The 114,048-nt window shown below is 70.9% G+C and carries 99 protein-coding genes, 1 tRNA gene and 1 riboswitch (2 of these 101 running past the window's edge); of the genes, 46 read left to right on the plus strand and 54 right to left on the minus strand.

Annotated elements, in window-relative coordinates; translation table 11 throughout:
* Nucleotides 1-26 carry the 5' portion of an STAS domain-containing protein gene (locus ACZ4EG_RS30400; RefSeq protein WP_363300239.1) on the minus strand. It extends 361 nt beyond the left edge of the window, so 26 of the gene's 387 nt are visible here — the first part of the coding sequence; its start codon is at nt 24-26; the stop codon falls past the left edge of the window.
* 306 nt (nt 27-332) lie between these two features.
* Here ACZ4EG_RS30400 and ACZ4EG_RS30405 point away from each other — a divergent pair, with 306 nt between their 5' ends.
* Together ACZ4EG_RS30405 and ACZ4EG_RS30410 are read left to right on the plus strand one after the other, a co-directional pair.
* Nucleotides 333-1,208, plus strand: coding sequence for an RNA polymerase sigma factor SigF (locus ACZ4EG_RS30405; protein WP_453555076.1), 876 nt, complete (start codon nt 333-335; stop codon nt 1,206-1,208).
* Nucleotides 1,209-1,423: 215 nt separating this feature from the next.
* Nucleotides 1,424-2,968: a ricin-type beta-trefoil lectin domain protein gene (locus tag ACZ4EG_RS30410; protein ID WP_467792825.1), complete on the plus strand. Its 1,545-nt coding sequence runs from the start codon at nt 1,424-1,426 to the stop codon at nt 2,966-2,968.
* Between the two features lie 57 nt (nt 2,969-3,025).
* On the opposite strand, the gene hutI is transcribed toward ACZ4EG_RS30410, so the two are convergent.
* From hutI to hutU, 4 genes are read right to left on the minus strand one after another with little or no spacing between them, the layout of a single operon-like run.
* Nucleotides 3,026-4,237, minus strand: a complete 1,212-nt coding sequence (hutI, locus tag ACZ4EG_RS30415; RefSeq protein ID WP_467792826.1) for an imidazolonepropionase — start codon at nt 4,235-4,237, stop codon at nt 3,026-3,028.
* A 26-nt stretch (nt 4,238-4,263) separates the two neighbouring features.
* Complete coding sequence (locus tag ACZ4EG_RS30420; RefSeq protein ID WP_467792827.1) at nt 4,264-5,625, minus strand: formimidoylglutamate deiminase; 1,362 nt, start codon at nt 5,623-5,625, stop codon at nt 4,264-4,266.
* The gene (locus ACZ4EG_RS30425) at nt 5,622-6,839 is read right to left on the minus strand and encodes an allantoate amidohydrolase (protein ID WP_467792828.1); all 1,218 of its coding nucleotides are present in this window, start codon (nt 6,837-6,839) and stop codon (nt 5,622-5,624) included. The genes ACZ4EG_RS30420 and ACZ4EG_RS30425 overlap by 4 nt, the downstream gene beginning before the upstream one ends.
* Nucleotides 6,836-8,500: a urocanate hydratase gene (hutU, locus tag ACZ4EG_RS30430; protein ID WP_467792829.1), complete on the minus strand. Its 1,665-nt coding sequence runs from the start codon at nt 8,498-8,500 to the stop codon at nt 6,836-6,838. The genes ACZ4EG_RS30425 and hutU overlap by 4 nt, the downstream gene beginning before the upstream one ends.
* 162 nt (nt 8,501-8,662) lie before the next feature.
* Here hutU and ACZ4EG_RS30435 point away from each other — a divergent pair, with 162 nt between their 5' ends.
* The 5 genes from ACZ4EG_RS30435 to ACZ4EG_RS30455 all read left to right on the plus strand — a co-directional run bounded on the left by ACZ4EG_RS30435 (nt 8,663) and on the right by ACZ4EG_RS30455 (nt 12,371).
* Nucleotides 8,663-10,057, plus strand: a complete 1,395-nt coding sequence (locus ACZ4EG_RS30435) for a type III PLP-dependent enzyme domain-containing protein (protein ID WP_467793067.1) — start codon at nt 8,663-8,665, stop codon at nt 10,055-10,057.
* A 171-nt stretch (nt 10,058-10,228) separates the two neighbouring features.
* On the plus strand, nt 10,229-10,618 hold the full coding sequence (locus ACZ4EG_RS30440; RefSeq protein ID WP_453555086.1) for a hypothetical protein: 390 nt from the start codon (nt 10,229-10,231) through the stop codon (nt 10,616-10,618).
* On the plus strand, nt 10,615-11,424 hold the full coding sequence (locus ACZ4EG_RS30445) for a transcriptional regulator (protein ID WP_467792830.1): 810 nt from the start codon (nt 10,615-10,617) through the stop codon (nt 11,422-11,424). Before ACZ4EG_RS30440 ends, ACZ4EG_RS30445 begins: the two co-directional genes overlap by 4 nt.
* A 31-nt stretch (nt 11,425-11,455) precedes the next feature.
* Nucleotides 11,456-11,968 (plus strand): roadblock/LC7 domain-containing protein, encoded by a 513-nt coding sequence (locus ACZ4EG_RS30450; protein ID WP_453555090.1) that lies wholly within the window; start codon nt 11,456-11,458, stop codon nt 11,966-11,968.
* 28 nt (nt 11,969-11,996) lie between these two features.
* Entirely contained in the window at nt 11,997-12,371 is a 375-nt protein-coding gene (locus ACZ4EG_RS30455; RefSeq protein WP_263209534.1) for a roadblock/LC7 domain-containing protein, read from the plus strand.
* 1 nt (nt 12,372) lies between these two features.
* Here the strand turns inward: ACZ4EG_RS30455 and ACZ4EG_RS30460 are convergent, their stop codons facing one another.
* The 3 genes from ACZ4EG_RS30460 to ACZ4EG_RS30470 form a co-directional block, all read right to left on the minus strand.
* Nucleotides 12,373-12,966: a hypothetical protein gene (locus ACZ4EG_RS30460; protein ID WP_467792831.1), complete on the minus strand. Its 594-nt coding sequence runs from the start codon at nt 12,964-12,966 to the stop codon at nt 12,373-12,375.
* A 98-nt stretch (nt 12,967-13,064) separates the two neighbouring features.
* On the minus strand, nt 13,065-13,925 hold the full coding sequence (locus tag ACZ4EG_RS30465) for a MurR/RpiR family transcriptional regulator (protein WP_453555094.1): 861 nt from the start codon (nt 13,923-13,925) through the stop codon (nt 13,065-13,067).
* Nucleotides 13,922-15,418 (minus strand): aromatic amino acid ammonia-lyase, encoded by a 1,497-nt coding sequence (locus tag ACZ4EG_RS30470; protein ID WP_467792832.1) that lies wholly within the window; start codon nt 15,416-15,418, stop codon nt 13,922-13,924. Before ACZ4EG_RS30470 ends, ACZ4EG_RS30465 begins: the two co-directional genes overlap by 4 nt.
* Nucleotides 15,419-15,578: 160 nt before the next feature.
* Here ACZ4EG_RS30470 and ACZ4EG_RS30475 point away from each other — a divergent pair, with 160 nt between their 5' ends.
* Complete coding sequence (locus ACZ4EG_RS30475; protein ID WP_453555098.1) at nt 15,579-16,241, plus strand: carbonic anhydrase; 663 nt, start codon at nt 15,579-15,581, stop codon at nt 16,239-16,241.
* A gap of 77 nt (nt 16,242-16,318) precedes the next feature.
* Nucleotides 16,319-16,723 carry a hypothetical protein gene (locus tag ACZ4EG_RS30480; protein ID WP_467793068.1) on the plus strand — a complete coding sequence of 135 codons (405 nt, stop codon included), beginning with the start codon at nt 16,319-16,321 and terminating at the stop codon, nt 16,721-16,723.
* Nucleotides 16,724-17,152: 429 nt separating this feature from the next.
* Here ACZ4EG_RS30480 and ACZ4EG_RS30485 read toward each other — a convergent pair whose 3' ends face one another.
* Nucleotides 17,153-18,544, minus strand: coding sequence for a cystathionine beta-synthase (locus tag ACZ4EG_RS30485; protein ID WP_467792833.1), 1,392 nt, complete (start codon nt 18,542-18,544; stop codon nt 17,153-17,155).
* 146 nt (nt 18,545-18,690) lie between these two features.
* On the opposite strand from ACZ4EG_RS30485, the gene ACZ4EG_RS30490 reads away from it, so the two are divergent.
* The 3 genes from ACZ4EG_RS30490 (at nt 18,691) to ACZ4EG_RS30500 (ending at nt 22,268) form a co-directional block, all read left to right on the plus strand.
* Nucleotides 18,691-19,776, plus strand: a complete 1,086-nt coding sequence (locus ACZ4EG_RS30490; RefSeq protein ID WP_467792834.1) for an SGNH/GDSL hydrolase family protein — start codon at nt 18,691-18,693, stop codon at nt 19,774-19,776.
* 183 nt (nt 19,777-19,959) lie between these two features.
* Nucleotides 19,960-21,180: an acetyl-CoA C-acetyltransferase gene (locus ACZ4EG_RS30495; protein WP_467792835.1), complete on the plus strand. Its 1,221-nt coding sequence runs from the start codon at nt 19,960-19,962 to the stop codon at nt 21,178-21,180.
* Nucleotides 21,181-21,473: 293 nt separating this feature from the next.
* Nucleotides 21,474-22,268 carry a hypothetical protein gene (locus tag ACZ4EG_RS30500; protein WP_467793069.1) on the plus strand — a complete coding sequence of 265 codons (795 nt, stop codon included), beginning with the start codon at nt 21,474-21,476 and terminating at the stop codon, nt 22,266-22,268.
* A gap of 43 nt (nt 22,269-22,311) precedes the next feature.
* Here the strand turns inward: ACZ4EG_RS30500 and ACZ4EG_RS30505 are convergent, their stop codons facing one another.
* Nucleotides 22,312-22,623, minus strand: a complete 312-nt coding sequence (locus ACZ4EG_RS30505; protein WP_263209552.1) for a hypothetical protein — start codon at nt 22,621-22,623, stop codon at nt 22,312-22,314.
* A 101-nt stretch (nt 22,624-22,724) separates the two neighbouring features.
* On the opposite strand from ACZ4EG_RS30505, the gene ACZ4EG_RS30510 reads away from it, so the two are divergent.
* Entirely contained in the window at nt 22,725-22,955 is a 231-nt protein-coding gene (locus ACZ4EG_RS30510) for a DUF4287 domain-containing protein (RefSeq protein WP_316748890.1), read from the plus strand.
* An 85-nt stretch (nt 22,956-23,040) separates the two neighbouring features.
* Here ACZ4EG_RS30510 and ACZ4EG_RS30515 read toward each other — a convergent pair whose 3' ends face one another.
* Both ACZ4EG_RS30515 and ACZ4EG_RS30520 read right to left on the minus strand, forming a co-directional pair.
* Entirely contained in the window at nt 23,041-23,925 is an 885-nt protein-coding gene (locus ACZ4EG_RS30515) for a Bax inhibitor-1/YccA family protein (RefSeq protein ID WP_390709931.1), read from the minus strand.
* Between the two features lie 403 nt (nt 23,926-24,328).
* Nucleotides 24,329-24,411, minus strand: a tRNA-Leu gene (locus tag ACZ4EG_RS30520).
* A gap of 410 nt (nt 24,412-24,821) precedes the next feature.
* Between ACZ4EG_RS30520 and ACZ4EG_RS30525 the strand changes: the two genes are divergently transcribed.
* Nucleotides 24,822-25,592 (plus strand): ABC transporter ATP-binding protein, encoded by a 771-nt coding sequence (locus tag ACZ4EG_RS30525; protein WP_453555106.1) that lies wholly within the window; start codon nt 24,822-24,824, stop codon nt 25,590-25,592.
* A 32-nt stretch (nt 25,593-25,624) separates the two neighbouring features.
* Nucleotides 25,625-28,153 (plus strand): ABC transporter permease, encoded by a 2,529-nt coding sequence (locus ACZ4EG_RS30530; RefSeq protein ID WP_467792836.1) that lies wholly within the window; start codon nt 25,625-25,627, stop codon nt 28,151-28,153.
* A gap of 69 nt (nt 28,154-28,222) precedes the next feature.
* Here the strand turns inward: ACZ4EG_RS30530 and ACZ4EG_RS30535 are convergent, their stop codons facing one another.
* The 15 genes from ACZ4EG_RS30535 to ACZ4EG_RS30605 all read right to left on the minus strand — a co-directional run bounded on the left by ACZ4EG_RS30535 (nt 28,223) and on the right by ACZ4EG_RS30605 (nt 46,757).
* On the minus strand, nt 28,223-29,515 hold the full coding sequence (locus tag ACZ4EG_RS30535; protein ID WP_467792837.1) for a class I SAM-dependent methyltransferase: 1,293 nt from the start codon (nt 29,513-29,515) through the stop codon (nt 28,223-28,225).
* 270 nt (nt 29,516-29,785) lie between these two features.
* Nucleotides 29,786-31,165, minus strand: a complete 1,380-nt coding sequence (locus tag ACZ4EG_RS30540) for an NAD(P)/FAD-dependent oxidoreductase (RefSeq protein WP_453555112.1) — start codon at nt 31,163-31,165, stop codon at nt 29,786-29,788.
* Nucleotides 31,166-31,634: 469 nt separating this feature from the next.
* A complete protein-coding gene (locus ACZ4EG_RS30545; RefSeq protein ID WP_467792838.1) occupies nt 31,635-32,576 on the minus strand; it encodes a Ppx/GppA phosphatase family protein in 942 nt (313 codons plus the stop codon).
* The gene (locus ACZ4EG_RS30550) at nt 32,573-33,103 is read right to left on the minus strand and encodes a DUF501 domain-containing protein (protein ID WP_453555116.1); all 531 of its coding nucleotides are present in this window, start codon (nt 33,101-33,103) and stop codon (nt 32,573-32,575) included. Before ACZ4EG_RS30550 ends, ACZ4EG_RS30545 begins: the two co-directional genes overlap by 4 nt.
* A gap of 68 nt (nt 33,104-33,171) precedes the next feature.
* The gene (locus ACZ4EG_RS30555) at nt 33,172-33,648 is read right to left on the minus strand and encodes an FtsB family cell division protein (protein ID WP_390709925.1); all 477 of its coding nucleotides are present in this window, start codon (nt 33,646-33,648) and stop codon (nt 33,172-33,174) included.
* A gap of 98 nt (nt 33,649-33,746) precedes the next feature.
* Nucleotides 33,747-35,054 (minus strand): phosphopyruvate hydratase, encoded by a 1,308-nt coding sequence (gene eno, locus ACZ4EG_RS30560; RefSeq protein WP_390710008.1) that lies wholly within the window; start codon nt 35,052-35,054, stop codon nt 33,747-33,749.
* Nucleotides 35,055-35,333: 279 nt separating this feature from the next.
* On the minus strand, nt 35,334-35,996 hold the full coding sequence (locus tag ACZ4EG_RS30565) for a transglycosylase family protein (protein WP_467792839.1): 663 nt from the start codon (nt 35,994-35,996) through the stop codon (nt 35,334-35,336).
* A 4-nt stretch (nt 35,997-36,000) separates the two neighbouring features.
* Nucleotides 36,001-36,169, minus strand: a riboswitch (cyclic di-AMP (ydaO/yuaA leader).
* A 183-nt stretch (nt 36,170-36,352) separates the two neighbouring features.
* Complete coding sequence (locus tag ACZ4EG_RS30570; RefSeq protein WP_467793070.1) at nt 36,353-37,327, minus strand: transglycosylase family protein; 975 nt, start codon at nt 37,325-37,327, stop codon at nt 36,353-36,355.
* Between the two features lie 181 nt (nt 37,328-37,508).
* Nucleotides 37,509-38,789 (minus strand): cytochrome P450 family protein, encoded by a 1,281-nt coding sequence (locus ACZ4EG_RS30575; RefSeq protein WP_467792840.1) that lies wholly within the window; start codon nt 38,787-38,789, stop codon nt 37,509-37,511.
* A gap of 147 nt (nt 38,790-38,936) precedes the next feature.
* Nucleotides 38,937-39,977, minus strand: coding sequence for a nucleoside triphosphate pyrophosphohydrolase (locus ACZ4EG_RS30580; RefSeq protein ID WP_453555122.1), 1,041 nt, complete (start codon nt 39,975-39,977; stop codon nt 38,937-38,939).
* 284 nt (nt 39,978-40,261) lie between these two features.
* Nucleotides 40,262-40,912 (minus strand): SurA N-terminal domain-containing protein, encoded by a 651-nt coding sequence (locus ACZ4EG_RS30585; RefSeq protein ID WP_390709920.1) that lies wholly within the window; start codon nt 40,910-40,912, stop codon nt 40,262-40,264.
* A gap of 144 nt (nt 40,913-41,056) precedes the next feature.
* Complete coding sequence (locus ACZ4EG_RS30590; protein ID WP_453555124.1) at nt 41,057-41,887, minus strand: glycoside hydrolase domain-containing protein; 831 nt, start codon at nt 41,885-41,887, stop codon at nt 41,057-41,059.
* 128 nt (nt 41,888-42,015) lie between these two features.
* Nucleotides 42,016-43,500, minus strand: coding sequence for a protein kinase domain-containing protein (locus tag ACZ4EG_RS30595; RefSeq protein ID WP_453555357.1), 1,485 nt, complete (start codon nt 43,498-43,500; stop codon nt 42,016-42,018).
* 38 nt (nt 43,501-43,538) lie between these two features.
* Entirely contained in the window at nt 43,539-44,174 is a 636-nt protein-coding gene (locus ACZ4EG_RS30600; protein WP_467792841.1) for a hypothetical protein, read from the minus strand.
* Between the two features lie 234 nt (nt 44,175-44,408).
* Nucleotides 44,409-46,757 carry an N-6 DNA methylase gene (locus ACZ4EG_RS30605; protein ID WP_467792842.1) on the minus strand — a complete coding sequence of 783 codons (2,349 nt, stop codon included), beginning with the start codon at nt 46,755-46,757 and terminating at the stop codon, nt 44,409-44,411.
* 188 nt (nt 46,758-46,945) lie between these two features.
* Here ACZ4EG_RS30605 and ACZ4EG_RS30610 point away from each other — a divergent pair, with 188 nt between their 5' ends.
* Together ACZ4EG_RS30610 and ACZ4EG_RS30615 are read left to right on the plus strand one after the other, a co-directional pair.
* The gene (locus ACZ4EG_RS30610) at nt 46,946-47,635 is read left to right on the plus strand and encodes a hypothetical protein (protein WP_467792843.1); all 690 of its coding nucleotides are present in this window, start codon (nt 46,946-46,948) and stop codon (nt 47,633-47,635) included.
* An 88-nt stretch (nt 47,636-47,723) separates the two neighbouring features.
* The gene (locus tag ACZ4EG_RS30615; protein ID WP_467792844.1) at nt 47,724-48,473 is read left to right on the plus strand and encodes a hypothetical protein; all 750 of its coding nucleotides are present in this window, start codon (nt 47,724-47,726) and stop codon (nt 48,471-48,473) included.
* A gap of 18 nt (nt 48,474-48,491) precedes the next feature.
* On the opposite strand, the gene ACZ4EG_RS30620 is transcribed toward ACZ4EG_RS30615, so the two are convergent.
* From ACZ4EG_RS30620 to ACZ4EG_RS30640, 5 genes are all read right to left on the minus strand, one after another.
* Nucleotides 48,492-49,235 carry a GNAT family N-acetyltransferase gene (locus tag ACZ4EG_RS30620; RefSeq protein WP_467792845.1) on the minus strand — a complete coding sequence of 248 codons (744 nt, stop codon included), beginning with the start codon at nt 49,233-49,235 and terminating at the stop codon, nt 48,492-48,494.
* Between the two features lie 72 nt (nt 49,236-49,307).
* The gene (locus ACZ4EG_RS30625) at nt 49,308-50,021 is read right to left on the minus strand and encodes an HNH endonuclease family protein (RefSeq protein WP_467792846.1); all 714 of its coding nucleotides are present in this window, start codon (nt 50,019-50,021) and stop codon (nt 49,308-49,310) included.
* 194 nt (nt 50,022-50,215) lie between these two features.
* Nucleotides 50,216-53,773: a transcription-repair coupling factor gene (mfd, locus tag ACZ4EG_RS30630; protein ID WP_467792847.1), complete on the minus strand. Its 3,558-nt coding sequence runs from the start codon at nt 53,771-53,773 to the stop codon at nt 50,216-50,218.
* Nucleotides 53,774-54,107: 334 nt separating this feature from the next.
* Nucleotides 54,108-56,675, minus strand: coding sequence for an ABC transporter permease (locus tag ACZ4EG_RS30635; RefSeq protein ID WP_467792848.1), 2,568 nt, complete (start codon nt 56,673-56,675; stop codon nt 54,108-54,110).
* Nucleotides 56,672-57,511 (minus strand): ABC transporter ATP-binding protein, encoded by an 840-nt coding sequence (locus tag ACZ4EG_RS30640; RefSeq protein WP_453555140.1) that lies wholly within the window; start codon nt 57,509-57,511, stop codon nt 56,672-56,674. Before ACZ4EG_RS30640 ends, ACZ4EG_RS30635 begins: the two co-directional genes overlap by 4 nt.
* Nucleotides 57,512-57,925: 414 nt before the next feature.
* On the opposite strand from ACZ4EG_RS30640, the gene ACZ4EG_RS30645 reads away from it, so the two are divergent.
* The 3 genes from ACZ4EG_RS30645 to ACZ4EG_RS30655 all read left to right on the plus strand — a co-directional run bounded on the left by ACZ4EG_RS30645 (nt 57,926) and on the right by ACZ4EG_RS30655 (nt 61,730).
* On the plus strand, nt 57,926-59,419 hold the full coding sequence (locus ACZ4EG_RS30645; protein ID WP_467792849.1) for an MFS transporter: 1,494 nt from the start codon (nt 57,926-57,928) through the stop codon (nt 59,417-59,419).
* A gap of 199 nt (nt 59,420-59,618) precedes the next feature.
* Nucleotides 59,619-60,107 carry a DUF485 domain-containing protein gene (locus tag ACZ4EG_RS30650; RefSeq protein WP_453555144.1) on the plus strand — a complete coding sequence of 163 codons (489 nt, stop codon included), beginning with the start codon at nt 59,619-59,621 and terminating at the stop codon, nt 60,105-60,107.
* A gap of 3 nt (nt 60,108-60,110) precedes the next feature.
* Nucleotides 60,111-61,730 (plus strand): sodium/solute symporter, encoded by a 1,620-nt coding sequence (locus tag ACZ4EG_RS30655; RefSeq protein ID WP_453555146.1) that lies wholly within the window; start codon nt 60,111-60,113, stop codon nt 61,728-61,730.
* Nucleotides 61,731-61,790: 60 nt separating this feature from the next.
* Here ACZ4EG_RS30655 and ACZ4EG_RS30660 read toward each other — a convergent pair whose 3' ends face one another.
* The 3 genes from ACZ4EG_RS30660 to ACZ4EG_RS30670 form a co-directional block, all read right to left on the minus strand.
* Nucleotides 61,791-62,678, minus strand: coding sequence for a cellulose-binding protein (locus ACZ4EG_RS30660; RefSeq protein WP_467792850.1), 888 nt, complete (start codon nt 62,676-62,678; stop codon nt 61,791-61,793).
* A 205-nt stretch (nt 62,679-62,883) separates the two neighbouring features.
* The gene (locus ACZ4EG_RS30665) at nt 62,884-65,724 is read right to left on the minus strand and encodes an SUKH-4 family immunity protein (protein ID WP_467792851.1); all 2,841 of its coding nucleotides are present in this window, start codon (nt 65,722-65,724) and stop codon (nt 62,884-62,886) included.
* A 9-nt stretch (nt 65,725-65,733) separates the two neighbouring features.
* The gene (locus tag ACZ4EG_RS30670; protein WP_363300283.1) at nt 65,734-66,723 is read right to left on the minus strand and encodes an SMI1/KNR4 family protein; all 990 of its coding nucleotides are present in this window, start codon (nt 66,721-66,723) and stop codon (nt 65,734-65,736) included.
* Between the two features lie 288 nt (nt 66,724-67,011).
* On the opposite strand from ACZ4EG_RS30670, the gene ACZ4EG_RS30675 reads away from it, so the two are divergent.
* The gene (locus tag ACZ4EG_RS30675; RefSeq protein ID WP_467792852.1) at nt 67,012-67,563 is read left to right on the plus strand and encodes a YwqJ-related putative deaminase; all 552 of its coding nucleotides are present in this window, start codon (nt 67,012-67,014) and stop codon (nt 67,561-67,563) included.
* A gap of 91 nt (nt 67,564-67,654) precedes the next feature.
* Nucleotides 67,655-68,149 carry an SUKH-3 domain-containing protein gene (locus ACZ4EG_RS30680; protein ID WP_467792853.1) on the plus strand — a complete coding sequence of 165 codons (495 nt, stop codon included), beginning with the start codon at nt 67,655-67,657 and terminating at the stop codon, nt 68,147-68,149.
* A 52-nt stretch (nt 68,150-68,201) separates the two neighbouring features.
* Here the strand turns inward: ACZ4EG_RS30680 and ACZ4EG_RS30685 are convergent, their stop codons facing one another.
* The gene (locus tag ACZ4EG_RS30685) at nt 68,202-69,521 is read right to left on the minus strand and encodes a sensor histidine kinase (protein ID WP_467792854.1); all 1,320 of its coding nucleotides are present in this window, start codon (nt 69,519-69,521) and stop codon (nt 68,202-68,204) included.
* Between the two features lie 166 nt (nt 69,522-69,687).
* Between ACZ4EG_RS30685 and ACZ4EG_RS30690 the strand changes: the two genes are divergently transcribed.
* The 7 genes from ACZ4EG_RS30690 to ACZ4EG_RS30720 all read left to right on the plus strand — a co-directional run bounded on the left by ACZ4EG_RS30690 (nt 69,688) and on the right by ACZ4EG_RS30720 (nt 76,221).
* Nucleotides 69,688-70,545: a hypothetical protein gene (locus ACZ4EG_RS30690; protein ID WP_467792855.1), complete on the plus strand. Its 858-nt coding sequence runs from the start codon at nt 69,688-69,690 to the stop codon at nt 70,543-70,545.
* 216 nt (nt 70,546-70,761) lie between these two features.
* Entirely contained in the window at nt 70,762-72,210 is a 1,449-nt protein-coding gene (gene glmU / locus ACZ4EG_RS30695) for a bifunctional UDP-N-acetylglucosamine diphosphorylase/glucosamine-1-phosphate N-acetyltransferase GlmU (protein ID WP_467792856.1), read from the plus strand.
* A gap of 133 nt (nt 72,211-72,343) precedes the next feature.
* The gene (locus tag ACZ4EG_RS30700) at nt 72,344-73,324 is read left to right on the plus strand and encodes a ribose-phosphate diphosphokinase (RefSeq protein WP_453555162.1); all 981 of its coding nucleotides are present in this window, start codon (nt 72,344-72,346) and stop codon (nt 73,322-73,324) included.
* A 222-nt stretch (nt 73,325-73,546) separates the two neighbouring features.
* Entirely contained in the window at nt 73,547-74,143 is a 597-nt protein-coding gene (locus ACZ4EG_RS30705) for a 50S ribosomal protein L25/general stress protein Ctc (RefSeq protein ID WP_467792857.1), read from the plus strand.
* Between the two features lie 107 nt (nt 74,144-74,250).
* Entirely contained in the window at nt 74,251-74,853 is a 603-nt protein-coding gene (gene pth / locus ACZ4EG_RS30710; RefSeq protein WP_363300290.1) for an aminoacyl-tRNA hydrolase, read from the plus strand.
* 52 nt (nt 74,854-74,905) lie between these two features.
* A complete protein-coding gene (locus ACZ4EG_RS30715) occupies nt 74,906-75,409 on the plus strand; it encodes a hypothetical protein (protein ID WP_467792858.1) in 504 nt (167 codons plus the stop codon).
* Nucleotides 75,410-75,531: 122 nt separating this feature from the next.
* A complete protein-coding gene (locus tag ACZ4EG_RS30720; protein ID WP_467792859.1) occupies nt 75,532-76,221 on the plus strand; it encodes an LPXTG cell wall anchor domain-containing protein in 690 nt (229 codons plus the stop codon).
* A gap of 71 nt (nt 76,222-76,292) precedes the next feature.
* Here ACZ4EG_RS30720 and ppc read toward each other — a convergent pair whose 3' ends face one another.
* Nucleotides 76,293-79,025: a phosphoenolpyruvate carboxylase gene (gene ppc / locus ACZ4EG_RS30725; protein ID WP_467792860.1), complete on the minus strand. Its 2,733-nt coding sequence runs from the start codon at nt 79,023-79,025 to the stop codon at nt 76,293-76,295.
* 302 nt (nt 79,026-79,327) lie between these two features.
* On the opposite strand from ppc, the gene ACZ4EG_RS30730 reads away from it, so the two are divergent.
* The 3 genes from ACZ4EG_RS30730 to ACZ4EG_RS30740 all read left to right on the plus strand — a co-directional run bounded on the left by ACZ4EG_RS30730 (nt 79,328) and on the right by ACZ4EG_RS30740 (nt 81,732).
* The gene (locus tag ACZ4EG_RS30730) at nt 79,328-80,332 is read left to right on the plus strand and encodes an acyl-CoA desaturase (RefSeq protein WP_467792861.1); all 1,005 of its coding nucleotides are present in this window, start codon (nt 79,328-79,330) and stop codon (nt 80,330-80,332) included.
* Complete coding sequence (locus tag ACZ4EG_RS30735; protein WP_402635061.1) at nt 80,329-81,003, plus strand: TetR family transcriptional regulator; 675 nt, start codon at nt 80,329-80,331, stop codon at nt 81,001-81,003. Before ACZ4EG_RS30730 ends, ACZ4EG_RS30735 begins: the two co-directional genes overlap by 4 nt.
* 114 nt (nt 81,004-81,117) lie before the next feature.
* The gene (locus ACZ4EG_RS30740; RefSeq protein WP_467792862.1) at nt 81,118-81,732 is read left to right on the plus strand and encodes a Uma2 family endonuclease; all 615 of its coding nucleotides are present in this window, start codon (nt 81,118-81,120) and stop codon (nt 81,730-81,732) included.
* Here the strand turns inward: ACZ4EG_RS30740 and ACZ4EG_RS30745 are convergent.
* Complete coding sequence (locus ACZ4EG_RS30745) at nt 81,704-82,090, minus strand: VOC family protein (protein WP_467792863.1); 387 nt, start codon at nt 82,088-82,090, stop codon at nt 81,704-81,706. The genes ACZ4EG_RS30740 and ACZ4EG_RS30745 overlap by 29 nt on opposite strands.
* Nucleotides 82,090-82,902 carry a trans-aconitate 2-methyltransferase gene (locus ACZ4EG_RS30750; RefSeq protein ID WP_453555176.1) on the minus strand — a complete coding sequence of 271 codons (813 nt, stop codon included), beginning with the start codon at nt 82,900-82,902 and terminating at the stop codon, nt 82,090-82,092. Before ACZ4EG_RS30750 ends, ACZ4EG_RS30745 begins: the two co-directional genes overlap by 1 nt.
* Nucleotides 82,903-82,991: 89 nt before the next feature.
* Between ACZ4EG_RS30750 and ACZ4EG_RS30755 the strand changes: the two genes are divergently transcribed.
* Nucleotides 82,992-83,489 (plus strand): MarR family winged helix-turn-helix transcriptional regulator, encoded by a 498-nt coding sequence (locus ACZ4EG_RS30755; protein ID WP_453555178.1) that lies wholly within the window; start codon nt 82,992-82,994, stop codon nt 83,487-83,489.
* Between the two features lie 111 nt (nt 83,490-83,600).
* Here the strand turns inward: ACZ4EG_RS30755 and ACZ4EG_RS30760 are convergent, their stop codons facing one another.
* A complete protein-coding gene (locus ACZ4EG_RS30760) occupies nt 83,601-84,374 on the minus strand; it encodes a LuxR C-terminal-related transcriptional regulator (protein WP_467792864.1) in 774 nt (257 codons plus the stop codon).
* Between the two features lie 266 nt (nt 84,375-84,640).
* Between ACZ4EG_RS30760 and ACZ4EG_RS30765 the strand changes: the two genes are divergently transcribed.
* Nucleotides 84,641-85,096 (plus strand): GNAT family N-acetyltransferase, encoded by a 456-nt coding sequence (locus ACZ4EG_RS30765; protein ID WP_453555180.1) that lies wholly within the window; start codon nt 84,641-84,643, stop codon nt 85,094-85,096.
* Nucleotides 85,097-85,104: 8 nt separating this feature from the next.
* Here ACZ4EG_RS30765 and galK read toward each other — a convergent pair whose 3' ends face one another.
* From galK to galT, 3 genes are read right to left on the minus strand one after another with little or no spacing between them, the layout of a single operon-like run.
* Nucleotides 85,105-86,259: a galactokinase gene (gene galK / locus ACZ4EG_RS30770; RefSeq protein ID WP_467792865.1), complete on the minus strand. Its 1,155-nt coding sequence runs from the start codon at nt 86,257-86,259 to the stop codon at nt 85,105-85,107.
* On the minus strand, nt 86,259-87,227 hold the full coding sequence (gene galE, locus ACZ4EG_RS30775; protein WP_390709888.1) for a UDP-glucose 4-epimerase GalE: 969 nt from the start codon (nt 87,225-87,227) through the stop codon (nt 86,259-86,261). The genes galK and galE overlap by 1 nt, the downstream gene beginning before the upstream one ends.
* Nucleotides 87,224-88,285, minus strand: coding sequence for a galactose-1-phosphate uridylyltransferase (gene galT / locus ACZ4EG_RS30780; RefSeq protein WP_467792866.1), 1,062 nt, complete (start codon nt 88,283-88,285; stop codon nt 87,224-87,226). The genes galE and galT overlap by 4 nt, the downstream gene beginning before the upstream one ends.
* Nucleotides 88,286-88,410: 125 nt before the next feature.
* On the opposite strand from galT, the gene ACZ4EG_RS30785 reads away from it, so the two are divergent.
* Both ACZ4EG_RS30785 and ACZ4EG_RS30790 read left to right on the plus strand, forming a co-directional pair.
* A complete protein-coding gene (locus tag ACZ4EG_RS30785; RefSeq protein WP_467792867.1) occupies nt 88,411-90,114 on the plus strand; it encodes a sodium:solute symporter family protein in 1,704 nt (567 codons plus the stop codon).
* Between the two features lie 21 nt (nt 90,115-90,135).
* On the plus strand, nt 90,136-90,465 hold the full coding sequence (locus ACZ4EG_RS30790; RefSeq protein ID WP_453555190.1) for a hypothetical protein: 330 nt from the start codon (nt 90,136-90,138) through the stop codon (nt 90,463-90,465).
* A gap of 61 nt (nt 90,466-90,526) precedes the next feature.
* On the opposite strand, the gene ACZ4EG_RS30795 is transcribed toward ACZ4EG_RS30790, so the two are convergent.
* The 4 genes from ACZ4EG_RS30795 to ACZ4EG_RS30810 form a co-directional block, all read right to left on the minus strand.
* Complete coding sequence (locus ACZ4EG_RS30795) at nt 90,527-91,225, minus strand: helix-turn-helix transcriptional regulator (RefSeq protein WP_390709885.1); 699 nt, start codon at nt 91,223-91,225, stop codon at nt 90,527-90,529.
* A gap of 252 nt (nt 91,226-91,477) precedes the next feature.
* A complete protein-coding gene (locus ACZ4EG_RS30800; protein ID WP_467792868.1) occupies nt 91,478-93,379 on the minus strand; it encodes an outer membrane protein assembly factor BamB family protein in 1,902 nt (633 codons plus the stop codon).
* Between the two features lie 55 nt (nt 93,380-93,434).
* Nucleotides 93,435-95,237, minus strand: coding sequence for an outer membrane protein assembly factor BamB family protein (locus ACZ4EG_RS30805; protein ID WP_453555194.1), 1,803 nt, complete (start codon nt 95,235-95,237; stop codon nt 93,435-93,437).
* Nucleotides 95,238-95,482: 245 nt separating this feature from the next.
* Entirely contained in the window at nt 95,483-97,291 is a 1,809-nt protein-coding gene (locus ACZ4EG_RS30810) for an ABC-F family ATP-binding cassette domain-containing protein (protein WP_467792869.1), read from the minus strand.
* Between the two features lie 155 nt (nt 97,292-97,446).
* Here ACZ4EG_RS30810 and ACZ4EG_RS30815 point away from each other — a divergent pair, with 155 nt between their 5' ends.
* Entirely contained in the window at nt 97,447-98,043 is a 597-nt protein-coding gene (locus ACZ4EG_RS30815) for a Uma2 family endonuclease (RefSeq protein WP_467792870.1), read from the plus strand.
* 13 nt (nt 98,044-98,056) lie between these two features.
* On the opposite strand, the gene ACZ4EG_RS30820 is transcribed toward ACZ4EG_RS30815, so the two are convergent.
* The 6 genes from ACZ4EG_RS30820 to rsmI form a co-directional block, all read right to left on the minus strand.
* Complete coding sequence (locus ACZ4EG_RS30820; protein ID WP_467792871.1) at nt 98,057-98,950, minus strand: 4-(cytidine 5'-diphospho)-2-C-methyl-D-erythritol kinase; 894 nt, start codon at nt 98,948-98,950, stop codon at nt 98,057-98,059.
* Nucleotides 98,947-99,828: a 16S rRNA (adenine(1518)-N(6)/adenine(1519)-N(6))-dimethyltransferase RsmA gene (gene rsmA / locus ACZ4EG_RS30825; RefSeq protein WP_467792872.1), complete on the minus strand. Its 882-nt coding sequence runs from the start codon at nt 99,826-99,828 to the stop codon at nt 98,947-98,949. The genes ACZ4EG_RS30820 and rsmA overlap by 4 nt, the downstream gene beginning before the upstream one ends.
* Nucleotides 99,829-100,026: 198 nt before the next feature.
* Entirely contained in the window at nt 100,027-101,310 is a 1,284-nt protein-coding gene (locus ACZ4EG_RS30830; RefSeq protein ID WP_453555204.1) for a ubiquitin-like domain-containing protein, read from the minus strand.
* Between the two features lie 110 nt (nt 101,311-101,420).
* Nucleotides 101,421-102,299: a TatD family hydrolase gene (locus ACZ4EG_RS30835; RefSeq protein WP_467792873.1), complete on the minus strand. Its 879-nt coding sequence runs from the start codon at nt 102,297-102,299 to the stop codon at nt 101,421-101,423.
* Nucleotides 102,300-102,346: 47 nt separating this feature from the next.
* Nucleotides 102,347-102,742 (minus strand): hypothetical protein, encoded by a 396-nt coding sequence (locus tag ACZ4EG_RS30840; RefSeq protein WP_467792874.1) that lies wholly within the window; start codon nt 102,740-102,742, stop codon nt 102,347-102,349.
* Between the two features lie 246 nt (nt 102,743-102,988).
* Nucleotides 102,989-103,840: a 16S rRNA (cytidine(1402)-2'-O)-methyltransferase gene (gene rsmI / locus ACZ4EG_RS30845; protein ID WP_467792875.1), complete on the minus strand. Its 852-nt coding sequence runs from the start codon at nt 103,838-103,840 to the stop codon at nt 102,989-102,991.
* 97 nt (nt 103,841-103,937) lie between these two features.
* On the opposite strand from rsmI, the gene ACZ4EG_RS30850 reads away from it, so the two are divergent.
* The 3 genes from ACZ4EG_RS30850 to ACZ4EG_RS30860 all read left to right on the plus strand — a co-directional run bounded on the left by ACZ4EG_RS30850 (nt 103,938) and on the right by ACZ4EG_RS30860 (nt 109,191).
* Complete coding sequence (locus tag ACZ4EG_RS30850) at nt 103,938-105,683, plus strand: dolichyl-phosphate-mannose--protein mannosyltransferase (protein ID WP_467792876.1); 1,746 nt, start codon at nt 103,938-103,940, stop codon at nt 105,681-105,683.
* Nucleotides 105,684-105,795: 112 nt separating this feature from the next.
* Entirely contained in the window at nt 105,796-107,421 is a 1,626-nt protein-coding gene (locus ACZ4EG_RS30855) for a penicillin-binding transpeptidase domain-containing protein (protein ID WP_467792877.1), read from the plus strand.
* Nucleotides 107,422-107,526: 105 nt separating this feature from the next.
* Complete coding sequence (locus ACZ4EG_RS30860; protein WP_467792878.1) at nt 107,527-109,191, plus strand: penicillin-binding transpeptidase domain-containing protein; 1,665 nt, start codon at nt 107,527-107,529, stop codon at nt 109,189-109,191.
* Nucleotides 109,192-109,235: 44 nt separating this feature from the next.
* On the opposite strand, the gene ACZ4EG_RS30865 is transcribed toward ACZ4EG_RS30860, so the two are convergent.
* A complete protein-coding gene (locus tag ACZ4EG_RS30865; protein ID WP_363302207.1) occupies nt 109,236-109,589 on the minus strand; it encodes an SsgA family sporulation/cell division regulator in 354 nt (117 codons plus the stop codon).
* Nucleotides 109,590-109,765: 176 nt separating this feature from the next.
* Between ACZ4EG_RS30865 and ACZ4EG_RS30870 the strand changes: the two genes are divergently transcribed.
* The 6 genes from ACZ4EG_RS30870 to ACZ4EG_RS30895 form a co-directional block, all read left to right on the plus strand.
* The gene (locus tag ACZ4EG_RS30870; protein WP_467792879.1) at nt 109,766-110,815 is read left to right on the plus strand and encodes an energy-coupling factor ABC transporter permease; all 1,050 of its coding nucleotides are present in this window, start codon (nt 109,766-109,768) and stop codon (nt 110,813-110,815) included.
* A 1-nt stretch (nt 110,816) separates the two neighbouring features.
* On the plus strand, nt 110,817-111,578 hold the full coding sequence (gene cbiQ / locus ACZ4EG_RS30875; RefSeq protein ID WP_453555220.1) for a cobalt ECF transporter T component CbiQ: 762 nt from the start codon (nt 110,817-110,819) through the stop codon (nt 111,576-111,578).
* Nucleotides 111,566-112,333 (plus strand): energy-coupling factor ABC transporter ATP-binding protein, encoded by a 768-nt coding sequence (locus ACZ4EG_RS30880; RefSeq protein WP_453555222.1) that lies wholly within the window; start codon nt 111,566-111,568, stop codon nt 112,331-112,333. Before cbiQ ends, ACZ4EG_RS30880 begins: the two co-directional genes overlap by 13 nt.
* A gap of 46 nt (nt 112,334-112,379) precedes the next feature.
* On the plus strand, nt 112,380-112,838 hold the full coding sequence (locus ACZ4EG_RS30885) for a MarR family winged helix-turn-helix transcriptional regulator (RefSeq protein ID WP_453555224.1): 459 nt from the start codon (nt 112,380-112,382) through the stop codon (nt 112,836-112,838).
* Nucleotides 112,839-112,943: 105 nt separating this feature from the next.
* A complete protein-coding gene (locus ACZ4EG_RS30890; protein ID WP_453555226.1) occupies nt 112,944-113,408 on the plus strand; it encodes an organic hydroperoxide resistance protein in 465 nt (154 codons plus the stop codon).
* Between the two features lie 138 nt (nt 113,409-113,546).
* Nucleotides 113,547-114,048: the 5' portion of a serine hydrolase domain-containing protein gene (locus ACZ4EG_RS30895; protein ID WP_467793071.1), read on the plus strand. 671 nt of this gene lie beyond the right edge of the window; only the first 502 of its 1,173 coding nucleotides appear in the window; its start codon is at nt 113,547-113,549; the stop codon falls past the right edge of the window.

Consider the following 114,048-nt stretch of genomic DNA (forward strand, 5'->3'; position numbering starts at 1 on the left):
GCGCTGCCGACCGTCCCGCGGTCCATGCCGTCTGTCTCCCGAGGTCGTGGCTGCTGTCTGACTTCCTGCGGATGTGCTGTCCGCTCCCCGGCCGGCGCCCTGTCGGCACCCGGCCGGTGCCCTCGAACACTACGCCTTCCCTGCGCACTCCAAACACCCGAACAACCTCTCATTATCGGCCATATCACCTCATACCGCACTTGCCATGGGCTCGCAGAAGCCGGTAGGGCTAGTAGGGACAAGAAACCGACACGGCCGGCTTTGGAGGCGCCGCACACCGCAGTGCACGCATGGCTTCGGCAGCCTTATGCCGAGAACGATGGAGGACACCCATGTCACCCCGGCTCGACGCATCGCACACCGTGACCGCGACGTCGACACCCCCACCGGAACAGCTGGATCCCATCGACGGGCTCCCCGAGATCCCCCCTTACGACGAGGTCGGGCCGGTGGACGCACGGGCCCTGTCCAAGACCCTCTTCGAGCGACTCGAATCGCTGGAGGAAGGCACGCACGAATACGCGTACGTCCGCAACACGCTGGTCGAACTCAACCTCGCGCTCGTCAAGTTCGCCGCCTCGCGCTTCCGCTCCCGCAGCGAGCCGATGGAGGACATCGTCCAGGTCGGCACCATCGGTCTGATCAAGGCGATCGACCGCTTCGAACTGTGCCGCGGCGTCGAGTTCCCGACCTTCGCGATGCCGACCATCATCGGCGAGATCAAGCGGTTCTTCCGGGACACCTCGTGGTCCGTGCGCGTCCCGCGCCGGCTGCAGGAGCTGCGGATCGACCTGGCCAAGGCCGGTGACGAGCTGGCCCAGCGGCTGGACCGCGCGCCGACGGTCGCGGAACTCGCGGAGCGCCTGGGCCTGTCGAACGACGAGGTGCTCGAGGGCATGGCGGCCTCCAACGCCTACACCGCCTCCTCGCTGGACGCCCAGCCCGAGGAGGACGACTCCGAGGGCGCGCTCGCGGACCGCATCGGCTACGAGGACCACGGGCTCGAAGGCATCGAGTACGTCGAGTCGCTGAAGCCGCTGATCGCCGAACTCCCGTCCCGGGACCGGCAGATCCTCTCCCTGCGCTTCGTCGCGGGCATGACCCAGTCGGAGATCGGCGACGAGCTCGGCATCTCGCAGATGCATGTGTCACGGCTGCTCTCGCGGACGCTGGTGCGCCTGCGCAGGGGGCTGACGGTGGAGGAGTGAGCCTCCCCCCACACATCGAGCGGTCCGGCCGGGTGCCGGGCCGCTTCGCTTTGTGGACGACGGCACCGCGCTGAGGGGAGGACTCACAGAGCTCTCACCGGTTACCCAGAGAAACGTCTTTCCCTCAGGCCCCCTCTCCATCACTATGGGCCCCCAAACTGGCCGGTACGTCAAGACAGGGTGTTCGGCCGCACCGGGTGCTAGGAGGCGCAGGGATGGCTCAGGGGGACCGGGCCGACGACCGGGACGAGAACGCGGGGGTACCGGACGCCCGACTGACCGAGCTGCTGCGCGCCCGGACCGCGGCCGCGTACCCGGCGTTGCGGGAGATCCGTCGGCGCCACCACGACGCGGTCCTCGGCTACGCCCGGCTGTGCGCGTCGAGCGAGTCGTCGGCACGGCAGCTGGCGGCGCAGACCTTCACCACCCTGGCGCGCGAGACCGCACGCGGGGTGGAGCCGCAGGTGCCGCTGCGCCATCAGCTCCTGCTGCTGATCTGCCGGTCGGCCGCGTCCTTTGCCGGTGACGAGCGCTCGGCGGGTCTGGACCCCGGCCTCCTCCTGGTCCTGAACACGACCGCCGCCCCGGAGGGTCCGACCCCTCCCCTGCTGGCGCCCTTCCGCTCCCTCCCCTCCCGCACCCAGGGCCTGATCTGGTACGGGATCGTGGAACAGGAACCCGAGGAGAGCACCGCCGCCCTGCTCGGCCTGACCCGCGAGGACGTGCGGTTCGGCATCCCGCAGGCACTCCAGGCCATGGCCCAGGCCTGTCTGAAGCACCGGCTGGCCGCCTCCGACGACCCGCAGTGCGGGGACTTCCGCCGGCTGATCGAGGAGTCGGTACGGCCGGACACTCCCCGCTACAGCTCCGATCTGCGCACCCACATGGCGCACTGCGCCCACTGCACGGCGGCGTACGAGGACCTCACCGCCCTGCGCGACGCCCCGCGGGCGGCACTGGCGGAGGGACTGCTGCCCTGGGCCGGGACGGCGTACGCGCGCCATGCCGCGCCGACCGCCGAAGCGGACCGGCCGCAGGAGAAGCGGAGTTGGCCCCCGACCCGGCGCGTGGTCCTCACCTCGGTCGCGCTGGGCGTGGCCATGGCGCCGCTGCTGGTCTTCGCGCTGGCGCAGTCCGGCTCGCAGGGCCGGCGCCCGACGGCGGCCACGCTGCCGCCATCGAGCCCGCCGGTCACGGTGACGGCGACGGTCTCCGTGCCGGCCCCGTCACCGACCAGCAAGTCCCCCTCGCCGACGAAGACTTCACACCCGCCGAAGACCCCGTCCGCCGCACCGAAGCCGAAGCCGAAGCCCAAACCGAAGCCGAAGCCCGCTCCGTCCCCCACCCCGTCGGCTCCGGGCAGCGCCTACGCCGAGGTGGTGAACGCCGCCACCGGCCTCTGTCTGGACGTCCGGTACGGCAACTTCGAGAACGGTACGGACGTCGTCACCGCACGCTGCGACGGCACCTCCTCGCAGCGCTGGCGCGTCGACACCGACCGCGAGGTCCTCCAGTCGGCCGGCGACCCCGACTTCTGCCTGGACAGCCGGGGTGACGTCGACCGGGGCGTCGGCATCTGGGGGTGCGACTCGGTCTACGGCCGCAACGGCGACAACCTGCGCTTCACCGTCGACTCCGACGGCGTCATCCGCCCGGCGATCGCCACCGAGACGGCGGTCACGCCGGACGGGGGTGACGGTCTGTCGCTGGACTGGCTGAGCGGGGACGCGGATCAGCAGTGGCGGGCCGGAGCCCGCTGAGACCCTCGTGTGCGGGGGCCTGTTCTCCTCTCTCCGGTCAGACCACGCTCTCTCCGGTCAGACCACGCGCACGCCCCGCTGCCACACACCGCTGACGAGGGGCACGCCCGGCCGGTAGGCCAGGTGCACATGGCTCGGCGCGTCCAGCAGGGTCAGGTCGGCGTACGCGCCCGGGGTGAGGCGGCCGATGTCGTCGCGGCGCAGGGCAGCGGCCCCGCCCGCCGTAGCCGACCACACCGCCTCGTCCGGGGTCATCCTCATGTCCCGTACCGCCAGCGCGATGCAGAAGGGCACCGAGGAGGTGAAGGACGAGCCCGGGTTGCAGTCCGTCGAGAGCGCCACCGTGACACCGGCGTCCAGGAGGCGGCGGGCGTCCGGCCACTCGGCGCGGGTGGAGAACTCGGCGCCGGGGAGCAGCGTGGCGACCGTGCGGCCGCTCGCCAGGGCGTCGACGTCCGCGTCCGTGAGGTGGGTGCAGTGGTCGGCGCTGGCCGCGTCCAGTTCGACGGCCAGCCGGACGCCCGGGCCGTAGGAGAGCTGGTTGGCGTGGATGCGGGGCGTGAGGCCCTTGGCCATGCCCGCGGTGAGGATCGTCCTGGCCTGGTCGCCGTCGAAGGCGCCCTTCTCGCAGAAGACGTCGATCCAGCGGGCGTGCGGGGCGCAGGCGTCGAGCATCTCGCCGGTGACCAGGGCGACATAGGCGGCCGGGTCCTCGGCGTGGTCGGGCGGGACGATGTGGGCGCCGAGGTAGGTGACCTCGTCGGTGTGCGCGGAGGCGATGCGCAGGGCGCGGGACTCGTCGGCGACCGTCAGGCCGTAGCCGGATTTCGTCTCGAACGTGGTCGTGCCCTGGCGCAGCGCCTCGGCGAGGTAGCGGGTGAGGTTCGCCTCCAGCTCCTCGTCCGTCGCGGCCCGGGTGGCCGCGACGGTCGTCCGGATGCCGCCCGCGCTGTAGGCCCGCCCCGACATACGGGCGTTGAACTCCTGCGTCCGGTCGCCCGCGAAGACCAGATGGGAGTGGGAGTCGACGAAGCCCGGCAGCACCGTCCGGCCTCCGGCGTCGACCCGTTTGTCAGTGGCGGGTGCTTTGCTGGATTCACCGGTCCACACCACACGGTCGCCGTCGATGACGACGGCCGCGTCCTGGATCAGGCCGAGGGGAGAACCTCCCCCACTCTCGAATTTGCTCGAGCGGAGGGACCCCCACCCGAGGGAGGGATCGTTGGTGACCAGCGTGGCGATGTTCGTGATGGCGGTGCTGCTGCTCATGGTGTCCTCAGGGATGACGGTGGGATTCAGCCGCGCAGGGCTTCGACGGCCGTGGCCAGCGCTGACGGCACATCCGGTACGAGGGTGTGGGCGCCGTCGCGTACGACATGGCGGCCGCCCACCAGCGTGTGCCGCACATCCGCCGCGGAGGCGGCGAATACGGCTGTCTCCGCGCCGAGTCGCGGCAGCGGCCCCGCTGTCCTGACCGAGTCGAGGGAGATCGTCGTCAGGTCGGCGAGCGCACCGGCCTCGATGGTGCCGGCCTCGTCCCAGCCCAGGGCCCTGTGACCGTCCGGCGAGGCCGCGCGCAGCAGTGCCGCAGCTGTCCAGTGGCCCCGGGAGCGGGTGCGCAGCCGCTCGTTCAGCTCCATCGCGCGTGCCTCTTCGAGCAGGTCGATGACCGCGTGGCTGTCGGAGCCGAGGGACAGGGGGGAGCCCGCGCGCTGAAGGGCCACGGCGGGGCCGATGCCGTCGGCCAGGTCGCGTTCCGTCGTCGGGCACATGCAGGTGCCGGTGCGGGAGCCGCCGAGCAGGGCGATGTCCTCGTCGGTCAGGTGCGTGTTGTGGACGCCGGTGGTGCGCGGGCCGAGGACGCCGTGGTCGGCGAGGAGCCGGGTGGGGGTGCAGCCGTGCGCCTCCTGGCAGGCGTCGTTCTCGGCGGTCTGCTCGGACAGGTGCACATGGAGCGGGGCCCGCCGCTCCTCGGCCCAGCGCGCCACCGTCGCCAGCTCCCGCGCGGGCACGGCCCGTACGGAGTGGATGGCCGCCCCGATCCGTGCGTGATCCCGTTCCTTGAGAACTGAACAGCGTTCGGCCCAGGCCTCCGCGCTGCCGTCGGAGAAGCGCAGCTGGTGGGTGTTGGGCGGCTGTCCGAAGCCGGAGGACAGATAGGCGGTGTCGAGGAGGGTGATGCGGATACCGGCTTCGGCGGCGGCCGCGACGAGTGCCTCGCCCATGGCGTTGGGGTCGGCGTACGGGGTGCCGCCGGGCGCGTGGTGCACGTAGTGGAACTCGCCGACCGCCGTGACACCCGCGAGCGCCATCTCCGCGTACACGGCGCGGGCGAGGGCGTGGTAGGTCTCCGGGGTCAGCCGGTCGGCGACCGAGTACATGACCTCGCGCCAGGTCCAGAAGGTGCCGGAGCCGACCTGGACGGTGCCGCGCAGGGCGCGGTGGAAGGCGTGGCTGTGGGCGTTGGCGAGCCCGGGGAGGGTGAGGCCGCGGAGGATCTCGGCACCGGGGGGCGGGGTGGGCACGCCGGTGCGGACGGCGGTGATGCGGCCGTCGGCGCCCGCGGCACCGCCGCCGATCGACACCGTGACGGCCACGCCCGGCTCGACGTGGGTGTCGAGCCAGGCGTGCTCCAGCCAATAGGTCCGTGTGGTCACCTGCGGGCCAGCCCTTCCAGTACGTCGGCGAGCGCGGTCACCCCGGCCACACAGTCGTCCTCGGCCGCGAACTCGGCCGGGGAGTGCGAGACGCCGGAGGGGTTGCGCACGAACAGCATGGCGGTCGGAATGCTCCCGGAGAGGATTCCGGCGTCGTGTCCGGCGCCGGTCCCCAGGACGGGCACCGTGAGGTCGGTGTCCTTGCCGAGGATGCGGGCGAGTTCGTCGCGCAGGGCGTGGTCGAACTCGACGACCGGCGTGAAGGACTCACGGACGACGTCGAGGTCGACGCCGTGCGCGGCGGCGTACTCACGGGCCGCCTTCTCCACACCGCCCACGACGGTGTCGAGGGTCTCCTGGTCGGCGGCCCGGGAGTCGAGCCAGCCGCGCACCAGGGAGGGGATGGCGTTGACGCCGTTCGGCTCGACGGCGATCTTCCCGAAGGTGGCCACGGCACCGGCGAGCCCGGCCTCACGGCGGGCGGCGAGCACGGTCTCGGCGTACGACAGCATCGGGTCGCGCCGGTCCACCAGCCGGGTCGTGCCGGCGTGGTTGGCCTCGCCGCGGAAGTCGAACCGCCAGCGGCCGTGCGGCCAGATGGCGCTGGCGATGCCGACCCGGTCGCCGCTCAGGTCCAGAGCCCGGCCCTGCTCGACATGGAGTTCGACGAAGGCGCCGATCCGGGCGAGCCGCTCCGGGTCCGGTCCGATGGCGTCGGGGTCGTACCCGGCGGCCTCCATGGCCTTCGGGAGGCTGATCCCGTCGCCGTCGGTCAGCCGGTGCGCCTGCCCGACGGTGAGCTCTCCCGCGGTGAGCCGCGATCCGACACAGGCGAGCCCGAAGCGGGCGCCCTCCTCGTCGCCGAAGTTCACGATGGCGAGGGGCCTGCTGAGCTCCGTCCCCCTGACCCGCAGTTCGTCGAGGGCGGCGAAGGAGGACACGACGCCGAGGGGCCCGTCGAAGGCCCCGCCGTCCGGCACGGAGTCCAGGTGCGACCCGGTGACGACGGCGTCGCCCGCGGCGGGGTCGCCGAGCCAGGCCCACTGGTTGCCGTTGCGGTCGACCTCGTAGGCGAGCCCGCGCGTCTCGGCCTGCGCCTTGAACCACTCCCGGCACTCGGCGTCGGCGCCGGTCCAGGCGTAGCGGCGGTAGCCGCCGGAGGCGGAGCTGCGGCCGATCGGCAGCAGCTCCGCCCACATGCTGTGGAAGGTCACGCCTCGTCACCCTCGCGCATGGGCACCCGCACACCGCGCTCGGCGGCCACCGACTCCGCGATGTCGTACCCGGCGTCCACGTGCCGGATGACGCCCATGCCAGGGTCGTTGGTGAGGACACGGCGGATCTTCTCGCCGGCGAGACGGGTGCCGTCGGCGACGGTCACCTGGCCGGCGTGGATGGAGCGGCCCATGCCGACGCCGCCGCCGTGGTGGATGGAGACCCAGGAGGCGCCGGAGGCCACGTTGACCATGGCGTTGAGCAGCGGCCAGTCGGCGATCGCGTCGGAGCCGTCGAGCATGGCCTCGGTCTCGCGGTACGGGGAGGCGACGGAGCCGCAGTCGAGGTGGTCGCGGCCGATGGCCAGCGGGGCCGCCAGCTCGCCGGAGGCGACCATGTCGTTGAAGCGCTCGCCGGCCTTGTCGCGCTCGCCGTAGCCGAGCCAGCAGATACGGGCGGGCAGGCCCTGGAAGTGGACGCGCTCGCCGGCCATCTTGATCCAGCGGTGCAGGGACTCGTTCTCGGGGAAGAGCTCCAGGATCGCCTTGTCGGTCTTGGCGATGTCCGAGGCCTCGCCGGACAGGGCGGCCCAGCGGAAGGGGCCCTTGCCCTCGCAGAACAGCGGGCGGATGTAGGCGGGGACGAAGCCGGGGAAGGCGAACGCCCGGTCGTAGCCGGCCAGCTGGGCCTCGCCGCGGATGGAGTTGCCGTAGTCGAAGACCTCGGCGCCGGCGTCCATGAAGCCGACCATCGCCTCGACGTGCCGGGCCATGGACTCACGGGCGCGGGTGGTGAAGCCGGCCGGGTCCTTGGCGGCGGCGGAGGCCATGTCCTCGAACGCGACGCCCACCGGCAGGTACGACAGCGGGTCGTGGGCGGAGGTCTGGTCGGTGACGATGTCGATGGGGGCGTTCATGGCCAGCAGCTGCGGGACCAGTTCGGCCGCGTTGCCGAGGACGCCGATGGACAGCGGGCGGCGGGCGTCGCGGGCCTCGGTGGCCAGCTGGAGGGCGTGGTCCAGGCTGTCGGCCTGCACGTCCAGGTACCGGTGCTCGATGCGCCGCTCGATGGCGCGCGGGTCGCAGTCGATGCAGATCGCGACGCCGTCGTTCATCGTCACGGCGAGCGGCTGGGCGCCGCCCATGCCGCCGAGGCCGGCGGTGAGGGTGATCGTGCCGGCGAGGGTCCCGTTGAACTTCTTCGTGGCGACGGCGGCGAAGGTCTCGTAGGTGCCCTGGAGGATGCCCTGGGTGCCGATGTAGATCCAGGAGCCCGCGGTCATCTGGCCGTACATGGTCAGGCCGAGGGCCTCCAGCCGGCGGAACTCCTCCCAGTTGGCCCAGTCGCCGACCAGGTTGGAGTTGGCGATCAGGACGCGCGGGGCCCATTCGTGGGTCTGCATGACGCCGACCGGGCGGCCGGACTGGACCAGCATGGTCTCGTCCTGCTTGAGGGTGCGCAGCGTGCGGACCATGGCGTCGAAGGAGCGCCAGTCACGGGCGGCCTTGCCGGTGCCGCCGTAGACGACGAGCTTGTCGGGGTGTTCGGCGACCTCGGGGTCGAGGTTGTTCTGGAGCATCCGCAGGGCGGCCTCCTGCTGCCATCCCAGGGCGCTCAGTTCCGTACCGCGCGGCGCTCGTACGGGGCGGGGTCCTGACATGGTCTGCCTCCTAGCGGATTGCTCCCAGTGGATTGTTACTGCGTCTATTCACATCCTGGCGCTCTGAATAGAACTAGTCAATACATCGGCGTGCCCGCATCCGCGCGTCGCGGGTGTTTGGCTGGATGCATGGGTGCGGACAGCGGCAGGACGGGGGGCGTCATGGGCAGCGGTGACACCGGGTACGAGGGCGGCGGGCACGGGGACGACGCGGAGCGGGTCGCCCGGCGCGACGAGGCGGTGCGGGCCGCGGTGGAGCGGGGGCTGGTCGGGCTCTCGGCACCCGTCGCCGGACTGCTGGACGTCACCGGCATCCGGGAGTCGGCGGCGGCGCTGCGGGCGGCGTTCGACGCCGTGGTGGCACCGGGGACGCCGGTGCTGCACGCCTTCGCCGTGAAGGCGACCCCGCTGGTGCCGGTGCTGCGACTGCTGGACCAGGCGGGCGTGGGCGCGGAGGTGGCCAGCCCGGGCGAGCTGGCGCTGGCGCGGGCGGCCGGGATCCCGCCGGCCCGCACCGTCCTCGACTCGCCCGCCAAGACCCTGGCCGAACTGCGCGAGGCACTGGCGCTGGGGATCGCCGTCAACGCGGACAGCCCGCAGGAACTGGACCGCATCGACGCGCTGATGCGGTCGGCCCCCAGCCGCTCCCCGCTGGGAATCCGGGTGAATCCGCAGGTCGGCGGCGGTTCGATCGAGGCGACCTCGACGGCGACGGCGACCTCGAAGTTCGGGGTGGCACTGCGCGACGAGGGGGCCCGGGAGTGGGTCGTAGGGGCGTACGCGGACCGTCCGTGGCTGACCCGGCTGCATGCGCACACCGGCTCGCAGGGCATTCCGCTGTCGCTCCTGGCGCAGGGCGTGGCGGAGACGTACGCGCTCGCCGAGGAGATCAACACGCGCGTGGGGCGGCGGCAGATCGACACTCTCGACATCGGCGGCGGGCTGCCGGTGAACTTCGAGTCGGACGCGACGACACCGACGTACGCGCAGTACGCGCGGCTGCTGGGCGAGGCGGTGCCGGGGCTGTTCGACGGGCGGTACGGGCTGGTGACCGAGTTCGGCCGGTCGCTGCTGGCCAAGCACGGGACCGTGGTGGCACGGGTGGAGTACACCAAGAGCGCCGGCGGACGGCGGGTCGCGGTGACGCACGCGGGCGTGCAGGTGGCGACGCGGACGGTGTACGTGCCGGGGGCGTGGCCGCTCAGGATCGCCGCGTACGACGCGAAGGGGCGCCCCAAGCCGGGGCCCGAGGTGGTGCAGGACGTCGCGGGTCCCGCCTGTTTCTCGGGCGACCTGCTCGCCGAGGGGCGCGCCCTGCCGCCGCTGGAGCCGGGCGACTACGCGGCGGCGCTGGACACGGGCGCGTACTACTTCGCCCACCACTACGCGTACAACTCCCTCGTCCGGCCCGGGATCCACGGCTTCGTGCCCGACGGGTCGGGGGGCGTGACCTTCGCGACGGTGCGCGAGCCGCAGACGCTCGATCAGATCGTGGCCGATTCGGGAGGGGCGCACGCGTCCGCCCTCACCACCCTTCGGGCAGCCGGAAGCCGTTGACGCACCCCGACTGCTATGGCGATCAACTGGAGTGACACACAGGCAAGTTGACCCACCCTAGCCCCGCGGACGCATGTTCCACCGGAAAATGCCAGAAGAGTCACTCCCCCCGCACACGTTGCGTAGTGTCTCCGTCACTCAGCCGGAGTTCCAGGTGGGAGGGGAACCGCGGTGCCCGGAATCGACGAGTGCCTGCTGGAAGCGATGCGACTGCCCGGTGCCCGGGGCGCGGCGCTCGTGGACTGGACGAGCGGACTGGCCCTGGGCACCGTCGGGGAGGCTCCCGGCGGTGACCACGAGACAACCGCGGCCGAGGCCGCCGAACTGGCCCGGCTGGCCGCCGAGCACGGGGCGTTCGCGTCCGGCGACCCGGACGGCGAGCGGCCACCGGTCGAGGACCTGATCATCAGCAACCACGACAGCTACCACCTACTGCGGTTCGTGGTCACGTCCTTCGACAGCACCGTGTTCCTGCATCTGTGGCTGGCCAGGGCGGACGGCAACCTCGCGCTCGCCCGCATCCGGCTCGGCGAGATGGCGGATCGGCTGGTACTGGCATGACCGTGGTCGGGACGCCTCCGCCCCTGCCCGTACGGGACAAGGTCGGCGCACGCGAGCGCGGCCAGGGCGACCTCTCGCCGATGCTGACCCGGCTCGCCGACGAGCGGGCCACCGGCGTCCTCGTCCGCGAGAACGGCAGCCTGCACCTCGCCGAGGGCCGCGTGGTGCACGCCGAGAGCCCCCTCGCCCCCGGCCTCGACGTGCTCCTCACGGCCCACGGCACGCTCGACGCGGCGGACTGGCTGCGGGCCGCGGGCCGGGCCGACGGCGCGCCCGGCATCGCCCGCCGGCTGCTGGAGGCCGGCCGGCTGACCACGGGCACGCTGGAACTGTGCCACCTGGGCGCGCTGTACGACGCCGGGTACTTCGCCCTGGCGCCCAGCAGCACCCCGGGCCGCTTCCGGTACGGCGCCGCACCCCACCCGGCCACCCTGTGCCCGGTGCCGGTCATCGCCCTGGAGCGGGAGACGCTGCGCCGCCGCGCCCTGCTGCACCGCATCTGGCCGGACCCGGCGACCGACAGCGGGCCGCTGATCCGGGCCGACCCGGTGGCCGCTCCGCCGGTCTCGGCCCGCCAGCAAGCGGTCCTGGAGCGGGTGAACGGCGTCCGCACGGCCCTGGACATAGCCAGGGAGCTGGGCCGGAAGGCGTTCCACACGCTGGTGGACATACGCCGGCTGGCGGCGGCGGGACTCGTCTCGCCGGGTCCCACGGTGCCCGGACCGGCACCCCCGCCCCTTCCCCAGGTCACCGACCCCGACATCGCGCTGCTGAAGAGGCTCAGGAATGCGCTGGAGGCCCTTTGAACGGCAACGACCCGCCGAGAGGAGAGATCTGATGGCGGCCGAGTCCGACATCCTGGACGAACTGCGTCGGCTGCGCAGCCGCGTTCCCCAGCTCACCGGCGCCCTGGCGGCCGGTGTGGACGGCCTGGTCGTCGCCCAGGACGCCCCCGGCGTCGACCCGGAGGGCCTGGCCGCGCTCACCGCGGCCGCGCTCGGCGTCGCCATGCGGATGGCGGACGCCACCGGGCAGGGCGACTTCCGGGAACTGCTGGTCCGCGGCATGGACGGCTATGTCGCCACCTACGCGGCGGGCCGCAGCGCCGTGCTGACCCTGCTCGCCCAGGACCGGGTCAACGTCGGCCGGCTGCACCTGGAGGGCCGCCGGGCCGGCGCCCGGATCGGGGAGCTGGTCGACGCGGCAGAGGCCGCCGCGGCCAAGCGGGCGGGGCGAGCGGGCCCCGCGGCCAGGACACCCGCCGTGCGCACGAGAGCCACCCGCACACCACGAACCACCGCAGGCGAAGCGCGCCCGGCGACCGACGCGCGCACCGCAACCGACAGTTGAGAAGCAGCAAAGGAAAAGAGGCAGCACCATGGCCAACGCCGAGACCTCGCTCAAAGAGGCCCTCACCTCCATCGAAGGGGCCACCGGAGTCGCGCTCGTCGACTACACCAGCGGCATGGCGCTGGGCACGATGGGAGGCAGCAAGAGCTTCGACCTGAACGTGGCCGCCGCCGGCAACACGGACGTGATCCGCGCCAAGATGCGCACCATGGAGCACCTCGGCCTGAAGGGCGACATCGAGGACATCCTGATCACGCTGTCCAACCAGTACCACCTGATCCGGCTGCTCAAGGGGCGCGGCGGCAACGGTCTGTTCCTGTACCTGGTCCTCGACCAGTCCCGGGCCAACCTGGCGATGGCCCGGCACCAGCTCAAGAGGATCGAGGAGGACCTGGAGGTCTGAGTCAGACGAGCGCCGCGGTGCGGCGGCGGGCCCCGCCCGGGGCCGCGTCGCCCGCCGCGATGCCGGTCCCGCGATAGGCCTTGACGGCCTTGCCCGCGGGACGCCCGCCGCGCCCGTCGAGCCAGTCGACGCGCAGCCACAGCAGTGTGTCCTCGGCCCGCTCGCGGCGGCCCAGCCAGGCGGCCTTCAGCCGCAGCCCGGCGCCGGTCCCGGCCAGCAGCATGCCGCCCGCAGCGGGCACGGCGAAGGAGCTGCCGAGCGCGACGGCGCAGGCGAGCAGCAGCCACCAGCGGTGGCCCCGGCGCCAGTTGCGCACGGTCACCGCACGGTCCTGGAGCACATCGTGCTTGCCCGCACGGGCCGTGCCCCGGGCCAGGGCGGCGTACCGCCGACGGCGCGCGTAGGCCACGACGGCGGCGCCGACGAGGAAGAGTGCGGCCCCGGCCATGACGCCGATCCGGCGCCCGGTCACCCCAGGCGGCAGGACGCCGATGCCCGCCGCGAACACCCCGCACCACCACAGCGGCGCCGCCCCGGCCCGTACGACGACGGCCACCCGGGCCAGTCCCTGTCCTCCGCGTGCTCCGCGCGCCACGCTCCGCCTCCTCGTCCTCGCGGCACAGTCCGTAGGGCGGGCACGCTAACGAGCGAAGGTGAGACGAGTCTGAGAGCGGCGCGGCGGGAGACGCCGGGTCACTCCACGAACAGCCCCCGTGCCGTCGCCCGCGCGTCGAACTCCTCCAGCCGGACCTGCGCGTCGGGCAGGTCGTCGCACATGGCCTCCAGCAGCACCCGTCCCAGCAGCATGGGCGCGCACGCGGTGTCGAAGGCGAGCCCGGTGCCGACGGCGGCCGGCAGCAGCAGGTCGGAGTGCTTGGCGACCGGCGCGAAGGCCGAGTCGGCGACCGCGACGACCGTCAGTCCGCACTCCTTGGCGTACGCCAGGGTGTCGACGACCTCGCGCGGATGCCGCGGCAGCGCGAAGCACAGCAGGGCCGAGGCGCCCGCGCGCACGGCCGCGTCGATGCGGTCCTGGACCATCGTGCCGCCCTGGTCGAGCAGCCGGACGTCCGGGTGGACCTTGGCGGCGAAGTACGCGAAGCCGTAGGCCTGGGAGGCCGCGGCCCGCAGTCCGAGCACGGGCAGCGGGCGGGATGCGGCGAGGATCCGGCCGGCCTTCTGCACCGGCCGCGGATCGGCCAGCACCTCGGCCAGGTGCCGCAGGTTCTCGATCTCGGCCTCGACGGCCTGCTGGTACTCGTTGTACGACCCCGGGCCCGCGGCGGGTTCGGCGGGCACCACCTCGCGCAGATGCCTGCGCAGGGCCGGATAGCCGTCGAAGCCGAGGGCGACCGCGAAACGGGTCACGGACGGCTGGCTGACCCCGGCCAGTTCGGCCAGCTCCACGCTGGACAGGAACGGCACGTCGGCGGCCCGCCGCACCATGCTGTGCGCGATGCGCCGCTGGGTCGGTGTGAGCCGGTGCCCCTCGAACAGCGTCTGCAGCCGTGTGGCAGGGCTGTCCGTCACACCCGTACTCCTGTCGACGCTCATGTCCCGCTCCCCCTCCAGATGTCCGTGAACCGGTCAAGCAGTGCGGCCGCCGACGTCACGTCGTGCGTGAGCGGGCGGTCGGCCGGGTCCTCGTCGAGCACCGACTCGGCGAGCGCCAGCGCCCGCCCCGCCGGAAGCTCCGGGCCGGGCTTCAGATCGCGCTGGCGCAGCGCCCGTACGGCGGCCACGAGTTCGCAGCCGACCACCAGACGGTACGCACCGCAGGCGCGCAGCGTCTGGCGGGCGGCCAGCGAGGCGAAACTGGCCTGTTCCTCGACGCCCCGGGAGAGTACAGCGTGCCCGAGCGACGCGGGGGCGGAGAAGGCCCGCAGATCGCCGAGGGCGGCTCCGGCGGCGTACTCCAGGATCATCACGCCGGACGAGGCCGGCTCGTGGTCGGCCAGAAAAGGGCGCAGTCGGGTGTAGGCGGGCTCGTTGAGGGTGGACAGGCGGGAGGTCGACAGGCGGGCCACCTGGGTGACCGCGAGCCTGAAGTGGTCCAGGGCGAGGGCGAGTTGGGCCTGGTAGAAGCCGCCGTGGTGGTAGGCGGCCAGGTCCTCGGGGGAGATGAGCGGGTTCTCCGCGGCCGCGTTGATCTCCACGGTCAGCACCCGCTCCAGCGCGTCCGCCGCGTCATGGGCGGGGCCGTGGATCTGGGGCAGGCAGCGGAAGCCGTAGGGGTCCTGGATCCGGCCGAGCGGCGGGACCGGCCGGTCGGCCGCGCCGGTCAGCTGCCGCATCCGCCGGGCGACCTCGACACTGCCCCGGTGCGGTCGGGCGGCATGGACGGGGGCGGCGTACGCCTCGTGCGAGCCGTCGACGGCGAGCAGCGAGAGGGCGGCGACGACCTGGGTGGCCTCGATGAGCCCGCGCAGTTCGTGCAGGGCGAGCGCGGACTGGCCGAGGGTGAGGGCGTTGCTGCTGATCAGGGCGAGGGCGTCGTTGTTGTCCAGGGGCTGGGGCGCGGGCGGCTCGGCGCCCCGCCACGGGTGCTCCCCGACCAGCGCCAGCCCGGCCTGTGCCAGCGCCGCGATGTCGCCGGTGCCGACCGAGCCGAACTCGTTGACGACGGGATACGCGCCCGACTCCAGTGCCTCGCACAGGGCCGTGATCACGCCGGGCCGCAGTCCGGCGCCGCCGGTGAGCAGCTGGTTGGCGCGGATGGCGAGCATCGCCCGCACCTGGCGGGCGGGCAGCTCCGCGCCGATGGCGCCGGCGTGGCTGCGCAGCAGGCGCAGCCCGTGTCCGGCGGCGGCCTCGGTCGGCACGTCCTCGTTGCGGTTGGCGCCCACGCCGGTGGAGCGGCCGTACACGCGTCCGGTGGCGGCGATCTGGCGGGCGGCGTTCCAGGACTCCTCCGCGCGCCGCATCGCGTCGCTCCCCGGTACCGGCCGCACGGTGCCGTCGGCGAGACGCACGACGTCCTCGACGCCGAGGCCGATCCCGTCGAGGACCACGAGTCGGGAGTGCACGGATGCGGGTGCGTCCACCATGCCCCTCTCTGTTCAGCCGGTCTATTCACCCAACAAGAACTCTGCATGATGCTATGCAGCCGGGCAAGGGACACCAAGAGTCGTTAAACAGCAACGCACCGTGATGCGACGGGTGCATACGGTGATGGTGCGCTGCAGGCACGACACCGGAGGAAGCGCCATGGCCTCCCCCCGCAGGACCTTTCTGGCCGCCACGGCCGTCGGCGCGCTGGCCGCCGCCCCGCCGCCGACGGCCGGCGTCCCCCGCCCCCGCCCGGTCACCGCCCGCGCGGCGCTCGACCGGCTGCTCGCCGGCAACCGGCGCTTCGCCTCCGGACGCCCCCGGCACCCCCACGAGTCCAAAGGGGTGCGCCGGACGCTCGCGGCCGGGCAGCACCCGTTCGCGGTGATCGTCGGCTGTGTCGACTCGCGCGTACCGCCGGAGCTGGTCTTCGACCAGGGGCTCGGTGACCTGCTGTGCACCAGGACCGCCGGCGAGGTCCTCGACGAGGCGGTGCTCGGGTCCATCCAGTACGGCGTCGAGGAACTGCGCATTCCGCTGGTGCTGGTCCTCGGGCACGAGCGGTGCGGGGCGATCGCGGCGACGCTCGGCCATGTGCGGTCCGGGGCGCCCGTGCCGGGACATCTGGAGCTGCTGGTGGCCGAGATCGCCCCCGCCGCGCACCGCACCCGCGCGGTCCCCGGCGACTGGGCCGAGCACGCCATGCGGGCCCACACCGCCTGGGTCCGGGACGCCATCCGCGCCGACCCGGCATTCGCCCCGGCCCGGGTCGACGCCGCGCGCTTCGACCTCGGCACCGGGCTCGTCTCCCTGCTGCCCTGACAGCCCCCGCGCCGGCTGGGGGGATATCCCCAGTGCGGCGCGGGCCCCGGCTCCCTAACGTGGCCCGTATGACGGGAATGGAAGCGCAGGACGCCGACCTGAAGAAGGAACTCGACGCCACTTTGCGGGCCCGCAGGGAACTCGGCGAGGAGTACGAGCCGGCGCTGGTCGACTCCTTCCTGGAGAAGGTCGACCAGCGGATCGACGCCGCGGTCGAGCGCCGGCTGCGCAGGCAGCTCGCCGAGCAGCAGATGCAGGTCGCCCGCGGGGCCAGGTCCCCGAGGGGAACGGACTCATGGGGCGAGCGCTTCGGCTTCGCCATCGTCTCGCTGGTGCTGGCGATCCCGCTGTCCGCGATCGGCGGCGGCATCGGACACCTGCCCGGTCTCATCACCGCCTGGATCGGCATCGTCGGCGTCAACGTGGTCCAGGCCGTCCGTCTCAATCCTGGTCTGTTCCGCCGCCCAGACCGGGAGGACTGAGGCGTTGCCCGGCAGTTGAAAAGCGACGACGGCCGCAACCATTGGTTGAGGAACCACGACGGCGAGCAACCACCTCCGCGAGAGCGGCGGCGGTTCAGCCGAAAAAATGTGCGCGGGGACCGCCGCACCCCCGTTGCCGGGGGGCGGGACGACGGCGGTCCCCGCGAGGGACGCGGGCCGGGTCAGGGCCGGGCTGCGCGTCCGTGGCGTCCATGGAGGTCCGGGAGCCGCTCCGGAGGTCCTTGGCGCCGTTCGGCGCCGGCCTGGGCGGGGAGCCGCTCCCGCCCTGCCGACACCCACTAATGTGCCGGACCCGTGTTAAGCGGGTGCTGCGCGCACGTGACGCGCTCGTACCACTTCCGCGAAGTCCACCATCCGGACGCGATACCGCAAGTTCGGCGCCGCAACGGGCAGTTCACCGGAGGTTGGCTACTGCTTCCCGCCCTTGGCGAGGAAGGCCAGCAGGTCCTGCCGGCTGACCACACCGGTCGGCTTGCCCTCGACGAGGACGATCGCCGCGTCCGCCTCACCGAGCACGGACATCAGGTCCGCGACCGGCTCGCCGGAGCCGACCTGGGGCAGCGGGGCGCCCATGTGCTTCTCCAGCGGGTCGTCGAGCGAGGCCCGCTTGTTGAACAGGGCGTCGAGCAGTTCCCGCTCCACGACCGACCCGACGACCTCGGCGGCCATCACGTCCGGGTGACCGGCGCCCGGCTTCACGACCGGCATCTGCGAGACGCCGTACTCGCGCAGCACCTCGATGGCCTGGCCGACGGTCTCCTCCGGGTGCATGTGGACGAGGGACGGGATGGAGCCGCCCTCCTTGTCGTTGAGGACGTCGGCGACGCGGGCGCTGGGGCCCTCGTCCTCCAGGAAGCCGTAGTCGGCCATCCACTCGTCGTTGAAGATCTTGCTGAGGTAGCCGCGGCCGCTGTCGGGCAGCAGGACGACCACGACGTCCTCCGGGCCCAGCCGCTCGGCGACCCGCAGGGCGGCGACCACGGCCATACCGCAGGAGCCGCCGACCAGCAGGCCCTCCTCCTTCGCCAGGCGCCGGGTCATCTGGAAGGAGTCCTTGTCGGACACGGCGACGATCTCGTCCGCGACGGTCCGGTCGTAGGCCGTCGGCCAGAAGTCCTCACCGACGCCCTCGACCAGGTACGGCCGCCCGGAGCCGCCGGAGTAGACGGAGCCCTCGGGGTCGGCGCCGACGACCTGCACCCGGCCGTCGCTGACGTCCTTCAGATAGCGGCCGGTGCCGGAGATGGTGCCGCCGGTGCCGACGCCCGCCACGAAGTGGGTGATCTTCCCCTCCGTCTGCTCCCACAGCTCGGGGCCGGTCGAGTGATAGTGCGAAAGGGGGTTGTTGGGGTTGGAGTACTGGTCGGGCTTCCAGGCGCCGGGCGTCTCGCGCACCAGCCGGTCCGACACGTTGTAGTACGAGTCCGGGTGTTCGGGGGCCACGGCGGTCGGGCAGACGACGACCTCGGCGCCGTACGCGCGCAGGACGTTGATCTTGTCGGTGCTCACCTTGTCGGGGCACACGAAGATGCACTTGTAGCCCTTCTGCTGGGCCACGATCGCCAGTCCGACACCCGTGTTTCCGCTGGTCGGCTCCACGATCGTGCCACCCGGCTTGAGCTCCCCGCTCTCCTCGGCGGCCTCGATCATGCGCAGGGCGATGCGGTCCTTCACGGAACCGCCCGGGTTGAAGTACTCCACCTTGGCCAGGACCGTCGCCCGGATGCCCTTGGTCACGCTGTTGAGCTTCACCAGCGGGGTGTTGCCGACGAGGCTGATCATCGAGTCGTGGAATCGCACCGTTGTCTCCGGTCGCTTTCAAAAATGGTCGTGATTGTTCCGCCAGCCTACGGCCCGGGAAGTGCGTTCACTCCCTGTTGAGATTGGCCGACGGCCGGTACGGGGCAATGAGTGGATGTACGGCTACGAGGAGGTGGCGGCGACGCATGACGAGCATGTCGAGGGCGAGGGTGGCCCGGCGGATCGCGGCCGGTGCGGCGTACGGCGGCGGCGGGGTCGGGCTGGTCGGCGCGGCCGCCGTCGGCCTGCTGCTGGCCGAGGTGCGGATGGCCAGGAGCCGGGTGGGCAACGGCACGAGCAACCATGTGCCGATGGCCGACGGCCTGTACGGCGACTCCTATGACATCCCCGGCGAACCGCCGCTGCGGCTGACGCTGCTCGGCGACTCAACGGCGGCGGGCCAGGGCGTGCACCGGGCGGGCCAGACGCCGGGCGCGCTGCTGGCCCACGGGCTGGCGGCGGTGGCGGAGCGGCCGGTGGACCTGCGCAATGTCGCCCTGCCCGGGGCCCAGTCCGACGACCTGGACCGCCAGGTGGCCCTGGTGCTGTCCTCGCCCTTTCCGATCCCGGACGTCTGCGTGATCATGATCGGCGCGAACGACGTGACGCACCGGATGCCGCCGACCCGCTCCGTGCGCCATCTGTCGGCGGCGGTACGGCGGCTGCGCACGGCCGGCGCCGAGGTCGTCGTCGGCACCTGTCCGGACCTGGGCACGATCGAACCGGTGCAGCAGCCGCTGCGCTGGCTGGCCCGCCGGGCCTCGCGGCAGCTGGCGGCGGCCCAGACGATCGGCGTGGTGGAACAGGGGGGCCGCACGGTGTCCCTCGGCGATCTGCTGGGCCCGGAGTTCGCGGCGAACCCGCGCGAGCTCTTCGGCCCCGACAACTACCACCCCTCCGCGGAGGGCTACGCCACGGCGGCGATGGCGGTACTGCCGACCGTCTGCGCGACCCTGGGCCTGTGGCCGGCGGAGGAGGAGCGGCCGGACGTCTCCCGGCGCGAGGGCTTCCTGCCGGTCGCCCGCGCCGCGGCCGAGGCCGCCTCGGAGGCGGGCACGGAGGTCACGGCGGCGATGCCGACCGGCCCCCGGGGTCCGTGGGCACTGCTCAAGCGCCGCAGGCGGCGGCGCGTACCGGAGGCGGCGCCCGCCCCGGCGGAGCCTTCCGTGCCGGAATCCGCCTCCCAGGAACCCGCGTCCCAGCCGACCGAGTCGGGGAGCGGGTGGGTATAGGCGGAGTATGAGCGCTGTGGGCGCCCCGGGACAGGCGCGGTGGGCGCCCCGGGACAGGCGGGGCGCCAAGCAAGCGCTTAGACAATTGCGGCCAGGGTCACACCGCTTCACACGTGACCCGGACCATACGTACGGGTAACTTCCCAACCAGCCGCCAATCCCCCGTAAGTCAATGGAGCCGTGATGCCCGAAGCCGTCATCGTCTCGACCGCCCGTTCCCCGATCGGCCGCGCTTTCAAGGGCTCCCTCAAGGACCTGCGCCCGGACGACCTCACCGCCACGATCATCCAGGCGGCCCTCGCGAAGGTTCCCGAGCTGGACCCGCGGGACATCGACGACCTGATGCTCGGCTGCGGCCTTCCCGGCGGCGAGCAGGGCAACAACCTCGGCCGCGTGGTCGCCGTGCAGATGGGCATGGACCACCTGCCGGGCTGCACCATCACCCGTTACTGCTCCTCGTCCCTGCAGACCTCCCGCATGGCCCTGCACGCCATCAAGGCCGGCGAGGGCGACGTCTTCATCTCGGCCGGTGTCGAGATGGTCTCGCGGTTCGTCAAGGGCAACTCCGACAGCCTGCCGGACACGCACAACCCCTTCTTCGCCGAGGCCGAGGCCCGTACCGCCGCGGTCGCCGAGCAGGAGGGCACGACCTGGCACGACCCGCGCGAGGACGGCCTCGTCCCCGACGCCTACATCGCCATGGGCCAGACCGCGGAGAACCTCGCCCGCTGGAAGGGCGTCACCCGCCAGGACATGGACGAGTTCGGTGTCCGCTCGCAGAACCTCGCCGAAGAGGCCATCAAGAACGGCTTCTGGGAGCGCGAGATCACCCCGGTGACCCTCCCGGACGGCACGGTGGTCAGCAAGGACGACGGCCCGCGTGCCGGCGTCACCCTGGAGGGCGTGACGGGCCTCAAGCCGGTCTTCCGCCCCGACGGCATGGTCACCGCCGCCAACTGCTGCCCGCTGAACGACGGCGCCGCCGCGGTCGTCATCATGAGCGACACCAAGGCCCGCGAGCTCGGCCTGACCCCGCTCGCCCGCATCGTGTCGACCGGTGTCTCCGGTCTGTCCCCCGAGATCATGGGCCTCGGCCCGGTCGAGGCCTCCCAGCAGGCGCTGCGCCGGGCCGGCCTGACCATCGACGACATCGACCTGGTCGAGATCAACGAGGCCTTCGCCGCCCAGGTGATCCCCTCCTACCGGGACCTCGGCATCGACCTCGACAAGCTGAACGTCAACGGCGGCGCCATCGCCGTCGGCCACCCCTTCGGCATGACCGGCGCCCGCATCACCGGCACGCTCATCAATTCCCTCCAGTTCCACGACAAGCAGTTCGGTCTGGAGACGATGTGCGTCGGCGGCGGCCAGGGCATGGCGATGGTGATCGAGCGCCTCAGCTGATCCGGTCGGGTCCCGCACGGTGACCGGCGCGGGACCCAGCGTGACCTCTCGGCCCGGCGTTCGATCCCAATTCGAACGTCGGGTCGATTTGTGATCCAATCTCCCCCAGGATGTGACCTATCTCCCTCAGTGGGGATATCAACGCAGGTCAGAGCGGTCGTACGGGTAAAACCCAGGGCCAAGCCCCTGTCCGATTCGTGACGTTACGCACTGACAGCTGGTTAGTCCACCCTTCAAGCTGATGTAGGAAGTCGGGGGTCGACTTTGAACCAGGGAGTACGTCAGTGAGCGCCATGCCCCTCGCCCTGCTGCTCACCACGGCCGCCACCGGTGCCGTGGGCGTCGCCGTCCTGCGCACCGTGCTGGTGCTGCGCCGCCAGGTCGCGGCCCTGCAGTCCCAGCTCGCCGAGAGCCAGGCGGCCGCGACGCGCGCCCTGCTGCCCGCCGCCCGCACCACGGCCGACACCGAGGAGATACGCGCCGCGGTGGCCGAGGCCCTCGCCGAGGAGCGGGAGCGGGAGCTCGCCGAGGCGCGTGCGTTCTGGGCCGCACAGGAGTCCCGTGACGCCTCCGACGCGCCTTCCCTGCTCGGTCTGGCCGACACTCTGGCGGACACCGAGCTGTTCCTGCCCCGGCAGGCCGATTTCGTGGGCCTGGAGCCGCTGGAGCCGGTGACCGAGCCGACCACGGACGCCGACGAGTTCGCGGCCGACTCCCCGGAGCTGGCCGCGGCCCGCCGCCGCCACCCCTCGCACCCCGACTTCGTACCGGTGCAGTCGCCCGTCGTGAACGACCACGAGCGCACGGTCATCGCCCTGGAGCAGCTGGCCGAGTGCCGGGTCGAGCTGACCGACGTCCGCCCGGGCCCGCTGGGCACCCTCGACGTCTATGTCTTCGCCGACGGCACGACCCTGTGCATGACGCCGGGCCACCGTGAGACGGCGGAGCGCCTCGCGGCCGCCCTGCGCGCGGGCAAGAACCCGTACCTCCTCGGCGGCTCGGGGATCTCGGGCGCGTACACGCTGACGTTCGCGTGCGGCGAGGACAACGTCTACATCCTCGCCGACCGGGTCATCGCGTCCCTGTAGTCGACGCTCACGGCGGCTCGGCCGCCCCCGCGCCGGAGGTCGCTCAGACCCCGGCGCGTTTCTGTGCCTCCTCGACCAACGTCACCGCCTCCTCCACCTCGGCGTCGGTTTTCAGCACGAGTGCCAAGTCGTGTACGGCCACGGTGATCTGGTCGGCGACCGCGAACATGCCCGCGTCCGGCATCTCTCGAGGCTCCCCCGAGGGATCCTCGATCCGCTGGGCACGCAGTGCCAAGTCCCTGGCCAGCGCCAGCGCTTCGGCGGCGGCACTCCGCTGGAGGCGGCTCTGTGGCGCGGCCCGCAGCCGGTCGGCGAAGTGATCCACGGCTCGGGTCAGAGGTGTCGTGTCAACCACGCCGCGAGACTACGCGTCGCACCTGGACTGTTGCCAATACGCCAACGCTCAGGCACGGTGACGTGAAGGACCGGCTTCATCGAATGCGTCCGGAGGCGCCGATGTCCCAAGTCTTCTCCGAGGAGACCCATCGCAATCTGCTCGCCCGCATCCCCCACTGCACCGGCCGTGAAGTCTCGGACTGGCTTCGCGCCGTCGAGGAAGGCCCCGCTCTCTTCCGCTTCGAGGAGAAGGTCAGCTGGCTTCGCCACGAGCACAACCTCGCGTACGGCCACGCCAAGGCAATCGTTCACGAATACGACCTGAGGAGGGCCGCGCGCAAACTGCTCTAGGCGCGCACCACGCATACGACGAAGGGCCCCGGATGCACCCGGGGCCCTTCCCTGTCACCGCGGCACCTCGGCGCCGCGCCTCGCGCTAGTCGTTGCTGCTGAAGATGGCCACCAGCCGCAGCATCTCCACGTAGATCCACACGAGGGTCAGGGTCAGGCCGAACGCGGCCAGCCAGGCCTCCTGGCGCGGCGCGCCGTAGGCGATGCCGTCCTCGATCTGCTTGAAGTCGAGGGTCAGGAAGAAGGCGCCGAGCAGGATGGCGATGATGCCCACGATCGCGCCCAGCGGGCCGAAGCTGCGCAGACCGCCGTCGGAGGCGACACCGAACGCGACCAGCAGCAGGTTCACCGCCATGACCAGCACGAACGCGATGGCGATCGACATGCCGATACGGGCGTAGCGCGCCGTGACGCGGATCCAGCCGGCCTTGTAGACCAGCAGGGTCGCGGCCGTGACCGCCATGGTGCCGAGCACCGCCTGGAACGGGGCACCGCTCCACTGGCTGTTGTACATCTCGCTGATCACGCCGAGGAAGACGCCCTCGAAGGCGGCGTATCCCAGGATCAGCGCGGGCGAGGGGGTGCGCTTGAAGCTCTGCACGAGCGCCAGCACCATCGCGATGATGGCGGAGACGAACGCCAGGCCGTAGCTGGTCGCCGAGACCGGCAGCACCGCCCACGCGAGGACGGCGCCGACGGCGACCGTGCCGAGCGTCATGGCCGAGCGCATGACGACGTCGTCCATCGTCATCCGGCCGGTGGTGACCGGGGCCTGCGGCGGGGCGCCGTACTGCTGGTCCTGCTGGGCGTAAGGGTTCTGCGCGTAGGGGTTGCCGCCCTGGGCGTACGGGTTGCCCTGGGCATAGGGGTTGCCCTGTGCGTACCCGGCCTGCGGCGCGGTGTTGAAGCCCGCGTAGCCGTTGTCGCGGCTGAACCCCCGTCGCGAGAAGACCGGGTTACTGCTCCTCATTTCACTCCTCCATGGCCACCCTGCGTGGCCTTGGCTCAAGAGTAATAGGTTGGCAAAGGACTGACCCTAGTTCTTGGGGAGGATCTTTCCCTCGCCGTGCACGCCAACACGCTACGCGGGTGCCTCATTCCCGGCCACGGAGGGCCCCATTCCATGACCAACCTGCTACCTGCCCGGAACCGGCCGGAAACCAGTCGGCCGAACGGGGTGGCCTCGGGGGTCCGGTACGGCAGCGTCGTCGCATCCCCTGGCGCCGGTCGTCGGCGGGGAGAGAGGGGGGAGAGAGGGGAGCGACGCGTTCGGGGGAGAGACGGGTGGTGCGCCTCGGCCGCGGCCACGACGACGTGTGGTGGCTGCGACCGGGAGGCGGTGATCCCGTGGCGCCGTCAGCAGGCGCGGGAAGTGCCCGGAACCGGACTTGAACCGGTACGCCCGCGAGGGGCAGCGAGGTTTAAGCTCGCCGTGTCTGCATTCCACCATCCGGGCAGGCCATGGGCTCCGCTTCGAGGGCCCGAGCCTATCGGGATACATCCCCCGAACAGCGGTAGGGCTGACCCGATGTTGTCTTATTTTATTGACGTCTGAGGGAGCATCAGCCCGCGGTACGGGCCATCCGCACTTGCCAGTAGCGTTACGTGCGGTGGGTGTGCGCGTACACGGAATGACGGAATTTCACCGTCCGAACGAGGGGGCTCCACCCGTTCTTGACGTCTCCTGCGACGTCTCCCTGTCCCCGACTCGGGGTCCGGCGTCATCCCCAGGTATGACACGGCGCCCTCCGGTCCGACCGGAGTCTGTCTCTGGAACGGGAACAGCGGGTGACTACTCGGCGGTGGACGGCCGGGACGATGGATCAGTACCGACGAACACCGCCGTCCCGACAGGAGTGCCCTTCCGTGACCACCACACCCATCGCCGACCGGACCACCACAGTGGCCGCGCGTGCCACGGATCTGTCGAAGATCTACGGACAGGGCGAGACCCAGGTGGTCGCCCTCGACCGGGTCTCCGTCGAGTTCCGCCAGGCCGAATTCACCGCGATCATGGGGCCGTCCGGGTCCGGCAAGTCGACGCTGATGCACTGTGTGGCCGGTCTGGACACGTTCTCCTCCGGGTCCGTGCGCATCGGCGACACCGAGCTCGGCTCGCTGAAGGACAAGCAGCTGACCAAGCTGCGCCGGGACAAGATCGGGTTCATCTTCCAGGCGTTCAACCTGCTGCCGACGCTGACGGCCGCGGAGAACATCACCCTGCCGATGGACATCGCGGGCCGTAAGCCGGACAAGCAGTGGCTCGACCAGGTGATCCGCATGGTCGGCCTGGCGGACCGGCTCGGCCACCGCCCGTCCCAGCTGTCCGGCGGCCAGCAGCAGCGCGTCGCCGTCGCCCGTGCCCTGGCCGCCAAGCCCGACATCATCTTCGGCGACGAGCCGACCGGAAACCTCGACTCGCGCTCCGGCGCCGAGGTGCTGGGCTTCCTGCGCAACTCCGTCCGGGAGCTGGGCCAGACGGTGGTGATGGTGACCCACGACCCGGTGGCCGCTGCCTACGCGGACCGGGTGGTGTTCCTCGCGGACGGCCGGATCGTCGACGAGATGCACGGCCCGACGGCGGACTCGGTGCTCGACCGCATGAAGCGATTCGACGCCAAGGGCCGCACCAGCTGACCGCCGACCACACCACGGATCGAAGAGAACCCATGCTCCGCACCGCCTTGCGCAACGTATTCGCGCACAAGGCCCGGCTCCTCATGACCGTGCTCGCCGTGATGCTCGGCGTCGCGTTCGTCTCGGGGACCCTGGTCTTCACCAACACCATCTCGGACGCCTACCAGAAGAGCTCCGCCAAGGGCTTCGACCAGGTCGACGTCGCCGTGACGCCGAAGGCCCAGGACGACAAGGGCAACACCATCGGCAAGACCCCCGAGCTCACCCGGGCGCTGCTCGACAAGAGCGCCGGGGTACCGGGGGCGGCCTCCGCGATCGGCGTCGTCAACGGGTTCACCGCCATGGCCGACAAGGACGGCAAGCTGATCGGCGGCGGCTGGCAGTCGCAGGGCGGCAACTACTGGGGCACCAAGGACACCCGGTACCCGCTCGTCGACGGCCACGCCCCGAGCGGCAAGGGCGAGGTGCTGATCGACTCCAGGACCGCTGAGCGCGCCGGCTACAAGGTCGGCGACACCGTGCGCATCTCGGTCGACGGCCCCGTGCTGACGCCGAAGATCACCGGCATCTTCACCACCGACGACGGCAATGTCGCCGCGGGCGGAAGCCTCGCGCTCTTCGACACCGCGACCGCGCAGCACCTGTTCGGCAAGAAGGGCTCGTTCGACGAGATCGACGTCCGGGCGAAGCCGGGCACCAGCCAGAGCGCGCTCAAGTCCGCGCTGGACAAGGCGCTGCCGGCCAAGCTCGTCGAGACCACCACGGGCAAGACGCTCGCCGACGACCAGGCGCGGCAGATCTCGGACGGCATGAGCGGCCTGCGTCAGATGCTGCTGGTGTTCGCGGGCATCGCGCTGTTCGTCGGCACGTTCATCATCGCCAACACCTTCACCATGCTGGTCGCCCAGCGCACCAGGGAGCTCGCCCTGATGCGGGCGGTCGGCGCCTCTCGCCGGCAGGTCACCCGGTCGGTGCTGATCGAGGCCTTCGTGGTGGGCACGGTGGCCGGTGTGACCGGTCTGGTCGCGGGCATAGGCATCGGCGCCGGACTGCGCTCCCTGATGGGCTCGATCGGGGCGACCGTCCCGGACGGGCCGCTGGTCGTCTCGCCGGGCACGGTCGCGGCCGCCCTCACGGTCGGCATCGTCATCACCATGCTGGCGGCGTGGCTGCCGGGCCGCCGGGCCGCGAAGATCCCGCCGGTGGCCGCGATGAACAGCGTCCACGCCAAGGCGACCACCAAGTCGCTGGTGCTGCGCAACACGATCGGCGCCCTGTTCTCGGCGGCCGGTGTGGCGGTGGTCCTGGCGGCCACGACGATGGACGGCTCGGACGGCGAGGCGCCCATGGCTCTCGGCGCGGTCCTCCTCATCATCGGCGTGTTCGTCCTCACCCCCCTCCTGTCCCGCCCGCTGATCGCCGCGGCCGCCCCGCTGCTGCGCGTGTTCGGCGTCTCGGGCAAGCTCGCCCGCCAGAACTCGGTCCGCAACCCGCGCCGTACGGCCGCCACGGCCTCGGCGCTGATGATCGGCCTGACCCTGATCACCGGTATGACGGTGATGGCGGGCAGCCTGCAGAAGTCCATCGACAAGATGGCCAGTTCGGCGCTGCGCGCGGACTACGTGGTCTCGATGGCGAACGGCAACGAGCTCTCCCCCAAGGTGGCCCGCGAGCTCGCCGCCACCGACGGCGTGACCGCCATCAGCCCGCTGCGCAACGCGCCCGCGCGCATCGACGGCGAGACCGAGTTCCTGACGGGCGTCAATGGCTCCGCGATCGGCAAGCTGACCGATCTGAAGGTCGACAGCGGCACCTTCAAGGTGGGCGGCTCCCAGGTCGTCGTCGACGACGAGCGCGCCAAGTCCTACGGCTGGAAGACAGGTTCGAGCTTCACCGTCCACTACGAGGACGGCAAGCAGCAGAAGCTGACGGTCGCCGGGATCTACGAGGGCAACGAGATGATCCACGGGATCATGCTCGACAACACGGCCCTCTCCCCGCACCAGAGCGACCCGGCCGACATGCAGGTCATGCTGAAGACGGCGGACGGTGCGTCGAGCGCGACGAAGGACAAACTGGAGAAGGCCCTCGGCACCAACCCTGCGATCAAGGTCCAGGACAAGAAGGACCTGTCCCACTCGATCGCACAGATGTTCACGCTGATCCTGAACATGGTCTACGGCCTGCTGGCCATGGCGGTGATCGTCGCGGTCCTCGGTGTCATCAACACCCTGGCGATGTCGGTCTTCGAACGCTCCCAGGAGATCGGCATGCTCCGCGCGATCGGCCTGGACCGCAAGGCCGTCAAGCGGATGGTCCGTCTGGAGTCCCTGGTCATCTCCCTGTTCGGCGGGGTGCTGGGCATCGGGCTCGGAGTGTTCTTCGGCTGGGCGGCCGGAGAGCTGCTCGGCACGAAGATGGCGACGTACGAGCTGGTCCTGCCGTGGGCCCGGATGGGCCTCTTCCTCCTGCTGGCCGGGACGGTCGGCGTCCTGGCCGCGCTGTGGCCGGCCCGGCGGGCGGCCCGCCTGAACATGCTGGCGGCGATCAAGGCGGAATAGCGGTGTAGTACTCATCACTGCCGAGGGGCCCCCTCCGGAGACGGAGCGGGGCCCCTCTCTCATGTGGCCTCACGCACTCCACACGCGGGCACGCAACGGCATCCCGGACGTGCCCGACTCGGGTGTGCGCACCGCCAGGACCTGGTTGACGCCGATGCGATTGCGTTCGAAGGCGAGGGCGCAGGCCGCCATGTACAGGCGCCAGACACGGGCGCGACCGGGACTGGTGAGCCGTACCGCGCGGTCCCAGCCGGCGTCCAGAGCGGCGACCCAGCGGCGGAGGGTGAGGGCGTAGTGCTCGCGGATCGACTCCACGTCGCGCACCTCGAACCCGGCGCGCTCCAGCTGGGTGACGGTGGAGCCGAGCGGGGCGAGCTCGCCGTCGGGGAAGACATAGGCGTCGATGAACGCGTCCGGGTGGTACGACGACTCGTCGCGCTGCGGACGGCGGGCGATCTGGTGGTTGAGCAGCCGGCCGCCCGGTTTCAGCAGGCCGTACAGATTGGTGGCGTACTCGAAGTAGCGCTCCGCGCCGACGTGTTCGGCCATGCCGATGGAGGAGATCGCGTCGTACGGGCCGTCGGCGACGTCCCGGTAGTCCTGCACCCGGATCTCGATCCGGTCGGTGAGGCCCTGGTCGGCGACGCGTTTGCGGGCGTACGCGGCCTGCTCCTGGGACAGGGTGACGCCGACGACGCTCACGCCGTGCTCACGGGCCGCGTGCATGGCCATCGAGCCCCAGCCGCAGCCGACGTCGAGGAGCCGCTGCCCCGGTGTCAGGCCGAGTTTCAGGGAGACGAGTTCGAGCTTGTCGCGCTGGGCGGACTCAAGGGTGCCGGCGTCCTCCCAGTAGGCGCAGGAGTACACCATGGAGGGGCCGAGGACGAGCTCGTAGAAGTCGTTGCCGACGTCGTAGTGGTGGCTGATGGCGCGTCGGTCGCTGCGCCGGGTGTGCAGACGGCGGGTGGTGCGGCGGACCTCCTCCCGGGGCGGGGCGGGCGGCAGCGGGGGGCCGGCGAGCCTCAGCAGCCGGACGGCGGCCGCCCGGACGTCCGGGTCGCGCAGCGCCTGCAAGAGGGTCCTGGAGCCCTCCGCGCGCTCCCACACCAGTGCGGACATCGCGTCGAGGGCGGTGTAGAGATCGCCCTCGATCTCCAGGTCGCCGGCCACCCAGGCCCGGGCCAGGCCCAGTTCGCCCGGCTTCCACAGCAGGCGGCGCAGGGCGCGGCGATTGCGGACGACCAGGGTCGGGGCGCCCGGCGGGCCGGACCGCGAGCCGTCCCAGGCGCGGATCCGTACGGGGAGCGGTTCTCCCAGCAGCTGCTCGGCGAGACTAGTCAGCCGCGACGCGGCGTCGGCCATGGCGCACCTCCGTGAAAGGTATCGGCCCATTGGTTCCGGTCTCCACCCGGTCTACCGGTGAACGACCGCCCACGCCGACGTCATTCCCCCTCACCCGGCCTGTGCCGACACGCTCTCCCAACCATCACACCGACGCCACGCCACGAAGCGGCACGGCCGACCGCGGCACGGGGCATCCGCCGCCGTGCATGCCGAAGGGGCCGCCCGCACCACGGATGGCGGGCGGCCCCTTCGGGCACTTCGGTGACCTGGGGCAGAAGGCCCCTGAGGTCAGGAGGCCTTGGCCTTCTCCCCGGTCTTCGCGGCGGCGACCGGCGCCGGCTTGGCGGCCTCGAAGAACTCCTCGCGCGGGTTCTGCATGGCGCCGAGCGACACGACCTCGCGCTTGAGGAACATGCCGAGGGTCCAGTCGGCGAAGATGCGGATCTTGCGGTTCCAGGTCGGCATGGCCATACCGTGGTAGCCACGGTGCATGTACCAGGCCAGCCGGCCCTTGAGCTTGATCTTCGTCTTGCCCATGACGATCATCGCAACGCCCTTGTGGAGACCGAGACCGGCCACCGCGCCCTTGTTGGCGTGCGAGTAGTCCTTCTGCGGGAAGCCCCGCATACCGGAGATCACGTTGTCGCCGAGCGCCTTGGCCTGGCGCAGCGCGTGCTGGGCGTTGGGCGGGCACCAGGCGTTCTCGACACCGGCCTTGCGGGCGGCGACGTCCGGCACCTGGGCGTTGTCGCCCGCGGCCCAGATGTAGTCCGTGCCCTGGACCTGGAGCGTCGGCGCGCAGTCGACGTGACCGCGCGGACCGAGCGGCAGGCCGAAGCGGGCGAGCGCCGGGTTCGGCTTGACGCCGGCCGTCCAGACGATCGTGTTGGAGTCGACCTCGAGGCCGTTCTTCAGGACCACGTGACCGTCGACGCAGGAGTCCATGGAGGTGGAGAGGTAGATCTCCACACCGCGGCTCTCCAGGTGCTCCTTGCCGTACTGGCCGAGCTTCGGCCCGACCTCGGGAAGGATCTTGTCGGCGGCGTCGACGAGGATGAAGCGCATGTCCTCACGGGACACGTTCTTGTAGTACTTGGCCGCGTCCCGGGCCATGTCCTCGACCTCACCGATGGTCTCCGCACCGGCGAAGCCACCGCCGATGAAGACGAAGGTGAGCGCCTTGCGGCGGATCTCCTCGTCGGTCGTGGAGTCGGCCTTGTCGAGCTGCTCGAGGACGTGGTTGCGCAGTCCGATGGACTCCTCGATGCCCTTCATGCCGATGCCCTGCTCGGCAAGGCCGGGGATCGGGAAGGTACGGGAGACCGCGCCGAGCGCGATCACCAGGTAGTCGAAGGGCAGTTCGTACGCCTCGCCGACCAAGGGGGCGACCGTCGCGACCTTGCGGTCCTGGTCGATGGTGGTGACCCGGCCGGTGAGAACCTCCGCGTTCGGCAGCACGCGTCGCAGCGGGACGACGACGTGGCGAGGGGAGATGTTGCCGGCGGCGGCTTCGGGCAGGAAGGGCTGGTAGGTCATGTACGACCGGGGGTCGACGACCGTGACGGTCGCCTCGCCGTAGCGCATCTTCTTGAGAATGCGCCGAGCTGCGTACAGGCCTACGTACCCACCGCCTACTACGAGGATCCTGGGACGCTCCGTGGTGCTCATGCCATCGAGTATCCACCCGCCCCTAGGGGGCCGCTCGTGCGCCCCTTCACAAGCTTCTTGAGGGTGCGTGCTACACTCCGCGACCCGCGTGACACAGGTCATGTCGACAAGCCGGAACCACTGTGCCTGATGACCTGTTGTCAATGCCGCGTGAGCTGCCTCTCCGTCCGTTCGGAGGGCCTGTGAGACCCCTTGCGCGACCCTCCGGCGACACCGTCGCCGAGCGCCTCCGTGACGCCCTCTCAAGTGCGCTCCGAGGGCCGCTGAACCCTCGTACGGCTCAATGAAGGACCTTCGGCCCCTCGACAGGGCCGAATTCCTTGTGAAGAACTTCACGAACTTTCTCGGGAGCGCGCCCGGAAGGGGTGTGTCACCGCCCCCGGAACGCGCTCATACGCTATGCGAACTGCTCAGCAGAGAGCTACTGACCAGTAGGAAAAGAGACCCGGACCACCCCGCAAGGGCGGGTCTACGCCACCGACCACGCGATGCCGTCGAGGATGTCGTGCTCGCTCACCACGACCTCCTCGGCGCCGATCCGCTCCATGATCGCCAGCAGCACGAGGGCCCCGGCGCCGATCACGTCGACCCGGCCCGGATGCATGGACGGGATCCGGGCCCGCTCGGCATGGGTGGAGCGCAGCAGCCACTCGGTGATCTCCCGGACCCGGTCGTGGGAGACGCGGGAGTGGTGGATGCGGGCTGAGTCGTACTCCGGCAGCTCCTGCGCGATCGCCGACACCGTCGTGACCGAGCCGGCGAGCCCGACGAGGGTGTGCGCCTCGCGCAGCGGGACCGTCTCCTCGGCGAGGTCGAGGGCGGCCTCGATGTCGGCCCTCATGGCGGCGATCCGCTCCGTGGTGGGCGGGTCGCTGACGACGCCCTCGTGCACCAGGTGACGCTCGGTCATCCGCACACAGCCCACGTCCACGGACCGCGCGGCCCCCACGTGGTCGTCGCCGACGACCAGCTCGGTGGAGCCGCCGCCGATGTCCACCACCAAGTAGGGCCTGGTGAGGTCGTCGCGGCCGGTGAGCTCCTTCGTGGCGCCCGTGAAGGAGAACTCGGCCTCCTGGTCACCCGTAATGACCTCCGGCTCTACTCCGAGGATGTCGAGGACGCCCCGGACGAACTCGTTGCGGTTCTCGGCGTCCCGGGAGGCGGAGGTGGCCACGAACCGCAGCCGCTCGGCGCCGTGCTCCTTGATGACCGCCGCGTACTCGCGGCACGCGGCGAAGGTCCGCTCCAGCGCCTCCGGAGCGAGCCGTCCGGTGCTGTCGACGCCCTGGCCGAGCCGCACGATGGTCATCCGGCGCTCCAGGTCGATGAGTTCACCCGTCTCCGGGTCCGCGTCGGCGACCAGCAGACGGATGGAGTTCGTACCGCAGTCGATCGCGGCGACCCGGGTCACCGGTCCTCCTCCTTCGGGACCGTCACACAGGCCCCCTTCATCCACCACTCGGGCAGCATCGCGAGCGCCTCGTCGCCGAGGGGGTTCACCCCCGGCCCGGCGGCCAGCGAGTGGGCGACCAGCACGTGCAGACACTTCACCCGGTCCGGCATACCGCCGGCGCTCGGGAAGCCCGTCAGCACCTCGATCTCGTCCCGGCGCCGGATGTAGTCCTCGTGCGCGGCACGGTAGGCGGCGGCCAGTTCCGGGTCCGTCTGTAGCCGCTCCGTCATCTCCTTCATGACGCCGTTCGCCTCCAGGGTGCCGATGGCCGAGGAGGCCTTCGGGCACGTCAGGTAGTACAGCGTGGGGAAGGGCGTGCCGTCGGGCAGGCGCGGAGCCGTCTCCACGACGTCCGGCTGACCGCAGGGGCACCGGTGCGCGATCGCCCGCAGCCCGCGCGGCGGACGCCCGAGCTGCTGCTTGAAGGCCTCGACGTCCGCGTCGGTGGGCTCGGTGCGCGGAGTGGGCGGCGGGGGCGTTTCCATGACTGTCTTCAGGCTGTCTTTCTCTGGCTGTCGGTTCACTGGCCGGCGTCGTCCGGGCGCCGCCGGCTTCACTGGTCGAAGGCGTCGGACTTGTCGACCCCGTCCCAGACGTTGGCGTACCAGGGGCGGTCGGCCGCCCCCAGATAAGCGTGCGCCTGCTTGGCCGCACCGGGGTCGATCACGACGTAACCGGTCTCCCCCGGCATCACGTAGTGCAGCCGCCGGCGGATCTGCTGCTCGGCGAAGGAGTCGTCCTGCCAGCGCGCCTTGAGGTCGCGCAGTTGCTCGACCCGTTCCTGGGCCCGCTGCCGCTGCCGCTCCAGATTGGCGATCTCGGCGCGCTGGGAGACGTACTGCCGCATCGGATAGGCCAGGGCCACCACCATCGTGCACAGCACCAGGGCGAGCAACGCGGCCCGGCCGGTGAGCCGGGACCGGCGGGCCTGCCGCTTGGTCTGGGAGCGGTAGACCCGGGCCGCCGTCTGCTCGCCGAGCAGTCGCAGTCTGGTCGCGGTGGAGAACCGGTCCCGGTCCTTCGCGGCCATGTCCCCGCCTCCCTCATACGTGCGTACGTCCCCGGACACGGTACGGGACCGGGTACGGGGACGTACGTACGACTGGCTAAGCCTTGCCCTTACCGGGCTCAGCCCTTGGAGATCTCCACGCCGCCCCGGAAGCGCGGGAAGGCGCTGCGGCCGGCGTACACCGCCGCGTCGTCGAGGATCTCCTCGATGCGCAGCAGCTGGTTGTACTTGGCGACGCGCTCGGAGCGGGCCGGGGCGCCGGTCTTGATCTGGCCGCAGTTGGTGGCGACGGCCAGGTCGGCGATGGTGACGTCCTCGGTCTCGCCGGAGCGGTGGGACATCATGCACTTGAAGCCGTTGCGCTGGGCCATCTCGACGGCGTCCAGGGTCTCGGTCAGCGAACCGATCTGGTTCACCTTCACGAGCAGGGCGTTGGCGGTGCCCTCCTCGATGCCGCGGGCCAGGCGCTCCGGGTTGGTGACGAACAGGTCGTCGCCGACGATCTGGACCTTGTCGCCGAGCTTGTCGGTCAGGACCTTCCAGCCGGCCCAGTCGTCCTCGAACAGCGGGTCCTCGATGGAGACGAGCGGGTAGGCCGCCACGAGCTCCTCGTAGTACTCCGTCATCTCGGCGGCCGAGCGGGACTTGCCCTCGAACTCGTACTTGCCGTCCTTGTAGAACTCGGACGCGGCGACGTCGAGCGCGAGCGCGATCTGCTCACCGGGGACGTACCCGGCCTGCTTGATGGCCTCCAGGATGAGGTCGAGGGCCTCACGGTTGGAGCCGAGGTTCGGGGCGAAGCCGCCCTCGTCGCCCAGGCCGGTGGCCAGGCCCTTGCTCTTCAGGACCTTCTTCAGGGTGTGGTAGACCTCGGCGCCCCAGCGCAGCGCCTCGGAGAAGGACTCCGCGCCGATCGGGGCGATCATGAACTCCTGGATGTCCACGTTGGAGTCGGCGTGCGAGCCGCCGTTCAGGATGTTCATCATCGGCACCGGCAGCAGGTGCGCGTTCGGGCCGCCCAGGTAGCGGAAGAGGGGGAGGTCGCTGGCCTCGGAGGCGGCGTGGGCGACGGCGAGGGAGACGCCGAGGATGGCGTTGGCGCCGAGCGAGCCCTTGTTGTCGGTGGCGTCCAGGTCGAACATCGCCTGGTCGATCAGGCGCTGCTCGGTGGCGTCGTAGCCGACCAGCTCCGGGCCGATCTGCTCGATCACGGCGAGAACGGCCTTCTCGACGCCCTTGCCCAGGTAGCGGTTCGGGTCGCCGTCGCGGAGCTCGATGGCCTCGAAGGCGCCGGTGGAGGCGCCGGACGGAACGGCGGCACGACCCGTGCTGCCGTCGTCGAGGCCGACCTCGACCTCGACCGTGGGGTTGCCTCGGGAGTCCAGGATTTCCCGGGCTACGACGACGTCGATGGACGGCACGAGCATCTCCTTCATGGATGTGACGCTGGAAGTGCGGGGCTGGGTGCCTTGCGACTAGAGCCTAACCGTCCCGGGGGCATCGGCCACCGACCGACCGTCCCGTGGACAGGGTCCGACCGTACCCATTGTTCCGGCTCGAAACAAAGGCGGGGTGGAGAACGGCTCGAACACAGCGCCCCATGAACAAGCCCCGCCCCGGCGCGTACGGGGGAATACGCACCGGGGCGGGGAGACCGTGGGGACGGGGGCGGCTGCGGTTCTTGCAGCCGGGCTACCGGCCGCGCATCACTTCAGGTGGAGCTGCTGGCCCGGGTAGATGAGGTCCGCGTCCTGGACGATGTTCTTGTTCAGCTTGAACAGCTTCTGCCAGCCGCCCTTGACCTTGTGCTTCTGGGCGATCGAGCCGAGGGTGTCGCCCTTGACGACCTTGTACTCGCCGTCGCCCTTCTTGACCTTCTTGCCGGTCGGGGTGGTGACGGTCTTGGCCGCGGCCGGGCGCTCGGCGGAGCGGGAGGCGGCCGGCTTCTCGGTCGCCCGGGGGGCGGTGCTCGCCGCGGCGCCGCCGTAGGGGGTGCTGGACAGGCCCGTGCCGCAGACCGGCCAGGCGCCCTCGCCCTGGGCGGCGAGGACCTTCTCGGCGATCTCTATCTGCTGCGCCTTGGTGGCCTTGTCGGCGGTGCCGGCGTACTTCGCGCCGCCGTACGCGGACCACGTCGAGGCGGAGAACTGCAGACCGCCGTAGTAGCCGTTGCCGGTGTTGATGGACCAGTTGCCGCCGGACTCGCACTTGGCTACGGCGTCCCACTCGGAGGCGGTGGCGGCCGAGGCGGCGCCGGAGGCCATCAGCGGGGCGACGACGGCGGCGCAGGCGACACCGGCGAGCGCGATGGCACGGGTGGCCCTGGCCTTCGAGGGACGACGGTGCTTGCCCTGGGCGGAAAACAGCATGGATGGATCCCCTCACCGACGCCTGCGAGGTGAGCTGTCGGGTTCGGGCCGGTTGAGTTGCCCGGCCACACCTCCGCTGGGAGGCGTGGCTCCACCCCTAGCCGCTCCGGCTCAACTGTCCGGCGCGGCACTTACCTTGGGTCCCCCGCTCCTGCCTACGGCGCGTGACGCGACGACTGTTCCCGTGCGGCCGCTGGCAGGACTCGGCGTTGCGACAGCCGGGGCTCGTGGTGACGAGCGGACTCGACCGTAGACACGCGATCCGGGGAATTCCAAAGACGATCAGGGCTTCTGAGACTCATCCCACACTTTCACCAAACCGGACATTGGGCGTGAAAGTGGGACGTCAACTCCCGCTACTTTTCGCCGATTTCGGTAGCGACGTCCAGGGTCTGACCGGGGGTGATGTCGTTCGGGTCGGTGCCGATGGCGGCCTTGTTTGCGGCATAGAGCGCACGCCATCCGCCGTCGACGTCAAGGGAGTCGGCGATGGATGCGAGAGTGTCGCCGTCGCGAACCGTGTAGGTGCGCGAGGCGTGACGACCCACCGAGGCCGAGCCCTGCCCGTTTGCTGCGTTTTCGTCCGCATTACCCCCGCGGTGACGGCCGCCCCCGATCGCGCCGGTGTCGACCAGACTCCAAGACCCCCCGCTTTGCCACGAGTTGTCGGAATCGTCCGTTTTAGGGACTTCCGTGGGCGCGCCACCACTCCCCTGCGAGTTACCCGAGCCTTCGGATTCCGACTTGTCCGACTTGGCGGAATCTTCGCCCTTGCCCTCGCTCTTGCCCTTCGCCCCGTTCCCCTCGTCGGCGTTCGCCGAGGGGGAAGCCTTCCCCGAGGAGTCCGACTTCGAGCGTGAATCGGATGAGTCGGATGAATCAGAGGAGTCCGAATAATCGGATGAGCCGGGCGAATCGGATGCCGAGACGCCGGTGTCGACATCGACCGACCCGGAGCTCGCGGTGAGCCCGGAGAGCAGGGCACAGGTGGCCCAGGGCTTGGTGCCCTGGTCGGCGAGAACCTTCTCCGCGACGGCTATCTGCTGCGAACGGCTGGCCTCGTCCGGGCTGGAGGCGTACGCGAGGCCGCCGTACTTGTCCCAGTCGTCCTGCGACATCTGCAGACCGCCGTAGTAGCCGTTGCCGGAGTCGGCGCTCCAGGAGCCGCCGCTCTCGCACTCGGCCACCTTGTCCCATGTGGTGCCGTCGGCCGCGTTGGCGCTCGCGGCCCCCAGGAGCGGGATGGCGATGGCGGAGCCGGTCACTCCGGCCGCGACGAGGAGGGCCGGAGCCTGACGGGGGCGACGGTGACGACCGTTCCCGGAGAGCATGCGGAAGCCTTTCGTGCGACAGCGATAACCGGCGCGGCACAGAAAGCCGACGTACCGCGCTGCCCGGTAAACGTATCCACTGACGATCACTTGTCACAAGTTAATGCCGCGTAGATCACGTGAAGATCACAGAGTTGAGCATTCATCAGGTTTGGGGCGCGACAGGCCGCGCTTCCCTCACTTACCGGACGGGCGTGAACTCCACGGGCAAAGTGCGCAGTCCACGCATGATGAGCCCGCCACGCCACCGCAAATCGGCCGGATCCACCGCGAGTCGGAGGTCCGGGAGGCGGGTGAGAAGGGTGGCGAGCGCGGTCTGGCCCTCCAGCCGGGCGAGCGGGGCACCCAGGCAGTAGTGGATGCCGTGGCCGTATCCAAGGTGTTGGTTGTCACGTCGGCCGAGATCGAGGACGTCCGGGTCGGCGAACCGCTCCGGGTCCCGGTCGGCGGCGGCGAGCACCACCAGGACGGGGTCGCCGGGTGCGATGTCCTGCCCGCCGATGGTGAGCGGCTCGGTGGCGAACCGCCAGGTGGCCAGTTCGACCGGGCCGTCGTAGCGCAGGAGTTCCTCGACACCGGTCTCCAGGAGGTCCCGTTCCCGGCGGGCGAGGGACGCCTGCAGACGGTGCCGTTGCTCGGGATGGGTGAGCAGGGCGTAGGTGCCGTTGCCGATGAGGTTGACGGTCGTCTCGAACCCGGCGAACAGCAGGATGAAGGCCATCGCGGCGGCCTCGTTCTCGGTGAGGTGCTCGCCGTGGTCCGAGGCGCGGATGAGCCCGGAGATGAGGTCCTCGCCGGGAGCGGGGCTGTCGGGCAGGGCCTCGCGCTTCCTGTGGATGAGCTCGGCGAGATAGCCCCGCATCTTCTTGACCGACCGCGCGACCCCGCCCCGCGGCCCTCCCCCGTGCCGAATCATCATCCCCGCCCAGTCCCGAAAGTCGTCCTGGTCCTCGCGCGGAACGCCGAGCAGGTCGCAGATGGCGTAGATGGGGAGCGGAAAGGCGAACTCGTGGATGAGGTCGGCGGACCCCTCGGCCGCGAACCCGTCGATGAGCCGGTCTGTCAGTTCCTGTACGCGCGAGCCGAATTCGGCGACCCGGCGGGGTGTGAACGCCTTGCTGACCAGCCGGCGCAGCCGGGTGTGGTCCGGCGGGTCGATGTTGAGCAGATGCGTCATCAGCTCCGCCTTGCGCTCACCGGGGATACCGGTCTTGCCCTTGGCGTGCGCGGGCTCGTCGTGATGCGCGGGGTTCTTCGACAGCCGCTGGTCGGCCAGCGCCTGCTTGGCATCGGCGTACCGGGTGACCAGCCAGGCCTCGACACCGCTCGGGAGTTTCGTCCGGTGCACGGGGGCGTGCTCGCGGAGCCAGGCGTAGGCCGGGTAGGGGTTACTGGCGAACTCCCAGCTGAACAGGTCGGGGGCGGCGGGGGTGGGGTTCGGGGGGTGGGGCTGGTTGGTCACTCCTCGACGGTATCCGGCTTTCCGGCGGATGCCGCGCGGAGGGCGGTGCGGGCACCGGCCACCGAAGTGGTGACTCCTCCAACTCCTTTTCCCCGCACGCCCTCGCGCCCATGGGCAAGCCCCCGTGCCCCTCCCTCGGGCCATCCCTCAGGCCGACGTCGAGCCCTCCATGCCTTCTATGCCCTCCATGCCTTCCACTCCCTCGGCGGCCCGCACCGCGTCCCGGTACGCCCTTGCCGCCGCCCGCAGTGCCGCCTCCGGGTCCACCCCGTCCGCCTCGGCCCGTATCGCGAGCGCGAGCAGCTCGTACCCGATGCCCTCGCCGTGCGGCAGCGGCACCTCCAGTCCCGCCGTGCGCGCGCGGGAGGCGAGCTTCGCCGCGAGGGCGAGGCCGGGCTGGCCGAGCGGGACGCCCTCGGTCACGGAGGTGCGCCGCTTCTCCTCGGCCTTGGTGCGCAGCCAGTGCTCCTTGACCTCCTCGGGGGTCTGGGCCGTCTCGTCGCCGAAGACATGCGGGTGGCGGTGGATCAGCTTGGCGACTATGCCGCCGGCCACGTCGTCGACGGAGAACGGCGCCTCGGGGTCCTCCTCGGCGATGCGGGAGTGGAAGACGACCTGGAGCAGCACGTCGCCCAGTTCCTCCCTGAGCTCCTCGCGGTCGCCGGCCTCGATCGCCTCGACGAGTTCGTAGGCCTCCTCGATGCCGTACTTCGCCAGGCCCTTGTGGGTCTGCCGGGACGACCAGGGGCACTCGACGCGGATGCGGTCCATGACCTGGACGAGGTCGAGGAGACGGGCGCCCGGCAGGTCGTAGGAGGCGGGGAGCAGCTCCAGCTCGGGCATCCGCACGCGGCCGGAGCCGGCGAGGCGGGCCAGGCCGTCGGTGAGCGCCGGTTCGCCCTCACCGGTCGCCACGACCACCACCGTGTGTCCGCCGACGCAGGCGTCGACCAGTTCCTGGGCGGTGGGCGACGTCTCCTCCACCCCTATCCCGGCCTCGCGCAGATAGGGCAGCTGTGGGTGGGCCCCGTCCGCGCACAGCACACGGTCGGCGGAGCGCAGCGCCTGCCAGGCGGGCCAGGACAGCAGCCCCGGGGCGACGCGGTGACTGGTGGTGAGCAGGACGACACGGCCGGGGGCCGCGGCCGGGCCCGGTTCCTGAGCGGCTTCGAGGCTGGTGGTGTTCACGCATCGAACGTAACGCACGTCCGTCGACGGCCTCGCGAGTTGTCCACAGGCTTGGGCGGGCGATGCGATCGTAAGACCGCGACGCGGTGGTCGGGGCCGGGCCTGAGGCCTGGGGGACCCAGGGAACTGAGAACCCGGGACCCGGGAGCCCGAAGGCCTGGGGGCCCGGAAGGCCTGGGGGCCCGGAAGCCCGGAAGCCCGGGGGCCCGGAAGCCCGGGGCCTGGAGGTCCAGAAGCCCGAAGACCCGGAAACCCGAGGCCCCAGAGCCCCGGCGCCCCGGCGCCTACGCCGACTGCTGCTGCGTCCCGGTCTTCGTGACCTCTCGCACCCACGGTGTCTTCGCGTCGACGCGGCTGCTGTTCTGCACGTCCCAGGAGCCGTAGCGCGGGTTGAGGTCGATGTTCAGTTCGCCGGACGCGGTGGACAGCGCCTTCCAGAACGCGGGCTCGGAGGTGCTGGTGCCGAGCTTCTGGGCGAGCTTCTGGGCCTCGACCTGGAGGCGCAGGTTGTCGTCGAGCCGCTTGGGTGCGACGCCGTACTTCTGCAGCCAGTCCGTCTCCAGCGCCGCGGCGCCGCCGAACTGCTGCTCCAGGCCGGTGCGCAGCCGCTGGATCTCCTTGCGGGTGACCGTGATGCCCTGGTCCTGCGCGGCGCGGTGCAGCACCCGGTCGAGGACCATGTTGTGCAGGGTGTCGCGGGTGAGGCTGCTGGTGGAGGCGAGGACCTGCTGGTACTGCGCCTCGTCCGGCACCGCGGCCCGCTGCGCCCGGCGCACCTCGTCCACCCGGTTCTCCAACTGGGCGACGGTGATCCGCTGGCCCCCGACGACGGCCGCCGCGCCTGGATGCGCGTCGTTTCCGCAGGCGGCGAGGAGAGGAGCCGCGGCGGCGATCGCGGCGGACAGGACGAGCGCGGTGCGACGGCGGCGGAGCAAGGAGACCTCCTGAGGAGATTGTGCGACGGTGCACAAAGTCTTGCGGTGATCGATGGTAGGCAGTGGGCAAGCTCTGGCCAACCCATTCGACCAACGATTCACGCACACTTCGGGCACCGCCGCGTCGCCTCCGGGGCGCGGAGGTCAGCCGGTGATGGCCACCGGGGCGTCCCACGCGTCCCGGTCCACGGTGATCGTGTAGCCGCCGCGGGTCTCCTTGCTGTTGACCATGTACTGGTGGGCGCGGCTGTGGCCGGTGTACTGGCTCGCGCCGAACGGCCAGTCCGCGGTCGTGGTGTTCTGCTTGTCCCACAGCGCGTACCAGAGGTTGCCCGGCAGATCGGTCCTGTCCGTGGCGTTGGCGACGGCCTTGGCGCTGGAGCTGGTGAAGCCGTAGTAGCCCGCGCGGTACGTCTTCACGCGCAGTTCCTTGTCGAAGGCGCGCACATAGGTGAGCACGGCGTTGTTGCACGACGTGTTCGTCGTGTCGTACGCCTCCATGTCGAGGTAGATCGGGCTGCCGGCCTTCATGCCGAGGGCGGAGGCCTTGGCCACTGCGTCGTCCGCGTCGGTCCTGCCGAGGGAGGCCGCGTTGGCGGCGGTGAGCTTCTCGGGGTTGGCGCCGCTCTGGCAGGGGGGCTGGGCGCCGACGTAGAGCGGGATGAGCTTCCAGCCGACCGCGCTGACGGACTTGACCCAGGAGGCGGTGAGGTTGGGCTGGGCGCAGCCGCGGTTCTTGCCGCCCACGTAGACGGCGGCGGCGCCGTAGAAGCCGTTCGTGTGCCAGGCCTTCATGGCGGCCAGGGAGGGCGCGGCACAGGTGTCGAAGGCACGGCCGGTGTACGTCCGCTGCGCGGGCCAGGTCGTGGCCGCCATCGACGTCTGCGCGGCGATGCCGGCCCCGGCGACGACGGCGGCACCGACGGCCGCCCATGTCAGGTACCTGCGCTTCTTCGACTGCCGATGGCTGGACATGCCTGGAACCCCACCCCTGTGTGTGCACTGTGCAGCTAAAACGGACGGCAACCTATCGGGTGCGGCGTGCCGCTTTGAGAAACAGCGCCCCCGCAAGATCACAAGCTTCCCCCAGGGAACGGCAAAATCTAGCCGCGCACCTGCCCCAGCCACTGCAGCGTCCGCCGGACCTCCGCGGCCAGCGGGTGTCCGGGACCGTGCAGGCGCTCCACGTCCAGCACCAGTCGCGCGAGCGTGTCGTGGGCGGAAGCCCGGTCGCCGAGGGCCAGCAGCAGAAGGCCGATCCGGCGGCGGACGTCATGGGCGAGCTGCGGGTCGCCGGAGACGTACTGGTTCTCGTAGTACGGCAGCAGCGCGCGGTACTCCGCCAGGGCCGCCGCCGGTTCGCCGAGCTGCTCCAGGCACTGGGCGGCCTCGTAGCGGAACCGCAGGGACTGCGGGTCGGCCTGGCCCGCCTCGGAGGCGCGTTCGTCGGCGAGGCGGCGCAGTTCGGGCAGCGCGCGCCGGTACTGGCCGTCGTCCATGAGCGTGGCCGCGTACTGCTTGCGCAGGGTGCGGACGACCGGGGAGTGCTCGCCGTGCTGCTCGGCCGCGGTGGGCAGGATCGCGCCGAGGATGTCGACGGCCTGGGTGATGCGGCCCTCCCCGAGGAGGCGCTTGACCTCGTCGACGGCGGCGGCGACATCGGGCTTGTCGGGCACGGGCGCCATCGGGGCGGGCTGCGGCGCGGGGGTGCGGGCGCGGTCCGGCCAGGGGGCGTGCGGGCGCAGGAAGGGGCGGGTGGGGTCCAGGGGTGCCCCGGTGGGTATCCCGCGCGCGGGCAGGAGCAGTGCCAGGTTCTCGTACACCTCCTGCGCGGAGGCGGGGCGGTGCTGCGGGTCCTTGGCGAGCAGACGCAGTACGAGCGCCTCCAGCGTCTCCGGCACCTCGGGGCGGATCCGGCGCACGGGCAGCGGCGGCTCGTACAGATGCCGGTGCAGCACCCCGAGCGCCGTGGAGCCGGCGAACGGCACGTCCCCGCTGAGCAGTTCGTGCATCAGCACGCCCAGCGCATACAGGTCGGTGTACGGGCCGACCGCGCCGCCCATCGCCTGCTCGGGGGCCATGTAGGCGGGCGAGCCGATGGGCGAGCCGGTGTGGGTCAGGCGGGTGGTGTCGGTGTCCATGACGGAGGCGACACCGAGGTCGAGGACGGTGACCGTGCCGTCCTGCTTCACCATCACGTTGCGCGGCTTGAGGTCACGGTGGACGATCGGCACGGCGTGCACGGCGCTCAGCACGGCGCACAGTTGCGCGGCGACCGCGACCGCCCACTGCCACGGGTACGGATCGTGCTCGGCGAGGTGGTCGGAGAGGTCGGCGCCGTCGACGTACTGCATGACGAGGAACAGCTCCTCGCCCTCACTGCCCGCGTCGTGCACGGTGACCAGACCGGGGTGGTCGACCTGTGCGGTCACCCGGCACTCGCGCACGAACCGGCGGCGCAGTTCGTCGGCCTCCTGCCCCGCCACCTTGTCGGGGCGCAGCAGCTTCACCGCCACGCGCCGGTCGAGCCGCTTGTCGTACGCCGTCCAGACCTGGCCCATGCCGCCCTGCCCGATGAGCGTGGACAGTTCGTAGCGGCCGGCGACGACACGTCCTGTCGCCACGGTCACCGTCCGCCCTCGTGATGCCCGTCGTGCTTGCGCAGGTAGTCACTGAGCTCGTCCAGCTCGGCGCGCACCTGGTCGATGCGGGCGGGCGCCGGACGCTGCGGCGGGGCCGGTATCGGGGGCTGGGACGGGGGCGTGTGGGCCATCGGGGGCGGGGTGTGCGGGCCGAGCGGGGACTGCGGCGCGGTCGGCCCGATCGGCGAGCTGGGCACGGTCGTCGCGGTGTACGGAGACGCGGGTTGCGCGTACCCGTACGGCGACGCCATCGGCTGCTGCGCGCGGTAGGCGTCCCGCAGCCGCTGGAAGTGCCGTATGTCGGCCGCGAGGTAGTACGCCGTCGCTGCGACGAGGGTGCCCAGGAGCAGGGTGATGCCCAGGTAGCCGCCGGCGGTGTGGATCTCGTCGCCGGATTCGCTGCCCAGCAGCACGATGCTGAGGACGTCGGCCGCGAGGACCGCCACGAACAGGCCCCAGTCCAGCGACTTGCGGGTCACGATGGCCAGGCGCAACAGCATCGCCCAGGTCGCGAAGCCGATGCAGGTGAACCCGAGCGCCACGAACAGCACACGCAGGAAGATCAGCACCGCGGTGTCCGGCGGCCGCTTCAGCGGCTGTGCGTAGCCGTGGCCCTGCATGGTTGCTCCTGTTGCCCGAATTATGCGTACGTGTCGGTCCGGCGCCGCCCGTTGCGCGGACAACACCGGTCATGCCCTTGTCGCTTCGAGCATATGGCCCGACACGGACAAGCGGCCCGGGTTGTACCGAACCGTTGTCGTGCCGAACACTTCCCACGACACCGCAGGTACGGACAGGAACACGCGGAGCCGGACGTTCCGGGCGGGAGCGCGGGATGCGGCGCCCCCGGCGGGTCACTCCGGCGCCACCGTGCCGTCGGTCAGGCCGTCGTACATCCCGCGCACGAGCTGGTCCCCGAGCCGGCCCGCGTGCCTGAGCGCCCGCTCGAACTCGTCCAGGGCGCGGAAGCGCGCGCCGTAGCGCCGCTGTTCGTCGAGCGGGAGCCGCGGCAGCTGGAGGCGGCGCACATCGAGGCGCGTGGCGGTGGACGCGTAGCTGCTGGCCTGACGGTTGTTGGCGGTACCGCGCAGGAAGCCGGCGAGGAACCACGGGTCGAGCGCCGTGGGATCGGGGCGCAGGAGCACGAGGTTGCGCCCCAGGGCGGCGCCTCCCGTCGCCTCGTCGATCACGCGCGCCACCGAGCCGCCGCCGAGCACCGGCACGACGACATCGCCCGGCTCGGTGAGCACGGCCTCCTCGTCGCTCTCGGGGAGCGTCCCGGAGGGCACGGTTCCGGCGAGGACGTCGTGGTCGGTGAGGACGGGCACGCGCGCGTGGCCGCCGTTGCCGCCGGTACGCATCACCAGGGCGCCCCCGCGCGCGAGTTCACCGATGGTGGTGAGCGGCCAGCGCACGGGTCGCGCGGAGTCGGCGGGCGGCGGGGTGAGGGCGTTGGTCAGGCGCAGGGTCTCGCCGAGCCGCTCGCGCACGGCCGTGAGCTGCTCCGCGCCGTCGGCCGCGGCGGGCGGCGGGAGATGGCGGGCGGGGGCGAGGTCCACGTCGTCGTCGAGGAGCTCGATCACGGGCACCGAACGGGCCAGCCCCGGGCGCTCGTCCAGCCGCCCGGCGCGTTCGAAGGCGCGCCAGGCGTCGAGGGCGGCGTCCCGCACCGCCTGCCAGTCCGGCCCGCCGCGCCCCTCGCCGGCGAACTGCCCGGTGTCGGCGAGCAGCACCTCGGGCTGCGCGGGCGCCTTCTCCGGGCGGCGCAGCACCCAGACGTGCAGGGGGATGTTGTACGGCGGCGCCGCACCCACCGGCAGCGCGACGACGGCCCGCAGCGCACCGCGCCGCAGCAGATCGGCACGGATACGCCGGCCGGAGCGGCGGGAGGCGGCGGCGGGCGGCATGAGCAGCACGGCGGTGCCGCCGTCCGTCAGCCGGGCGAGCGCGTGCTGGACCCAGGCGAGCTCGGACTCGTTGCGCGCCGGGAAGCCGTACTCCCAGCGGGGGTCGTAGGCGAGTTCGTCGTGCCCCCAGTTGCGCTCGTTGAACGGCGGGTGACACAGGACGGCGTCGGCGTGCAGCTCCGGGTACGCGTCACCGCGCAGGGTGTCGCCGGCGGCGCCGCGCACGGTGGCCCGAGTGTGCAGCGCGAGCCGGAGCGCGGTGAGCGCGGCGAGGTCGGGCGCGCTGTCCTGGGCGTAGAGCTCCTGGCCGGGGCGGGTCTCGACGGCACGCAGCAGGGCGCCGGTGCCGCAGGCGGGGTCGAGCACGGTGCGGGCGGGGCCGGCGAGGTCGGCCATGAGCCGCGCGAGCTCGGCGGGGGTGAGCGTGTACTGGCGCGGATTGGCATCCAGATGCCGCCCCAGCAGGAACTCGAAGGTCTGCCGCGCTCCCGTCTCGGCCGCCAGCTCGGCGGCACCGCGCAGGAGGGGGATGGAGGGGAGGAGTTGGGGGGCGGTGGGGGCGTGAACGGCGGGGGTGCTGTTCACGGCCGGGGCGGTGTTCACGGCCGGCGCAGGGTTCACACGGGCCGATGCAGGGTTCACATCGGCTGGGGCGGTGACGGCCGGAGGGGTGTGAACCGCGGCTGACGTGTTGCCCGTCGGTGGGGTGTGAACCTGGGCCGGGGTGTTCACGGCGTTCGCAGTGCGTGGAACATCCGCCGCGGCAGGGGTGTTCACAGCTCCCGCGCCGTGAGCGGCCCCCGAGCCGTGAGCCACCCCGGGCTTGTTCACACTGGCCGGAGTGTTCACGGCCGCCGCCCCGCCAGCGGCCTGCCAGCTGTGAACACGGCGACCACGCGCCAGACCGAACCGCGGCGCGATCACCTGCTCCAGCGCGGCGGGCAGCATCGCGGCCAGCCGCTCGTCGGAGCCGGCGCTGATCTCCAGCCAGTCGGTCGGACGCTCATGGATGAGCAGCAGCGCGCAGCCTGCGTGCACCAGCGCGGTGACCGGGCCCTCCGGGTGGCCGGCGAGTTGCTGCCAGACGCGTTCACGCAGGGGGACCTCGGCAAGCTTGCCCTGTTTGCGCAGCCAGGCCTCGACCTCGGCGAGGGCGAAGGACGGGCTGGTCTCGGTGCCGCCGACCGGTTTCGGGAAGTCGGCATGCCGGCGGCGCCAGTTGCTGACGGCGGCGCGGCCGACGCCGGCGAGCCGTGCGATTTCCGCGGCGGTCACTTCTGTCGCGTTGTCCTGCACCCGCCCCGCTCCCCTCGTCCATGTGTGACACGAGCATACCGGCGAACATGTGATCCACCCATTCACGCGCGTGTACGGAACTCATTGCGTGAACCGTGTTGACTCGGTTCACAGGCTCTGCTCTTATTGACCCAGCGAACGAGTGGCCGCCGGAGGGGGTGGGTCACCGTCTCGGGGAGGGGACAGCCATGGGCATGAAGGGCAAGGTCGCGCTGGGCGCCGTCGTGGGGATCGTCGTCATCGGCGCCGTGTCGGCGAACGCCGGCGGCAAGAGCGGCGGCGGATCCGACAGCAGCGACAAGGGCTCTTCGGCGTCCGCCGAGCACAAGAACGGCGGGAAGAAGGACTCGGGCAGATCCGAGGCGGCCACGAAGAAGAAGGCCGCGTTCGACGGGGACGGCGACTTCCAGGTCGGCTCGGACGTCAAGCCCGGCACCTACCGCACCAGCGGCAACACCGACGACATGTGCTACTGGGAGCGGGCCAAGGACGCCTCGGGCGAGATGGACTCACTGCTGGCCAACGACAACGTCAGCGGGACCAGTTACGTCACCATCAAGCCCACCGACAAGCTGTTCAAGTCCAGCGGCTGCAAGGACTGGGAGGCCGTCGACCCGAAGGCGAAGGGTTCGCGCGCCTCGACGATGGACGGCGACGGTGGCATGTTCAAGGTCGGCGCCGACATCGCCCCCGGCACCTACAGGTCCACCGGCAACGCCGACGACTCCTGCTACTGGGAGCGCACCAAGGACGCCGAGCACGGCCTCGACTCGATCATCGCGAACAACAACGTGACCGGCACGGCCGTCGTCACCATCAGCTCCTCCGACGCGTACTTCAAGACCGCCGGATGCGGGGACTGGAAGAAGACGGCCTGACCCGGCCGGCCAGTCACACCACCCACCCATACCGCTCACCCAACACCGCTCACCCAACACCGCTCACCACACTCACCAAGGAACTCCCATGCGTCGCACCGCACTTGCCGCCCTCTGTCTCGCCGCCGCGGCCGCCGCGGGGCTCACCGGCTGTCTGCCGGGGCAGGACAAGGCGGACAGCAAGCCGAAAGGTCCGTTCGCCGGGCTCACCGGCGGTGAGATCGCCGACCGGGCAATGAAGGCCACCACCGGGGCCGCGTCGCTACGGCTCAAGGGCGATGTCGCCGACGACGAGAGCAACGGCACCATCCAGCTCGACATGGCCCTGAACAAGAAGGGCGAATGCGCTGGCACCATGAGCATGGACGGTCAGGGCAAGGCCGACCTGATCAAGACCGGCGACACCATCTACATGAAGTACGACGAGGCGTTCCTGCGCGCCCAGAGCAAGGGCGAGTCCAAGGCCGACACCGACGCGGCCGTGGCGATGCTGGCCGGGAAGTGGACCAAGATGGCCGTGAAGGGCCAGGACGCCAAGGACATCGCGAGCTTCTGCGACCTGGACTCGGTGCTCGGCGGCGCCGCGGACGTCAACTCGGACGCCACCCGGGGCAGGACGACCACCGTCGACGGTACGCCGGCGATCGTCCTGCACGAGAAGGACGGCAAGGACCAGTACACGCTGTACGTCGCCACCGAGGGCAAGCCGTATCTGCTGAAGATCGACAGCACGTCCGTCAAGGACCCGGTGCACCTCACCCTCGGCGACTACAACCAGCCGGTACCGGCGAAGAAGCCCGCCGGCAAGATCCTCGACCTGGACGCGCTGGGCGGCTGAACCGGGATGCGGCGCCCCTCACAGCGGGTGCCGCATCCACACGTTGGGCTCGACATACACGGCGTATCCGCGCTCGGCTTCGCAGCGGACCGGGACCAGTGCGCCGGGTACGTCGATGTCGCCCTCCGTGTCGAAGGGCAGCCCGGTCCAGCGGCGCCACTCCTCCAGCGAGGCGGCCACGGTCATGGACGCCGGGGCGACGGAGTCGATGGTGGCACCGGCCCGGGCGTGGACGCGCAGCCACGGGTCGTGCGGCAGACCGTCGGGGCGCACCCGGTGCGCGTACTCCTCGATCGGAGTGCGGGGCTCAAGGTGCTTGGCGCTCGGGCGGACCGGGGCGACGACCTCGCTGAAGCCGTGCGCACGGGCGTTGGCGCGCATCGCCGAGAGCATCCGGCCGGACAGCCCGGTCCCCTGGACGTGCGGGGCCACGACGATGGAGATGGCGCTGACCGTGTCGGGGCGGGTGCCGCGGCGCAGATCGGCGAAGGCCCAGCCGAGCACCTGGTCCCAGCCACGGGCGGGCAGGATGCCGCGGTCCTCGGCACCGAGAGCGAAGGGCACGCTGTAGCCGTGCGCGACGACTTCGCCCCGCTCGTCCTCGGCGAACAGCGCATACTCCGGCAGCTCGATCGGGATGCGGCCGTAGTAGGCGTCGCCCACCGGGTCGTTGACGGTGAACTCCGGCCAGGTGTCGGCCATACCGAGAACCTGCTCCAACTTACCGGGCTGCTCGGCGAGGCTCGCCACCTTCACGTCCATGCGGGCGACGGTATGCGGTGGGGCCGACGGACCGGAAACGGTTTTACGTCCTCCGGGCCCTCCCCCCTTCCCTCAATGCGCCCGGAAGCGATCCGGTGCCTTCGTCGGGTTGCCTCCCGAAGGGAGGTTCTGGTTCGGGCAGGTCGTGAGGACCTTCTTCATCGCGGTCTTCTCCGCGGCGGTCACCCACAGGTCGTACTTCTTCTTCACCGCCACCTGGGCGGCGACATAGGCACAGCGGTAGGACTGGTTGGGCGGCAGCCAGGTGGCCGTGTCGCCATCCCCCTTGCTGCGGTTGGTGCTTGCGTCCACGGCCAGGAGGTTGAGCGGGTCGTTGGCCAGGGCTATGCGCTTGCTGGGATCCCAGTACTTGGCGCCCTTCTGCCAGGCGTCCGAGAGGGCGACGACATGGTCGATGTCCACCTGGCTGCGGCCGCGCCGGTAGGTGACGCCCCTGCCGGAGTAGGGGTCGGGGTCGAGCAGGCCGGAGGAGACCTTGCAGGTGCCGCCGGTGAACTTCAACTCCTTCAGGTCGCGTTTGAGGATGTCGTCCCGGGTGTCGCAGGAGTTGGAGTCGGTGTCCGCCCAGGCCGTGCCGAATCTGGCGCGGGAGTAACCGGTCTTCGGCGCGCGTCCCTTGACGGTCAGCGAGTCCGCGGCGGCCAGGGCAGCGCCCCCGCCTCCCGACCGTTCGGGTCCGGAAGACCCCTCGGTCCGCTCTGCCGTGCAGCCGGCCACGGCGAACATCATGACGACAGCGGTGACTGCCCCGCCCCTCAGACGCATCACAGCGCACCCTCCCCTTGCCTCCCCTGTACCGCCTCCACGCGGGCGGACTGGTCCTGACCCCACGGTAGCCGTCGGGAGGTTGCGGGTGGACGCGGCCCGAGGGGGGCTGGGTGCACGTCGGCGTGCGGCCGGGCTCAGCCGCCGGTCTCAGCAAACACGGCCCAGTCCGACGGTGAGCGGGAGGGGCGCGGTCAAGAACCCAGGATCGATGCCAGGAACTCCCCGACCCAGCCCAGCAACTCCCGCCCGACCAGCGGCTTTCCGCCGACCTTCGCGGTCTTCGGACGCGGTACCAGCACCTGGTGCACCGCCGGCTTGATGACGGTGCCCGGGTACAGGCGCTTGACCCGCAGTTCCTGCGACTCCCGCAGCTCCACGGGCGCGAAGCGGATGTTGGTGCCCTGCAGCACGATCTCGCCGACGCCGCACGCGCGCGCGAGCATGCGCAGGCCCGCCACCAGGAGCAGGTTCTCCACCGGCTCGGGCAACTTGCCGTATCGGTCGACGAGTTCCTCCCGTACGGCCTTGATGTCCCCCTCCGTGTTGGCCGAGGCGACGGCCCGGTACGCCTGGAGGCGGAGCCGCTCGCCGGGGGCGTAGTCGTGCGGGACGTGCGCGTCGACGGGCAGCTCGATCTTGACTTCGAGCGGCGGCTCCTCCTCGATCTCGCCGGTCTCCAGCTGCCGTCGGTAGTCCGCGACCGCCTCGCCGACCATGCGCACGTACAGGTCGAAACCGACGCCCGCGATGTGTCCGGACTGTTCGCCGCCGAGCAGGTTGCCCGCTCCGCGGATCTCCAGGTCCTTCATCGCCACGTACATGCCCGCGCCCATCTCCGTGTGCTGGGCGATGGTCGCGAGCCGCTCGTGGGCGGTCTCGGTCAGGGGCTTCTCCGGCGGGTACAGGAAGTAGGCGTAGCCGCGCTCGCGGCCCCGGCCGACGCGGCCGCGCAGCTGGTGCAGCTGCGAGAGGCCGAAGGTGTCGCCGCGCTCGACGATCAGGGTGTTGGCGTTGGAGATGTCGATGCCGGACTCGACGATCGTGGTCGACACCAGGACGTCGAACTTCTTCTCCCAGAAGTCGACGACGACCTGTTCCAGCGTGGACTCCGACATCTGACCGTGGGCGGTGGCGATGCGCGCCTCGGGGACGATCTCGCGCAGCCGGGCGGCCGCGCGGTCGATCGACTCGACCCGGTTGTGGATGTAGAAGACCTGGCCCTCGCGCAGCAGTTCGCGGCGGAGGGCCGCGCCGATCTGCTTCTCCTCGTACGGCCCGACGAAGGTGAGCACCGGGTGGCGCTCCTCCGGAGGGGTGGTGATCGTCGACATCTCGCGGATGCCGGTGACCGCCATCTCCAGGGTCCTGGGGATCGGGGTCGCGGACATGGTCAGGACGTCGACGTTCGCGCGGAGCTTCTTCAGCTGCTCCTTGTGCTCGACGCCGAAGCGCTGCTCCTCGTCGACGATGACCAGGCCGAGGTCCTTGAACTTGGTCTCCGAGGAGAACAGGCGGTGGGTGCCGATGACGATGTCGACGGCGCCGTCCTGCAGGCCCTCCAGGACCGCCTTGGCCTGGGTGTCGGTCTGGAAGCGGGACAGCGCGCGCACGTTCACCGGGAACTGCGAGTACCGCTCGCTGAACGTCCCGAAGTGCTGCTGCACCAGCAGGGTGGTCGGGACGAGGACCGCGACCTGCTTGCCGTCCTGCACCGCCTTGAAGGCGGCCCGCACCGCGATCTCCGTCTTGCCGTAACCGACGTCGCCGCAGATCAGGCGGTCCATCGGGACCGACTTCTCCATGTCCTCCTTGACCTCGGCGATCGTCGTCAGCTGGTCGGGGGTCTCGGCGTACGGGAAGGCGTCCTCCAGCTCCCGCTGCCAGGGGGTGTCCGTGCCGAAGGCGTGTCCCGGGGCCGCCATCCGCGCGCTGTACAGCTTGATCAGGTCGGCGGCGATCTCCTTGACGGCCTTCTTCGCGCGCGCCTTGGTCTTCGTCCAGTCCGCGCCGCCGAGGCGGTGCAGGGTGGGTGCCTCGCCGCCGACGTACTTGGTGATCTGCTCCAGCTGGTCGGTGGGGATGTACAGGCGGTCGCCGGGCTGGCCGCGCTTGGCGGGGGCGTACTCGACGACGAGGTACTCGCGGGTGGCGCCCTGGACGGTGCGCTGCACCATCTCGACGTAGCGGCCGACGCCGTGCTGTTCGTGGACGATGTAGTCGCCCGGCTCCAGGGTCAGCGGGTCGATGGTCTTGCGGCGGCGGGCGGGCATGCGGGCGCCGTCCCGGCCGGCCGCCTTCTGCCCCGTCAGATCGGTCTCCGTCAGGACGGCGAGTCCGAGCGCCGGGTCGACGAAGCCGTAGTCGATCGAGCCGCAGGAGACGTGGACGACCGAGGGGGTGAGCTCGGCGAGGTCCGTGTCGAGGCGTGCGGCGATGCCCTCGCTGCCGAGCACCTCGACCGTACGGGCCGCGGGGCCGTGGCCCTCGGTCACGAAGACCGTGCGCCGGCCGTCGGCGAGCCAGCCCTTGGTGTCGGCGAGGGCGCGCGCGGTATCACCGCGGTAGGTCTCGGGGGCGTGCATGCCGAGCTTGAGGGTGTCCCCCGCCGCGTGAGCGGCATATGTGTCCGTCAGTTCCTCGTCGGCGGCGAACGGCGACACCGACCACCACATCATGTCCAGCTCGCGCGCGCGGTCGCGGACGTCGGCGATGGACCACAGGGAGGCCGCGCCGACGTCGATGGGCGCCTCGCCGCCGCCGGCGGTGGCCGCCCAGGAGGCCTGAAGGAACTCCTGGCTCGTCGCGACCAGATCCGCGGCACGCGTGCGTACCCGCTCCGGGTCGCACACGACGGCCATTGCGCCCTTGGGCAGCACGTCCAGGAGCAGCTCCATGTCGTCGACCAGGACCGGGGCCAGCGACTCCATGCCCTCGACCGCGATGCCCTCGGCGATCCTGCCGAGCAGTTCACCCAGCTCCGGGTGCTGTTCGGCGAGGACACGCGCACGTGTACGGACGTCTTCCGTCAACAGGAGTTCACGGCAGGGCGGCGCCCACAGACCGTGGTCGGCGACCTCCAGGGAGCGCTGGTCGGCGACCTTGAAGTAGCGGATCTCCTCGACGTCGTCGCCCCAGAACTCGATGCGCAGGGGGTGTTCCTCGGTGGGCGGGAACACGTCGAGGATGCCGCCGCGTACGGCGAACTCGCCGCGCTTCTCGACCAGCTCGACACGGGAGTACGCGGCGGCCGCGAGGGCTTCGACGATCTCGTTCAGGTCGGCGGTCTGCCCGGTCCTCAGGGCCACCGGCTCCAGGTCGCCCAGGCCCTTGACCTGCGGCTGGAGCACGGAGCGTACGGGCGCCACGACGACGGAGACCGGGCCGGTCTCGGGGTCGTCGGGCCTCGGGTGGGCGAGGCGGCGCAGTACGGCGAGGCGGCGGCCGACGGTGTCGCTGCGGGGGCTGAGCCGCTCGTGCGGGAGGGTCTCCCAGGAGGGGTACTCGACGACGCCCTCGGGGGGCAGCAGGGAGCGCAGGGCGGCGGCCAGGTCCTCGGCCTCGCGTCCCGTCGCGGTCACCGCCAGCACCGGGCGGCCGGCCTCGCGGGCCAGGGCGGCGATGGCGAAGGGGCGGGCCGCCGGGGGGCCGACCAGGTCGATGTGCATCCGATTGCCGTCCTCGGCCGCCTTGATCGCTTCCGCGAGGGCGGCGTCCTTGACGACGGCGTCGAGCAGACCGTGCAGGCTCATGGAGGAGGCTTCCGTCCGAGGGTGGGCAACACGAATGACCCGACTCGTCCGACGGCCGGGGGGTCTCCAGCGTACGACGCTGCGCTCGCCGGTGCCGGGGGCTGTGGGTAACCTGCGCTTTCCGGTGCTCGCGCCGCGGCGGACCTCCCAGGGGGCTCCGCCCCCTGGACCCCCGGCCCATGCCCACCCACCACCCGGCTCGGTCGGCCAGGAAGCGGGGCTCGACAGTCAGCAAGCAACCCGGTGCCGGGAAGTCCCCCAAGACTCCCCGGCACCGGGTCTTCCCCCGCAACCCCCGTATGCGGTGGTCGTACCGACGGCTTCGCCTGCGCGGCTAATCCGTCGCGATCGCGTTCAGCACGTTCATCCGCCCCGCCCTGAACGCCGGGATCAGTGCCGCGAACAGGCCCACGAAGGCCGAGCCGATGAAGACTCCGATGATCGTCGGCCAGGGGATCTCCAGGACGTTCAGACCCTCCAGGGCGAGGAGCTTCTGGGCGGTCGCTCCCCAGCCCATGCCCAGGCCGAGGCCGAGCAGGGCGCCGAAGAGGGCGATGACCACCGACTCCAGGCGGATCATGCGGCGCAGCTGGCGGCGGGAGAGGCCGATGGCCCGCATCAGGCCGATCTCCCTCGTCCGCTCGACCACCGAAAGCGCCAGGGTGTTCACCACACCGAGGACGGCGACGATGATCGCCAGGGCGAGCAGGCCGTAGACCATGTTCAGGAGCTGGCCGACCTGGTCCTTCAGTTCCTTCTTGTAGTCGGTCTGGTCCCTGACGTCGTACTGCGGCCACTTCTTCAGGGACGTCTTCAGAGCCGCGTACGCCTGCTTCTCCTGGCCTTGCTTGGCCTTGGCGAACATGATCACGTTCGGCGGGATCTGGCTCTTCGGGACGTATTTCGCCATGGTCTCGATGCTCATGTAGCGCGCGCCCTTGTCGAGCGCGGTGTCGTCGTCCGTGATGGCGGCGACCTTGAGCCTGGCCATGCGGCCGTGCTTGAAGGCGACCGTGATGGTGTCGCCGACGTGCACGCCGTGCTGCTTGGCGTAGTCGGAGCCGACCGCCATGGCGTCCTTGCCGTAGGCGTTCGTCAGGGTGCCCTCGGTGGTGGTGCGGCGCAGGTCACCGGAGTACGAGGGGTCCGCGGCCGTCACACCCTTGTCGTCGGTCTTGCCGTCGGGCGAGGTCAGCGTGGCCTCGATCTCCTTGTAGCTGGTGACATGGGCCAGGCCCGGTGTCCGCTCCATCGCCCGCTGGGCCTGCGGGACGATCCGCTGGTGGCCGGTGACGATGAAGTCCGCGCCGACCGACTTGTCGAGCTCGCTGGTGGCGGAGGCGACCATGGAGGAGCCGACCACCGACAGGCAGGCGACCAGTGCGAGGCCGATCATCAGGGCGGCGCCCGTGGCCCCCGTGCGGCGCGGGTTGCGCAGGGCGTTGCGCTCGGCCATCCGGCCGACCGGGCCGAAGGCCCGCAGCAGCACCGCGCTGATCACCCGCACCACCCCGCCCGCAAGGAGCGGGCCGATGACGACGAAGCCGATCAGGGACAGGACGATGCCCGCGCCGAGGACGAGCGAGCCGTCGCTGGCCTTCTTCGCCGAGGCGGCGGCGAACAGGGCGGCCGCGCCGGCGCCGGTGAGGACCAGGCCGATCAGGCCCCGGATCCATCCCGCCCTGGCGTCGGCCGGCGTACCGGCGTCGCGCAGCGCGGCCATCGGGGAGACCTTGCCGGCGCGGCGGGCGGGCAGATAGGCGGCGAGGACGGTGACGATCACGCCGAGGATCAGGCCCACCACGGGGGTGGTCGTCTTGATCGTCAGGTCCCGGGTCGACAGGTCCATGCCCATCGAGCCCATGAGCTTCATCAGGCCGACGGCGATGCCGACACCGGCGCCGACGCCGAGGATCGAGCCGACGAAGCCGAGCAGCGTCGCCTCGACCAGCACCGACCGGTTGACCTGCTTGCGGGAGGAGCCGATCGCCCGCATCAGGCCGATCTCGCGGGTGCGCTGGGCGACCAGCATCGAGAAGGTGTTGATGATCAGGAAGATGCCCACCAGGAACGCGATGCCGGCGAAGCCGAGCATGGCGTACTTGATGACGTTCATGAACTCGCCGACGCCCTTGCGGTTCTCGTCGGCGTTCTCCTTGGCGGTCTGGTACTTGTACGTGCCCGCGCCGACCGTCTGTGCGACGTTGCGCTTGAGCCGCGCGTCGGAGACGCCGGCCGCGGCGGTGACGTTGATCTGGGTGAACCGACCGGTGGCGCCGAGCAGTTCGCGCTGGGCGGTGGCGGTGTCGAAGTAGACGACGGCGGCACCGGGGTTGGTCACCTTGAAGGTGGCGATGCCGACGATCCGGGCCGTGAAGTCGCCGGTCTGCGCGATGGTGCGCAGTTCGTCGCCCATCCTGAGGTGGTGCTTGTCGGCGGTGTCGGCGTCGACCATCACCTCGGTCGGCCCGCGCGGGGCGTGCCCGGAGGTGATCTCCATGGACCGCAGGTCGTTCCTGGTCCAGTTGCCGGCGATGGTGGGCGCGCCGGTGCTGGAGCCCATGTTGTCGTTGTCGCTGTTGACGACGGTGACGTTCAGGGAACTGACCGCGCCCTCGGCCGACTTGGCGCCGTCAGCCGTCCTGGCCTTCGCCACGGCGGACGCGGGCAGCGACAGCGGCACACCGTTCTGCGGGGTTTTGTCGTTCGACGCGCCCTTGGGCGACACCGTCACGTTGGAGGCGGTCACCGAGAACAGCTTGTCGAACGTCGTGTTCATGGTGTCGGTGAACACCAGCGTGCCGCACACGAACGCCACCGACAGCAGCACCGCGATCGCCGACAGCGCCATGCGTCCCTTGTGCGCGAAGAAGTTGCGCATCGAGGTCTTCAGGACGGTCATGACGTACGTCCCCGGGCGTCGAAGTCCTTCATGCGGTCCAGGACCTGGTCGGCCGTCGGCTGGAACATCTCGTCGACGATCCGGCCGTCGGCGAGGTAGAGCACCCGGTCCGCATAGGAGGCGGCCACCGGGTCGTGGGTGACCATCACGATGGTCTGGCCCAGCTCGTCCACCGAGCGGCGCAGGAAGCCCAGCACCTCGGCGCCCGCGCGCGAGTCGAGGTTTCCGGTCGGCTCGTCACCGAAGATGATCTCCGGGCGGGCGGCCAGGGCACGGGCCACGGCGACGCGCTGCTGCTGGCCGCCGGAGAGCTGGGTCGGCCGGTGCTTGAGCCGTCCGGCCAGACCCACGGTCTCCACGACCCGGTCCAGCCAGGCCTTGTCCGGCTTGCGGCCGGCTATGTCCATGGGCAGGGTGATGTTCTCCAGCGCGTTCAGCGTCGGCAGCAGGTTGAACGCCTGGAAGATGAACCCGATCCGGTCCCGGCGCAGTTGGGTGAGCTTCTTGTCCTTCAGGCCGGTGATCTCGGTCTCGTCCAGATAGATCTGGCCGCTCGTCACGGTGTCGAGTCCGGCAAGGCAGTGCATCAGGGTGGATTTGCCGGACCCCGAGGGGCCCATGATCGCGGTGAACTGGCCGCGGGCGATGTCCACGTCGACGTGGTCGAGGGCGACGACACGGGTCTCCCCCGACCCGTACGCCTTGACGACCTGCCGGGCCCGCGCGGCAACGGCCGTAGTCCCGCCCGCCGCCCGACCACCGCCCCTCATCGAGGTGCTTCGCGCCGCACCTTCCGAATCGCCCCCGTGCCCGGGAATGGTCATAGCCGATGTCACGGTAAGTCTCCTATGTCGGTTGACGGGCGAGCGGCGCTCGGTGCCGCACCGGTCGGTCGAAGTGGTACGCCGATGAGTCTCGTGGGTGGCGTGGGTGCCGCGCGCTGGTGCGAAGCCCCGTCTTCCCCGGGGGAAAACCCCACCCCCGCCGGTTCGGACAACCGCCCCCCGGCGACGTAAAGCCAGGTTAAGGACGACCCGGGGGCCGGTTCCTCCTCCAGGGGTACGAACCTTCCCCGAGCCTTCGTGCGGAGATCCCCCTAGGGGACGTCCACCGCCAGGTGGAGTCCTTCTCCGGGGAAGGTCCACCCACCGGCGCACTCAGGCTCCACCCTCCCGTTGCGTCATGGTCAAGTGGGAAGCTGTCGCGGGGCGGATGGATGCAGAGGGAAACCAGTAGAGGGAGGGATCCGGGTGGGCAGTACGAGACCGGCGACCCGGGACAGTGCCGAGCGCACCGCACCCGCCCGGCGGGGCGCGGTCGTCGCGGCCCTGATGCTCGCGATGGCACTGGCGGCGCTCGACTCCACCGTCGTCTCCACGGCCGTGCCGCAGATCGTCGCCGACCTCGGCGGGTTCTCCGTCTTCTCTTGGCTGTTCTCCGGCTATCTGCTCGCCGTCACGGTCACCCTGCCCGTCTACGGCAAGCTCTCCGACACCTTCGGCCGCAAGCCCGTCCTGGTGGCGGGCGCGGCCGTGTTCCTGCTCGGCTCACTGCTGTGCGCGGCCGCATGGAACATGGGCGCGCTGATCGCGTTCCGCATCGTGCAGGGCCTGGGCGGCGGGGCGCTGCAGGGCACGGTGCAGACCCTGGCCGCCGACCTGTATCCGCTCGAGGAGCGCCCGAAGATCCAGTCCAAGCTGTCCACGGTGTGGGCGGTGTCGGCGGTCGCGGGACCGGGGATCGGCGGGGTGCTGGCGGCGTACGCGGACTGGCGCTGGATCTTCCTCGTCAATCTGCCCATAGGCGGGGCCGCGCTCTGGCTGGTCGTCCGTCATCTGCACGAACCGGCGCGCGAGCGGCCCGCGTCGGCGCGCGTCGACTGGGCGGGCGCGCTGGCGGTGTTCGCGTGCGGCGGGGTGCTGCTCACCGCGCTGGTGCAGGGCGGGGTGGCGTGGGCGTGGCTGTCCGTCCCGTCGCTCGCCCTGTTCGCCACGGGGTTCGGGCTGGTCGGCGTGGTGGTGTGGGTGGAGCGGCGGGCGGCGGAGCCGATCATCCCCGGGTGGGTGTGGCGGCGCCGTACGATCGCGGCGGTCAATCTGGCGCTGGGCGCGCTGGGTCTGCTGATGGTGGCGCCGGCGGTGTTCCTGCCCACGTATGCGCAGTCGGTGCTCGGCCTCGCGCCCGTGGCCGCGGGATTCGTGCTGTCCGTGTGGACGCTCAGCTGGCCGGTGTCGGCCGCGCTCAGCCAGCATGTGTACCGGCGGATCGGCTTCCGCGACACCGCGATGCTCGGCATCGGCACGGCCGCGCTGATCCTGTTCGCGTTCCCGTTCCTGCCGTACCCGGGAGCGGCCTGGCAGCCGACGCTGCTGATGCTGCTGCTGGGCGGCGCGCTGGGGCTGTTCCAACTGCCGCTCATCGTGGGGGTCCAGTCGACCGTGGGGTGGGCCGAGCGCGGTACCACCACGGCGTCGGTGCTCTTCTGCCGGCAGACCGGGCAGACCGTCGGCGCCGCCGTGTTCGGCGCGGTCGCCAACGGGGTGCTGGCCGCGCGGCTGGGCGGCGCGGGCGACCTGGACTCGGTGACGCGGGGGCTCGACGCCGGTACGGCGCCACAGGCCACGCGGCATGCGATCGCCGACGCGGTGCACGCGGTGTATCTGGGGGCCGCGTGCGCCGCGGGACTGGCGTTTCTGGTGCTGCTGTTCCTGGCACCGCGGCGCTTCCCCGTGCTGAAGGACTGACGGAGAGCCAGAAAAAAATATGAGTTAACGCGGGTAACACCCGAGGTCAGGGGCCTTTTTGCGTAGTAAGCGCATACCGACCGTCCAGTTTGGTGAAAACGTCGCGCGCTCCGGATACCTGCGAGTACCGTGCGTGGCTCGCACCCCCCAATCTCCCTGCGGTCCGCCGCCACGGACCCGAGCCGGCAAGGAGCACGGGATGTCCCACGACCCGTATCCACCCGTCCCGTCTTCGTATCCCTCCGCCCCGTCCGCCTATTCGTCCGCCCCGTCCCCCTATTCATCCGTCCCCTCCCCGTACCCATCCGCCCCGGCACATCTCACCTACCCCTGGCAGCCACTGCCCCCGGAACCACCCAGGCCCCGCCCCCGGCCCCACCGCACCCCCCTCGGCCACCACAGCGATCTGCGGGTCCTGCGCACCGCCTACCGCTGGCAGCGACGCACCGCCACCCTCACCGCCCTCGGCTACTTCACGCTCTTCCTCGTCCTGTCGGCGTTCGCCCCGGACGTCATGACCACCACGGTCGCCGAAGGCATCCCCGCCGGACTCCTCCTCGCGCTCCTCCAACTCCCCGTCACCTGGCTGGCGATCGCGCTGTACGAGCACACCGCACGCCGTCGTGTCGACCCGATCGCGGACCGCATCCGCAAGCAGGCGGAGCTGGACGCCAGGCGGGGGGCGTGAACCATGACCGGGTTCACGGGATTCAGCGACTCGGCGCAGGCGATGTCCCTGGTCGCGTTCTCCGCCGTAGCCACCATCACCCTCCTGCTGTGCGTGATGACGGGCCCCGACCGTGACGACCTCGACGAGTTCTACACCGGCTACGGCTCCCTGTCCCCCATGCGCAACGGCCTGGCGATCGCGGGCGACTACATCTCGGCGGCCACCGTCCTCGGCACGGGCGGAGTGATCGCCCTGTGCGGATACGACGGCATCGTGCTCGCGCTGAGCACCACCCTGTCGCTGATGCTGATGATGTTCCTGCTGGCCGAACCCCTGCGCAACGCGGGCCGGTTCACCATGGGCGACGCGCTCGCCCGCCGCATGCCCGGACGCTGCGTCCGCGTCACGGCGTGCGCGGTGACCATCGCCGCGCTGCTGCCGCTGATGCTGGTGCAGCTGGCCGGCACCGGACAACTGCTGGCCTTCCTCCTCGGCTTCTCCAGCGAGTCGCTGAAGACGGGCTGCGTCATCGGCCTGGGCGCGCTGATGATCAGCTACGCGGCGATCGGCGGCATGAAGGGCACCGCCCTCATCCAGATCGTGAAGATCGTGATGCTCCTCGGCTCGGGCGCACTGGTCGCCCTGCTGATCCTGCACCGCTTCGACTGGGACCCCGGCGCCCTGTTCGACGCGGCCGCCCGGCAGAGCGGGGCCGGAGACGCCTTCCTGCACTCGGGACTGCAGTTCATGGGCGGGACCAGCCCCCGACTGGACATGATCACGTCCGAACTGACGATCGTCGTGGGCGGCGCCTGTCTGCCGCACATCACCATGCGCATGTACACCGCGTCCAGCGCCCGTCAGGTGCGCCGCTCGATGTCCTGGGCGGTGTCCAGCGTGGCCGTGTTCGTCCTGGTCATCACGGTCGTCGGCCTCGGCGCGACGGCCCTGATCGGCCGTACGACGATCGCCCAGGCCGACCCCCAGGGCAACACGGCGTATCTGCTGGGCTCCAGAGCGGCCTTCGGACCGGACGTGTCGAGCGCCGAGACCTTCCTGTTCACCACGGTCACCACGGCGATCTTCCTGACCCTCCTGGCCTCCGTCGCCGGAATGATCCTGGCCTGCGCCAACTCCCTGGCCCACGACGTGTTCGCGGGCCGGGTACGGGAGATGTCGGCCCGCCGCGAGATGACCCTGGCCCGGTTCTCGGCCCTGGCGATCGGCGCCCCGACCATTCTCCTGGCCACCCTGGTCCAGCACCGCAGCCTGCAGCCCCTGGTGACCCTCTCCTTCTGCCTCGGCGCCTCCGCCATCGCCCCCGCCCTCGTCTACAGCCTCTTCTGGCGCCGCTACACCCGAACCGGCCTGATCTGCACCCTGATCGGCGGCTCCCTCACCGTGCTGCTCCTGATGCCGGGCACCAACCTGGTCTCCGGCTCACCGATCTCGGCCTTCCCCGACGCCGACTTCAACTGGTTCCCGTTCACGACGACGGGCATCGTCTCGATCCCGGCGGGCTTCCTCTTCGGCTGGCTGGGCACCGTGGCCTCCGGCCGGCGCAAGGCGGAGGAACAACGGCGGCAGTACGAGGCGGTGGAGGGTTGGATCCTGGCGGGGGCCGTGCGCAAGGGGAGTTGAGGCGTAGGGGGGCGAGGCGTGAGGAGAGTTGAAGCGCGGGGGGAGCGGGTCGCGCCCGGTTCACTCCCGGGCGGCCTGCCCGGTCAGCGACGTCAGGCTGTCGCGCATGTGATCCATGTGTGCCTGTACGTCGTCCCACCGCTCCCCGTGCTCGCGCAGCACCCGCTCCGTCTCCCGCGCGATCCGGTCCTCCCGCACCCGCGCCGCGGCAACGAGATCGGCGGCACGCGCGTGTGCGTCCTCCTGGCACCGCCGTGCCGCCGCCTCCGCCTCCCCGAACTCCCGCTTCGCCTCGGCCAGCGCGACCTCGGCCCGGGCCAACTGCTCGACATGCCGCTTCTCCAGCGCGGCGGCCCGCTCGACGGCCTCCCGGTCGGCCTCGGCCCATCGTTCGGCGTGCTCCGTGGCCTGCTCGGCGAGCATCCCCTCGGTGCGCTGCCGCACCTCCCGCAACGCGGCGAGCGCCTCGCCGCGCCCCTCCTTCACCTCGCGCCGGGCGCCGATACGCAGGTCGTCCGCCTCGGCGCGGGCCACGAGCAGCCGCTGCCGGGAGCGTTCCTCGGCCTCCGCACGCAGCGCGTCCGCCTGTTCCTGCGCCGTGCGCCGCACGTCGAGGGCGTACGCCTCCGCCTCGGCGAGGTGTTCCTGTGCCGCGCTCCGCGCGCCCTCCCGCACGTCCGCCGCTTCTTCCGCCGCGAGCTGGAACACGCGCCGTGCGCGCTCCCCGAGCGTCTCGTACGTCTGCGGGGCGAGCCGCGCGACCGTCTCGCGCAACCGTTCCGCCTCCGCCCCCATGTCCTTGGCGAGCACGGTGAGCCGCGCGGCCCGCTCCCACGCGGCGTCACGGTCCCGGGAGAGTGCCGACGCGTACACATCGACCTGCTCGGGGCGGTAGCCGCGCCCCCGGACGGTCGCGAAGCCGTACGGCGACTCCGAAGCGCTGCTCACCGTGGAACCCCTCTCCACCTGCCCCACACGCACCGACGATGGTGCGCACATCTTTATGGATCAGGCGCAAGTGTTTATAACGCGACACTCCACGCATAAGCAACGAACATGGCGAGACACCACCTGAAAAGGGCAGGGCCCGGTCGTACGAAGTCGTACGACCGGGCCCTGCCCTTGACAATGCGTCAGATAAGTCGGACACGGGTCACAGCAACCCGTCCCACATCTGCTCCAGCAGCACCGACCACCAGCTCTCCGGCGAACCCAGCGCCGCCGGGTCGAGCGAGGCGAGCTGCGCCTGGAAGTCGACGGTCCAGCGGCCCGCCTGCTCCTGATTCAGACCGAACCGCAGCCGCCACATCCGGCCCAGCAGCGCCAGACAGCGCGCGAACTCCGGCAGCCCGGAGTTCACGAACTGCGGCGGTACGGGCGCACCGCCCGGCCCCGCCTCCACGGGGACCGCGACGATGTTCGCCGTGCCGTACTGCACACAGATCGCCTTGCCGAAGTCGGTGCCCATGACCAGGTACGAACCCGCGTCCGGGGCCGGCTGCACCCCGCGCTCCTGCGCCAGCTCCGCCAGCGTCGGCACCGGACGGCCCGGCTGGGCCTGCGCCCAGAAGAACGGACCCATGTCCAGCGGCAGTCCGGCCGCCACCAGCGTGTGCGCCACGACCGGCGGCACGCCCTGCCGCGAAACCGCCGCCTGCTCGAACCGGAACACGCCCGGCCCGAACGCCGCCGCCAGCTCCTGGGCGATCCCCTCCGGCGGGACGGGCGGCACCGGCGGCACCTGCGGCACCGGCACCCGCACCGGCGCCGGCCGCGCGGGACCGTCCGCCACCTGGTGCAACTCGCCCTGGTGCGCCAGCAGTTGCTGCATGCCCTGCTGCCGGCTCGCGTGGTCCGTGCCGTACGGCGCGATGCTCGTGATCCGCGCCTGCGGCCACTGCTCCCGGATCATCCGCGCGCAGTAGGCACCCGGCAGCGCACACGACTCCAGCTCCGTGTGCAGCTCCAGCACCTTGTCCGGCGGCACGTTCATGGCGCGCAGCTCGTGGAAGATCTGCCACTCCGGGTGCGGCGTACCCGGCGCCGAACGCCGGATCAGCTGCTGCTCGGAACCGTCCTGGGCTCGGTAGCGCAGCACGGCCTGATACCCCGGACCGACCGTCGGCTGCCCCTGCGGCGGATAGCCGTACGCCGGAGGCTGCTGCCCGGGCATGGGCTGACCCGGCACCGGCTGACCGGGCATGGGCTGACCGGGCATGGGCTGACCCGGCATGGGCTGACCGGGCATGGGCTGTGCGGGCGGCGGCATGGCGCCGTGCGGCGGCATCGGCTGCGGGGCGCCCGGGGGCATGCCGGGCACGCCGGGGGCCTGCGGCGGCGGAGGTGCGCCGGGCCCGGCCACCGGCGGCCCGGCCAGCACCGTCTCCGCGTGGTGTACGGCCTCTCGCGCACCCCCCGCAGCACCCGGCGGCTGGGGAGCGCCGGGGCCCGCCGGGGGCATCCCGGGAGCGCCCGGAGCGCCAGGCGGAACCGGTGCGCCGGGCGCTCCCGGAATGCCCGGGGCACCGGGCGGCTGCGGCGCGCCCCCGCCCGTGCCCCCGCCCATCTGGGACGGGTCGGCCAGCACCGTGGCCGCGTGATGCACATTGCCGGGAGGCGTGCCGCCCGGCGTGCCCGGCGCACCGGGCGGGTTGGGGGCGCCCGGCGGAGTCGGCACGCCCGGCACGCCCGGACCGGCCATACCCTCCGGCCCTTCGGGACCGAGCGACGACATCAGCTGGGTCGGCACGTACCCACCCGCCGGCGCACCCGGAGCGCCCGGCGCGGGCGGTGGCGGAGGCGTGCTCCCCGGCCGCGCGCCCGGCGCACCCGGAACACCCGGCGGCGGAGGCGGCGCGCCCACCGGGCCCCGCGGCCGGCGCGGCGGCGGCGCGGCCTTGCTGGTCGCGGCGTCCGCGATGTCACTGGCGTTGGGCGCCAGCGGCCGCCCCGGCCCACCCGGACCGGCCGGGGGACGAGGCGCGTCCGGGGCACCGCCCGGCTCCTGCGGGTAGCCGTAACCGGGGGCGCCCGGAGGCGGAGTGCCCGGGCCGGCGGGAGCGCCGGGACCCTGGGGATAGCCGTACGTGGGCGCGGCCGGCGGCGCGGGCGTGCTGCCCTGCGGCACGCCCGGAGGGGGCGTACCCGGAGCCGCCTGCCCCTGCGGATAGCCGTACGGAGGCGGAGGCGGCGTGCTGCCCTGCGGCACACCGGGCGCACCCGGATCGCCGAGCGCCGGAGAGACCGCCGTCGGCGGCAGCCCGCTGCCACCCGACATCAGCGCCGTCTTGGCGTCCGGCGGCGTGGCCCCGCCGCCGGAGTCGCTCAGCGGCGGCGCGAACACCGTCGCGGGCAGCGGCACGGAACGGTCCTCACCGGCGTCCGCGTTGGTGTCCGTACCGGCCCAGGGCGTCGCCCCGGCAGGCACACCGTGCGCCCCGTCGCCCGGCTCGCCACCACCCGCGGCCGGCCACGCCGCGCCACTGCCCCCGGAACCGACCGGGGTCCCCGGCGCGGGAGTCCCCGCGGCCGGCGGCGCGGCGGAGGGCTCCGCGGCCGCGGCCGTGGGCACCCCGGCCTGCGTCTGCGGAAGCTCACCGTCCGACGAGCGCCGATCCGGGATCCCCAGCTTGTCCGCCGCCTCCTGCAGCCACTCCGGCGGGCTCAGCAGGAACGACGTCTGGTTCAGATCCACGCGGGCCGCGGGCGCCGGCACCGCGTCCTCGACCTCGTCCGGACGGCCGTACTCCTCCTCGTACCGGCGGATCACCTCACCCACCGGCAGCGCCGGCCACAGCGTCGCCTCACCGCTGTCCCGCGCGATGACGAGCCGCTGAGCGCCCGCGTCCGAACGCGGCCCCTCCGCACGGTCCTCGCCCCACACCACAAAACCGAGGTCGAACTCCCGCACCCGCACCTCACGGTGCTGATACGCCGGAACGTCCCCGTTGACCCACTCCTCGGCGCGCTCCTGCGCCTGCGCGAACGTCACCATCGCCGAAGCTCACTCCCCCATGGAAGAGACCGGAACGGCATGTGCGAAACCGCCGTCCACCATCAGGTTCGCCACCGTCTCCAACTCCGGCGGGCTGCCCGCCAGCCGGGACAGGAACACGTCGAAGTCGTCACCGCACGGCAGCAGCAACCGCTCCACGCGCTCCGCCGGGGGCCACGAAGGATCCACGTCGCGCGCATCGTCGTACGCGCAGAACCACACCGAACCGAGCCGCTCGCCCTTCACCTTCACCGCGAGCAACCCGCCCTGCACGAAGGCCACACCCAGGTAATCCTTCGTCAGATGGTCACGCAGGCACTTGTTCACATAGACCAGGTCATTGACCGCGGCCTCGTCCCGCACCGTGAAGAACGGCTGGTCCACCAGCAGACCCAGCTCCGCGTCCAGCGCCGTGCCCACCGGCGCGCATCCGCCCGCGGCCTTGAGGAAGGAGCGGTACGCACCCGGCAGCCGATACCCCAGGTCCTCCTCGACGCCCTGCACCTGCTGCTCCGTCACCGCGACACCCGACTTCGGCAGCCCGACATGCGCAGGACGCGTCTCCTGCAACGGCCGCGTCCCCCGCTTGCCGTGGTCCACCCGCGCCGTCGCCAGACCGGCATGATGCCGCAGCAACGCCTTCACCTCGACCGGAACCAGCTCCAGCCGCCGCGAACCGACCACGTGATGCCACGTCCAGCCGTGCGGCGTCGCCACCTCCGGCACCGTGTCCCACAGGTCGTGCCCCGACGCCGACAACGCCGCGTTCGCCGACACATAGTCCGTCAGCCGCAACTCGTCGACGCCGAACCCCTCGGGCGGTTCGGCGATCTCCGCGGCCGCGCGCGCGTAGGGCGAGAAGTCGGGGTAACCGTGTTCATCGATACGTACCCCTCTCGGGTGACGTGCCGCCCGGACCGGATCCGGGAAATGCACGACCTGCCCGGCATAGGCCGCGTTCGGCGGCGCGGCTTGCTGCCCGAGCCGACCTGTCGTCATGGCGGTTGCCCCCTGCGGCACTCTGTACGAACCGAAACCGCACCGTATGTGGCACGCGACGGTCCGTATTCGACTGTCTCTGCAACGTCTACGACACGTTGACCGCGCGCATCGCGGTGCCGACAGCCTATGCGGTACACGGACACCGGTCACCGGGCCTCCACTTCCGTGACCAGCCGTCACCCTGCCGTGACAGCCTGCCCAAACCCGGGCGTGTCGCACCGCCCCAGCTTCCGCACCAGCCACGGCATTTGGCACTCTGTGACCTTCGGGGGACGCCCGGAAGGGATGATGATCATGAATGCGACGCAGACGGGACCACACACGGACGCCCGCACCAGCGGCAGGCACAACCACGCCTCGGGCGACCCCCGCATCGGCTGGAGCCACGCCGAAACCCCACACGCCCCGGCCCTCCTGCACCGCCGCGACGGCATCCTGCCCACCGTCGCCGCCGCCCTCTCCGTCCGCGGCGCCACCCTCACCGCCACCGCCGCCCGCGGCGACGAACCACCTCCCCTCCACCCCCTCGTCCAGGACTTCCTCGACACCCTCACCAGCACCCAGCGCGACCGCTTCACCGGCCGCTGCGCCGAAACCCTCCTCATATCCCGCCACATCGCCACCGCCGACGCCGCCCGCAGCAAGCGCGCCGCCCGCAAGCCGATGACCAACGGCGAGGCCCGCAGAGCCCTCAAACAGGCCAAACTCACCGCCCGCCGGATACGCGAGGACGGCGACCCCCTCCACGGCAGCTTCGCCGCACCCTGCCGCGCCTGCACCGCGCTCAGCGCCCACTTCGGCGTCCGCATAGTCGACCCCACGACCGACGGCAGCTGACCCCCGGATCCACATCACACGGGGCCGCAAAGGCACAAAACCCACACACAAGCACGCGCACCACACAACGAACTCGACGATCGAAGGGCAGATGCACACCGACCGCACCTCAACGACCCGCTTCCCCGTACCCATCGACGCCGCACTGCGCGCCGCCGGCTGGCGACCCGGACGCTGGGACATCAAGCAGGCCGAGGTCTGGGCCGACACCCTCCGCGAACACACCTCACCCGCCGGACACCGGCACACCGTCTTCCCCGCGGCCGTCGAGGCCTGGGCCGAATTCGGCGGCTTCACCATCACCCCGGCCGGGCCCGGCCGCCAGATCGCCCCCGCCACCCTCGACCTCGACCCGCTGCACGGCCTCCACCTCGCCCGCACCCTCGGCGACCTCGGCCGCGCCCTCGACACCGAGCTGTGCCCCCTCGGCGAGGAGACCGAGACCCACGCCCTCCTCGCCATCGACGCCGAAGGCCGCGTCTACACCCTCGACCACACCGGCGACTGGTACCTCGGCCCCGACATCGACCACGCCCTGTCGGCGCTCATCGCGGGCATAGAACCCGTACGGCTCACCGCCGGCTGAACCCCACCAGCACCCACCCGGCACCCGCGCGGCACCCCCGCCCGCCGCGCGCCTACACCGCCGGAATCACCGCCGACACCCGAAAGCCCCCCGCATCGGTCGGCCCCGACACGAACACGCCGCCCAGCGCCATGACCCGCTCCCGCATCCCGAGCAGACCATTGCCACCGGACGGCAACCGCGCCGCCGACGCCGACGACAACTCCGGCGGCGGCTCGTTCTCCACCTGCATCGCGATCTCCGACACCCGGTGCGCCAGCCGTACGTGCGTCTTCGCACCCGCCGCATGCTTGTGGACGTTCGTCAACGCCTCCTGCACCACCCGGTACGCCGTCTGCTCGACCGCCCGCGCATACGACCGCGCGTCACCCTCGACCGACAGATCCACCACCATCCCCGCGGCCGCCGACTGCCCGATCAGCACGTCCAGCTCCGCCAGGTACGGCCCCTCCACCGCAGCCGCGTCCTCATCGGACCGGGAATCCGCCTCCGCCTCCGCCACCGGCACCCCGACCGAGGCCGGCGGCACCGACGCCGCCCGCCGCTGCGCACCGTCCCCGGACCGCAGCACCCCCAGCATCTCCCGCAACTCCGTCAACGCCTGCCGGCCCATGTCCCCGACCAGCACCGCGTTCCTCACGGCCTTCTCCGGATCCTTCCGGGCCACCGCCTGCAGCGCGGCCGCATGCACCACCATCAGGCTCACCCGATGCGCCACCACGTCATGCATCTCGCGGGCGATACGCGTCCGCTCCTCGTTCCGCGCCCACTCCGCGCGCTCCTCCGCCCGCTCCGCGAGCAGCTGCAGCTCCCGCTCAAGACTGTCCGCCCGCTCCCGCAGACTCTCCATGAGCCTGCGCCGGGCACCCACATACAGCCCCAGCAGCACAGGCGGCGCGGTGAGCCCGAGCGACGTGGTGATCGAGGCGAACGGCACGAACCAGTCCCCGAGGGTCAGATCACCCCGCGCCATGTCCTGGCGCACCCGCACAAACGTCACGATCATCGTCCCGACGAGGGACATCCCCGCCAGCGCCGCGATGACCCGCCGCGGCAGCTCCGCCGCCGCCAGCGTGTACAGGCCGACGATGCCCATCAGGAAACCCATCTGGGCCGGCGTGATCGCGATCGCGACCAGCACCACCGCGATCGGCCACTTCCGCCGCAGCAACAGCACCGAACCGGCCAGCAGACCGAACACGATCCCGACCGACACCGGGATACCCGCGTCGCGGGCGAAGGGGATGCCCTCCGCCGCACACTCCAACGCGGACACCAGCGCGAGACTCCCGTCGAGTACCGCGCTGCGCCATCTCGCCCACCACCACGGGCCGGTCAGGGCCGTGGCGCGCTCTTCCCCCGTCGTGGTCATGCGTCCAGCCTACGGGCGGTGGGGTGAGCTTTTCCGGTGAGTTTTGCCTACTGGCCTACACCACACTCCGTAATCGAATAACCGCGAAACCCCCCGGTATCCCTCGAACTGCTGAACCACGCCCGTTCGACCCCGGAACCGACCATTCCGGCCGGACGGTATGCGCATGGCACATTCACACGGCAAGTACGCGGACTTCGAGGGGTTACGGGAGCGGGCGGTCGCGCTGCGGCGCGGGGGCTACAGCCTTCGGCAGATCCGGGACGAGCTGAAGATCTTCAACAACGACATCCTCAACCAGTTGGTAAAAGGGGAGCCGCCACCGGAGCGGACAAAGCACCCCCGGGCGAAGGACGACCTGCGGGAGAGGGCGCGCGAGTTGCGCAGGCAGGGCTGGACGTACGACCAGATCGAGGCGGAGCTGGGGTGTTCACGGAGTTCGGTTTCCTTGTGGGTGCGGGATCTGCCGAGGCCCGAGCGCAAGCGCAGCCCTGAAGAGGCGGCAGCCATCGCCAGGAAGGGCTGGGAGGAGAAGCTCCGTATCCGCGACGAAATGCGCCGGCGAACCAAGGAGGAGGCCAAGCAGTCGATCGGCGACCTGTCAGCCCGCGAACTGTTCCTCGTGGGCGTCGGCCTCTACTGGGCCGAGGGCAGCAAGGCCAAGCCGTACGACCGCCGCGAGAACGTCACCTTCGTCAACAGCGACCCGGGGGTGATCAAGGTCTACCTCGCCTGGCTCGACCTGCTCGGCGTCGAGCGCGGACGCCTGCGTTACACGGTCATGATCCATGAGAATGCCGACATTTCGGGTGCCGAACGGTACTGGGCCGACCTGGTCGGCGCCGACGCCTCCGCCTTCAACAAGACGACTCTCAAGAAGCACAACCCCAAGACGGTCCGCAAGAACGTGGGCGACACCTACCGGGGCTGCCTAGTGATCAAAGTCCTGAAGGGCGCCGACTTGTACCGTCGCATCGAAGGGTCTTGGTACGGCATAGTGTTGGGTGCCGACTCGGCAACCTGACCAAATGTCCGGTTTAGTCGAGTTTCATCCCCCATGGTGTAATCAGGCAGCACTGAGGGTTTTGGTCCCTTAAGTTCAGGTTCAAATCCTGATGGGGGAGCTGCGTATATGTGGGCCCTGCCAGCGCCGGCAGGGCCCACTCCCATGTCCCCCCAGAAACGCCCCGGTATCCTGCGGATGTCCACCCCCACCCATCCAAAGCCGAAGGGCAACCCCGTGAGCGCCATTCGCCCGGCAGCCGTCGTCGTTCTTGCAGCGGGTGAGGGCACCCGTATGAAGTCGGCCACACCGAAGGTCCTGCACGAGATCTGCGGCCGTTCCCTGGTGGGTCATGTGCTCGCCGCCGCCCGCGAGTTGAACCCGCACGAGCTGGTCGTCGTCGTGGGACACGCCCGCGAGAAGGTCACCGAGCACCTCGGCGGCATCGACCCGCAGGTGCGGACCGCCGTGCAGGACCAGCAGAACGGCACCGGACACGCCGTACGGATGGCTCTGGAGGAGCTCGGCGGGACCGTCGACGGAACCGTGGTCGTCGTCTGCGGAGACACCCCGCTGCTCAGCGGCGAGACGCTGCGGACGCTCGCCACGACCCATCACGCGGACGGCAACGCGGTCACCGTGCTGACCGCCGAGGTCCCGGACGCGACCGGCTACGGCCGTATCGTCCGCGACGACACCTCCGGTGCCGTGACCGCGATCGTCGAGCACAAGGACGCCGACAAGTCGCAGCGCGCGATCCGTGAGATCAACTCCGGGGTCTTCGCCTTCGACGGGCAGCTCCTCGCCGACGCACTGGGGAAGGTGCGGACGGACAACAGTCAGGGCGAGGAGTATCTGACGGACGTCCTCGGGATTCTGCGGGAGGCCGGGCATCGCGTGGGGGCCTCGGTCGCCGGTGATCACCGTGAGATCGCCGGGATCAACAACCGTGTGCAGCTCGCGGAGGCGCGCCGGATCCTCAACGACCGGCTGCTGGAGCGCGCGATGCTGGCCGGTGTGACGGTCGTGGACCCGGCGTCGACGTGGGTGGATGTGACCGTGTCGTTCGAGCAGGACGTTCTCGTCCACCCGGGCACCCAGCTCCAGGGTTCGACGCATCTCGGCGAGGGCGCGGAGGTGGGGCCCAACAGCCGGCTCAGGGACACGCAGGTGGGCGCGGGCGCGCGGGTGGACAACACGGTGGCCGACCGGGCGCACATCGGGCCGCAGGCCAGTGTGGGGCCGTTCGCGTATCTCCGACCCGGTACCCGTCTGGGGCTGAAGTCCAAGGTGGGTACGTATGTGGAGACGAAGAACGCCTCGATCGGGGAGGGGACCAAGGTTCCGCATCTCTCGTACGTCGGGGACGCGACCATCGGTGACCACTCGAACATCGGTGCCGCGAGTGTGTTCGTGAACTACGACGGGCAGGACAAGCACCACACGACGATCGGGTCGCACTGCCGTACGGGTTCGGACAATATGTTTGTGGCTCCTGTCACGGTCGGGGACGGTGCGTACACCGCCGCTGGCTCGGTGATCACCAAGGATGTGCCGCCCGGTTCGCTGGCCGTGGCCCGCGGTCAGCAGCGGAATATCGAGGGTTGGGTGGCCCGGAAGCGTCCGGGGAGCGCGGCCGCGAAGGCGGCGGAGGCGGCCTCCCGGCAGGGCGGCGGCGAGGGCTGACCGGAAACGCTTGCGCCGGACACGGCGTACCGTGATAACTGCATACCCGCACCCCACCAGCTGAGTCGGCCTCTCACGCCCAGCCGAGAGGTCGCTCGACACCCAGCTGAGACACCTCTGAGGAGACAGTGCTGTGACCGGGATCAAGACGACCGGCGAGAAGAAGTTGATGTTCTTCTCCGGCCGCGCCCACCCCGAGCTTGCCGAGGAGGTCGCCCAGCAGCTGGGTGTCGGGGTCGTCCCGACGAAGGCCTTCGACTTCGCCAATGGCGAGATCTATGTCCGCTATCAGGAGTCCGCTCGTGGCGCGGACTGCTTCCTGATCCAGAGCCACACGGCTCCGATCAATAAGTGGATCATGGAGCAGCTGATCATGATCGACGCGCTGAAGCGTGCGTCGGCCCGTTCGATCACGGTGATCGTGCCGTTCTACGGCTATGCGCGGCAGGACAAGAAGCACCGTGGGCGTGAGCCGATCTCGGCGCGTCTGATCGCGGATCTGATGAAGACGGCAGGTGCGGACCGCATTCTGACCGTGGATCTGCACACGGACCAGATCCAGGGTTTCTTCGACGGGCCGGTGGACCACCTGTTCGCGCTTCCGCTGCTCGCGGACTACGTGGGTCGGAAGGTGGACCGGGACAAGCTCACGGTGGTGTCCCCGGACGCGGGCCGTGTGCGGGTGGCGGACCGCTGGTGCGACCGTCTGGGTGCGCCGCTGGCGATCGTGCACAAGCGGCGTGACAAGGACGTGGCCAACCAGGTGACCGTCCACGAGGTCGTGGGTGAGGTCCGGGGCCGGGTGTGTGTGCTGGTGGACGACATGATCGACACCGGTGGCACGATCTGTGCGGCGGCGGACGCGCTGTTCGCGCACGGTGCGGAGGATGTCATCGTGACGGCGACGCACGGTGTGCTGTCGGGTCCGGCGGCGGACCGGCTGAAGAACTCGCGGGTGAGTGAGTTCGTGTTCACGAACACGCTGCCGACGCCGGGTGAGCTGAGCCGGGATCTGGACAAGCTGACGGTGCTGTCGATCGCGCCGACGATCGCGAGTGCGGTGCGTGAGGTGTTCGAGGACGGTTCGGTGACGAGCCTGTTCGACGAGCAGTGATCTCTGTTCGCCTTCGGGGTTGATCGATTTTTCTGCGGCCTCCCTCGCCGAGTAGACTGCTTCAGTTGCTCGGCGAGGGAGGCCGTTCCCGTTCTGTGACGGGGTACGGCGGTCCGTTATCGACGCGCTCTTCGTAGCAGGCCGTTCGTGGCCGGGTGACCTCCCTCGAGCTCCAAAAAGCAGGGGGAACCCCCACCGTATCCAGTTCTACGAGGAGTGATCATGTCCGAGGTCAAGATCTCCGCCGAGACCCGTTCCGAGTTCGGCAAGGGTGCCGCCCGTCGTATCCGCCGTGAGTCGAAGGTTCCCGGTGTGCTGTACGGCCACGGTTCCGACCCGCTGCACCTGACCCTTCCGGGCCACGACCTGCTGCTCGCGCTGCGTACGCCGAACGTCCTGATCTCCCTGGACATCGACGGCAAGTCCAACGAGCTGGCGATCCCGAAGTCCGTGCAGCGCGACCCGATCAAGGGCTTCCTGGAGCACGTCGACCTGCTGCTGGTCAAGCGTGGCGAGAAGGTCACGGTCGAGATTCCGGTGCACGCCGAGGGCGAGCTGGCCGCCGGTGGCAACCTGCTGGAGCACGTCCTGAACGCGCTGCCGGTCGAGGCCGAGGCCACGCACATCCCCGAGGGCGTGACGGTGTCGGTCGAGGGTCTGGAGGCCGGTGCCTCGGTCCTCGCCAAGGACATCGTCCTGCCGTCCGGTGTGACGCTGGCCGTCGACGAGGACGCGGTCGTTCTCCAGGTCCTGGCCGCGCAGGCCGAGGAGGCCCCGGCCGAGGGCGAGGGCGAGGGCGAAGAGGCCGCCGAGGCCTGATCCTCGCGGTGGTCGTTCGTGTCAGCCGCTGTTCCCGGCCGGGGGCAGCGGCTGTCGCGTGTATCAAGGACTTATCGAGGACGCGTGTCGACGCGTATCAAGGAGACATGGACGTGACCACCCCCGCGAATGCCCCCTGGCTGGTCGTAGGCCTGGGCAATCCCGGTCCCGACTACGCCATGAACCGGCACAACGTCGGCTTCATGGTGGCCGATCTGCTGGCCGAGCGGATCGGGGGGAAGTTCAAGCGTGCCGGGAAGGCGCAGGCTCAGGTCGTGGAGGGGCGGATCGGCCCGCCCGGTCCGGCGAGCCGGCGGGTGATCCTGGCGAAGCCCATGTCGTACATGAACCTGTCGGGCGGTCCGGTGAACGCGCTGCGGGACTTCTACAAGGTGCCGGTGGCGAACATCGTGGCGGTGCACGACGAGCTGGACATCGACTACGGGACCCTGCGGCTGAAGCTGGGCGGCGGGGACAACGGGCACAACGGGCTGAAGTCGATGACGAAGGCGATGGGTGCGGACTATCACCGGGTGCGGTTCGGGATCGGGCGGCCTCCGGGTCGTATGCAGGTGGCCGACTTCGTGCTGAAGGACTTCTCGTCGGCGGAGCGCAAGGAGCTGGACTACTTCGTGGACCGGGCGGCGGACGCGGTGGAGTGTCTGGTGATCGAGGGACTGGAGCGGGCGCAAAGCTCGTACAACTCCTGACTTGTCCGGCTGCGGGCCGGGCGGGAGTTGACCGATCGGACGGGCATGGCCAATGATCCCGGCCATGCCTGCCATTGCCATCTCTTCCCGTGAGGCCTCGGCCGCCGCGATGCGGTTCGGGCGGTTCGCGGTGATGGGTGCGGTCGCCGTGCTGATCCTGATCGCGGGTGTGTGGGGTTCCTGGGGGACGGCGCAGCACGTGATGCTGACGAAGGGCCGGGAGCACGGCACGATCAGGGTGACCCAGTGCGACCGGGACACGTGTTCGGGGCCCTTCACGCCGGTCTCGCCGGGGGCGACGGCGCGGGACCGTGTCTTCATCCAGGAGCCGGTGGCGGTGCGCAAGGGACAGACGTACGCCGTCATCGTGAAGCCCGGTACGGATGATGTCGTACGGTCGGGGCCGGCGGGGATCCTGTATGCGTGGGTTCCGCTGGGCGGGGCTCTGCTGCTCGCCTCGGTCGTCGTGGCGGGCGGGCTGCGGCTGACGCGGCCGGCGTGGGTGCTGGCGGGGTCGGGGGCCGTACTGCTGACGGCGGCCTTCCTGGCGCTCTGAGCCCGGTGTGCCAGTGGAATCCGAGTGTTGTGTGTTCGTGATTGACCGCGGGTCAGTCGGGGCTGGATGCTGAGCTGCCCCCTCCACATCTTCCCGTCCGTAACTCGAAGATGGACTGCCCCATGCGTACCCTCACTCGCGCCGGCGCCGTGTGCACCGTCGCGGCGGCCGCGCTGTTCGCCGCCCCTTCCGCCTACGCCACCGCTCCGGGTGACAACGGCACAGTGAAGATCCACGATGCGAAGACGGGCGAGGAGTTGCGCCGCAACGAACCGCACGTCTGCACGTTCTACCTGGACGCCTTCGGTTTCGACGGGGTGCAGGAGGTCGACTGGCACATCGAGGCGTGGGCTCCGACGGCCGCCCCGAAGGGCGAGACCGTGAAGTCCGGTGCCATCACCCTGGACGCCGTGGGACACGGCCGCACCGAGGACCTGTCGCTGCCCGACGGGCACTACAAGCTGTTCTGGAACTTCGACGGCGAGAAGGGCGCGGCCAAGCACAAGGTGTTCTGGACGGACTGCGCGGACTCGGAGGGCGGCGGCGGTACGACGCCGTCCGCGTCCCCGAGTTCGTCCACCGGTGAGTCGGCGAGCCCGTCGGGTTCGGCGTCTCCGAGCGCGTCGGCCGGCGCGAGCGAGTCGACGGCGCCGGCCGCGTCGCCGTCGCCGTCCGAGCAGGGCGGTGGCTCGGGCGGTCTGGCCGAGACGGGCAACGGCGCGCCGGTGGGTCTGCTGTCGGGTGTCGCGGCCGCGCTGGTCGGCGCGGGCGGTTACCTCGTGTTCCGGCGCCGGAAGGCCGTCCGGGGCTGATGCCCGCATGGGTGTGCCCCCGTGCTTCGCGTGAAGCACGGGGGCACACCCATGTCGTCGGCCGGCGGTCGTCAGCCGGTGTTGCGCAGGCCCGCGGCCACGCCGTTGACGGTGAGGAGCAGGGCCCTCGACAGCAGCGGGTCGGGCTGTTCGCCCCTGGCCGCGGCGTCGCGCTGGCGCTTGAGCAGGGTGACCTGGAGGTAGGAGATGGGGTCCAGGTAGGCGTCACGGATGCTGAAGGTCTGCCTCAGCACCGGTGTGGCGTCGAGGAGTTCCTTCTCGCCGGTGATGCGGAGCACCTCGGAGACGGTCAGTTCGTGTTCGGTGCGGATGGTGTCGAACACGTGCCGGAGCTCGTCGGGGACGAGGGTGTCGACGTAGTGCTCGGCGATCCGCAGGTCGGTCTTCGCCAGGGTCATCTCCACGTTGGAGATGAAGTTGCGGAAGAAGTGCCACTGCTCGTGCATCTCGTCGAGCACCGTGTCCAGCCCCGCTTCGCGCAGCGCCTTGAGCCCGGAGCCGACGCCGAACCAGCCGGGGACGATCTGCCGGGACTGGGTCCAGCCGAACACCCAGGGGATGGCGCGCAGGCCGTCCAGTCCGGCCCCGGAGTCGGGCCGCCGGGAGGGGCGGGAGCCCAGGTGGAGGTCGGCGAGCTGGTCGACGGGGGTGGAGGCGAAGAAGTACGCGGGCAGGTCGGGGTCCTCGACGAGCCGGCGGTAGGCGGCGTGGGCGGCGTCCGAGACGACGTCCATGGCGGCGTCCCAGCGGGCCAGGGCCTCGACCGACTGGCGGGGGGCGGTGTGCAGGGCGGAGGCCTGGAGGGTGGCCGCGACGGTCAGTTCCAGGTTCTCCCGGGCGAGGGAGGGGATGAGGTACTTGTCGGAGATGACCTCGCCCTGCTCGGTCACCTTGATCTCGCCCTCCAGGGTGCCCCAGGGCTGGGCGAGGATGGCGTCGTGGGAGGGGCCGCCGCCGCGGCCGACGGTGCCGCCGCGGCCGTGGAAGAGGCGCAGCCGGACGCCGTAGCGGTGGGCGACGTCGCGCAGCCGGCGCTGGGCGCGGTGGATCTCCCACTGGCTGGTGGTGATGCCGCCGAACTTGGAGGAGTCGGAGTAGCCGAGCATGACCTCCTGGACGTCGCCGCGCAGCGCGACCAGGCGCCGGTAGGACGGGTCGGAGAGCATGTCTTCGAGGATGGTGTCGGCGGACTTGAGCTCGTCGGTGGTCTCCAGGAGGGGGACGATGCCGATCCTGGCCCAGCCGGCGTGCAGGTCGACGAGGCCGGCTTCGCGGGCGAGGACGGCAGCGGCGAAGACGTCGTCGGCGCCCTGGCACATGGAGATGATGTAGGACTCGATGACCTCGGGTCCGAAGACCTCCAGGGCCTTCTTGACCGTCTGGAACACGCCGAGGGTCTTCTCGCCGGCCGCGTCGACGGGGGCCGGGGTGGGGGCGAGGGGCCTGCGGGAGCGCAGTTCCTTGGCGAGGAGCCGGGCCCGGTACTCGCGGGGCATGTCGGCGTAGCGCCACGATTCCTCGCCGAGGCGGTCGAAGAGCTGGCCGAGGGCGTGGTGGTGGGCGTCGGCGTGTTCACGGACGTCCATGGTGGCGAGCTGGAGGCCGAAGGCGGCCAGGGTGCGGATGATGCGGGCGAGCCGGCCGTCGGCGAACAGGCCGCCGCGGTGTTCGCGCAGGGAGGTCTGGAGGATGCGCAGGTCGGCGAGGAGTTCGGCGGTGCCGAGGTAGTCGCGGCCCGGCTGGTGGGGGGTGTCCTTGGCCAGGCGCTGCTTGGTGTTGGCGAGCTTCTGGCGGATGCAGGTGGCCTTGAGCCGGTAGGGCTCCTCGGCGTTCAGGCGCTTGTAGCGGGGGCTGATCTCGGGCAGCAGGTCCAGGTCGGTGCGCAGGGACTCCAGGAGTTCCTCGGTGGCGCCGGTGTAGCGGATGGACTGGGAGAGCAGGCCGCGCAGCTCGTCGATCATCTCCGTGGCGTCGTTGATGCCGTGTTCGTGCTGGAGGATGAGGACTTCCCAGGTCACGGCGGGGGTGACATTGGGGTTGCCGTCACGGTCGCCGCCGATCCAGGTGCCGAAGGTCAGCGGCCGGGTGTCGTCGGGGAGCCTGACGCCGACGCGCTCCAGCTCGGCGGTGAGGTCTTCCAGGACGTCGCCGACGGCGTTGGCGTGGAGTTCGTCGAGGTAGTAGATCGCGTTGCGGGCCTCGTCGGCGGGTTCGGGGCGTACGACGCGCAGCTCGTCGGTCTGCCAGACGAGGTCGATGTTCTCGGCCAGGCGGGTGTCGTGGCGGCGGCGGTCGGCCTCGATGACCGGGGCTTCCAGGAGCGCGGCGATGCGCCGGAGCTTGTTGAGGACCGAGCGGCGGGCGGCCTCGGTGGGGTGTGCGGTGAACACGGGACGGACGTTGAGGTGCTGGACGGTCTGCCGCAGGTGTTCGGGGTCGGCGTCCTTGAGGCGGTCGGCGGTGCGGGCGAGGAGGCCGCCCTCGGCGGCGCGCCGGGCGCGCAGCTCGCGGCCGCGGTGGACCTGCTCGGTGACGTTGGCCAGGTGGAAGTAGGTGGAGAAGGCGCGGACCAGCTTGGCGGCGGTCTCCAGTTCGGTGCCGCGCAGCAGCTCGGCGGCGGCCTCTCCGTCCTCGCGGGTGAGGCGGCGGACCTTCTCGACGAGTTCGAGCAGCTCGGGGCCCTCCTGTCGGACGAGGGACTCGCCGAGGAGGTCGCCCAGTCGCCTGATGTCGGCGCGCAGCTCACTGCTGGTCGTGGTGGTCTGGTCGTCGGCACTGCTCACAGGTGCGGCTCCTTGCAGTGTTGAAGCTCATCTGGGAGGGAACCCGGGTGTCTGCCGTGCGGCAGGTGCCGCATACGGGCCGGACATCCGGGAAGAAAACAGAGCGGACCGCGCTGTCCGACCGACTCCAAGGATAGGTGTCCATGTGGACGCGCTGGCTCACGGGCTCTTGCCGCCGGACACCGCGCTGCCATACTTACGTCGCCGTAGGTTACGGAACCGTAGGGAAGTCTGGATACAGTCCCACTAGGTCGCCGCGACCCGGCACCCCCCCTTCACCCTCGACCCCACAGGGGACGCCCATGACCACGAGTTCCGATGTGATCGATGACGCCCCGCAGGCGACCGACGCAATCTCCTCCGCCACGCTGGGCGGTGAGCAGAAGCGTTCGATCGAGCAGATCACGCTGTTGCTGTTCATCACCGTGCCGTTCCTCGCGCTGGTGGCCGCGGTGCCGCTGGCGTGGGGCTGGGGGGTGAGCTGGCTGGATCTGAGCCTGCTGGTGTTCTTCTACTTCCTGGGCTGCCACGGCATCACGATCGGTTTCCACCGCTATTTCACCCACGGTTCGTTCAAGGCCAAGCGGCCCCTGCGGATCGCTCTGGCGATCATGGGGTCGCTGGCGGTCGAGGGTCCCCTGGTGCGCTGGGTGGCCGACCATCGCAAGCACCACAAGTTCTCCGACGCGGAGGGTGACCCGCACTCCCCGTGGCGGTACGGCGAGACCGTCCCGGCGCTGGTCAAGGGCCTGTGGTGGGCGCACATCGGCTGGATGTTCGACGAGGAGCAGACGTCGCAGGAGAAGTACGCGCCGGATCTGATCAAGGACCCGGCGATCCGGACGATCTCCCGCCAGTTCGTCTACTGGACGGCGCTCTCCCTGGCCCTGCCGCCGCTGATCGGCGGCCTGGTGACGATGTCCTGGTGGGGCGCGTTCACGGCGTTCTTCTGGGGGTCACTCGTGCGGGTGGCGCTGCTGCACCATGTGACGTGGTCGATCAACTCGATCTGTCACGCGGTGGGCAAGCGACCGTTCAAGTCGCGCGACCGCTCGGGGAACGTGTGGTGGCTGGCGGTCCTGTCGTGCGGTGAGTCCTGGCACAACCTGCACCACGCCGACCAGACCTCGGCGCGGCACGGTGTGGAGCGGGGTCAGCTGGACTCGTCGGCGCGGATCATCCGCTGGTTTGAGATGTTCGGCTGGGCGTACGACGTCCGCTGGCCGTCACGCTCGCGTATCGATTCGCGCCGTAACACCGCGGAAGACGGCTCTCGGCGGGGGGCCAAGGCCGCGAAGGCGGCATGATTGACGCCGTGGCGACCGACTCCAGCACCCCCAGCACCGAAAAGCCGCGGCGAGCGCGCCGGACCCGTATGACCGGCGCCGAGCGCCGCCAGCAGTTGCTCGAGATCGGTCGCACCCTCTTCGCGGCGAAGGGCTTCGAGGGCACGTCGGTGGAGGAGATCGCGGCGAAGGCCGGGGTCTCCAAGCCGGTGGTGTACGAGCACTTCGGCGGCAAGGAGGGGCTGTACGCGGTGGTGGTGGACCGCGAGATGCGCCGGCTGCTCGACATGGTGACGAGCAGCCTGACGGCCGGCCATCCCCGCGAGCTGTGCGAGCAGGCGGCGTTCGCGCTGCTGGACTACATCGAGGAGTACACGGACGGCTTCCGCATCCTGGTCCGTGACTCCCCGATCCCCCAGTCGACGGGTTCCTTCGCGTCGCTGATCTCGGACATCGCGACCCAGGTGGAGGACATCCTGGGCCGCGAGTTCAAGTCCCGCGGCTTCGACCCGAAGCTGGCGCCGCTGTATGCCCAGGCGCTGGTCGGGATGGTGGCGCTGACCGGTCAGTGGTGGCTGGACGTGCGCCGCCCGAAGAAGGCGGAAGTCGCCGCCCACCTGGTGAATCTCGCGTGGCACGGGCTGGACGGGCTGGAGCCGAAGCCGCGGTTGATCGGGCACCGGAGGAGTTAGCGGTGTCCGGGTGTCCGGCGCAGGGTGCTGATCACCCGATGTGATGACCTTTGTCGGTTCCGGCGGCTAGCGTGGGTACCAGGCCGCTGAATCCCACTCATGGGAGGAATCACCATGACTGCCGAGCCGAGCAGCGCACACGACGCCGAGCCCGGCATCCACCTGCCCGTGCCGCCGCCCGAGGGTTTCACGGTCGACGATCTGTTCACACTGCCGGACCTCCCGCCGCACACCGAGTTGATCGACGGGAATCTGGTCTTCGTGAGTCCGCAGCGACGTTTCCACAGCAAGATGATGGAACTGCTGGTGAACGGCCTGCGCTCCAGACTGCCGGAGAATCTGAGCGTCGAGCGGGAGATGACCGTGGTCCTGGACCGCCGCAACGCTCCGGAACCCGACATCGGTGTCGTCCGCGTGGAAGCGATCACCGGCCTTGAGCAGACCCGGTTCCAGGCGGAGGACCTGGTGCTCGCCGTCGAGGTCGTCTCCCCGGACTCCGAGGCCCGTGACCACGACGCCAAGCCCTCCAAGTACGCGGCCGCCGGAATCCCCCATTTCTGGCTGGTCGACATGGCCGAGGGGAATCAGCACCCCGTGGTCCGGACGTACGAGCTCGACCCGGCGACCAAGACGTATGTGGGCACCGGCATCCACCACGACAAGCTCGCACTCTCCGTGCCCTTCGACATCAGCATCGACATCAGGCTGGACGCCCTGAGGCGTCTGTAGCCCCCGGCTCCAGGAACTCCAGCCGGTTCCCCACCGGATCCTCCGAGTAGAAGCGGCGGTGGCCCGGGAGGTTGTCGTCCCAGGTCACCGGTGCCGCACCCGCGGCCAGCCGGGCCGCGTACGCCTCGATGTCCGTCACCCGCAGCCCCGGGTGGGCCTTCTTCGCGGGCCGGAAGTCCTGCTCGATGCCCAGGTGGAGCTGGACGACGCCCGCCTCGAACCAGCAGCCGCCGCGCGCCGCGAGCGCCGGCGGTTTGGGGAGTTCCGTCATACCGAGGACGTCGACGTAGTACGCCCGCAGCAGGTCCTCGGAGCCGGGCGGGGCGGCGAGCTGGACATGGTCGAGAGCGGCGAGCATCAGCCCTCCTTGCGGGCGACGGCGAACAGCCGGCGGAACGGGAGCACGGTGCCGTACTCCTGGCTCGGGTACGCCTCCCGCAGCAGGTCCCGGTATTCGGTGACGAACGCGTCCCGGGCCTCAGGGTCGTCGGCGAGGACGGTGAGGGCGGGCCGCAGTCCCGTCCCCTTGACCCAGTCGAGGACGGGGTCCTCGCCGTGCAGGACGTGGAAGTACGTGGTCTGCCACACGTCGGTGGCGCAGCCGAGGCGGGCCAGCCGGTCGAGGTAGACGCCGGGGGCGTGGACGGAGTCCTCGTGGCGCAGGACGTCGGCGAGGCGGGCCTTCCAGCGGGGCGTGGCGGCGAGCTCGCGCATCAGGGCGTGCAGCGGGGCGTCGATGTTGTCGGGGACCTGGAAGGCGAAGGTGCCGCCGGGTTCGAGGGCGCCGATCCAGTCGGCGAAGCGGTCGGCGTGGCCGGGCACCCAGTGGAGGGTGGCGTTGCTGACGATCAGGTCGTACGGCTCCCCGGGCGTCCAGGTCCGTACGTCGGCGTGGGCGAAGTCCAGACGGCCGCCGCCTGAGGTGGGCCCCTCGTGGTCGACGTGGGCCTTGTCGAGCATGTCGGGCGAGTTGTCGTAGCCGGTGATGTGCGCGGTGGGCCAGCGCTCGGCGAGCAGGGCGGTGACATTGCCGGGGCCGCAGCCTAGGTCGGCGATGCGGGGCCGGGTGCCCGGCAGGTCGGGGATGCGGGCGAGGAGGTCGGTGAAGGGGCGGGCGCGGTGACCGGCGTGACGCAGGTACTGGCCGGGGTCCCAGGTCGGCTTCGTCATGTCCTCCACTCTCCTCGGCGATGTATCTCGATGTCAAGAGACTTGAAATCAAGAGACTTCATGTCGACACAACCACTACACTGATCGTCATGGAGGACGAGGTCGATCGGCTGGTCGCTGCGTGGCGCCGGGAGCGCCCGGACCTCGACGTGGAACCGCTCGAAGTGCTGAGCCGGGTGAGCCGGCTGGCCCGGCACCTGGACCGGGCGCGTCGGCTGGCCTTCGCCGAGCACCAGCTGGAGCCCTGGGAGTTCGACGTGCTGACCGCGCTCAGGCGCGCGGGGGCGCCGTATCAGCTCTCGCCGGGACAGCTGCTGACCCAGACCCTGGTCACCTCGGGCACGATGACGAACCGCATCGACCGCCTGACGAAGAAGGGCCTGGTCGAGCGACTGCCCGACCCCAATGACCGGCGCGGGGTGCTGGTGCGACTGACGGAGGAAGGCCGCGACCGCGCCGACCAGGCCCTGGCGGGCCTGCTGGACCAGGAGCGGGCGATCCTCGCGGAACTCTCCCGCGCCCAGCGGGGCGAACTGGCAGCGCTGCTACGCCAGTTGACCGCCCCGTTCGACAACATCCCCGGCTGAGCGCCTGCCGGGCGGATCATGCCGGAGACGCGGGGTCTGGCACGCACTCCCCCAAGCTCTCGGCTTCGCTCGAGCAGGGGGCACCCCCACGACCCCGCTCGCCTGCGCCGATCAGGCGCTGTTGGTTTCCTCCGCCCTGATCCGCCCGGCAGGCCCCAGGTCGACCGGCCCCACCCCGGCCCGGCGCGCGAGTGCGACCGCGGCGAGGGTGGAGTGGACTCCCAGTTTGCCCAGGACGTTCTGCATATGGGTGCGCACGGTGTGCGGGGAGAGGAACAGGCGTTCGGCGACGGCCTTGCGGCCCAGGCCCGCGACCATGCAGCGCAGCACCTCCCGCTCCCGCGGGGTGAGGGACTCCACCAGCCGCTCGCTCTCGGTGCGGTGCTTGCGGGCGGCCGTCAGCTCCCGCAGCACTCCCGTGAGCAGGGCGGGCGGGAGGTGGGTCTCGTCGCGCAGGACGCCGCGGATGACGTTGAGCAGCCGGGACAGCGAGCAGTCCTTGGCGACCCAGCCCGAGGCACCGGCCTGCAGGGCCAGGGCCGCGCGCCGCGGGTCGTCCTTCTCGGCGAGGACGACGGTCCGTACGCCGGGCTGTGCCGAACGGACGCCCGCGACCAGCGAGATGCCGTCGACGAGCCCCTCCTCGTTGCCTTCCTGCACCGGCACGGCCGGCCGCGCACCGGGCACATGGCACCCCAGGTCGGCGTCGACGAGCAGCACGTCGAAGCGGCGGCCCTCGGCGGCCGCCCGCTCCATGCAGCGCAGTGCGGCCGGACCGCTGCCGGCCGCGGAGACGTCGACGTCGGGCTCGGCGGCGAGGGCCGCGGCGAGCGACTCGGCGAAGATGCGGTGGTCGTCGACGACCAGGACTCGGATGCGAACCATGTAACCCCCTTCCCCAAGCTCCACTAGGAGCAGGGGAGACCCCATCGCCCGGAGAACGCCGACCGGCGCGGGTACGACCCCCACGAGTACGGGTGACGCACACCGCACGGCCGCCGCCGTGCAGAGACTGCTACCCCCACCGCGGGCGTCGTACCCGACTGTCTCGCCCCCTGATCGGCACCGGCCCCCACCGGTGCTGTTCATCAGGGTACGGCCGGGGACCCGGAGCGGAAGGTTATTTGCAGAACTGGCTGTCCAGCGCGTTTATGGTGTGCCGCATGTTTCGTATTGAGGCAGAAGTCGACAAGGCGAGGCGCGATCTTCTCCGTTCCCGGCTGCTGGACACCAACACGGCGGCCTCCCCCGTGCTGGCCGCCCTGCGCGGCACGCCGGCGGAACGAGAGGCCCCGCTCCATGTGTGGGCCCTGGACGGGACCGGGGAGCAGGCGGGCGGACTGGTCGGCCACACCTGGACGACCTGGCTGCACGTCACCTACCTGTGGGTCGACGAACGGCACCGCGGCTCGGGCCTGGGCTCCCGGCTGCTCGCGGAGGCGGAACGCATCGCCCACCAGGACCGCGGCTGCCGCTCGGCCCGCCTGGAGACCTGGGACTTCCAGGCCCCGGACTTCTACCGGAAACAGGGCTACGAGGTGGTGTGCGTGATCCCCGACTATCCACCGGGGATCACGGAGTACACCCTGACGAAGCGACTGGGCTGACCCGGCCGTCAGCCCACCCGCCGCGCCCCCGCCGCCGGTACCGCCTCGAACAGCCGCGGTGCCGTGAAGTCCGCCGCGGCGAAGGCCTCCTCGATCGCCTTGGTGATCGAGTCGACGTCGGTTGCCTCCGCGAGGACGATCGCTGAGCCTCCGAAGCCGCCGCCGGTCATCCGCGCGCCGAGCGCGCCCGCGGTCAGGGCCGTGTCGACGACCAGGTCCAGTTCGGGGCAGGAGATGCGGAAGTCGTCGCGGAGCGAGGCGTGGCCCTCGGTGAGGACCGGGCCGATCGCCCGGGTGTCGCCCGACTCCAGGAGCGCCACGACGCGTTCGACGCGCTGGTCCTCCGTGACGACGTGGCGCACCAGGCGGCGCACCTCCTCCTCGTCGCCCAGCCGGGCCAGTGCCGCGTCCAGGCCGGCGTACGGGATGTCCCGCAGCGCGTCGACGCCGAGCAGCGCCGCGCCCTTCTCGCAGCCGGCCCGGCGCTTGCCGTACTCGCCGTCACTGTGGGCGTGCTTGACCCGGGTGTCGACCACCAGCAGGCGCATGCCCTGTGCCGCCAGGTCGAAGGGGATCTGCTTCTGGGAGAGGTCACGGGTGTCGAGGAACAGGGCGTGGCCCTCCTCGCAGCAGGCCGACGCGGTCTGGTCCATGATCCCGGTGGGGGCGCCGACGTAGACGTTCTCGGCGCGCTGGCACAGGCGGGCCAACTGCCGGCGCTGGAGGCCGAGTTCGTACAAGTCGCCCAGGGCCAGGGCGATCACGACCTCCAGGGCGGCCGAGGAGGACAGGCCGGCGCCGGTCGGGACCGTCGAGGAGAGGTGGATGTCGGCGCCGGTGACCCGGTGGCCGGCCTCGCGCAGTGCCCAGACCACACCGGCCGGGTACGCCGTCCAGTTGCGGTCGCTCTCGGGTGCGAGGGCGTCGAGCGAGAGCTCCACGACACCGCCCTCGACGTCCGAGGAGTGCAGGCGCAGCACCCCGTCCGTGCGCCGGGACACCGCCGCCGTCGCCACGTGCGGCAGCGCGAACGGCATGACGAAGCCGTCGTTGTAGTCGGTGTGCTCGCCGATCAGGTTGACCCGGCCGGGCGCCGACCAGACGCCCTCCGGTTCGGCCCCGTACAGCTCGACGAAGTCCTGGCGGACCTGCTGTGCCCCCACTACTGCTCCCTTGCGATCTTCTGCGCGAACTCCCAGGCGTCCGCGACGATGGCGGCGAGGTCCGCGCGGGACGGGTTCCAGCCGAGGCGCTCGCGGGCGGCCTGGGCGGAGGCGACCAGGACGGCGGGGTCGCCGCCCCGGCGCGGGGCCACGACCTCGGGGATCGGGTGGCCGGTCACCCGGCGGACGGTCTCGATGACCTCGCGGACGGAGAAGCCCTCGCCGTTGCCGAGGTTGCAGATCAGGTGCTCGCCGGGCCGCGCGGCCCCCAGGGCGAGGAGGTGGGCCTCGGCCAGGTCCGCGACGTGGATGTAGTCGCGCACGCAGGTGCCGTCCGGGGTCGGGTAGTCGTCGCCGAAGACGGAGATCGCGTCGCGGCGGCCCTGGGCGACCTGGAGGACGAGGGGGATGAGGTGCGACTCGGGGTCGTGCCGCTCGCCCTGCGCGCCGTAGGCGCCGGCCACGTTGAAGTAGCGCAGCGACACCGCGCCCAGACCGTGGGCGGCGGCCTCGCCGCTGATCATGTGGTCGACGGCGAGCTTGGAGGCGCCGTAGGGGTTGGTGGGCCGGGTGGGGGCGGTCTCGACGATCGGGACCTGCTCCGGCTCGCCGTAGGTGGCCGCGGTGGAGGAGAAGACGAGCTTGCGGACGCCGGCCTCGCGCATCGCGCCGAGCAGGGCCATGGTGCCGCCGACGTTGTTGTCCCAGTACTTCTCGGGCTTCACGACCGACTCGCCGACCTGGGAGAAGGCGGCGAAGTGCAGGACGCCGTCGTAGGAGGGGTCGAGCCACTTGGCGGCGTCGCGGATGTCGCCCTCGACGAAGGCGGCGCCCGCGGGCACGCCCTCGCGGAAGCCGGTGGAGAGGTTGTCCAGGACCGTGACCTCGTGGCCGGCCTCCAGCAGGTGCTGGGCGACGACGCCGCCGACGTAGCCCGCACCGCCGGTCACCAGATACTTGCCGCTCATGAACTCGCTACCTCTCGCAGTCGCTGGGCCGCGCGTTCCGGCGGCACGTCGTTGATGAACACGCTCATGCCGGATTCGGAACCCGCGAGAAACTTCAGCTTGCCGGAAGTGCGGCGGATGGTGAAAAGCTCAAGGTGGAGCGCGAAGTCGTCACGGCTGACCCCCTCGAACTCCTCCAGCTGGCCGAACGGCGCCTGGTGCCAGGCGGAGATGTACGGCGTCGGAGGCTCACCCTGGCCGAAGATCCGGTCGAAGCGCCTCAAGAGTTCCAGATAAACCTTGGGGAACTCTGAGCGCGCCGCCTCGTCGAGCGCGAGCAGGTCGGGGACGCGGCGCTTGGGGTACAGGTGGGCCTCGTAGGGCCAGTGCGCGGCGTACGGAACGAAGGCCACCCAGTGTTCACCCTCAAGGACGACCCGCTCACCGGCGAGCTCCTGCTCTATGAGGGTGTCGAAGAGATTGCCCCCGCCGGTGGCCTCCTTGTGGGCGGCGAGGGAGTTCAGCATCAGCGCGGTGCGCGGGGTGGTGAAGGGGTACGCGTAGATCTGGCCGTGCGGGTGACCGAGCGTCACGCCGATCTCCTCGCCGCGGTTCTCGAAGCAGAACACCTGCTCGACGGAGGGGAGGTGCGACAGCTCCGAGGTCCGGTCCGTCCACGCGTCGAGGACGAGGCGGGCCTGCTCCTCGGTGAGGTCGGCGAAGGACGCGTTGTGGTCGGAGGTGAAGCAGACGACCTCGCAGCGGCCCGAGTCGCCGGCCAGCGACGGGAAGCGGTTCTCGAAGACGACGACGTCGTACGACGAGTCCGGGATCTCGCTCAGGCGGTCGCCCGCCGATGGGCACAGGGGGCACTCGTCGGCCGGGGGGTGATAGGTGCGGCCCTGGCGGTGCGAGGCGATCGCGACCCGGTCGCCGAGCAGCGGGTCGCGGCGGATCTCGGAGGTGGTCACGGTGCGGTCCAGGGGGCGCCGGTCGACCGCGTCGCGCACGGTGTCGTCCCGCAGGTCGTAGTAGATCAACTCACGACCGTCGGCCAGTCGAGTCGAGGTCTTCTTCACTACGGACTCCCTATCCGAGCCACCTTCAACCTTCAAACAGAAACGAACACACCAAAACACAACTCACCACGGCAGTCAACATCGCAATCAAACAACGTGGATGAGCGGACGTGTTCAATAACGGAGTGCAAATCCCCACATATGCCCTCACACAGGCCCCGGAGCAGCTGGCAGCCGAGCTGCGGCTCCCCACGAACGGACTGGACTACACGATCCTCGCGATCTACTTCGCCGTCGTCCTGGGCATCGGCTTCGCGGCTCGCCGCTCGGTGAAGACCACCCTGGACTTCTTCCTCTCCGGGCGTTCCCTGCCCGCCTGGATCACCGGTCTCGCGTTCATCTCGGCCAATCTCGCCGCGACCGAGATCCTCGGCATGGCGGCCAACAGCGCGCAGTACGGCGCCTACACCGTCCACTGGTACTGGATCGGCGCCATCCCCGCCATGGTCTTCCTCGGCCTGGTGATGATGCCCTTCTACTACGGCAGCAAGGTCCGCTCGGTCCCCGAGTTCCTGCTGCTGCGCTTCGACCGGTGGGCCCACCTGCTGAGTTCGATCCTGTTCGCCTTTGCGGCGATCCTGATCGCCGGTGTGAACCTGTACGCCCTCGCGATCGTCGTCGAGGCCCTGCTGGGCTGGCCGCAGTGGGTGGCGATCGTCGTCGCCGGCTTCTTCGTGCTCGCCTACATCACCCTCGGCGGGCTCTCCTCCGCGATCTACAACGAGGTGCTGCAGTTCTTCGTGATCCTGGCGGCCCTCATCCCGATCTCCGTGCTCGGCCTGAAGAAGGTCGGCGGCTGGAGCGGGCTGAGCGACAAACTCACCGTGCTGCACGGCCCCGACTTCGTCACCGCATGGGGCGGCACGGGCATCGGCAGTCCCAACCCGCTCGGCGCCAACTGGCTGACCATCGTCCTCGGCCTCGGCTTCGTGCTGTCCTTCGGCTACTGGACGACGAACTTCGCCGAAGTGCAGCGCGCCCTGTCCGCGAGGAACCTCTCCGCAGCACAGCGCACGCCGCTGATCGCCGCGTACCCGAAGATCTTCATCGTCTTCCTGGTGATGATCCCGGGCCTGGTCACCGCCGCGCTGGTGCCGAACATCGGCACCAAGAGCTCCCACCTCCAGTACAACGACGCCATCCCCTATCTCATGCAGGAGCTGCTGCCCAACGGCGTGCTGGGCATCGCGGTGACGGGTCTGCTGGCGGCGTTCATGGCCGGAATGGCGGCCAACGTGTCGTCCTTCAACACGGTGTTCACCAACGACATCTGGTCGAAGTACGTGATCCGGCACCGCGAGGACGAGTACTACGTCCGCTTCGGCCGCCTGATCACGGCGATCGGCGTGGCGGCCTCCGTCGGCACGGCGTTCCTGGCCTCCTCGTTCTCGAACATCATGGCCTACCTGCAGACACTGTTCTCCTTCTTCAACGTGCCGATGTTCGTCGTCTTCATCGTCGGCATGTTCTGGAAGCGGGCATCGGCAAAGGCCGGCTTCTGGGGGCTGCTCGCCGGCACCGTCACGGCGATGGTCAACTACTTCGTCATCTACAAGCGGGGCATCATCGGCATCCCCTCCGACCAGGGCGCCAACTTCGTCTCCGCGATCGCGGGCTTCGTGGCCGGCGCGGTCGTCATGTTCATCGTCACCCTGTTCACCGCGCCGAAGCCGGCCGAGGACCTGGAGGGCCTCGTCTACGGCACCCGCTCCCCCGGCATGGCCGAGCCGCCCGCCGCCGGCGACGACGCCTGGTACCGCAGGCCGGCCCTGCTGGGCTGGGGCGCGGTGATCCTGGCCGCCGCCTGCTACATCCCGTTCTCGTTCTGACCGCGGGAGAATGGAGAAACCATGTCCGACGAATACGGATACTCCGGCTATTCCGAGCGGGACCTCCAGCGGGAAGTCCTCGATCTGGAGCACAAGTCCACGACCGCCGCCCGCATCTTCGACCTGCGCCGCATCATCGGCATTCTGTTCGTGGTCTACGGGATCATCGTCACGATCGCCGGCATCACCGCCTCGGACGCCGAGATCGCCAAGGCGCAGGGCGTCAACATCAATCTGTGGACCGGGATCGGGATGCTGCTCCTCGGCCTGTTCTTCCTGGTCTGGCTGAAGCTGCGGCCCACCCCGCCACCGCTCCCGGAGGCCGCCCCGGACGACAAGCCGCACGAGTGACGGCCCGCGGGGCCGGAGTCCATCGCGCTCCGGCCCCACCGGTGCGGGGGACGGCACCCTCCTAGGAGTCCGGGTGCGCGGTCGACGCGTTCGGCACCGGTCCCGCCCTGTCCAGCAGCCCCGTCCGGGCCGCCAGGGCCGCCGCCTCCAGCCGGGAGCCGACGCCCAGCTTCATCAGGACGCGCTGCACATGGGTACGGGCCGTGCTCGGGGCGATGCCCATGCCGGCCGCGATCAGCCGGGTGTCCTCACCGTCGGCGACCCTGACCAGGACCTCGACCTCCCGCGGGGTGAGCATCTGCAGCAGGCGCTGGCCCTCGTCGTCGGGCTGGGCGGCGGGATTCAGGAGTTCGCTGAAGGCTCCCTGGAGCAGCTGCGGGGCGACGGCCGCCTCGCCCGCCCGGGCCTTCATGATCGCCCGTTCCACCCCTTCTATCCGCTCGTCGTGACGCACGTACCCCGACGCACCGGCCGCGAAGGCCGCCGCGATCCCCCGCGGGGACGGCACCGGGCCCAGGACCAGCATCGCGACCTGCGGACGCTCCCGCTTGATCCGCACCACCGGATCGAAGGCCCCCGGCTCGGCCGGTGCCGCCGTACCCAGCAGGCACACCTCGGGCGCACGGCTGATCACCAGCTCTGCCGCGCCCGCGGCCGGAGCCGCCGCCGCGAGCACCCGGTGCCCGCGCAGCTTCAGCGCCGAGGCCAGCGCCTCCGCGAGCAATCGGTGGTCGTCGACCACCATGAGCCGCACTCCCATAGAAGCAACCCCCCAGTCCCCCCAATGGATGCCCCACTATGGATGTCCACTGGTCCACATGGACAGAGGGCCCCCCGGCACCCCTGCCCTTCATGACCCCGGAAGCTACACGCTTGTTCGACGTCGCGCTGCCCCTACTGATGAGAAGTGCCCCGGATCGACGGAATTTCTGGCATTCGAGGGTGATGAGCGGTACGTGAACGGCCCCGCCCCTGAGCAGGGGCGGGGCCGTCAAACGGGGGGGGCGCGCGATCAGCCGCCCGCGCCGAACGCGACCGCCAGGTACTCCTTGCCGTACGCGGAGTTCGACTTGTGGGCGAAGACCGCCGACATGTAGAGGTGCCCCTGGGAGTAGAGGATCTCCGCGTACTCCGGCAGCATGCTGGTCTCCACGTCCCGCACGTCCCGGGTGGCCGGGTTCTCCAGCAGCTTGGTCTCCTTGAAGGAGCCGCCGTCGATGCTGACGATCTGGCCGCCCTTGTCATAGGGCGGGCGCTTGTACGCGATCAGGTTGCCGCCGTCCATGCGCAGCGGGGAGATCGTGTAGCCGTCGCCGGCATCGGCGCGCTGGCCGGTCTGCTTGCCGGTGCTCAGGTCGAACGCGACGATCTCGTTCGTCTTGCTGTAGTCGCCCTTGCCGTCGTGTTCCTCGGTCGGCACGTACAGCTTGTCGTTGCCGACCACGATCTCCTTGCAGTACTCGATGCGGGAGATGCCGTCGCAGCGGCCGCCGTAGGAGTCACCGGGCGCGTTGATCCTGGCGCGCAGCTTGCCGGTCTTGTTGTCGATGGAGAAGTAGTCCGAGATGCCACTGCCGTCGCCCGCGCTGTCGCCGACGTCGGCGGCCACCACCAGCGGGTTCGTCGAGACGACGCTGGCGTACTCGATGCCCTGGGCCATCTTGTACTCGGAGATCACCTTGCCCGACTTGGGGTCGATGGTCTGGATGTGCAGCTGGCGGTTGTCGTACTGACCGCACTTGCGCACGGCCACCAGCTTGTCGCCGCCGCCGTACCCGGCGTCGTAGCAGGTGTCGGTCGGCTTCGGCTGCCAGAGCACCTTGCCGGAGTCGATGTCGAAGGCGGCGCCGCCATTGGTGCTGCCGACCGCGACGGTCCGCTGGGCGACCGTCACATTGTCGAAGTTGATGGGGTAGTCACCGGAGTCGGCCGTCTTCGTCCACAGCTTCTTGCCCGCGTCGAGGTCGATGGCCGCGACCTGGCTGCAGCCCGCGGAGGAGCTCTTCGCGGGCATCTTCGGCTGGAAGGTGATCGCCGTCAGATTGTCCGAGGTGACGTGGGTGGTCGCGTTGCACACGGGGCCGGGCAGGTCGATCGTCCACAGCTTGCTGCCGCTGTCGGGGTCGTAGCCGACGATCTGGGCGATGCCGCTCTTGGCGTACACCTTGTCGGTGAGCCAGGAGCCGGTGGTGACGACCGTGTCGTCCGCCTTGGGCAGCGGGACCTTGAAGCTGATCGCGGAGGCGAGGTCCGAGGGCACCTTCTCCTTGCCGCCCGAGGTCGTGCCCCCGCTGCCGCCCTTCTCGTCCTTGCCGCCGGTGCTGCCGCCGGAGCTCGCGGTGTCGTGCTTCTTGCCGTCGTCGCCGGACGACTTCGCGTACCAGATGCCGCCGCCGACGATCAGGGCGATCACGACGAGGGCCGAGACGATGATGACGAGCGAGGAGTTGACCTTCCGCCCGCCCCCGCCCGGCGCCCCGGGCTGCGGCTGGAGCGGCATGGTGGGCTGGCCCGGGTAGCCGTAACCGGGCTGCTGTCCATAGCCCGGCTGCTGCCCGTAACCGGGCTGCTGGCCGTACGCGTTGGGCTGGGTGTACGGGTTCGGCGGCTGGGCGGGGTAGCCGTAGCCCGGGGGCGTCTGGGGGGCGCCCTGCGGGGCCTGGGGGTATCCGTAGCCGGGCGGCGGCGGAGGCGGCGTCTGCGGGGCCTGCTGCGGATAGCCGTAGCCCGGCTCCGGCGCCTTCTGGAGACCCGGCGGGGTCGGCGGAGTGGCAGGCGGGGCCTGCGGCGTGGCCGGTGGGGTCTGTGGAGTGGCCGGCGGCGGCGTGGGCGTCGCGGGCGGCTGGTCCTGGGGCGGGCCGAAACCGCCCTGCTGCGGGGGCTGGTTGGGCGGCGGAGGCGGCGGCTGGGTCATGACAGGTGTACCTCGGAAGGACGGGGACGGAGGAGAAGCGGGGTGCGGACCGGGCTCACTTGCCGAAGGCAAGCATCAGCTTCTCCTTCGTGTCGTCGTTGCCGTTGAGCCGGGTGGACGAGATGTAGAAGCGTCCGTCGGCCCATTCGATCGCACCGTCGAAGAAGCCGTCCTCGATCTCCGCGGTGCCCTGCGGGTTCTGCAGCAGCTTCGTCGTGGTGTGGGCGGAGCCGGTCGTGGGGATCGACACGACCTGGCCGCCCGCGTCGTACGACGGGTGGACGTAGGCCACGAGTTGGCCGCCCTCCACCTTGACGGGCGTCATCGACTCGTCCGCCGGGGACTTCACGCGCCACGCGGCCTTGCCGGTGGCCAGGCTGATCGCGACGATCTCGTTGGCGCCGCTGGTGGAGTCGGTGGGCAGATAGAGGGTGTTCGCGTCGGCGGCGACGCCCTGGCAGCCCTGGAGGTCGCGTTCGAGGATCGCCCAGCCGCACTGCGGGGCGAACTTCTCGTCGACCTTGACCTCGGAGCGGAACTTGCCGTTGCCGGTGAAGGTGGAGATGTTCCAGGCCTTCTTGTCCTCGTTGGTCAGATAGACCACGAGCGGGTCGACGGAGTAGGTCCGCGCGACCGTCCAGCCCTTCTTCACCGGCTGGGTCCAACGGACCTTGCCGGTGGCCGGGTCGAGCTCCTGGATCTCGTCGTGCTCGTTGCTGCCCGTGGCGTCGCAGGAGGCCACGGAGATCAGACGGTTCGTGCCGCCCGCGAACGCGGTCGGGAAGCAGTCGGTGCCGTACCTCTTCTTGTCGAACAGCTTCTTGCCGCTGGCGAGGTCGTACGCCGTGCCCGACTGCGAGCGGCCCACCATCAGCGTCTTGCCGGCGATGGTCAGCTCCAGGCTGAGCGTGCTGTCGAACAGCGCGCCGTCGGCGACCGTGCCGCTCCAGCCCTTCTTGCCGGTGTCGAGGTCGATCTGCTGGAGCTGGTTGCACTTGGCGCGGTCGCTGGTGCCGCTCATGTACGCCACGACGACCTTGTTGTCGGCCGACTTCACCGGGGTGACCGCGCAGATCTTCTGCGCGAAGGTGATCGGGGACCAGGCCGGGGCGCCATTGCCGACGCGGTAGCCGAAGACCTGCTTGTACGCCGCCTTCACCGCCGTGCTGCCGGTGATCCACATACCGGGTGCGTCGGCGCCGGAACCGGGCGCGTCCGGAGCCGTCTTGTACCAGAGCACCCTGGCCTCGCCGGGTTTGCGGCCCTCGTTGAGGTTGTCCGGGTCCGAGCCGCCGTCGCCGCTGCCGTCACCGGGGTTGACCGGGTCGGCGGAGCCGGTGGACTTGGAGTCGTCGCTCTGCTGGGCGACCGGCTTCTTCTTGCCGCCGTCGTCGCCACTGGCCACGTAGAAGCCCACGCCGACGACGAGCAGCGCCGCCACCGCGGCCGCGGTGATCACGGCGGGCTTCCCCTTGAAGGGGTTCTTCGAGCCGCCGGGCGGCGGGGTGCCGGGCGCGCCGGGGAACTGCGGCTGCTGCGGGTAGCCGTAACCGGGCTGCTGTCCGTACGGCCCCGGCTGCTGCGGCTGCCCGTATGCGCCGGGGGCGCCATAGGGACCGGGCTGCCCGTACGGGCCGGGCTGCTGCGGGTAGCCGTAGCCCGGCTGCGGCTGCTGGGGCGGCTGGGCCGGCGGAGGCGGGGCCGCCGGAGTGCCCTGGGGGGCGCCGAAACCTCCCTGCGCGGGCGGCGTCTGTGCTGGTGGCGTCTGCGGGGGCCCGAAGCCGCCGCCCTGTGGTGGCTGGTCCTGCGGTGCTCCGAAACCACCCTGCTGCGGCGGCTGGTTGGGCGGCTGAGTCATCAGCGCTCTCCCCCTCGTTCACTGATTTTTAGCCACGCCCTGAGGTTCGTGTCGGACCCAAGGTCGTACTCAGAAAGTTCTCAGACGGCTCTTTCTATCACCCGGTACAGACAGCACACGGGGCCGTGCCCACCCCTGTTCCCAAGGGAGGACCGGCCCGTGATGCCGTCGTTATGCGCCTTCACGCCCCCTTCACGCAGCGCACGCGCCCCCTGCGCGCGAGGGATGACGAGAGAGAGGAAAGGTCAGGCGTCCTCCGCCAGTTCCAGCCACCGCAGCTCCAGCTCCTCCCGCTCGCCCGCCAAGTCCCGCAGCTGCGCGTCGAGTTCGGCGACCTTCGTGAAGTCAGTGGCATTCTCGGCGATTTGCGCGTGCAGCTTGGTCTCCTGCTCGGAGATCTTGTCCAGCCGGCGCTCGATCTTCTGGAGTTCCTTCTTGGCGGCGCGCTGGTCGGCGGCGCTCTTCTCCGGGGCGGCGGCCCTGGGCGCCGCGGCGGCGGCCGAGGCGGCGACCGCCTCCTCCATCCGCCGCCGCCGCTCCAGGTACTCGTCGATGCCGCGCGGCAGCATCCGCAGGGTGGCGTCGCCGAGGAGGGCGAACACCCGGTCGGTGGTGCGCTCGACGAAGAACCGGTCGTGGGAGATGACGATCATCGAGCCGGGCCAGCCGTCGAGGACGTCCTCCAGCTGGGTGAGGGTCTCGATGTCGAGGTCGTTGGTGGGCTCGTCGAGGAAGAGGACGTTCGGCTCGTCCATCAGCAGCCGCAGCAGTTGCAGGCGGCGCCGCTCACCGCCGGACAGGTCCCCCACCGGCGTCCACTGCTTCTCCTTGTTGAAGCCGAACGTCTCGCACAGCTGTCCCGCCGTCATCTCGCGGCCCTTGCCGAGATCGACGCGCTCACGCACCTGCTGCACCGCCTCCAGGACCCGCCAGTTCGGGTTCAGCTCGGCGACCTCCTGGGACAGATAGGCGAGCTTGACGGTCTTGCCGACGGTGACCCGGCCGCCCGCGGGCTGCGCCTCCCCCTGGGTGCGGGCCGCGTCGGCCATGGCGCGCAGCAGCGAGGTCTTGCCGGCGCCGTTGACGCCGACCAGGCCGATGCGGTCGCCGGGGCCGAGCTGCCAGGTGACGTGCTTGAGCAGCACCTTGGGCCCGGCCTGGACGCTCACGTCCTCCAGGTCGAAGACGGTCTTGCCGAGCCGCGAGGAGGCGAACTTCATCAGCTCGCTGCTGTCGCGCGGCGGCGGCACGTCCTTGATCAGCTCGTTGGCGGCCTCGACGCGGAAGCGCGGCTTGGAGGTACGGGCGGGCGCGCCGCGGCGCAGCCAGGCCAGCTCCTTCCTGACGAGGTTCTGCCGCTTGGTCTCCTCGGTGGCGGCGATGCGCTCGCGCTCGGCGCGGGCGAAGACGTAGTCGGAGTAGCCGCCCTCGTACTCGTACACGTCACCGCGCTGGACGTCCCACATGCGGGTGGACACCTGGTCGAGGAACCACCGGTCGTGCGTCACGCACACGAGCGCCGAGCGCCGGTTCTGCAGATGCCGGGCCAGCCAGGAGATGCCCTCGACGTCGAGGTGGTTGGTGGGCTCGTCGAGGACGAGCAGGTCCTGCTCCTCGATGAGCAGCTTGGCGAGCGCGATCCGCCGCCGCTCGCCACCGGACAGCGGGCCGATGACGGTGTCCAGCCCCTTCGGGAAGCCGGGCAGGTCGAGCCCGCCGAACAGCCCGGTGAGTACGTCCCTGACCTTGGCGTTTCCGGCCCACTCATGGTCGGCCATGTCACCGATGACCTCGTGGCGGACGGTGGCGGCCGGGTCGAGGGAGTCGTGCTGGGTAAGCACGCCGAGCCGCAGCCCGCCGGACTGCGTGACCCTTCCGGTGTCGGGCTCCTCCAGCTTGGCCAGCATCCGGATGAGGGTGGTCTTTCCGTCGCCGTTGCGTCCGACGACCCCGATCCGGTCCCCTTCCGACACGCCGAGCGAGACACCGTCCAGCAGGGCACGGGTGCCGTACACCTTGCTGACGTTCTCGACATTGACCAGGTTGACGGCCATTTCACTCCTGCGCAGGGGGGTCGGTCAGCCTTCTAGCCTAGGGCCTGCGGGGTGGGGGCGGGGCGCGAGGGGGCGGTCACTCTTTGTGATGACGTGATCGGGATCGGCGGCTACTGTGGAGGACGGGCGCCAGGATCTTGTCCATGGGAGGAACCATGACAGCCCAGCCTGCCGAACAGTCCGGATGGCGTATGCCTCCATTGGACGGCTACACCATCGATGACTTGCTGACATTGCCGGATCTCCCGCCGCACACCGAGCTGATCGACGGGAGCCTGGTCCTCGTGAGTCCGCAGCGCTACTTTCACTTCGCCGCGATCGACCTGCTGGTCAGCGGCCTGCGCCGCACTGCGCCTCCCGATTTGAAGGTCGCCCGCGAAATGACCGTAGTACTGGACCGGCGCAACGGTCCCGAGCCGGACATCTCGGTGATCAGGGCCGCCGCCAAGACGGGGCCGGAACAGACGTACTTCAAGGGGCAGGACGTCGTACTCGCCGTCGAGGTCGTCTCCCCGGAATCCGAAGCCCGCGATCGGCTCACCAAGACACACAAGTACGCAGAGGCGGGCATCCGGTACTACTGGCTGGTGGAGATGGCCGGGCCGGAGAAGCATCCGGCGGTCGAGGTCTTCGAGCTGTCGGAGAACACGGGCACGGGCATGTACCGGCCGATTGGTACGTACCGCGACCGCGTCAAGGTCGACAGGCCCTACCCCATCGACATCGACCTGACCGCCATCGACGAGCTCTGAGCGGAACCCGCCCTCAGAGCACCGACGCCCCCGCCGCAGGCCCCGCAGCCACCCGTACCGACCTGCACGTCCCTGACGTCCGCAGCGCCTGCGCGACCTTCTCCACCGACTCGGCATCGCGCGTGAGGAACGCGGTCGTCGGCCCCGAGCCGGAGACCAGCGCGGCAAGCGCACCGGCCCCGCGTCCTGCCTCCAGCGTGTCGGCCAGCTCCGGGAAGAGGGAGAGCGCGGCCGGCTGGAGGTCGTTGGAGACGGCCGCCGCCAGCGCCTCGGGGTCGCCCTTCGCCAGTGCTTCCAGCAGCTCCGGCGAGGCGACCGGCTCCGGGATGTCCCGGCCCTCCGCCAGCCGGTCGAACTCACGGAACACCGCCGGGGTCGACAGCCCGCGGTCCGCCATCGCGAACACCCAGTGGAAGGTCCCGCCGACGTCGAGGGCCGTCAGTTGCTCCCCGCGCCCGGTGCCCAGCGCCGCCCCGCCCACCAGACCGAAGGGCACGTCGCTGCCCAACTCGGCGCAGATGGCGAGGAGTTCGGCGCGGGAGGCACCCGACCCCCACAGCGCGTTGCAGGAGAGCAGCGCGCCCGCGCCGTCCGCGCTGCCGCCCGCCATGCCGCCGGCGACCGGGATGTCCTTGGTGATGTGGATGTGCACGGCCGGGTCGATGCCACGGCGCCCGGCGAGCGCGATCGCCGCGCGCGCCGCGAGGTTGGTGCGGTCCAGGGGGACCTGGTCCGCGTCCGGTCCCTCGCAGGTGACGCGCAGCTCTTGTGCCGGGGTGACTGTGACCTCGTCGTACAGGCCGACGGCGAGGAAGACGTTGGCGAGGTCGTGGAACCCGTCCGGCCGGGCAGCGCCCACGGCGAGCTGGACGTTGACCTTGGCCGGAACCCTGACCGTGACGCTCACTTGCCCGTCCCCTCGTACGCGTCCTTGTGCTCGGCGATCCGCGCGAACTCCTCGACCGTCAGCGACTCCCCGCGCGCCTGCGGCGAGATGCCGGCGGCGACGAGGGCGGCCTCGGCGGCCGCGGCGGAACCCGCCCAGCCGGCGAGCGCGGCCCGCAGGGTCTTGCGCCGTTGTGCGAACGCCGCGTCGACGACCGCGAAGACCTCGCGCTTGGAGGCGGTCGTCTTGATCGGCTCTGTCCGCCGGACGAGGGAGACGAGCCCGCTGTCGACGTTCGGCGCGGGCCAGAAGACATTGCGGCCGATGGCCCCGGCCCGCTTCACCTCGGCGTACCAGTTGGCCTTGACGGAGGGCACGCCGTACACCTTCGAGCCGGGCCCGGCGGCGAGCCGGTCGGCGACCTCGGACTGCACCATCACCAGCGTCCGCTCGATGCCGGGGAAGGTGTCGAGCATGTGCAGCAGCACCGGAACGGCCACGTTGTAGGGCAAGTTCGCGACGAGGGCCGTGGGGGCGGGGCCGGGCAGCTCGGCGACGTGCATCGCGTCGGAGTGGACCAGCGCGAACCGGTCCGCGCGCTCCGGCATGCGCGCCGCGATCGTCGAGGGCAGCGCGCCGGCCAGGACGTCGTCGATCTCGACGGCGGTGACGTGGTCGGCGACCTCCAGCAGCGCGAGGGTGAGGGAGCCGAGCCCCGGGCCGACCTCGACGACCACGTCGTCGGGGCGGACCTCGGCGGTGCGGACGATCCGGCGGACGGTGTTCGCGTCGATCACGAAGTTCTGGCCGCGCTGCTTGGTGGGACGCACGCCCAGCGCTGCCGCGAGCTCACGGATGTCGGCGGGGCCGAGGAGGGCGTCTGGGGTGGGGCTGCTCACGGGACAAGGGTACGGGGGTGCGGCCGCCGGGATCACCAGGGTGCCCCGGGCCACGGCCAGGGGGTGTCGTTCGGATCAGGTCGGCCGTGACGCGGACTGGCCGACCCCGAGCGGGGTCATGGGGGTTCCCCCTGTTCGAAGAGCTTGGGGGAGTGCGTGCCAGACCCCGCGACACCGGGATGGTCCGAACGACACCCCCTAGCCGTGCAGCCGGGAGCCGCAGTGCGGCCAGGGGCTGGTGCCCCGCTGCACGTACAGCTTCTTCGCCCGGAACGTCTGCTCGTCCTCCGACGCGTCCTGCGGGCGCCCCTTGCCGCCGAGGCTGTGCCAGGTGCGGGAGTCGAACTGGTAGAGGCCGCCGTAGGTCCCCGACGGGTCCACCGCGTGCGGCCGGCCGCCGGACTCGCAGTCCGCGAGGCCGTCCCAGTCCAGGTCGTCGGCGTCCTGCACGGACGGCGGATGCGGCCTCGAACCCACCTTCACGACCTGGGTGCGCGGCTCCCGCACGACCTCGGACTGCTCCAGGCGCGGCTTCTGCCGGACCCCGTTGACGGTCCGCACGAGGTAGGCGACCCGCCGCAGCCCCGGCTGCCCGGCCCGCTCGACGACCTCCGTGCCCCGGAACAGCGCGGGGTCGGCGGTTCGCGTCACGTCGAACGGGATCGCCTCCTCCCGGACCTCCTGGGTGCCGCTCACCCGCAGCACGGTCACCGTCTGCCCGTCCCGCGGGAAGCTCTCGGGCGGGACGGACGTGGTGTCCTCGCCGTGCAGGGTGACCCCGGCCTCCTCGACGGCCTCGCGGACGGTCGCCGCGTTGGTGCGGATGACGCGGGCCCGGCCGTCCGCCATGATCGTGACGGCGCGCTCGGTGCGTACGTCGAGCGTGAGCCCGGCGCGTCCGATGGGCCGGGAGCGCGAGGCCGAGAGGTAGGCGCCCTCGGCACGCACGCCCAGCTGGGCGAGCACCTCGTCCACCGTGCGCGCCGTCGTCCACACCTCGCGCCGCTGACCGTCCAGGGTGAGCCGCAGGGGGCGCCCGTAGTGCACCTCGACCTCGTCGCCGCTGGTGAGCGCCGTGCCGGGAGCGGGCACGACCAGGTCGTACGCCCCGACGCGCACGCCCTCCCGGGCGAGCAGTTCGGTCACGTCGTCGGCGAAGGTGTGCAGCGTGCGCGGCTTCCCGTCGACGGTGAGCTCGACCGCCTTGTCCTTGGCGACGAACGCGGTGGTGCCGCCGGCGAGGAACGCGACGACCAACGCCTGCGGCACCAGTCGGCGCACGGTGGACTCCGACCGTGCGGCGGAGCGTGCCCGGCGCCGCCGCGCGGCTCGCCCGTGCGTCTGGCGGGGCAGCACCTGCCGGTCGTAGGAGGGCCGGTAGGTGTCCTCGTACGGAGGGGCCTCGTACATCCCGTAGGGCAGGGTCTCCGCGGTGTGCACCAAGGGGTCGGGGCCGTACGTCTCGTACTGCGACTTGCTCACGCACGCTCCAGGGAGCCAGAGGGGTCCGGATCGGGCCCCCAGAACCTAGCGGAGCGGGCGTCGCTCTCCAAAGTCGCGCGATTACGGACTGTTGCCCACCGAACGTGCGATCAGTAGCCGAAGGCGCGGGCCGCGTTCGCCCCCAGGGCGGTCGCCAGCGCGTCTTCGTCGATGCCGCGCACGGCGGCCATCGCGCGCACGGTGACCGGAACGAGATAGGGGGCGTTGGGCCGTCCGCGGTAGGGCGCCGGGGTCAGGAAGGGCGCGTCGGTCTCCACGAGGACCAGTTCCAGCGGGGCGACGACGAGGGCGTCGCGCAGGTTCTGGGCGTTCTTGAAGGTGACGTTCCCGGCGAAGGACATGTAGTAGCCCTCGCGTGCGCACACCTCGGCCATCTCGGCGTCGCCCGAGTAGCAGTGGAAGACGGTGCGCTCGGGGGCGCCCTCCTCCTTGAGGACGCGCAGGACGTCGGCGTGGGCGTCGCGGTCGTGGATGACCAGTGCCTTGCCGTGCCGCTTGGCGATCTCGATGTGGGCGCGGAAGGACCGCTCCTGGGCCGCCTTGCCCTCGGGCCCGGTGCGGAAGTGGTCCAGGCCCGTCTCGCCGACGCCCTTGACCTGGGGCAGAGCGGCCAGCCGGTCGATCTCGGCGAGCGCCTCGTCCAGCGCCGCGTCGCCGCCCGGCTCGCGTGCGCCCTGCCGCGACCAGCCGTCGGGGTCGCCGTGGACGATGCGCGGGGCCTCGTTGGGGTGCAGGGCGACGGTCGCGTGGACGCTGTCGTACGCCGCCGCCGTCCGGGCGGCCCACTGCGAGCCCTTGATGTCGCAGCCGACCTGGATGACCGTCGTCACTCCCACCGACGCGGCCTTGGCAAGGCCTTCCTCGACGGTGCCGGACTGCATGTCGAGGTGGGTGTGGGAGTCGGCGACGGGCACCCGGAGGGGCTCCGGGAGCGGCGGCGCCGCGTTCTTGTCGGCGTTCGAAGGCATGCCCCGATCCTACGAAAGGGGCATGCCCCGTCGGCCGGGCGAGGGGTTCAGCTCGCCCTGCGCTGGAACGGATGCAGGAGATCGGACAGATGCCAGTGGTGCTGCTCCTCGGCCTGCGCGGGCGTCTCGGCCTCGGCCTCGGGCGGCGTCCCGTGCGGGTGCCGCTGCGCCGCGCTGCGCACCGACGAGACCTGCCCCGGCCGCATGATCCGTACGACGTGGCCGTCGCAGTTCTGGCAGCTGGGCCGGCTCAGCGGGGACGGAACGACCGTGCCGTTCGCCACGTACGTGACGAACTCGTGGCCATCGGCGTCCGTGTGGTGCTCTATCGCGTACGACTGCTCCCAGCCGTGCCCGCATCGCATGCAGGCGAAGGAATACGACTCGTGAACGACTGCGCTCGCCGTACCGCGGAGGCCGGTCTGCCCTGCGATCTCACTCATGCCAGCTCCTCGGGTCCGCTGGACAAAGGGACGGGTGCGTCCCTTCGACCAAGTGGACGCCTTCACCGACGCGAACGCACCCGGCCTGTCGAGTGTTGGAGGCGATTTGGACTTTCCTTGCCATACCGGCCCCGGGTACCGGGTGCGGGCTTTGCCTTCCGCAACTGCCCTTTGCCCACCCATGGGGCGCGCGCTCATGGGAGAAGCAGCCTGCTCAGAGGGGATGTGAGCCCGACGTGAGCCCCCTCACGACGGCGGCGCGTTCTTCGCCGCGACCACCGCGTCGAACACCTCCCGCTTGGGCAGTCCCGCCTCCGCGGCCACCGCGGCGATCGCCTCCTTGCGCCGCTCCCCCGCCTCCTCACGCACCCGCACCCGGCGCACCAGTTCCTCGGCGTCGAGCTCCTCGGGGCCGCGCTCGGGGGCGCCCTCGACGACGACGGTGATCTCGCCGCGCACACCCTCCGCGGCCCAGGCGGCCAGCTCGGCGAGCGGTCCGCGCCGTACCTCCTCGTACGTCTTGGTCAGCTCCCGGCACACCGCGGCGCGCCGCTCGGCGCCGAACACCTCGGTCATCGCGGCGAGGGTGTCGTCGAGGCGGTGCGGGGCCTCGAAGTAGACGAGGGTGCGGCGCTCCTGGGCGACCTCGCGCAGCCGGGAGAGCCGTTCGCCCGCCTTGCGCGGCAGGAACCCCTCGAAGCAGAACCGGTCGACGGGCAGCCCGGACAGCGCGAGGGCGGTGAGCACGGCGGACGGTCCGGGCACCGCGGTGACGTGGATGTCCTTCTCGACGGCCGCGGCGACCAGGCGGTAGCCGGGGTCGGAGACCGACGGCATGCCGGCGTCCGTGACGAGGAGCACACGCGCCCCGCCGAGCAGTTCCTCGACCAGCTCGGGCGTGCGGGCCGACTCGTTGCCCTCGAAGTAGGACACCACGCGGCCCTTGGGCGTCACGCCCAGCGCCTGGGTGAGCCGGCGCAGCCGCCGGGTGTCCTCGGCGGCGACGACGTCCGCGCCGGCGAGCTCCTGAGCGAGCCGGGGCGGCGCGTCCGCGATGTCGCCGATGGGGGTGCCCGCCAAAACAAGGGTTCCAGTCACGCTCCCCATCCTCCCAGGGCCCTGGGAGGCGCAACGCACACCAACCGGTGAGGCGCATGCGCGGGACTCACACAGAACGTTTCCCTACGATGGCGCGGTGACCAGTACCGCGTCCTCCACGGACACCCGGCAGGGCCAGGCACCGCACGACCAGCGGCCGTCGTGGCAGCAGCGGCTGCGCCGTTTCGGCTACACGGCGGGGCACAGAAGCGACGGCGATGTCCTCGACCGGCTGGTGCCGCCGTACGCGGCGCCCAGCCCGCGGCTGTGGCTGGTGCTGGGCGTGCCGCGGACGCCGGCCGAGCGGATCGGCCGCTGGTCGGGCTGGGGCGGTCCGCTGCTGGTGACGCTGATGGCGGGCCTGATGCGGTTCTGGCACCTGGGCAGCCCGAAGGCGGTGATATTCGACGAGACGTACTACGCCAAGGACGCCTGGGCGCTCGTCCACCGCGGCTTCGAGGTCAACTGGGACAAGAACGCCAACGATCTGATCCTGCAGAAGGCGGGGCACGTCGGCATCCCGTCGGACGCGGCGTACGTGGTGCACCCGCCGGTCGGCAAGTACGTCATCGGACTCGGCGAGCTGCTCTTCGGGTTCGACCCGTTCGGCTGGCGGTTCATGACGGCGCTGCTGGGCACGCTGAGCGTGCTGCTGCTGTGCCGGATCGGGCGCCGTGTCTTCCGCTCGACGTTCCTCGGCTGTCTGGCCGGCGCGCTGATGGCGGTGGACGGGCTGCACTTCGTGATGAGCCGTACCTCGCTGCTCGACGGTGTGCTGATGTTCTTCGTGCTCGCGGCCTTCGGCTGCCTCGTCATCGACCGGGACAAGTCGCGGGAGAAACTCGCGGCCGCGCTGCCCATGGACGCGGACGGCCGGGTCCGCCCGGACCCGCACGTCGGTGACAGTCTCCGTCTGGGGTGGCGGCCCTGGCGCTGGGCGGCGGGCCTGCTGCTCGGCCTGGCCATCGGCACGAAGTGGAACGGCCTCTACATCCTGGCCGCGTTCTGTGTGATGGCGCTGCTGTGGGACGTCGGCGCCCGCAAGGTGGCCGGTGCCTGGCACCCGTACGTGGCGGTCCTCAAGCACGACACGGGCATCACGTTCCTGGCCACGGTCCCGGTGGCCGTCGCCGTGTACCTGTTCTCCTGGATCGGCTGGATCCTCTCCCCGACCGACGGCACCGGCGGCTACTTCCGCAACTGGGCGGCCACCGACGGCAAGGGCGGCAGCTGGACCTTCCTGCCCGACTGGCTGCGCAGCCTGTGGCACTACGAGCACGAGGTGTACGAGTTCCACGTCGGCCTGTCGTCCCCGCACACGTACCAGTCGAACCCGTGGAGCTGGATCGTGCTGGGCCGCCCGGTCTCGTACTTCTACGAGTCCCCCTCGCCCGGCGCGGACGGCTGCCCGGCGGACGCGGGCCAGAAGTGCGCCCGTGAGGTCCTCGCCATCGGCACGCCGGTGCTGTGGTGGGCGGCCTGCTTCGCGATCCTCTTCGTCCTGTGGCGCTGGGCCTTCCGCCGCGACTGGCGCGCGGGCGCCATCGCCTGTGGCATCGCGGCCGGTTACCTCCCCTGGTTCATGTACCAGGAGCGCACGATCTTCCTCTTCTACGCGGTCGTGTTCGTCCCGTTCCTGTGCCTGGCGGTGGCCATGCTGATCGGCGCGATCATCGGCCCTCCCGGCTCCACGGACACCCGCCGCGTGATCGGCTCGGCGGGCGCGGGCGTCCTGGTCCTGCTGATCGCCTGGAACTTCATCTACTTCTGGCCGCTTTACACCGGCACAGCCCTCCCCATCGACTCCTGGCGTTCACGTATGTGGCTGGATACCTGGGTCTGAGTCACGCTTCTGATCTCCGTTCGGACAACATCCGAAAACAATCCTCACAGTTCCCTCTTGTGCCACCTACAGTTCGAGGACTGAAACGGGGGACGGGGGAGGGGACTTCGGCATGCGCAAGGGGGTCAAGGTCACCATCGTGGGCGGAGTGTTCGCCGCGCTGGTGGGTGGGGCCGGGTACGGGGCGTACAACGTTCTGTCCGCGCTCGGCGGGGACGGAACAGCGGGCGGGGGCTCGGCGTCGGTGAGGACCGGGCCGCCCAGTGGTGACGAGGTGCGGGACACCACGCGGAAGTTCTTCGCGGCCTGGGAGAAGGGGCAGGCGGCGACGGCCGCGTCGTTCACGAACAACGCCGAGGCCGCGGGTGTGCTGCTGACGGCCTACGGCGAGGACGCGCACATCACCAAGGTGAGCATCACGCCCGGGAGGGCGACCGGCGCGACCGTGCCCTTCACGGTCCGGGCGACGGTGTCGTACGACGGGAAGTCCAAGCCGCTCGACTACAAGAGCGAGTTGACCGTGGTGCGCGGCGAGACGACGCACCGGGCGCTCGTCGACTGGCAGCCGTCCGTCGTCCATCCACGGCTGCAGACGGGCGACACGCTGGTCACCGGCGATTCGGCGAGCCCGGCCATCGAGGCCGTGGACCGCGACGGCAAGGTCCTGACGAAGGAGAAGTACCCGTCCCTGGGTCCGATCCTGGACGAGCTGCGCAGCCGCTACGGCGAGAAGGCGGGCGGCACACCCGGCGTCGAGCTGGCCATCCGGCACCAGGCCGAGGGGGCCGCCGACACGACCCTGCTGACCCTGGCCAAGGGCAGGGCGGGCCGGCTGCCGACGACACTGAGCGCGAGCGCGCAGGCGGCGGCCGAGAAGGCGGTGACGAAGTACGCCGAGTCCTCGGTGGTGGCCGTGAAGCCCAGCACCGGTGAGGTGCTGGCGGTCGCCAACCACCGTGACGACGGGTTCAACGCGGCGTTCCTCGGCACGCTGGCGCCCGGCTCCACGATGAAGATCGTCAGCGCGGCGACGCTCATCGACAACGGGATCACGAAGGCGACCGGACCGGCGCCCTGCCCGCCGACCGCCACCTGGCAGAGCCAGACCTTCAGCAACCTCAAGGGCCTGGCCCCGGACGAGCACGCCACGCTCTCCGACAGCTTCGCCCGCTCCTGCAACACCGCGTTCGTGAAGTACGCGGACGAGGTGAAGGTCGACTCCCTCACCAAGGAGGCCGAGGAGCGCTTCGGGCTCGGGCAGGGCAACTGGAAGGTCGGCATACCCTCCTTCGAAGGCCGTGTCCCCGCCTCCGGCGGCCCGGACACGGCGGCCAACATGATCGGCCAGGGCCAGGTGCAGCTGAGCCCGCTGAACCTGGCCTCGGTGACGGCGACCGCGATGACGGGCACCTTCCGGCAGCCGGTGATCGTGTCGCAGAAGCTGGACGGCCGCGATCTGGCCACCGCCCGGGGCCTCACGGCCGGCACGGTCCAGCAGCTGCGCTCGATGATGAACCGCACCGCGGTCAGCGGCACCGCGGCCGGTGTGATGCGCGGCCTGAGCGGCAGCATCGGCGCGAAGACCGGCTCCGCGGAGGTCGACGGGCAGGCGAAGTCCAACAGCTGGTTCACCGGTTACCGCAATGACATCGCGGCCGCGGCCATGACCCAGGACGGCGGCCACGGCATCGACGCGGCCGGGCCGATTGTCGCAGCTGTGCTACGGACGGGAGGCTGAAGTCACCCGTACAGGAAGGGACTCTAGGGTGGGTGCTGTCGTTGAGGAGTGTGAGGGCTACGAGGGCGTCGGGGACCCTGGGGAATTCGCGGAGGAACTGAGGCAGTGGGCAAGAGAAGGCGCGTCGTCGAGCGACGGAGTACCAGACCCGCGGTCGTCGGCGGAATGATCGCCGCGGTCGTCGGCGGCGCGGGCCTCGGCGTCTATCTGCTCTACGGCGGCGCGGCGGCCGAGGGGCAGGCCGGCGCCACCGGCGACCACAAAACGGTCAAGACCGGCCCGCTGTCCGCGACCGAGGTGCAAACCACCGCCGAGCGCTTCCTCACGGCCTGGCAGCAGGGCAGGGTGAACCTGGCCGCGGCCGCCACGGACGACTCCGCTGCCGCCACCACCCAACTCACCGGCTACACCAAGGACGCCCGCATCAAGGACGTCACGCTCACCGCGGGCACCCGCACCGGCGCCAAGGTCCCCTTCTCCGTCAAGGGCACGGTCACCTACAAGGGCATCAGCAAGCCGCTGGCCTACGACAGCTCGCTCACCGTCGTGCGCCGCGCCCGCGACGGGAAGCCGCTGGTCGACTGGCACGCCTCCGTCGTCCACCCGGACCTGAAGGACGGCGACAAGCTGGTCACCGGCGAGTCCGGCACCCCGCCCATCAAGGCGCTGGACCGCGACGGAGGAGAGCTGACCGCCGCGAAGTACCCCTCCCTGGGGACGGTGCTCGACGGGCTGCGCGAGAAGTTCGGCAAGACGGCGGGCGGCAAGGCGGGCCTCGAACTGCGCGTGGCGCGCGGCAAGGTGTCCACGGCGCACAAGCTCTCCGACAAGACGCTCGTGGAACTCAGCAAGGGCACCCCGGGCACGGTGCGGACGACGCTGAGCCCGGCCCTCCAGGCGGCCGCCGAGAAGCAGGTCAGCAAGCAGAAGCGGGCCTCGGTCGTGGTCATGCGCCCGTCGACCGGGGAGATCCTCGCGGTGGCCAACACCAGCCACGGCTTCAACACGGCCTTCCAGGGCTCGCTGGCCCCCGGCTCCACGATGAAGGTCATCACCTCGTCGCTGCTGATCGACAAGCATCTGGCGTCCGTGGACAAGGAGCACCCCTGTCCCAAGACGGTGAAGTACGGCGGCTGGACCTTCCACAACGACGACGACTTCGAGATCAAGGGCGGCACGTTCAAGGCGAGCTTCGCGCGCTCCTGCAACACGGCCTTCATCAGCCAGGCGAAGAAGCTGGGCAACGCGGACCTGACGAACCAGGCCCAGCAGGTCTTCGGTCTGTCCATGAACAACTGGGCGATCGGCGTCCCGACCTTCGACGGCTCGGTGCCGGTGCAGTCGGCGGCCCAGATGGCGGCCTCGCTGATCGGGCAGGGCGGGGTGCGGATGAACCCGCTGAACATGGCGTCGGTCGCCTCGACGATCAGGGCGGGCGTCTTCCGCCAGCCCTATCTGGTCTCCCCGAGCGTGGACCGCCGCAAGACGGCCACCGCCACCCGCACCCTGTCCGCAGGAACGCTCTCCCAACTGCGCGAACTGATGCGGTACACGGCCGCGTACGGCACGGCGGCCCAGGCGATGTCCGGGCTCGGCCCCGACTACGGCGCGAAGACGGGCTCGGCGGAGGTCGACGGCCAGAAGAAGCCCAACGGATGGTTCACCGCGTACCGCGGCGACCTCGCGGCCGCGGGTGTGGTCCAGGCCGGCGGGCACGGAGGCGACACGGCGGGACCGATCGTGGCGGCGCTGCTGAAGATGGGGAGCTGAGCCCCGACGGGCGGCCGGACCTCAACGGCCGGGTGGCCGGACCCTCAATGGGCCACGGGCTCGGCGGCCATGTACGTCCGCCGCAGGAACCGCAGCAGGGTCTTCGACTCGAACTGCACCACCTCGACCCCGCCCGGTGAGTGGAACTCCACCACGGCCTGGACCCGGCCGCACGGCCACACCCGTACGTCCCCGCTCTCGACCGGCGCCCGCAGCCCCTGTTCCAGCAGCGATCTGGAGAACGTCCACTCGTGCGGCCCGGGAAGTCCGACCCGCACCGCCCGGGGGTCCGCATCGGGGTCGTAGCGCAGGATGACCGGGACCGCCGGTTCCTCCTGCACGTCCACGTTGTCTTCCGTGACTATGTGAGCTCGCGCGTACTGCTCGACTACGGACATCAGACGGCCCTCTCACGCTGCGTCACCTGGGCGGAAGTCATGCCTCCGCCTCCACTCCAATGTCGCATATATCCCATATTGCGCTCATCGAACCCTGCACATCTCAGATGTGCGATATGCATAAACCAGCTCCTCGCTCTTGCAAGAGGTTCGCAACAAGCCTCTAGAATCAAACGGTGCACGTACCTGACGGATTCATCGACGCCCCCACCTCCGCGGTCGCCGGAGTGGTCGCCGCAGGCGCCCTCGCCGTGAGCCTGCGCGGTGCGCGCCGCGAACTCGACGAGCGGACCGCCCCGCTGGCCGGACTGGTGGCGGCGTTCATCTTCGCCGTACAGATGCTCAACTTCCCCGTCGCGGCCGGAACAAGCGGCCATCTGCTCGGCGGCGCCCTCGCGGCGATACTCGTCGGCCCCTGCACGGGCGTGCTCTGTGTCTCCGTCGTCCTGCTCATGCAGGGCATCCTCTTCGCGGACGGCGGCCTGACCGCGCTCGGCGTCAACATCACGGACATGGCGATCGTCACGACGGTCGTGTCGTACGCGGTCTTCCGCGGCCTGGTGAAGGTACTCCCGCGCAAGCGGCGCTCGGTGACCGTCGCCTCCTTCGTCGCCGCCGTCCTCTCCGTGCCGGCCGCGGCCGTCGCCTTCACGCTGATCTACGCGGTCGGCGGCACCACCGACGTCGCCATCGGCAAGGTCGCCACCGCGATGATCGGCGTCCACGTCCTCATCGGCATCGGCGAGGCCGCCATCACCGCGCTCACGGTCGGTGCCGTCATCGCCGTACGGCCGGACCTCGTGTACGGCGCCCGCGGACTCCAGCAGCGTCTGAAGCTGAGGGTGAACGGCGAGCTCGTCGACGCGCCCGCCGCCCGGCCGGTCCCCGTCGCGGCCGCCGCCCGCTCGCACCGCACACTGTGGATCACCGGCCTGGTCACCTCCCTGGTGCTCGCCGGGTTCGTCAGCTTCTACGCCTCCGCCGACCCCGACGGCCTGGAGAAGATCGCGCACGACAAGGGCATCGACCAGAACGCCGGGAAGCACGCGTCCGCCGACTCCCCGCTCGCCGGCTACGGAGTGAAGGACGTCTCCGACGCCCGCCTCTCCGGCGGACTCGCCGGCGTGATCGGCGTCGGGGTCACGGTCGTCGCGGGCAGCACCGTGTTCTGGGCGGTGCGCAGGCGCCGTACGAGCGACGTCTCACCCGCGAGCACGGGCGTCTGACATGGGAGCCGGACACGCGCACAGGCTCTACCGGCACGGGCACTCCCCCGTACACACGCTGCCGCCGCACACCAAACTGGCCGCCGCCTTCGCCTTCGTGGTGGTCGTGGTGTCGACCCCGCGCGAGGCGATGTGGGCGTTCGGGCTGTACGCCTTGCTGCTCGCGTATGTGGCGTACCTCGCGCGCGTACCCGCCGGATTCCTGCTCAAGCGGCTGCTCATCGAGGTGCCGTTCGTCGCCTTCGCGGTGCTCATGCCGTTCGTGGCGGAGGGCGCGCGGGTGGACGTCCTCGGTCTGTCGCTGAGCGTCAACGGCCTGTGGGGCGCCTGGAACGTGCTCGCCAAGGGCACGCTGGGCGTCGCCGCCTCCGTGCTGCTGGCCGCCACCACCGAGCTGCGCGAACTCCTTCTCGGTCTGCAGCGCCTCAGACTCCCGTCGCTGCTCGTCCAGATCGCGTCCTTCATGATCCGCTATGGCGACGTCATCACCGACGAGATGCGCCGGATGCGGATCGCCCGGGAGTCGCGCGGCTTCGAGGCGCGCGGCGTACGCCACTGGGGAGTGCTCGCCAAGTCGGCCGGCGCGCTGTTCATCCGCTCCTACGAGCGCGGCGAGCGTGTGCATCTGGCCATGGTGAGCCGGGGATACGCCGGTTCGATGCCGGTCATCGACGAGGTGACCGCGTCCCGGGCGCAGTGGTCGTACGCCCTCGCCCTCCCCTGTGCCGCCCTCGTCGTCTGCCTGCTGGGATGGACCCTGTGAAACCTTCACTGGAAGTGGCCGGACTGGCCTTCGCGTACCCCGACGGACACCAGGCCCTGTTCGGCGTGGACTTCTCGATCGGGCGCGGCGAACGGGTCGCGCTGCTCGGCCCGAACGGCGCCGGCAAGACGACCCTGGTGCTGCACCTCAACGGCATCCTGGGCGGCGGCACCGGCACGGTGACCGTGGCCGGGCTGCCGGTCGGCCGGGAGCACATGGCCGAGATCAGGCGGAAGGTCGGCATCGTCTTCCAGGACCCGGACGACCAGCTCTTCATGCCGACCGTGCGGGAGGACGTGGCGTTCGGTCCGGCCGCGGCCGGGCTGAAGGGGGCCGTGCTGGAGGAGCGGGTGGGCACGGCCCTGGAGCGGGTCGGCATGCGGGACTTCGCCGACCGGCCGCCGCACCATCTGTCCTTCGGCCAGCGCCGCCGGGTCGCGGTCGCGACGGTCCTCGCGATGGAGCCGGAGATCCTCGTCCTCGACGAGCCGTCCTCCAACCTGGACCCGGCCTCCCGCCGCGAACTGGCCGACATCCTGCGCTCGCTGGACGTCACGGTCCTGATGGTCACGCACGATCTGCCCTACGCACTGGAACTGTGCCCGCGCTCCCTGATCCTGAGCGACGGCGTGATCGCCGCGGACGGCCCGACGGGCGACGTCCTGTCCGACGACGCGTTGATGCGCGCCCACCGTCTTGAGCTGCCCTTCGGCTTCGACCCGAGGTCCGTTCCGGCCGCCGCCGAGCTGACCTGACGCGTTTCCATGACGGCCGTCCCGGATCGTCCGGGACAATGGGCGGGTGACGCATCAAGAGGACGCCGGGTCGCTGCTGCTCGACGAGCAGCTCTGCTTCGCGCTGTACGCGGCCCAGCGCGCCGTGACCGCGGCATACCGCCCGCTCCTCGACGAACTCGGCCTGACCTACCCGCAGTACCTCGTCCTCCTTGTCCTGTGGGAGCGCGACGAGACCACGGTGAAGGAACTGGCCGCGGCCCTGCGTCTCGACTACGGCACGGTGTCGCCGCTGCTGAAGCGGCTGGCGGCGGCGGGGCTGGTGCGGCGTGAGCGCTCGGCGCGGGACGAGCGCTCGGTGCTGGTCGCGTGCACCGAGCGCGGGCGTGAACTCCGGGAGCGCGCGGCGCGGGTGCCCGGCGCGCTGCTCACGACGACGGGGCTGGGTGCTTCCGAGGTCGCGCGGCTGCGCGAGGAGCTGTGGCGGCTCGCGGAGCGCGCCGAGCACGCCTCCACCAGGCACTGACGGACGTTACCCACGGTCACCGTGCCCTGAGGACGACAACTGACCTACCGGCCAGTACCTTGTGCACGATGTACTTGCGCACACCTGTTCCTTGGAAGGCCGACCATGACTGACGGCACCGCTGCAACCGACGGCACCGCTGTTGACACCCGCCCGACGAAGATCATGTACGTTGCCGAAGCCACCGCGCACGGTGGCCGGGACGGGTACGTCACCAGTCAGGACGGCGAGATCGAGCTGAAGGTCGCGATGCCGCCGGAGCTGGGCGGGGACGGCAACGGCACCAACCCGGAGCAGCTGTTCGCCGCCGGCTACAGCTCCTGCTTCCACAACGCGCTGATCCTGGTCGGCAACCGCGCGGGCTACGACCTGACCGGCTCCACCGTCGCCGCGAAGGTCGGCATCGGCCCGAACAAGCACCGCGGCTACGGCCTGGCCGTAGCCCTCAGCGTCTCCCTCCCGGTCCTCGACGCGGACGTGGCGGCCAAGCTGGTCGACGCGGCCCACGAGGTGTGCCCGTACTCCAACGCGACACGCGGCAACATCGACGTGACGATCGTGCTGGGCTGAATCCCGACGCCTGCGGGCTCTAGGACACCAAACCGTAACCAAATCCGCTACCCCGCCGAGGAATCCAAGGCCACAGTCCCGTGTTTCACTCGCTGGCGCAAGCAAGTGGAGGGACCGGGCGTGGGCGTGGATGTGGACGTGGACGTGAGCGGCACAGTCGCCGAGGGCTTCGAGCCGGTCAGGGCGGCGTTCGCGCGCAACTTCGGGCTGCTCGGCGACCGGGGCGCGGCCGTCGCCGTGTACCGGGACGGGCACCGGGTGGTCGACCTGTGGGGCGGCACGAAGGACGTCGACGGTACGGCCCCCTGGGAGCACGGCACCGCGCAGATCGTGCGCTCCGCGACCAAGGGCGTCGCCGCCGCCGCGCTGCTGCTTCTGCACCAGCGCGGTGAGCTGGACCTGGACGCGCCGGTGGGCGAGTACTGGCCGGAGTTCAAGGCGGCGGGCAAGGAGAGCACGCTGGTCCGGCATGTGCTGGCGCACCGTGCCGGCGTCCCCGTGCTCGACCGTCCGCTGACGCCGGAGCAGGCCGTGGACCCCGACCTCGGCGCACAGGCCGTCGCGGCCCAGGCGCCGGTGTGGGAGCCGGGCACCGACCACGGGTACCACGCGCACACGTACGGCTGGCTCACCGGCGAAC

This window comes from Streptomyces sp. NPDC025638 (genome assembly GCF_055558775.1).

Excerpts from the sequence above, each read along its gene's own strand:
- mfd (WP_467792847.1), bottom strand. The coding sequence starts at position 53,773 with ATGAGCCTGCACGGTCTGCTCGACGCCGTCGTCAAGGACGCCGCCCTC.
- ACZ4EG_RS30615 (WP_467792844.1), top strand. The coding sequence starts at position 47,724 with ATGCGTCGCACCGCACTTGCCGCCCTCTGTCTCGCCGCCGCGGCCGCC.
- ACZ4EG_RS30805 (WP_453555194.1), bottom strand. The coding sequence starts at position 95,237 with ATGACTCAGCCGCCCAACCAGCCGCCGCAGCAGGGTGGTTTCGGAGCA.
- hutU (WP_467792829.1), bottom strand. The coding sequence starts at position 8,500 with ATGTCAGGACCCCGCCCCGTACGAGCGCCGCGCGGTACGGAACTGAGC.
- ACZ4EG_RS30705 (WP_467792857.1), top strand. The coding sequence starts at position 73,547 with ATGTCCGAGGTCAAGATCTCCGCCGAGACCCGTTCCGAGTTCGGCAAG.
- ACZ4EG_RS30555 (WP_390709925.1), bottom strand. The coding sequence starts at position 33,648 with ATGGCCGCGAAGGACCGGGACCGGTTCTCCACCGCGACCAGACTGCGA.
- ACZ4EG_RS30865 (WP_363302207.1), bottom strand. The coding sequence starts at position 109,589 with ATGTCCGTAGTCGAGCAGTACGCGCGAGCTCACATAGTCACGGAAGAC.
- ACZ4EG_RS30810 (WP_467792869.1), bottom strand. The coding sequence starts at position 97,291 with ATGGCCGTCAACCTGGTCAATGTCGAGAACGTCAGCAAGGTGTACGGC.
- ACZ4EG_RS30715 (WP_467792858.1), top strand. The coding sequence starts at position 74,906 with ATGATCCCGGCCATGCCTGCCATTGCCATCTCTTCCCGTGAGGCCTCG.
- ACZ4EG_RS30745 (WP_467792863.1), bottom strand. The coding sequence starts at position 82,090 with ATGCTCGCCGCTCTCGACCATGTCCAGCTCGCCGCCCCGCCCGGCTCC.
- ACZ4EG_RS30500 (WP_467793069.1), top strand. The coding sequence starts at position 21,474 with ATGCCCCTCGCCCTGCTGCTCACCACGGCCGCCACCGGTGCCGTGGGC.
- ACZ4EG_RS30690 (WP_467792855.1), top strand. The coding sequence starts at position 69,688 with ATGGCACATTCACACGGCAAGTACGCGGACTTCGAGGGGTTACGGGAG.
- ACZ4EG_RS30855 (WP_467792877.1), top strand. The coding sequence starts at position 105,796 with ATGCGCAAGGGGGTCAAGGTCACCATCGTGGGCGGAGTGTTCGCCGCG.
- ACZ4EG_RS30755 (WP_453555178.1), top strand. The coding sequence starts at position 82,992 with ATGGAGGACGAGGTCGATCGGCTGGTCGCTGCGTGGCGCCGGGAGCGC.
- ACZ4EG_RS30685 (WP_467792854.1), bottom strand. The coding sequence starts at position 69,521 with ATGACCACGACGGGGGAAGAGCGCGCCACGGCCCTGACCGGCCCGTGG.
- galE (WP_390709888.1), bottom strand. The coding sequence starts at position 87,227 with ATGAGCGGCAAGTATCTGGTGACCGGCGGTGCGGGCTACGTCGGCGGC.
- ACZ4EG_RS30800 (WP_467792868.1), bottom strand. The coding sequence starts at position 93,379 with ATGACCCAGCCGCCGCCTCCGCCGCCCAACCAGCCCCCGCAGCAGGGC.
- ACZ4EG_RS30570 (WP_467793070.1), bottom strand. The coding sequence starts at position 37,327 with ATGCTCTCCGGGAACGGTCGTCACCGTCGCCCCCGTCAGGCTCCGGCC.
- ACZ4EG_RS30470 (WP_467792832.1), bottom strand. The coding sequence starts at position 15,418 with ATGGTGGACGCACCCGCATCCGTGCACTCCCGACTCGTGGTCCTCGAC.
- ACZ4EG_RS30515 (WP_390709931.1), bottom strand. The coding sequence starts at position 23,925 with ATGAGGAGCAGTAACCCGGTCTTCTCGCGACGGGGGTTCAGCCGCGAC.
- ACZ4EG_RS30610 (WP_467792843.1), top strand. The coding sequence starts at position 46,946 with ATGGGCATGAAGGGCAAGGTCGCGCTGGGCGCCGTCGTGGGGATCGTC.
- ACZ4EG_RS30815 (WP_467792870.1), top strand. The coding sequence starts at position 97,447 with ATGACAGCCCAGCCTGCCGAACAGTCCGGATGGCGTATGCCTCCATTG.
- ACZ4EG_RS30600 (WP_467792841.1), bottom strand. The coding sequence starts at position 44,174 with ATGCAGGGCCACGGCTACGCACAGCCGCTGAAGCGGCCGCCGGACACC.
- eno (WP_390710008.1), bottom strand. The coding sequence starts at position 35,054 with ATGCTCGTGCCGTCCATCGACGTCGTCGTAGCCCGGGAAATCCTGGAC.
- ACZ4EG_RS30490 (WP_467792834.1), top strand. The coding sequence starts at position 18,691 with ATGACGAGCATGTCGAGGGCGAGGGTGGCCCGGCGGATCGCGGCCGGT.
- ACZ4EG_RS30720 (WP_467792859.1), top strand. The coding sequence starts at position 75,532 with ATGCGTACCCTCACTCGCGCCGGCGCCGTGTGCACCGTCGCGGCGGCC.
- ACZ4EG_RS30475 (WP_453555098.1), top strand. The coding sequence starts at position 15,579 with ATGGCCTCCCCCCGCAGGACCTTTCTGGCCGCCACGGCCGTCGGCGCG.
- ACZ4EG_RS30840 (WP_467792874.1), bottom strand. The coding sequence starts at position 102,742 with ATGAGTGAGATCGCAGGGCAGACCGGCCTCCGCGGTACGGCGAGCGCA.
- ACZ4EG_RS30655 (WP_453555146.1), top strand. The coding sequence starts at position 60,111 with ATGACCGGGTTCACGGGATTCAGCGACTCGGCGCAGGCGATGTCCCTG.
- ACZ4EG_RS30730 (WP_467792861.1), top strand. The coding sequence starts at position 79,328 with ATGACCACGAGTTCCGATGTGATCGATGACGCCCCGCAGGCGACCGAC.
- ACZ4EG_RS30620 (WP_467792845.1), bottom strand. The coding sequence starts at position 49,235 with ATGGACGTGAAGGTGGCGAGCCTCGCCGAGCAGCCCGGTAAGTTGGAG.
- ACZ4EG_RS30890 (WP_453555226.1), top strand. The coding sequence starts at position 112,944 with ATGACTGACGGCACCGCTGCAACCGACGGCACCGCTGTTGACACCCGC.
- ACZ4EG_RS30540 (WP_453555112.1), bottom strand. The coding sequence starts at position 31,165 with ATGAGCACCACGGAGCGTCCCAGGATCCTCGTAGTAGGCGGTGGGTAC.
- ACZ4EG_RS30480 (WP_467793068.1), top strand. The coding sequence starts at position 16,319 with ATGGAAGCGCAGGACGCCGACCTGAAGAAGGAACTCGACGCCACTTTG.
- cbiQ (WP_453555220.1), top strand. The coding sequence starts at position 110,817 with ATGGGAGCCGGACACGCGCACAGGCTCTACCGGCACGGGCACTCCCCC.
- ACZ4EG_RS30765 (WP_453555180.1), top strand. The coding sequence starts at position 84,641 with ATGGTGTGCCGCATGTTTCGTATTGAGGCAGAAGTCGACAAGGCGAGG.
- ACZ4EG_RS30670 (WP_363300283.1), bottom strand. The coding sequence starts at position 66,723 with ATGACGACAGGTCGGCTCGGGCAGCAAGCCGCGCCGCCGAACGCGGCC.
- pth (WP_363300290.1), top strand. The coding sequence starts at position 74,251 with ATGGACGTGACCACCCCCGCGAATGCCCCCTGGCTGGTCGTAGGCCTG.
- ACZ4EG_RS30735 (WP_402635061.1), top strand. The coding sequence starts at position 80,329 with ATGATTGACGCCGTGGCGACCGACTCCAGCACCCCCAGCACCGAAAAG.
- ACZ4EG_RS30435 (WP_467793067.1), top strand. The coding sequence starts at position 8,663 with ATGGGCAGCGGTGACACCGGGTACGAGGGCGGCGGGCACGGGGACGAC.
- ACZ4EG_RS30550 (WP_453555116.1), bottom strand. The coding sequence starts at position 33,103 with ATGGAAACGCCCCCGCCGCCCACTCCGCGCACCGAGCCCACCGACGCG.
- ACZ4EG_RS30405 (WP_453555076.1), top strand. The coding sequence starts at position 333 with ATGTCACCCCGGCTCGACGCATCGCACACCGTGACCGCGACGTCGACA.
- ACZ4EG_RS30675 (WP_467792852.1), top strand. The coding sequence starts at position 67,012 with ATGATGATCATGAATGCGACGCAGACGGGACCACACACGGACGCCCGC.
- ACZ4EG_RS30530 (WP_467792836.1), top strand. The coding sequence starts at position 25,625 with ATGCTCCGCACCGCCTTGCGCAACGTATTCGCGCACAAGGCCCGGCTC.
- ACZ4EG_RS30740 (WP_467792862.1), top strand. The coding sequence starts at position 81,118 with ATGACTGCCGAGCCGAGCAGCGCACACGACGCCGAGCCCGGCATCCAC.
- hutI (WP_467792826.1), bottom strand. The coding sequence starts at position 4,237 with ATGAGCAGCAGCACCGCCATCACGAACATCGCCACGCTGGTCACCAAC.
- ACZ4EG_RS30880 (WP_453555222.1), top strand. The coding sequence starts at position 111,566 with ATGGACCCTGTGAAACCTTCACTGGAAGTGGCCGGACTGGCCTTCGCG.
- ACZ4EG_RS30590 (WP_453555124.1), bottom strand. The coding sequence starts at position 41,887 with ATGTCCAGCCATCGGCAGTCGAAGAAGCGCAGGTACCTGACATGGGCG.
- ACZ4EG_RS30750 (WP_453555176.1), bottom strand. The coding sequence starts at position 82,902 with ATGACGAAGCCGACCTGGGACCCCGGCCAGTACCTGCGTCACGCCGGT.
- ACZ4EG_RS30450 (WP_453555090.1), top strand. The coding sequence starts at position 11,456 with ATGGCGGCCGAGTCCGACATCCTGGACGAACTGCGTCGGCTGCGCAGC.
- ACZ4EG_RS30760 (WP_467792864.1), bottom strand. The coding sequence starts at position 84,374 with ATGGTTCGCATCCGAGTCCTGGTCGTCGACGACCACCGCATCTTCGCC.
- ACZ4EG_RS30565 (WP_467792839.1), bottom strand. The coding sequence starts at position 35,996 with ATGCTGTTTTCCGCCCAGGGCAAGCACCGTCGTCCCTCGAAGGCCAGG.
- ACZ4EG_RS30835 (WP_467792873.1), bottom strand. The coding sequence starts at position 102,299 with ATGCCTTCGAACGCCGACAAGAACGCGGCGCCGCCGCTCCCGGAGCCC.
- ACZ4EG_RS30650 (WP_453555144.1), top strand. The coding sequence starts at position 59,619 with ATGTCCCACGACCCGTATCCACCCGTCCCGTCTTCGTATCCCTCCGCC.
- ACZ4EG_RS30680 (WP_467792853.1), top strand. The coding sequence starts at position 67,655 with ATGCACACCGACCGCACCTCAACGACCCGCTTCCCCGTACCCATCGAC.
- ACZ4EG_RS30625 (WP_467792846.1), bottom strand. The coding sequence starts at position 50,021 with ATGCGTCTGAGGGGCGGGGCAGTCACCGCTGTCGTCATGATGTTCGCC.
- ACZ4EG_RS30495 (WP_467792835.1), top strand. The coding sequence starts at position 19,960 with ATGCCCGAAGCCGTCATCGTCTCGACCGCCCGTTCCCCGATCGGCCGC.
- ACZ4EG_RS30445 (WP_467792830.1), top strand. The coding sequence starts at position 10,615 with ATGACCGTGGTCGGGACGCCTCCGCCCCTGCCCGTACGGGACAAGGTC.
- ACZ4EG_RS30410 (WP_467792825.1), top strand. The coding sequence starts at position 1,424 with ATGGCTCAGGGGGACCGGGCCGACGACCGGGACGAGAACGCGGGGGTA.
- ACZ4EG_RS30535 (WP_467792837.1), bottom strand. The coding sequence starts at position 29,515 with ATGGCCGACGCCGCGTCGCGGCTGACTAGTCTCGCCGAGCAGCTGCTG.
- ACZ4EG_RS30790 (WP_453555190.1), top strand. The coding sequence starts at position 90,136 with ATGTCCGACGAATACGGATACTCCGGCTATTCCGAGCGGGACCTCCAG.
- ACZ4EG_RS30465 (WP_453555094.1), bottom strand. The coding sequence starts at position 13,925 with ATGAGCGTCGACAGGAGTACGGGTGTGACGGACAGCCCTGCCACACGG.
- ACZ4EG_RS30795 (WP_390709885.1), bottom strand. The coding sequence starts at position 91,225 with ATGGGAGTGCGGCTCATGGTGGTCGACGACCACCGATTGCTCGCGGAG.
- ACZ4EG_RS30455 (WP_263209534.1), top strand. The coding sequence starts at position 11,997 with ATGGCCAACGCCGAGACCTCGCTCAAAGAGGCCCTCACCTCCATCGAA.
- ACZ4EG_RS30635 (WP_467792848.1), bottom strand. The coding sequence starts at position 56,675 with ATGACCGTCCTGAAGACCTCGATGCGCAACTTCTTCGCGCACAAGGGA.
- ACZ4EG_RS30510 (WP_316748890.1), top strand. The coding sequence starts at position 22,725 with ATGTCCCAAGTCTTCTCCGAGGAGACCCATCGCAATCTGCTCGCCCGC.
- ACZ4EG_RS30665 (WP_467792851.1), bottom strand. The coding sequence starts at position 65,724 with ATGGTGACGTTCGCGCAGGCGCAGGAGCGCGCCGAGGAGTGGGTCAAC.